The sequence below is a fragment of the Pseudomonas sp. CK-NBRI-02 genome (assembly GCF_008124495.1).
Classification (GTDB): domain Bacteria; phylum Pseudomonadota; class Gammaproteobacteria; order Pseudomonadales; family Pseudomonadaceae; genus Aquipseudomonas; species Aquipseudomonas guariconensis.
In genome coordinates this window covers 1-106,219 of the sequence record NZ_VSJH01000026.1, presented here as the reverse complement: position 1 = coordinate 106,219, position 106,219 = coordinate 1, and the positions used below count along the sequence as shown (strand labels likewise).

91 protein-coding genes and 1 pseudogene are annotated in these 106,219 nt (G+C 64.2%); 55 read left to right on the top strand and 37 right to left on the bottom strand.

What is annotated here, in order from left to right; genetic code table 11:
• Positions 1–144: 144 nt before the first annotated feature.
• Together DQ397_RS16685 and DQ397_RS16680 are read right to left on the bottom strand one after the other, a co-directional pair.
• Complete coding sequence (locus DQ397_RS16685; RefSeq protein WP_043207811.1) at positions 145–1,638, bottom strand: CoA-acylating methylmalonate-semialdehyde dehydrogenase; 1,494 nt, start codon at positions 1,636–1,638, stop codon at positions 145–147.
• A gap of 69 nt (positions 1,639–1,707) precedes the next feature.
• The gene (locus DQ397_RS16680) at positions 1,708–3,054 is read right to left on the bottom strand and encodes an aspartate aminotransferase family protein (RefSeq protein WP_043207814.1); all 1,347 of its coding nucleotides are present in this window, start codon (positions 3,052–3,054) and stop codon (positions 1,708–1,710) included.
• Positions 3,055–3,358: 304 nt separating this feature from the next.
• Between DQ397_RS16680 and DQ397_RS16675 the strand changes: the two genes are divergently transcribed.
• The 6 genes from DQ397_RS16675 to DQ397_RS16650 all read left to right on the top strand — a co-directional run bounded on the left by DQ397_RS16675 (position 3,359) and on the right by DQ397_RS16650 (position 9,283).
• Positions 3,359–4,273 carry a LysR family transcriptional regulator gene (locus DQ397_RS16675; protein ID WP_043207816.1) on the top strand — a complete coding sequence of 305 codons (915 nt, stop codon included), beginning with the start codon at positions 3,359–3,361 and terminating at the stop codon, positions 4,271–4,273.
• Between the two features lie 89 nt (positions 4,274–4,362).
• Positions 4,363–5,025, top strand: coding sequence for a TetR/AcrR family transcriptional regulator (locus tag DQ397_RS16670; protein ID WP_043207817.1), 663 nt, complete (start codon positions 4,363–4,365; stop codon positions 5,023–5,025).
• A gap of 9 nt (positions 5,026–5,034) precedes the next feature.
• A complete protein-coding gene (locus DQ397_RS16665) occupies positions 5,035–5,622 on the top strand; it encodes a YigZ family protein (RefSeq protein WP_043207819.1) in 588 nt (195 codons plus the stop codon).
• A 389-nt stretch (positions 5,623–6,011) separates the two neighbouring features.
• A complete protein-coding gene (locus DQ397_RS16660) occupies positions 6,012–6,698 on the top strand; it encodes an SDR family oxidoreductase (protein WP_043207820.1) in 687 nt (228 codons plus the stop codon).
• A gap of 118 nt (positions 6,699–6,816) precedes the next feature.
• Positions 6,817–8,172, top strand: a complete 1,356-nt coding sequence (locus tag DQ397_RS16655) for an 8-oxoguanine deaminase (RefSeq protein WP_043207822.1) — start codon at positions 6,817–6,819, stop codon at positions 8,170–8,172.
• 160 nt (positions 8,173–8,332) lie between these two features.
• Positions 8,333–9,283: an adenosine deaminase gene (locus DQ397_RS16650; RefSeq protein WP_043207823.1), complete on the top strand. Its 951-nt coding sequence runs from the start codon at positions 8,333–8,335 to the stop codon at positions 9,281–9,283.
• Between the two features lie 34 nt (positions 9,284–9,317).
• On the opposite strand, the gene DQ397_RS16645 is transcribed toward DQ397_RS16650, so the two are convergent.
• Positions 9,318–10,031 (bottom strand): helix-turn-helix transcriptional regulator, encoded by a 714-nt coding sequence (locus DQ397_RS16645; RefSeq protein ID WP_043207826.1) that lies wholly within the window; start codon positions 10,029–10,031, stop codon positions 9,318–9,320.
• Positions 10,032–10,617: 586 nt separating this feature from the next.
• Here DQ397_RS16645 and DQ397_RS24780 point away from each other — a divergent pair.
• Positions 10,618–10,815, top strand: coding sequence for a hypothetical protein (locus DQ397_RS24780; RefSeq protein WP_080642059.1), 198 nt, complete (start codon positions 10,618–10,620; stop codon positions 10,813–10,815).
• On the opposite strand, the gene DQ397_RS16635 is transcribed toward DQ397_RS24780, so the two are convergent.
• Both DQ397_RS16635 and DQ397_RS16630 read right to left on the bottom strand, forming a co-directional pair.
• Entirely contained in the window at positions 10,766–11,947 is a 1,182-nt protein-coding gene (locus tag DQ397_RS16635; protein ID WP_043207828.1) for a multidrug effflux MFS transporter, read from the bottom strand. The two genes, DQ397_RS24780 and DQ397_RS16635, sit on opposite strands and share 50 nt — an antisense overlap.
• 105 nt (positions 11,948–12,052) lie before the next feature.
• Positions 12,053–12,250 carry a heavy-metal-associated domain-containing protein gene (locus DQ397_RS16630; RefSeq protein WP_043207831.1) on the bottom strand — a complete coding sequence of 66 codons (198 nt, stop codon included), beginning with the start codon at positions 12,248–12,250 and terminating at the stop codon, positions 12,053–12,055.
• Between the two features lie 144 nt (positions 12,251–12,394).
• Between DQ397_RS16630 and DQ397_RS16625 the strand changes: the two genes are divergently transcribed.
• The 5 genes and pseudogenes from DQ397_RS16625 to DQ397_RS25055 all read left to right on the top strand — a co-directional run bounded on the left by DQ397_RS16625 (position 12,395) and on the right by DQ397_RS25055 (position 17,757).
• Positions 12,395–12,781 carry a hypothetical protein gene (locus DQ397_RS16625; protein ID WP_043207833.1) on the top strand — a complete coding sequence of 129 codons (387 nt, stop codon included), beginning with the start codon at positions 12,395–12,397 and terminating at the stop codon, positions 12,779–12,781.
• 52 nt (positions 12,782–12,833) lie between these two features.
• Entirely contained in the window at positions 12,834–15,233 is a 2,400-nt protein-coding gene (locus tag DQ397_RS16620; RefSeq protein ID WP_043207837.1) for a heavy metal translocating P-type ATPase, read from the top strand.
• Positions 15,230–15,634, top strand: a complete 405-nt coding sequence (gene cueR, locus DQ397_RS16615; RefSeq protein ID WP_043207839.1) for a Cu(I)-responsive transcriptional regulator — start codon at positions 15,230–15,232, stop codon at positions 15,632–15,634. The genes DQ397_RS16620 and cueR overlap by 4 nt, the downstream gene beginning before the upstream one ends.
• Positions 15,635–15,753: 119 nt before the next feature.
• A pseudogene (locus tag DQ397_RS25060) lies at positions 15,754–16,899 on the top strand (sensor histidine kinase); the annotation flags it as partial.
• A gap of 90 nt (positions 16,900–16,989) precedes the next feature.
• A complete protein-coding gene (locus tag DQ397_RS25055) occupies positions 16,990–17,757 on the top strand; it encodes a methyl-accepting chemotaxis protein (RefSeq protein ID WP_372240773.1) in 768 nt (255 codons plus the stop codon).
• 198 nt (positions 17,758–17,955) lie between these two features.
• Here DQ397_RS25055 and DQ397_RS16605 read toward each other — a convergent pair whose 3' ends face one another.
• On the bottom strand, positions 17,956–19,233 hold the full coding sequence (locus tag DQ397_RS16605; protein WP_043207842.1) for an acetyl-CoA C-acetyltransferase: 1,278 nt from the start codon (positions 19,231–19,233) through the stop codon (positions 17,956–17,958).
• Positions 19,234–19,352: 119 nt separating this feature from the next.
• Between DQ397_RS16605 and DQ397_RS16600 the strand changes: the two genes are divergently transcribed.
• From DQ397_RS16600 to DQ397_RS16570, 7 genes are all read left to right on the top strand, one after another.
• Entirely contained in the window at positions 19,353–20,705 is a 1,353-nt protein-coding gene (locus DQ397_RS16600; RefSeq protein WP_043207844.1) for a 3-oxoacyl-ACP reductase, read from the top strand.
• 2 nt (positions 20,706–20,707) lie between these two features.
• Positions 20,708–21,559 (top strand): MaoC family dehydratase, encoded by an 852-nt coding sequence (locus DQ397_RS16595; protein ID WP_043207846.1) that lies wholly within the window; start codon positions 20,708–20,710, stop codon positions 21,557–21,559.
• Positions 21,560–21,638: 79 nt separating this feature from the next.
• Positions 21,639–21,944 (top strand): MazG-like family protein, encoded by a 306-nt coding sequence (locus tag DQ397_RS16590; RefSeq protein ID WP_043207849.1) that lies wholly within the window; start codon positions 21,639–21,641, stop codon positions 21,942–21,944.
• Positions 21,941–22,690: a methyltransferase domain-containing protein gene (locus tag DQ397_RS16585; RefSeq protein WP_043207851.1), complete on the top strand. Its 750-nt coding sequence runs from the start codon at positions 21,941–21,943 to the stop codon at positions 22,688–22,690. The genes DQ397_RS16590 and DQ397_RS16585 overlap by 4 nt, the downstream gene beginning before the upstream one ends.
• Positions 22,691–22,711: 21 nt before the next feature.
• Complete coding sequence (locus DQ397_RS16580; RefSeq protein ID WP_043207854.1) at positions 22,712–23,347, top strand: DUF4136 domain-containing protein; 636 nt, start codon at positions 22,712–22,714, stop codon at positions 23,345–23,347.
• 19 nt (positions 23,348–23,366) lie between these two features.
• Positions 23,367–23,933 (top strand): DUF4136 domain-containing protein, encoded by a 567-nt coding sequence (locus tag DQ397_RS16575; protein ID WP_043207856.1) that lies wholly within the window; start codon positions 23,367–23,369, stop codon positions 23,931–23,933.
• 174 nt (positions 23,934–24,107) lie between these two features.
• On the top strand, positions 24,108–26,060 hold the full coding sequence (locus DQ397_RS16570) for a pilus assembly protein TadG-related protein (protein ID WP_043207857.1): 1,953 nt from the start codon (positions 24,108–24,110) through the stop codon (positions 26,058–26,060).
• Here the strand turns inward: DQ397_RS16570 and DQ397_RS16565 are convergent.
• Both DQ397_RS16565 and DQ397_RS16560 read right to left on the bottom strand, forming a co-directional pair.
• Positions 26,045–28,687: a PAS domain-containing sensor histidine kinase gene (locus tag DQ397_RS16565; RefSeq protein ID WP_043207859.1), complete on the bottom strand. Its 2,643-nt coding sequence runs from the start codon at positions 28,685–28,687 to the stop codon at positions 26,045–26,047. The two genes, DQ397_RS16570 and DQ397_RS16565, sit on opposite strands and share 16 nt — an antisense overlap.
• Positions 28,684–29,118 (bottom strand): TadE/TadG family type IV pilus assembly protein, encoded by a 435-nt coding sequence (locus DQ397_RS16560; protein WP_043207861.1) that lies wholly within the window; start codon positions 29,116–29,118, stop codon positions 28,684–28,686. The genes DQ397_RS16565 and DQ397_RS16560 overlap by 4 nt, the downstream gene beginning before the upstream one ends.
• A 75-nt stretch (positions 29,119–29,193) precedes the next feature.
• Between DQ397_RS16560 and DQ397_RS16555 the strand changes: the two genes are divergently transcribed.
• Positions 29,194–29,664 carry a prepilin peptidase gene (locus tag DQ397_RS16555; RefSeq protein ID WP_043207863.1) on the top strand — a complete coding sequence of 157 codons (471 nt, stop codon included), beginning with the start codon at positions 29,194–29,196 and terminating at the stop codon, positions 29,662–29,664.
• Between the two features lie 105 nt (positions 29,665–29,769).
• Positions 29,770–30,546: a response regulator transcription factor gene (locus DQ397_RS16550; protein ID WP_043207980.1), complete on the top strand. Its 777-nt coding sequence runs from the start codon at positions 29,770–29,772 to the stop codon at positions 30,544–30,546.
• A 105-nt stretch (positions 30,547–30,651) separates the two neighbouring features.
• On the opposite strand, the gene DQ397_RS16545 is transcribed toward DQ397_RS16550, so the two are convergent.
• Genes DQ397_RS16545 through cpaB form a run of 8 tightly spaced genes read right to left on the bottom strand, consistent with a single transcriptional unit; the run spans position 30,652 to position 38,028 of the window.
• Positions 30,652–30,912: a DUF3613 domain-containing protein gene (locus DQ397_RS16545; protein WP_043207865.1), complete on the bottom strand. Its 261-nt coding sequence runs from the start codon at positions 30,910–30,912 to the stop codon at positions 30,652–30,654.
• Between the two features lie 19 nt (positions 30,913–30,931).
• Entirely contained in the window at positions 30,932–31,603 is a 672-nt protein-coding gene (locus DQ397_RS16540; protein WP_043207867.1) for a tetratricopeptide repeat protein, read from the bottom strand.
• A 15-nt stretch (positions 31,604–31,618) separates the two neighbouring features.
• Positions 31,619–32,506, bottom strand: coding sequence for a type II secretion system F family protein (locus DQ397_RS16535; protein WP_043207870.1), 888 nt, complete (start codon positions 32,504–32,506; stop codon positions 31,619–31,621).
• 2 nt (positions 32,507–32,508) lie between these two features.
• A complete protein-coding gene (locus tag DQ397_RS16530; protein ID WP_043207872.1) occupies positions 32,509–33,390 on the bottom strand; it encodes a type II secretion system F family protein in 882 nt (293 codons plus the stop codon).
• On the bottom strand, positions 33,387–34,643 hold the full coding sequence (locus tag DQ397_RS16525; protein WP_043207873.1) for a CpaF family protein: 1,257 nt from the start codon (positions 34,641–34,643) through the stop codon (positions 33,387–33,389). Before DQ397_RS16525 ends, DQ397_RS16530 begins: the two co-directional genes overlap by 4 nt.
• Positions 34,640–35,833: a pilus assembly protein gene (locus DQ397_RS16520; RefSeq protein WP_043207875.1), complete on the bottom strand. Its 1,194-nt coding sequence runs from the start codon at positions 35,831–35,833 to the stop codon at positions 34,640–34,642. Before DQ397_RS16520 ends, DQ397_RS16525 begins: the two co-directional genes overlap by 4 nt.
• A complete protein-coding gene (locus tag DQ397_RS16515; RefSeq protein WP_043207876.1) occupies positions 35,830–37,074 on the bottom strand; it encodes a type II and III secretion system protein family protein in 1,245 nt (414 codons plus the stop codon). Before DQ397_RS16515 ends, DQ397_RS16520 begins: the two co-directional genes overlap by 4 nt.
• Before the next feature lie 18 nt (positions 37,075–37,092).
• Positions 37,093–38,028, bottom strand: coding sequence for a Flp pilus assembly protein CpaB (cpaB, locus tag DQ397_RS16510; RefSeq protein ID WP_043207878.1), 936 nt, complete (start codon positions 38,026–38,028; stop codon positions 37,093–37,095).
• 298 nt (positions 38,029–38,326) lie between these two features.
• On the opposite strand from cpaB, the gene DQ397_RS16505 reads away from it, so the two are divergent.
• Positions 38,327–38,569 carry a Flp family type IVb pilin gene (locus tag DQ397_RS16505; protein ID WP_043207880.1) on the top strand — a complete coding sequence of 81 codons (243 nt, stop codon included), beginning with the start codon at positions 38,327–38,329 and terminating at the stop codon, positions 38,567–38,569.
• A 47-nt stretch (positions 38,570–38,616) separates the two neighbouring features.
• Positions 38,617–39,024 (top strand): response regulator, encoded by a 408-nt coding sequence (locus DQ397_RS16500; protein ID WP_043207882.1) that lies wholly within the window; start codon positions 38,617–38,619, stop codon positions 39,022–39,024.
• A gap of 92 nt (positions 39,025–39,116) precedes the next feature.
• Here DQ397_RS16500 and DQ397_RS16495 read toward each other — a convergent pair whose 3' ends face one another.
• Both DQ397_RS16495 and pbpC read right to left on the bottom strand, forming a co-directional pair.
• Complete coding sequence (locus DQ397_RS16495) at positions 39,117–40,784, bottom strand: ShlB/FhaC/HecB family hemolysin secretion/activation protein (RefSeq protein WP_043207884.1); 1,668 nt, start codon at positions 40,782–40,784, stop codon at positions 39,117–39,119.
• A gap of 112 nt (positions 40,785–40,896) precedes the next feature.
• Positions 40,897–43,251 (bottom strand): peptidoglycan glycosyltransferase PbpC, encoded by a 2,355-nt coding sequence (pbpC, locus tag DQ397_RS16490; protein ID WP_043207886.1) that lies wholly within the window; start codon positions 43,249–43,251, stop codon positions 40,897–40,899.
• A 77-nt stretch (positions 43,252–43,328) separates the two neighbouring features.
• Between pbpC and DQ397_RS16485 the strand changes: the two genes are divergently transcribed.
• A complete protein-coding gene (locus DQ397_RS16485; RefSeq protein WP_043207888.1) occupies positions 43,329–43,622 on the top strand; it encodes a hypothetical protein in 294 nt (97 codons plus the stop codon).
• Positions 43,623–43,706: 84 nt separating this feature from the next.
• On the opposite strand, the gene DQ397_RS16480 is transcribed toward DQ397_RS16485, so the two are convergent.
• Positions 43,707–48,608 (bottom strand): alpha-2-macroglobulin, encoded by a 4,902-nt coding sequence (locus tag DQ397_RS16480; protein ID WP_043207890.1) that lies wholly within the window; start codon positions 48,606–48,608, stop codon positions 43,707–43,709.
• A gap of 166 nt (positions 48,609–48,774) precedes the next feature.
• Here DQ397_RS16480 and DQ397_RS16475 point away from each other — a divergent pair, with 166 nt between their 5' ends.
• Both DQ397_RS16475 and bla read left to right on the top strand, forming a co-directional pair.
• On the top strand, positions 48,775–50,112 hold the full coding sequence (locus DQ397_RS16475; protein ID WP_043207892.1) for an MATE family efflux transporter: 1,338 nt from the start codon (positions 48,775–48,777) through the stop codon (positions 50,110–50,112).
• Between the two features lie 176 nt (positions 50,113–50,288).
• On the top strand, positions 50,289–51,161 hold the full coding sequence (gene bla, locus DQ397_RS16470; protein WP_043207894.1) for a class A beta-lactamase: 873 nt from the start codon (positions 50,289–50,291) through the stop codon (positions 51,159–51,161).
• 40 nt (positions 51,162–51,201) lie between these two features.
• Here bla and speA read toward each other — a convergent pair whose 3' ends face one another.
• The 4 genes from speA to DQ397_RS16450 all read right to left on the bottom strand — a co-directional run bounded on the left by speA (position 51,202) and on the right by DQ397_RS16450 (position 55,533).
• The gene (gene speA / locus DQ397_RS16465; RefSeq protein WP_043207896.1) at positions 51,202–53,115 is read right to left on the bottom strand and encodes an arginine decarboxylase; all 1,914 of its coding nucleotides are present in this window, start codon (positions 53,113–53,115) and stop codon (positions 51,202–51,204) included.
• Between the two features lie 154 nt (positions 53,116–53,269).
• Entirely contained in the window at positions 53,270–53,641 is a 372-nt protein-coding gene (locus DQ397_RS16460; protein ID WP_043207898.1) for a translation initiation factor Sui1, read from the bottom strand.
• A 286-nt stretch (positions 53,642–53,927) separates the two neighbouring features.
• The gene (locus tag DQ397_RS16455; RefSeq protein WP_043207901.1) at positions 53,928–54,464 is read right to left on the bottom strand and encodes an NUDIX hydrolase; all 537 of its coding nucleotides are present in this window, start codon (positions 54,462–54,464) and stop codon (positions 53,928–53,930) included.
• 1 nt (position 54,465) lies between these two features.
• A complete protein-coding gene (locus tag DQ397_RS16450; RefSeq protein ID WP_043207902.1) occupies positions 54,466–55,533 on the bottom strand; it encodes a DUF2333 family protein in 1,068 nt (355 codons plus the stop codon).
• A gap of 251 nt (positions 55,534–55,784) precedes the next feature.
• Between DQ397_RS16450 and DQ397_RS16445 the strand changes: the two genes are divergently transcribed.
• The 6 genes from DQ397_RS16445 to accC all read left to right on the top strand — a co-directional run bounded on the left by DQ397_RS16445 (position 55,785) and on the right by accC (position 63,987).
• A complete protein-coding gene (locus tag DQ397_RS16445; RefSeq protein WP_043207903.1) occupies positions 55,785–57,422 on the top strand; it encodes a diguanylate cyclase in 1,638 nt (545 codons plus the stop codon).
• A gap of 112 nt (positions 57,423–57,534) precedes the next feature.
• Entirely contained in the window at positions 57,535–59,496 is a 1,962-nt protein-coding gene (locus tag DQ397_RS16440) for a methyl-accepting chemotaxis protein (RefSeq protein WP_043207904.1), read from the top strand.
• Between the two features lie 138 nt (positions 59,497–59,634).
• A complete protein-coding gene (locus tag DQ397_RS16435; protein ID WP_043207905.1) occupies positions 59,635–61,413 on the top strand; it encodes a protein-disulfide reductase DsbD in 1,779 nt (592 codons plus the stop codon).
• Between the two features lie 179 nt (positions 61,414–61,592).
• Positions 61,593–62,045, top strand: a complete 453-nt coding sequence (gene aroQ, locus DQ397_RS16430) for a type II 3-dehydroquinate dehydratase (protein WP_043207906.1) — start codon at positions 61,593–61,595, stop codon at positions 62,043–62,045.
• Between the two features lie 101 nt (positions 62,046–62,146).
• Positions 62,147–62,614 (top strand): acetyl-CoA carboxylase biotin carboxyl carrier protein, encoded by a 468-nt coding sequence (accB, locus tag DQ397_RS16425; RefSeq protein ID WP_043207908.1) that lies wholly within the window; start codon positions 62,147–62,149, stop codon positions 62,612–62,614.
• Between the two features lie 17 nt (positions 62,615–62,631).
• Positions 62,632–63,987, top strand: coding sequence for an acetyl-CoA carboxylase biotin carboxylase subunit (gene accC, locus DQ397_RS16420; protein ID WP_043207909.1), 1,356 nt, complete (start codon positions 62,632–62,634; stop codon positions 63,985–63,987).
• A 56-nt stretch (positions 63,988–64,043) separates the two neighbouring features.
• On the opposite strand, the gene DQ397_RS16415 is transcribed toward accC, so the two are convergent.
• Positions 64,044–67,946 carry a hypothetical protein gene (locus DQ397_RS16415; RefSeq protein ID WP_052352396.1) on the bottom strand — a complete coding sequence of 1,301 codons (3,903 nt, stop codon included), beginning with the start codon at positions 67,944–67,946 and terminating at the stop codon, positions 64,044–64,046.
• 186 nt (positions 67,947–68,132) lie between these two features.
• Between DQ397_RS16415 and prmA the strand changes: the two genes are divergently transcribed.
• The 8 genes from prmA to DQ397_RS16375 all read left to right on the top strand — a co-directional run bounded on the left by prmA (position 68,133) and on the right by DQ397_RS16375 (position 78,776).
• Positions 68,133–69,011: a 50S ribosomal protein L11 methyltransferase gene (gene prmA, locus DQ397_RS16410; RefSeq protein ID WP_043207910.1), complete on the top strand. Its 879-nt coding sequence runs from the start codon at positions 68,133–68,135 to the stop codon at positions 69,009–69,011.
• A gap of 41 nt (positions 69,012–69,052) precedes the next feature.
• A complete protein-coding gene (locus tag DQ397_RS16405) occupies positions 69,053–70,417 on the top strand; it encodes a DUF3426 domain-containing protein (protein WP_043207911.1) in 1,365 nt (454 codons plus the stop codon).
• Positions 70,418–70,640: 223 nt separating this feature from the next.
• Positions 70,641–71,654 carry a tRNA dihydrouridine synthase DusB gene (gene dusB, locus DQ397_RS16400; RefSeq protein ID WP_043207912.1) on the top strand — a complete coding sequence of 338 codons (1,014 nt, stop codon included), beginning with the start codon at positions 70,641–70,643 and terminating at the stop codon, positions 71,652–71,654.
• Entirely contained in the window at positions 71,651–71,971 is a 321-nt protein-coding gene (gene fis / locus DQ397_RS16395) for a DNA-binding transcriptional regulator Fis (RefSeq protein ID WP_008093076.1), read from the top strand. Before dusB ends, fis begins: the two co-directional genes overlap by 4 nt.
• 77 nt (positions 71,972–72,048) lie before the next feature.
• Entirely contained in the window at positions 72,049–73,656 is a 1,608-nt protein-coding gene (gene purH / locus DQ397_RS16390) for a bifunctional phosphoribosylaminoimidazolecarboxamide formyltransferase/IMP cyclohydrolase (RefSeq protein ID WP_043207913.1), read from the top strand.
• A gap of 182 nt (positions 73,657–73,838) precedes the next feature.
• Positions 73,839–75,131: a phosphoribosylamine--glycine ligase gene (purD, locus tag DQ397_RS16385; protein ID WP_043207915.1), complete on the top strand. Its 1,293-nt coding sequence runs from the start codon at positions 73,839–73,841 to the stop codon at positions 75,129–75,131.
• A 132-nt stretch (positions 75,132–75,263) separates the two neighbouring features.
• Positions 75,264–78,035 carry a hybrid sensor histidine kinase/response regulator gene (locus DQ397_RS16380; protein WP_043207916.1) on the top strand — a complete coding sequence of 924 codons (2,772 nt, stop codon included), beginning with the start codon at positions 75,264–75,266 and terminating at the stop codon, positions 78,033–78,035.
• A 144-nt stretch (positions 78,036–78,179) separates the two neighbouring features.
• On the top strand, positions 78,180–78,776 hold the full coding sequence (locus DQ397_RS16375) for a MarC family protein (protein WP_043207917.1): 597 nt from the start codon (positions 78,180–78,182) through the stop codon (positions 78,774–78,776).
• A gap of 19 nt (positions 78,777–78,795) precedes the next feature.
• On the opposite strand, the gene DQ397_RS16370 is transcribed toward DQ397_RS16375, so the two are convergent.
• From DQ397_RS16370 to cobG, 6 genes are all read right to left on the bottom strand, one after another.
• Positions 78,796–79,419 (bottom strand): hypothetical protein, encoded by a 624-nt coding sequence (locus DQ397_RS16370; protein ID WP_043207919.1) that lies wholly within the window; start codon positions 79,417–79,419, stop codon positions 78,796–78,798.
• An 82-nt stretch (positions 79,420–79,501) separates the two neighbouring features.
• Entirely contained in the window at positions 79,502–80,188 is a 687-nt protein-coding gene (locus tag DQ397_RS16365; RefSeq protein WP_052352398.1) for a hypothetical protein, read from the bottom strand.
• Between the two features lie 82 nt (positions 80,189–80,270).
• A complete protein-coding gene (gene cobJ, locus DQ397_RS16360; RefSeq protein ID WP_043207924.1) occupies positions 80,271–81,992 on the bottom strand; it encodes a precorrin-3B C(17)-methyltransferase in 1,722 nt (573 codons plus the stop codon).
• Positions 81,980–82,711 (bottom strand): precorrin-2 C(20)-methyltransferase, encoded by a 732-nt coding sequence (locus tag DQ397_RS16355; RefSeq protein ID WP_043207927.1) that lies wholly within the window; start codon positions 82,709–82,711, stop codon positions 81,980–81,982. Before DQ397_RS16355 ends, cobJ begins: the two co-directional genes overlap by 13 nt.
• A complete protein-coding gene (locus tag DQ397_RS16350; RefSeq protein WP_043207930.1) occupies positions 82,711–83,337 on the bottom strand; it encodes a precorrin-8X methylmutase in 627 nt (208 codons plus the stop codon). Before DQ397_RS16350 ends, DQ397_RS16355 begins: the two co-directional genes overlap by 1 nt.
• A complete protein-coding gene (gene cobG, locus DQ397_RS16345; protein ID WP_043207932.1) occupies positions 83,330–84,655 on the bottom strand; it encodes a precorrin-3B synthase in 1,326 nt (441 codons plus the stop codon). The genes DQ397_RS16350 and cobG overlap by 8 nt, the downstream gene beginning before the upstream one ends.
• Positions 84,656–84,895: 240 nt before the next feature.
• On the opposite strand from cobG, the gene DQ397_RS16340 reads away from it, so the two are divergent.
• The 10 genes from DQ397_RS16340 to DQ397_RS16295 all read left to right on the top strand — a co-directional run bounded on the left by DQ397_RS16340 (position 84,896) and on the right by DQ397_RS16295 (position 95,238).
• Positions 84,896–86,107 carry a bifunctional cobalt-precorrin-7 (C(5))-methyltransferase/cobalt-precorrin-6B (C(15))-methyltransferase gene (locus DQ397_RS16340; RefSeq protein WP_043207934.1) on the top strand — a complete coding sequence of 404 codons (1,212 nt, stop codon included), beginning with the start codon at positions 84,896–84,898 and terminating at the stop codon, positions 86,105–86,107.
• Complete coding sequence (locus tag DQ397_RS16335) at positions 86,100–87,194, top strand: cobalt-precorrin-5B (C(1))-methyltransferase (RefSeq protein WP_043207936.1); 1,095 nt, start codon at positions 86,100–86,102, stop codon at positions 87,192–87,194. Before DQ397_RS16340 ends, DQ397_RS16335 begins: the two co-directional genes overlap by 8 nt.
• Positions 87,191–87,910, top strand: coding sequence for a cobalt-precorrin-6A reductase (locus DQ397_RS16330; protein WP_043207938.1), 720 nt, complete (start codon positions 87,191–87,193; stop codon positions 87,908–87,910). The genes DQ397_RS16335 and DQ397_RS16330 overlap by 4 nt, the downstream gene beginning before the upstream one ends.
• Before the next feature lie 227 nt (positions 87,911–88,137).
• On the top strand, positions 88,138–88,527 hold the full coding sequence (locus DQ397_RS16325) for a DUF2946 domain-containing protein (RefSeq protein ID WP_043207939.1): 390 nt from the start codon (positions 88,138–88,140) through the stop codon (positions 88,525–88,527).
• Between the two features lie 46 nt (positions 88,528–88,573).
• Entirely contained in the window at positions 88,574–89,056 is a 483-nt protein-coding gene (locus tag DQ397_RS16320) for a copper chaperone PCu(A)C (protein WP_043207941.1), read from the top strand.
• 19 nt (positions 89,057–89,075) lie between these two features.
• Positions 89,076–89,507: a DUF2946 domain-containing protein gene (locus DQ397_RS16315; protein WP_043207942.1), complete on the top strand. Its 432-nt coding sequence runs from the start codon at positions 89,076–89,078 to the stop codon at positions 89,505–89,507.
• 66 nt (positions 89,508–89,573) lie between these two features.
• Positions 89,574–91,625 carry a TonB-dependent copper receptor gene (locus tag DQ397_RS16310; RefSeq protein ID WP_043207943.1) on the top strand — a complete coding sequence of 684 codons (2,052 nt, stop codon included), beginning with the start codon at positions 89,574–89,576 and terminating at the stop codon, positions 91,623–91,625.
• Positions 91,626–91,682: 57 nt separating this feature from the next.
• The gene (locus DQ397_RS16305) at positions 91,683–93,047 is read left to right on the top strand and encodes a PepSY domain-containing protein (protein WP_043207945.1); all 1,365 of its coding nucleotides are present in this window, start codon (positions 91,683–91,685) and stop codon (positions 93,045–93,047) included.
• A gap of 216 nt (positions 93,048–93,263) precedes the next feature.
• Positions 93,264–94,679: a D-serine/D-alanine/glycine transporter gene (gene cycA / locus DQ397_RS16300; RefSeq protein WP_043207947.1), complete on the top strand. Its 1,416-nt coding sequence runs from the start codon at positions 93,264–93,266 to the stop codon at positions 94,677–94,679.
• Positions 94,680–94,719: 40 nt separating this feature from the next.
• The gene (locus tag DQ397_RS16295) at positions 94,720–95,238 is read left to right on the top strand and encodes a GNAT family N-acetyltransferase (RefSeq protein WP_043207949.1); all 519 of its coding nucleotides are present in this window, start codon (positions 94,720–94,722) and stop codon (positions 95,236–95,238) included.
• 86 nt (positions 95,239–95,324) lie between these two features.
• Here the strand turns inward: DQ397_RS16295 and DQ397_RS16290 are convergent, their stop codons facing one another.
• The gene (locus tag DQ397_RS16290) at positions 95,325–95,630 is read right to left on the bottom strand and encodes a chaperone modulator CbpM (RefSeq protein WP_043207952.1); all 306 of its coding nucleotides are present in this window, start codon (positions 95,628–95,630) and stop codon (positions 95,325–95,327) included.
• 2 nt (positions 95,631–95,632) lie between these two features.
• Positions 95,633–96,583: a curved DNA-binding protein gene (cbpA, locus tag DQ397_RS16285; RefSeq protein WP_043207955.1), complete on the bottom strand. Its 951-nt coding sequence runs from the start codon at positions 96,581–96,583 to the stop codon at positions 95,633–95,635.
• A gap of 164 nt (positions 96,584–96,747) precedes the next feature.
• Between cbpA and DQ397_RS16280 the strand changes: the two genes are divergently transcribed.
• Positions 96,748–98,019 (top strand): Hsp70 family protein, encoded by a 1,272-nt coding sequence (locus DQ397_RS16280; protein ID WP_043207958.1) that lies wholly within the window; start codon positions 96,748–96,750, stop codon positions 98,017–98,019.
• An 83-nt stretch (positions 98,020–98,102) separates the two neighbouring features.
• Here the strand turns inward: DQ397_RS16280 and DQ397_RS16275 are convergent, their stop codons facing one another.
• From DQ397_RS16275 to DQ397_RS16265, 3 genes are all read right to left on the bottom strand, one after another.
• Positions 98,103–99,110 (bottom strand): AI-2E family transporter, encoded by a 1,008-nt coding sequence (locus DQ397_RS16275; protein WP_043207960.1) that lies wholly within the window; start codon positions 99,108–99,110, stop codon positions 98,103–98,105.
• Between the two features lie 71 nt (positions 99,111–99,181).
• Complete coding sequence (locus tag DQ397_RS16270) at positions 99,182–99,463, bottom strand: PsiF family protein (protein ID WP_043207962.1); 282 nt, start codon at positions 99,461–99,463, stop codon at positions 99,182–99,184.
• 74 nt (positions 99,464–99,537) lie between these two features.
• Complete coding sequence (locus tag DQ397_RS16265) at positions 99,538–100,323, bottom strand: helix-turn-helix domain-containing protein (RefSeq protein WP_043207965.1); 786 nt, start codon at positions 100,321–100,323, stop codon at positions 99,538–99,540.
• Between the two features lie 207 nt (positions 100,324–100,530).
• On the opposite strand from DQ397_RS16265, the gene DQ397_RS16260 reads away from it, so the two are divergent.
• Positions 100,531–101,424 (top strand): DMT family transporter, encoded by an 894-nt coding sequence (locus tag DQ397_RS16260; RefSeq protein WP_043207967.1) that lies wholly within the window; start codon positions 100,531–100,533, stop codon positions 101,422–101,424.
• On the opposite strand, the gene DQ397_RS16255 is transcribed toward DQ397_RS16260, so the two are convergent.
• Positions 101,405–102,295 carry a triacylglycerol lipase gene (locus DQ397_RS16255; RefSeq protein ID WP_043207969.1) on the bottom strand — a complete coding sequence of 297 codons (891 nt, stop codon included), beginning with the start codon at positions 102,293–102,295 and terminating at the stop codon, positions 101,405–101,407. The two genes, DQ397_RS16260 and DQ397_RS16255, sit on opposite strands and share 20 nt — an antisense overlap.
• A 119-nt stretch (positions 102,296–102,414) precedes the next feature.
• Between DQ397_RS16255 and osmE the strand changes: the two genes are divergently transcribed.
• Together osmE and DQ397_RS16245 are read left to right on the top strand one after the other, a co-directional pair.
• The gene (gene osmE / locus DQ397_RS16250) at positions 102,415–102,756 is read left to right on the top strand and encodes an osmotically-inducible lipoprotein OsmE (protein ID WP_043207971.1); all 342 of its coding nucleotides are present in this window, start codon (positions 102,415–102,417) and stop codon (positions 102,754–102,756) included.
• A gap of 47 nt (positions 102,757–102,803) precedes the next feature.
• Entirely contained in the window at positions 102,804–103,334 is a 531-nt protein-coding gene (locus tag DQ397_RS16245) for a bacterioferritin (RefSeq protein ID WP_043207973.1), read from the top strand.
• A 135-nt stretch (positions 103,335–103,469) separates the two neighbouring features.
• Here DQ397_RS16245 and DQ397_RS16240 read toward each other — a convergent pair whose 3' ends face one another.
• Positions 103,470–105,536 carry an AsmA family protein gene (locus DQ397_RS16240; protein ID WP_043207975.1) on the bottom strand — a complete coding sequence of 689 codons (2,067 nt, stop codon included), beginning with the start codon at positions 105,534–105,536 and terminating at the stop codon, positions 103,470–103,472.
• A gap of 309 nt (positions 105,537–105,845) precedes the next feature.
• Here DQ397_RS16240 and DQ397_RS16235 point away from each other — a divergent pair.
• Positions 105,846–106,219: phage infection protein (locus tag DQ397_RS16235; protein WP_148921586.1), on the top strand; the 374-nt coding region annotated here is incomplete at its 3' end.

The window sequence follows — 106,219 nt, the reverse complement described above, 5'->3', positions numbered from 1 at the left end:
TTTCGACTGCGTCGGAAGTGGGGCGCATTATAAGGGGATTCGAAACCCCGTCAACAGTTATTTTCAAAAAACCTTAATCCGGCCCAAAAGCAAAACGGGGAGGCCTGGCGGCCTCCCCGTTTTGCTTTTGGGCTTGTCTATCTCTTACAGGCTTGGGAACGCGAACTGCGAAGCCTCATGGCTGGCACGCTGTGGCCAACGCTGGGTGATAGCCTTGCGACGGGTATAGAAGCGCACACCATCCGGGCCATAAGCATGCAGATCGCCGAACAGCGAACGCTTCCAGCCACCGAAGCTATGGTAGGCAACCGGTACCGGCAGCGGCACGTTCACCCCTACCATGCCGACTTCGATCTCGTCGCAGAACAGGCGCGCCGCTTCACCGTCACGGGTGAAGATGCAGGTGCCGTTGCCATATTCATGCTCGTTGATCAGTTGCATGGCCTCTTCGAGGCTCTTCACACGTACCACGCACAGCACAGGGCCGAAGATCTCTTCTTTATAGATGCGCATTTCTGGCGTGACGTGGTCGAACAGGGTGCCGCCCACGAAATAGCCATCCTCATGGCCGGTCACGCGCAGACCACGCCCATCGACGACCAACTTGGCACCAGCCGCCACACCGTCATCGATGTAGCCAACCACTTTGTCACGGGCAGCCGCGGTCACCAGCGGGCCCATGTCCAGGCCACAGGAGGTACCGGCGCCGATCTTCAGCGCCTTGATCTGCGGCTCCAGCTTGGCGATCAGCGCATCTGCGACCTGGTCGCCCACGCACACGGCAACCGAGATGGCCATGCAGCGCTCGCCGCAAGAACCATAAGCCGCCCCCATCAGCGCACTGACGGCGTTGTCCAGGTCGGCGTCGGGCATCAGTACCGCGTGGTTCTTGGCGCCGCCCAGAGCCTGGACACGCTTGCCGCGCTTGGTGCCTTCGGCATAGATGTATTCGGCGATCGGCGTCGAACCGACGAAGCTCAAGGCCTTGACCTCTGGCGCTTCAATCAATGCGTCGACCGCTTCCTTGTCGCCATGGACGACATTCAGGATGCCTTTGGGCAGGCCGGCCTCATGCAGCAATTGGGCGATGAACAGGGTCGAGCTCGGGTCACGCTCGGACGGTTTGAGGATGAAGGCGTTGCCACAGACGATGGCCAGCGGGTACATCCACAGCGGCACCATGGCCGGGAAGTTGAACGGGGTGATACCGGCAACGATGCCCAGCGGCTGGAAGTCGGACCATGCGTCGATGTTCGGACCTACGTTGCGGCTGTATTCGCCCTTGAGCAGCTCGGGTGCGGCGCAGGCGAACTCGACGTTCTCGATACCGCGCTTGAGCTCACCCGCAGCGTCTTCCAGGGTCTTGCCGTGCTCTTCGCTGATCAGTTGCGAGATACGTGCTTCGTTCTGCTCCAGCAGTTGCTTGAAGCGAAACATCACTTGGGCACGCTTGGCCGGCGGCATATTGCGCCAGGCCGGGAAGGCTGCCTTGGCTGCGTCGATGGCTTCTTGAATGGTTGCGCGGCTGGCCAGTTCGACCTTGCGGGAACTCTCGCCGGTGGACGGGTTGAAGACATCGGCGGTGCGCTCACCCTTGGAAACCAGCTCGCCGTTGATCAGGTGCTGAACGATGCTCATGCAAAACTCCAGATAAAGAAGGTTGATGCAGGCGCATGAACATGCGCCTGCCGTCAGAGTCGGAAGAAATCAGTCGATCTGGTTCAGGGCTTCGCCCACCGCGTCGAACAGGCGATCCAGTTCCTGCGGCTGGGTGTTGAAGGTTGGGCCGAACTGCAGCGTGTCGCCGCCGAAGCGGACATAGAAGCCTGCTTTCCACAGTTTCATTGCAGCCTCGTACGGACGCACGATGGCATCGCCGTCACGGGCGGCGATCTGGATGGCGCCGGCCAGTCCATAGTTGCGGATGTCGACGACGTTCTTGGTGCCCTTGATACCGTGCAGCACTTTCTCGAAGTGCGGCGCCAGCTCGGCTGCGGATTGCACCAGGTTTTCCTTCTGCAGCAAGTCCAGCGCAGCGATACCGGCAGCGCAGGCCACAGGATGGGCCGAGTAGGTGTAGCCGTGAGGGAATTCCACGGCGTATTCCGGCGTCGGCTGGTTCATGAAGGTCTGGTAGATCTCGCTGCTGGCGATCACCGCGCCCATCGGGATGGCGCCGTTGGTGACCTGCTTGGCGATGCACATCAGGTCCGGGGTCACGCCGAACGCTTCGGAGCCGGTCATGGCGCCCATGCGACCGAAGCCGGTGATCACTTCATCGAAAATCAAAAGAATGTTGTGCTGAGTGCAGATCTCGCGCAGACGCTTGAGATAGCCCTTCGGTGGCGGCAGAACGCCAGCCGAGCCAGCCAACGGTTCGACGATCACGGCGGCAATGTTCGAGGCATCGTGCAGCTCGATCAGCTTGAGCATCTCGTCCGCCAGGGCGATACCGCCCTCTTCCGGCATGCCTTTGGTGAAGGCGTTGCCCGGCAGCACGGTATGAGGCAGGTGGTCGACATCCAGCAATTGGCCGAACAGCTTGCGGTTGCCGTTCACGCCACCGAGGCTGGTACCGGCAATGTTCACGCCGTGATAGCCACGGGCACGGCCGATGATCTTGGTCTTGGTCGCCTGGCCTTTCAGGCGCCAGTAGGCACGCACCATCTTCAGCGCGGTGTCGCAGCACTCGGAACCGGAGTTGGTGAAGAAGACGTGGTCCAGATCGCCCGGGGTCAGCTCAGTGATTTTCTCCGCCAGCTGGAATGCCAGCGGGTGGCCGAACTGGAAGGCTGGCGAATAGTCCAGCACGCCCATCTGGCGCGAAACGGCCTCGGTGATTTCCTTGCGGGTGTGCCCAGCGCCACAGGTCCACAGGCCAGACAGTGCATCGAACACCTTGCGGCCCTTGTCATCGACCAAGTGGTTGCCTTCGGCCGCCACGATCAGGCGTGGATCGCGCTGGAAGTTGCGGTTGGCGGTGTAGGGCATCCAGTGGGCGTCCAGCTTGAGCTGGCTTGCGATACCGGTGGTGGCGGTTGCGGGCATGTTCATCGGCGGTTCCTCGGAAGACGATTAGGCAACGATGGATGTTGTTGCAGCTAAGTTGTCACGGGACTAACGTAAGAAAAATGCCGCTTTTCTAATCTTTAGATTCATGCAGGCTAAACTTAAGCTCGACAAGATCAACACATACCAATAACCCGCTACTGATCAATCACTTGGTCGATACGCCGGTATCCGTCCGTCAGGGGCCTGGGCAGGCAGATATGCAATGAACGGTTGCAGCTCGCCGACTGATTTATGCACAGGGTTTGGTTAAGGTTGCGCCCCTGACTCACTCCATTGAAGGCTTCCCGTGAAACGCCCACAGCCCCTTGCCCAAGTCAGCGACTTCGATATCCGCCTGCTGAAGATCTACCGCAGCGTCGTGGAATGCGGAGGTTTTTCCGCCGCCGAGAACGTTCTTGGCATCGGCCGCTCGGCGATCAGCCAGCAGATGAACGACCTGGAGCAGCGCCTGGGCCTGCGTCTGTGCCAACGGGGCCGCGCCGGTTTCTCACTGACCGAGGAAGGCCGGGAGGTTTATCACTCGGCCCTGCAACTGCTCAGCGCCCTGGAAACCTTTCGCACCGAGGTCAACGGCCTGCACCAGCATCTGCGCGGCGAGCTGAACATCGGCCTGACCGACAACCTGGTGACTCTGCCGCACATGCGCATTACCCATGCCCTGGCAGAACTCAAGGACCGTGGCCCCGATGTACGCATCCAGATCCGCATGATCGCCCCCAGCCAGGTCGAGCAAGGCGTACTGGATGGCAGCCTGCATGTCGGCGTGGTGCCACAGACCAGCCCGCTTTCGGGTCTGGAGTACCAGCCCTTGTACAGCGAACGCTCGCTGCTCTACTGTGCCGTCGGGCACCCGCTGTTCTACGCAGATGATCAGCAGATCGACGACGAACGCCTCAACAGCCAGGACGCCATCGCGCCGACCTTTCGCCTGCCAGCCGATATCCAGGCGCATTACCAGGCGCTGCACTGCACGGCGAGTGCATCGGACCGCGAAGGCATGGCGTTTCTTATCCTCACCGGGCGTTACATCGGCTATCTGCCTGACCACTACGCGATGTTCTGGGTTCAGCAGGGGCGCCTGCGTGCACTCAAGCCCCTCGAGCGCTTCTATGACCTGAGCCTTAGCTGGGTCACACGCAAGGGGCGGCGTCCAAACCTTGTGCTCGAAAGCTTCCTGGAAAGCCTGGCTGCGACACGTTGATGCCTGACTCTGCCGCTAATGCTTGTCAGGTGCTCAGAGGAAGGTAATCTGTCCGGCAGCCGTTGCCACAGACTCGTACGGAATCGTCCATGACCCTTGAAGTTCCCGCGCATCGTCCGCCCCTCTCGGGCAAACCCGCAGGCCGCATTCGCCAGAAGAACGAGCAGGCCATCATCCAGGCCGCCGAAGACGAGTTCGCCCGCCATGGTTTCAAGGGCACCAGCATGAACACCATCGCCCAGAAGGCCGGCCTGCCCAAAGCGAACCTGCATTACTACTTCACCAACAAGCTTGGCCTGTACATCGCCGTGCTGAGCAATATCATCGAGCTGTGGGACAGCACCTTCAACGCCTTGAGCGTCGAGGACGACCCTGCCCAAGCGCTGAGCCACTACATCCGCACGAAGATGGAGTTTTCCCGACGCAACCCGCAGGCCTCGCGGATCTTCGCCATGGAAGTCATCAGTGGCGGAAACTGCCTGAGCGAGTATTTCAGCGCCGATTACCGCGAATGGTTCCGCGGCCGTGCCGCGGTGTTCCAGGCCTGGATGGATGCTGGCAAGATGGACCGCGTCGACCCGGTCCACCTGATCTTTCTGCTCTGGGGCAGCACCCAGCACTACGCCGACTTCGCGACCCAGATCTGCCAGGTCACCGGGCGCAGTCGCCTGACCAAACAGGACATGGAAGACGCCAGCAACAACCTTATCCACATCATTCTCAAAGGCTGCGGCATCACCCCCACAGCCTGACCCGGACTTATGCCTTCTACCCTGCTTGACCTCTGCGAGTTCCGCGAGGAAATCCGCAAGAGCCGCTTCATCACCCTTGCCGGCCCGATCACCAGTGCCGCCGAGGCGATGAGCTTCATCGAACGCCATAGCGACCTGGCAGCGACCCATAACTGCTGGGCCTGGAAGCTCGGAGCCCAGTACCGCAGCAGCGACGACGGTGAACCCGGTGGCACTGCAGGTCGGCCGATCCTGGCCGCCATCGAGGCGCAGGACTGCGACCAGGTCGTGGTGCTGGTGATCCGCTGGTATGGCGGCATCCAGCTGGGCACCGGCGGCTTGGCCCGGGCCTACGGGGGTGGGGCCAATAAATGCCTGCAACAGGCGCCCAAGCGGTTGCTTGTCCAACGCAGCGAGTACCACTGCAGTTGTACCTTCAGTGAACTGGCGCTACTCAAGCTGCGTCTGGCGGAAGTCGACGGTCTGGTATTGGACGAACAGTTCACTGCCAACGGCGTGGACCTACAGGTTGCGGTTGGCGAGGCGCATCTACAGACACTGCAACAACAGTTGGCGGATCTGAGCCGCGGACGCATTCGCCTGGCGCCCTGTGAGTAACCCAAGCACTGCGGTTGCTCACAACTACTGTGGGTCCGCCTGTGGATAAGCTTGGGGCATTTGAGTACAGCCCTTTCACCACAAGGCCTGCAGGGTATTGATCATATTTTGATCACATTTTCATGACAGCGTCGCAAGCACCTGAATAACAGCAAGTTATCCCCAATTCAGCGATCCCTTTCCCTGATTGGAGCGCCTGCAATCACGTGCTGCCTTGCTCACAGATAATGTGGAGGGGATTGTGGATAACCCGTGCATCCCTGGAGCAAACGCCCGGATTCACGGGCCTTCTATCGAATGGTCATTTTTTGTTCAAGTCACGACCGGGCAGCATTCGGTTCGCTGAATTATCCTCAATACCCCGACTTTCAAAGATCAAGGAGCCCCTCATGTCCACTACCAGAACCGCCCTGATCATCGGCGCCTCCCGCGGGCTGGGCCTGGGCCTGGTGCAACGTCTGCACGAGGACGGCTGGAACATCATCGCCACCGTACGCGACCCGCAAAAGGCCGAGGCCCTGCGCGCCGTGCCTGGCGTGCGCATCGAGACCCTGGAAATGAACGACACCGCCCAGCTCGATGCTCTGCGTCAACGCCTGCAGGGTGAAGTACTGGATCTGCTGTTCATCAACGCCGGGGTCATGGGCCCACTGCCGCAAGACCTGGAAACAGTAGGCACTGCCGCGCTGGGCGAGCTGTTCATGACCAATGCCGTGGCACCGATTCGCGTCGCCCGTCGCCTGGCCGGCCAGGTACGGGAGGGCACTGGCGTGCTGGCCTTCATGAGCTCAATCCTGGGCAGCGTGACCATTCCCGATGGTGGCGAGATCTGCCTGTACAAGGCCAGCAAGGCTGCACTCAATTCGATGATCAACAGCTTCGTGGTCGAGTTGCAGCGTCCGGACCTGTGCGTTCTGGCCATGCACCCGGGCTGGGTGAAGACCGAAATGGGCGGCGAAAATGCCGAAATCGATGTGCTCACCAGTACCCGTGGCATGCTCGATCAGGTCAAGGCGCAAAGCGGCAATGCAGGGCTGCGCTTTATCAATTACAAAGGTGAAGCGCTCGTCTGGTGAATTGAAAGCCGTGTGGCGAGGCAGTAGACTGCGAGCCTCGCCCACGGCGAACCTGGATCAGCAGACAGGGCAACACTGAGCTGGCTAACCTGAACCCACTTTCAGAGGAGCCGGCACCATGCCTGCGACCCGTACCTGGTTGAAATCCCCCCTTGCCATCTTCACTGCCAACGGCACCGACGCCCGTGGCGGCCTGGTCATCGAAGATGGCCGCATCACCGAACTGCTTGCCCTTGGCGAAACACCCAGCAAGCCCTGCGACCAGACCTTCGACGCCCGTGAGCACGTAGTGCTGCCAGGCCTGATCAACACCCATCATCACTTCTACCAGACCCTCACCCGCGCCTGGGGGCCGGTGGTCAACCAGCCGCTGTTTCCCTGGCTGAAAACCCTCTACCCGGTCTGGGCACGCCTCACCCCAGCCAAGCTGGAGCTGGCCAGCCAGGTCGCCCTGGCGGAGCTGCTGCTGTCCGGCTGCACCACCGCCGCCGACCATCACTACCTGTTCCCACAGGGCCTGGACAACGCCATCGACGTTCAAGTCGAAGCCGTGCGCAAGCTGGGCATGCGCGCCATGCTGACCCGCGGCTCCATGAGCCTGGGAGAGGCCGACGGTGGCCTGCCGCCACAGCAGACCGTGCAACAGGGCGAAGTGATCCTGGCCGACAGCCAACGACTTATCCACAGCTACCACGAGCGCGGCGATGGCGCACGCATCCAGATCGCGCTGGCACCCTGTTCGCCCTTCTCGGTGACCCCCGAGATCATGCGCGCCAGCGCTGCCCTGGCCGACGAGCTGGACGTGCGCCTGCACACCCACCTGGCCGAAACCCTCGATGAAGAGGACTTCTGCCTGCAGCGCTTCGGCCTGCGTACCGTCGATTACCTGGACAGCGTTGGCTGGCTCGGCCCGCGTACTTGGCTCGCCCATGGCATTCACTTCAACAACGAGGAAATTGCCCGCCTGGGCGAGGCCGGCACCGGCATCTGCCATTGCCCGAGCTCGAACATGCGCCTGGCTTCCGGCATCTGCCCGACCGTGGAACTGGAAGCCGCCGGCGCACCGGTTGGCCTCGGCGTCGACGGTTCGGCCTCCAACGATGCTTCGAACATGATCCTCGAAGCCCGTCAGGCCCTGTACCTGCAGCGCCTGCGCTATGGCGCCGAGCAGATCACCCCCGAGCGAGCCCTGGGCTGGGCGACCCGAGGCTCGGCACGTCTGCTGGGACGTAGCGACATTGGCGAGCTGGCCGTCGGCAAGCAGGCAGATCTGGCGCTGTTCAAGCTCGACGAGCTGCGCTTCTCCGGTAGCCACGATCCACTCTCGGCGCTGCTGCTGTGTGGTGCCGACCGCGCCGACCGGGTCATGGTCGCAGGCCAATGGCGCGTCATCGACGGGCAGATCGAGGGTCTGGATGTACAAGGCCTGATTGCTGACCACCGCCAAGCTGCCGCCCAGCTGATCGCCGGCTGATCCTGCTCGGAGGCAGAAGCCCTCAGCCTCGTCATGACACAAGGCAGCCCCACGGGCCCACACGGGATCCTTGGGGCGGCCTTGTGTCATGAGCGGGCTGCGCAGTTGCCGCGCACGCCCTGTAGAATGGCGCGAACCGTACCTGATCGAGACTACACCTATGTATGACTGGCTCAACGCCTTGCCCAAGGCCGAACTGCACATGCACCTGGAGGGCTCGCTGGAGCCGGAACTGCTGTTCGCCCTGGCCGAACGCAACAGGATCGCCCTGCCCTGGGCCGATGTGGAAACCCTGCGCAGCGCCTATGCCTTCAACAACCTGCAGGAATTTCTCGACCTTTATTACCAAGGTGCCGATGTACTGCGAACCGAGCAGGACTTCTACGACCTGACCTGGGCCTACCTGCAACGTTGCAAAGCCCAGAACGTGGTGCATACCGAACCCTTTTTCGACCCGCAGACCCACACCGATCGGGGCATCCCCTTCGAAGTGGTGCTCAATGGCATCAGCCAGGCCCTCAAGGATGGCCGCGAACAGCTGGGCATCGGCAGCGGCCTGATCCTGAGCTTCCTGCGCCACCTCAGCGAAGAGCAAGCACAACAGACCCTCGACCAGGCGCTGCCTTGGCGTGATGCTTTCATCGCCGTGGGCCTGGACAGTTCGGAAAAAGGCCATCCGCCGAGCAAGTTCCAGCGCGTCTTCGACCGCGCCCGCAGCGAAGGCTTCCTGACCGTCGCCCATGCCGGTGAGGAAGGCCCGCCCGAGTACATCTGGGAAGCCCTCGACCTGCTGAAGGTCCAACGCATCGATCATGGTATACGCGCCATCGAAGACGAACGGCTGATGCAGCGCATCATCGACGAGCAGATCCCGCTGACAGTGTGCCCGCTGTCGAATACCAAGTTATGTGTGTTCGAGCACATGGGTCAGCACAACATTCTCGACATGCTCGAGCGTGGCGTGAAAGTGACGGTGAACTCCGATGATCCGGCCTACTTTGGTGGCTATATCACCGAGAACTTCCATGCCTTGCACACCCACCTGGGCATGACCCAGGACCAAGCCCGACGCCTGGCGCAAAACAGCCTGGACGCCCGCCTGGTTCGATAGCTTGCCCCTCTGGCTGGCCCGCCCGGGCTAGCCCCTAGCCAACCTGCAAGGCTGGCATGCGGGCGATACGGTTGATCTGCTGGACGCCCAGTGGAGAGATCTGCAACGCCCGCGAGCCTTCCTGTTCGCACAGCCAACCCGATTGCAGGAACAGCCTGAACAAAGCGTGGCCCAGGCTGCCTCCCAGGTGCGGCCCCTGATCGCTCCATTCATTGCAGTGACAAATCATGCAGCCGTTCTTCTGACCGGATGCCAACGCCTCGGTGTAGACCCCGACAGCGGCCAATTGGGCCCGGCCTTCGAGGCTGACCCTCGGCTGCTGCTGGGTGCCTTCCAGCCACCCGGCTACGATCAGCCGATGCAGCAGATCGGCCGCCAGCTCTCCCCCGAGATGGTCGCCACAGCGGCGCGCCCGACGCATGGACATGGGCACCTGCAAAGGTGTGGCTTGTGTGTTTCCTTGCCCGCGGCTTTCGAGATGCACGCTGGCCAAGGCTTCCACCGCCGCTCCCACCTGCGGCGTGGCGAGACGGAAATACCGCTTGCGGCCACGTGACTCCAGCCTGAGCAGGCCCGCCGACGACAACAGCGACAGGTGCGCACAGGCGGACGACGAGGTCAGGCCGGTCATCAGGGCCAACTCATCGGCAGGGCGAGGGACCCCGTCGATCAATGCCCATAACATGGCGCTGCGCTTGGGGTCGGCCATCAGGCCGGCGATCTGGGCGATACTGCTGACTGCTTTCATTTCCAACTCCCTGCATGATCACGTCGGTTCCTATCGGCCAACCGCCAGCGTGGCACCTCTGCCGGAACTGGCAAGAACGGATACGCCGGAGCCCGCAAACGACGCAAGGCGCTCCGGTCGCGCTCGAATCGACGCAGTCTCTTGCCGTTCCCTGGCAGGGAAATCTCTCTCGCTGGTACTGGCCGGGCTAGCCAGTATAAGTCGCTACAGGCCTTGCGCCTGCGCCGGCAGCCGGCGTCCACAGAGCAGAACAGCATTGGGGGGTATCACCCTCGGCCAGGCTCGCGGCGTTGCGCCAGGCTTCGGCCATAGCGCCATGTAACCGGTGGCCCCATGACAGCGAGCACGCGGTCCCACAGAGGCCGACAGTCTCAGCTCAATGCAGGAAACAATACCGACGCAAACCTTCCTCATGTACGGCAGGCCAAAGCGAAGCTTCCACATGCTACTGAACATTGCCCGAACCGACCGGGCGTCCCCCCGACCAGAGGCACGACCGTCAGTCCGAAGGCCTGTACCAAGCCATGGCACCCGCAAGTGGCAGCGCTAAACTGCATCGGCTCCCGCCCATTGGAGGTATGCCGCGATGAAGATTGTCGTCAGTGCTTCGAACCGCAACCCCAACTGCCCGTGGCAAGTCCGGCTCGATCAGCATGTGGTGAGTTTCCGCAGCGAAGCCGAAGCTCGCTCGTTCGTTGCCACGCTGGAAAGTCGCCTGCAGGCGCCTCACCCCCTCATGCGGGACGCCTGGCCTGCAAGCGCCGAGTCAACATCGCGACACTGACGACCAGCACGCCACACAAGCTGATCACCAAGGCCATGGGCACCGCACTGCCATCGTGCAGCACGCCCACCAGCGCTGCCGCGCCGGCAGCGACGCTGAACTGCGCGCAGCCCATCAAGGCCGAGGCACTACCGGCCCTGGCGCCTTGACCGCTCATGGCGCACGCCGATGCGTTGGGGATGATGCAGCCCAGGCTTGCGATGCACAGGAACAACGGCACCAGCAGTGGCCACAACGACTCCGGCCGCAACGCCGCGACGCACAGCAGCGCCAAGCCCGCCAGTAGGTACAACCACACCGCCCGCGCCAACAGGAATGCCGGGCCGCGCTTGGCCAGCAGACGCGCATTGACCTGGGCCATGAGGATGAAGCCTGCGGCATTGGTGCCGAACAGCCAGCCATAGTGCTCGGCGGGAACGCCATACAGCTTGATGAACACGAAGGGGGAGCCGGCGATGTAGGCGAACATACCGGCAATGGCGATTCCACCGGTCAGAGCGTGTCCCAGGAACACCCGATCACCGAGCAAACGCAGGTACTGGCGCAAGGCACCGGACAGCGGTTGGCGAGGCATGTCCGGCGGCAAGCTTTCCGGCAGCCCCAGGCTCACCGCGAGCAGACAAGCCGCACTGAACAGGCTCAAGGCCAGGAAAATCGACTGCCAGCCCGACACATTGACCAGCACCCCACCTAGCATCGGTGCCAGGATCGGCGCCAGCCCCATCACCAGCATCAACTGCGAGAACACCTTGGCCGAGGCCACCGGGTCGCACTTGTCGCTGACAATGGCCCGCGACAGTACCATCCCCGCGCAACCGCCCAGGGCCTGGACGAAACGCGCCAGCACCAGCGTCTGGAGGTTCGGTGCATAGGCACAAGCCAGGGAAGCCAGGGTGAACAGAGTGATGCCGAACAGCAGCGGCGTACGTCGGCCGAAGCGATCGGCCACCGGGCCATAGGCCAACTGGCCGAGCGACAGGCCGAGGAAGTAGGCCGCCAGTGTGGTCTGGACGTGCTTCTCGTCGGTGCCGAAGGCTTGCGCCATGGCGGGGAAAGCGGGCAGGTAGAAGTCGATCGCCAGGGGCCCGAACGCACTGAGGGCGCCCAGGATCAACACTATTCGCAGGTTCATCGGGAATCCATAGCTGGCTAAGCAAGTGCGTCAGTCTACCTGCACTGGGCCCGATCAGCTTGAAAACCTTTGTAATAAATGGGGGCGCCATGCGCCCCCGGACGATCAGGCTTGCTCAGCCTGGTAACCTTGCTCACGAATCGCCGCCAGGATCTGCTCGGCAGCCAGCTGGCTCTGTACGCGCACTTGCTGGCTCGGCAGATCGACCTGCACCTGGGCAGCCGCATCCTGTGCCTGCACCGCTCGGGTTACCGCCTTCACGCAATGGCCGCAGGTCATGCCTTGAACATTGAACACTTGCATCGGGAGTCTCCTTCAGGGGTTTTTCGCAGTCTCGTCCTTACCATCATGGCAAGGTCAAGTATTGCGTTGACCGGCCGGGCTGGAAATCCGCGCGCGGCTCGGCCAAGCTGCGCCTTTGACGATTTGGCAAGCAGGAGATTCTTCATGTTCAGGGCAGCATTGGGCCTGGTTGGATTGCTGGGCACACTGGCCGCGGTGCCGCCAGCCAGCGCCGAAGGCAACTCGGACTACAGCGTGCTGATCATTTCCCGGGAACGCCTGGAAGTGGCCACCAGTTGCGAGATCGGCATCTACCTCAACGACCAGCTCTCCGGGCGCCTGTTCCAGGAGCAGTCCACCTCCTTCAATTTGCCACCCGGCCCGGTGGACGTCCGCCTGCGCCTGTTGCCAGGACAGGTGCCCGGCTGCGCGCCCGGTATCGAAGACCAACGCAGCACACGCCTGAGCCTACAGGCCGGACAGATCAGCAAATACCGCATCGCCATGGGTGCCAATGGGCTGCAGTTGAAGAGGGCCGGCTTGGGGTATTGACCTTCCCCGTGTGGCAAGGTTGATGCTGAAGGCCTGTCCAAGGAGGAGAGCCATGTCCGCATCCACCACGTTCGACCTGCCGATCTCCGGCATGACCTGCGCCAGCTGTGCTGGCCGGGTAGAGCGCGCACTGCGCAAGGTCACCGGCGCTGAACAGGTCAGCGTCAATCTCGCCACCGAACAGGCCAGGGTCCAGGCCCCGGCCGACAGCCTTCCCGCCCTCGTCGACGCAGTTCGAGAGGCCGGTTATGGCGTTCCCACCCGCACTCTCGAACTGCAGATCGTCGGCATGACCTGCGCCAGTTGCGTGGGCCGGGTCGAACGCGCCCTCGCCAAAGTGCCGGGGGTCGAGCAGGTCAACGTCAACCTAGCCAGCGAACGCGCCCACCTCGAAGTCCTCCAGGGGCTCGACGACACCCTACTGATCGATGCCGTGCAAAAGGCAGGCTACAGCGCCAGCCTGCCCCAGGCCGCACGTGACGACCAGGCCGACGCCCAGCGTCGCCTACGCAACGAGCGCCTGGCCGTCGGTGCCGCACTGTTGCTGGCGCTGCCCTTGGTACTGCCCATGATTGTGCAACCCTTCGGTCTGCACTGGATGCTCCCGGCCTGGGTGCAGTTCCTGCTGGCCACGCCTGTCCAGTTCATCCTCGGCGCGCGCTTCTATGTGGCTGCCTGGAAAGCCGTGCGCGCTGGTGCCGGCAACATGGACCTGCTGGTGGCCCTGGGTACCAGCGCGGGCTATGGCCTGAGCCTGTACCAGTGGGCCCAGGCCTTGTCAGGCATGCAGCCGCACCTGTATTTCGAGGCCTCGGCGGTGGTGATCGCCCTGGTGTTGCTGGGTAAGTACCTGGAAAGCCGCGCCAAACGCCAGACTGCCAGCGCCATCCGAGCCCTGGAAGCCCTGCGCCCGGACCGGGCCGTGCGGGTGGTCGACGGCCGAGAGGAAGACGTGCCCATCAACCAGTTGCGCCTGGGTGATCTGGTGCTGGTCAAACCTGGCGAGCGATTCCCGGTCGACGGCGAGGTGCTCGAAGGTAGCAGCCATGCCGATGAAGCCCTGATCAGCGGCGAGAGCCTGCCGGTGCCCAAGCAGCCGGGCGACGCCGTCACCGGCGGCGCAATCAACGGCGAAGGCCGCCTGTTGATCCGTACCCAGGCGCTGGGCACCGAAACCGTGCTGGCCCGGATCATCCGTCTGGTCGAAGATGCCCAGGCGGCCAAAGCGCCGATCCAGAAGCTGGTGGATCGGGTCAGCCAGGTATTCGTTCCGGCGGTGCTGGTGATCGCCTTGATCACCTTGATTGGCTGGTGGCTGGCCGGTGCGCCGCTGGAAACCGCGCTGATCAATGCCGTCGCCGTGCTGGTCATCGCTTGCCCCTGTGCCCTGGGCCTGGCCACGCCTGCGGCGATCATGGCAGGCACCGGTGTCGCCGCCCGCCATGGCATCCTCATCAAGGATGCCGAGGCACTGGAGCGCGCCCACGCGGTCAATCGCGTGGTGTTCGACAAGACCGGCACTCTGACCTCAGGAAGCCCTCGCGTGGTCCATAGCCAAGCCCTCCACGGCGACACCGGCGAACTGTTCCAGCTGGCCGGTGCCTTGCAACGCGGCAGCGAACATCCCTTGGCCAAGGCCGTGCTCGATGCCTGTGCCGAACAGGGCCTGGACGTGCCGCAAGTGGCCGACAGCCAATCGCTCACCGGCCGTGGCATCGCCGGGCGTGTCGGCGAGCGCGAACTGGCCCTGGGCAACCGCCGCCTGCTCGATGAAAGCACCCTGTCGCCTGGCGAACTCGCCACCCAGGCCCAAGCCTGGGAGGCCGAGGGCCGCACGCTATCGTGGCTGATCGAACGCCAACCGCAACAGCGGGTGCTGGGCCTGTTCGCCTTCGGTGACAGCCTCAAGCCCGGTGCCGGACACGCCATCGAAGCCTTGCATGCGCAACACATCAGCAGCCACCTGCTGACCGGCGACAATCGGGGCAGCGCCAAGGTCGTGGCCGATGCTCTTGGGATCGATGATGTCCATGCCGAAGTGCTGCCCGCAGACAAAGCCGCCACCGTGGCCGCGCTCAAGCGCGACGGGGTGGTGGCGATGGTCGGCGATGGCATCAACGACGCTCCGGCCCTGGCGGCTGCCGACATCGGTATCGCCATGGGTGGCGGCACCGACGTGGCCATGCAAGCCGCCGGCATCACCCTCATGCGCGGCGATCCGCGCCTGGTGCCTGCGGCGCTGGAGATCAGCCGCAAGACCTACGCCAAGATCCGCCAGAACCTGTTCTGGGCCTTCATCTACAACCTGATCGGCATTCCACTGGCCGCGTTCGGCCTGCTCAACCCCGTGCTGGCCGGCGCCGCCATGGCCTTGTCGAGTGTCAGCGTGGTGAGCAACGCTCTGTGGCTCAAGACCTGGAAGCCCACCGACAACGCGCAGGAGCATCCATGAACATCGGCCAGGCCGCCCGCAGCAGCGGGCTCAGCACCAAGATGATCCGTTACTACGAGTCCATCGGCCTGCTCAAGCCGGCCGTGCGCAGCGACAGTGGCTATCGCCTGTACCAACAGGACGATCTGCACACCCTGGCGTTCATCAAGCGCTCGCGTGACCTGGGGTTTTCCCTGGAGGAGGTGGCCAAGCTGCTGACCCTCTGGCAGGACCGCCAGCGCGCCAGCGCAGACGTCAAAGCCCTGGCGATGCAACACATCGAGGCGCTGAACAAGCGGATCGAGGAACTGGTCAGTCTGCGTGACACGCTCAGCGACCTGGCTGCCCACTGTCAGGGCAATGACCGTCCGGACTGCCCGATCCTCAAGGACCTGGCCAACGGCAAGAGCTGCTGCGCCTGATCCTGCTCTGCAGGAGCGGCCCTAGGTCGCTGCTGCAGGCTGGGCGCAAATCATGACCGATCGGTCACAAAACACGATTTTGGCTAATAAATCTGGGCACTCCCCTACAAAAAAGCCGAATGCTGCCGATGTCTAAGACACCTGCCTCAGGTATCGATAAAAACAATCGGGGATCGTGGATGAACATCAAGCAAAAACTGACCTGGGCCTTCGCCATTATCGCGGGCCTGCCCATCGTCCTCGTGGCCACCTTGGTGGTGCTCAACCTGCGCAGTGAAGCCCGTGAAGACTTCCTCGGCAACAGCAGCCGGGAAATCCGCCAAGTCGGCAATGCGATGAACCTGTTCTTCCAGGGCATCGAGCAGAACGTGAACTACATTGCGGCGCAACCGGTGGTCGCAGCGACCGGCAACAACCTGAACAAGTACCTGACCGCCAACCCGACCCGGGAGCTGGGCGAGCAGGACAAACAAGTCTTCGAGTTCATGACCCGCCTGGCCGAGGCCCATCCCAGCTACGCCTACATCTCCTACGGCGTGAGCGACGGCGGCTACGTCGGCTGGCCGAACGACGACACCTTCGCCAACTACGACCCCCGCCAGCGCCCCTGGTACCAGCTGGCCCTGGCCAACCCCGGCAAGACCTTGCGCACTGCACCTTACTACTGGGCATCCGGCGACGTGGTGCAGATCAGTGTGGTACGCGCGGTGGGCAACGCACTGGGCAGCCTGGGCGGCGTCGTGAGTATCGATGTGTCGCTCAATGGACTGACTGATCTGCTCAAGCAGATCAAGCTGGGCGAAACCGGCTACCTGATGTTGGTCGAGAAAAACGGCAACGTGATCGTCGACCCGCGCGACCCCAACCACAACTTCAAGCAACTGGACAGCTTCGGCGACGGCTATGCCACCCTGGCCAAGGCCGACAAGGGCCTGGTCGAAGTAGAGCTGGGCGGCGAACGCTACATGGCCAACATCTATCCCGACGCCCAGACGGGCTGGACCTTCATCGGCCTGATCCGCCACGACGAAGTCATGCAGACCACCACCCGCCTGACCTGGGTGATCGGCACCATCGCCCTGGTCCTGGCCTTGCTGTTCGCAGGGGTCGGCGCGGCCTTCGCCAAACTCATCGTGCGGCCGATCAATAGCGTCAGCAGCGGCCTGGAAGACATCGCCCAGGGCGAAGGCGACCTGACCCGCAGCCTGGAGATCCACGGCCGCGACGAAACCGCGCAACTGGCCAACTGGTTCAACCAGTTCCTCGGCGCCATCCGCAGTTTGATCCAGCACATCGGCGCCGCCGCCGGGCAGATCCTGCATACCTCCAGCAGCTCGACCCGCGTCTCCAGCGACATGAGCGAAGCGGCCAGCCGCCAACGCGAGTCGGTGGACATGGTTTCCACCGCCTTCCACGAAATGGTCGCCACCGCCAACGAAGTGGCCCGCTCCTGCAGCCAGGCCGCGCAGTCGGCCGACAGCGGCCAGCAGCAGGCCCGCGAAGGCCAGCAGCAGATCGACGCGGCGGTGCAAAGCGTGGACCGCCTGAGCCAGGAGATCGAGCAGTCGGCCCAGTCGATCCAGCAACTGGAACGCGACAGCAATGCCATCCAGTCGATTCTCGGCACCATCCGTTCGATCGCCGAACAGACCAACCTGCTGGCCCTGAACGCCGCCATCGAAGCCGCCCGCGCCGGTGAGCAAGGCCGTGGCTTTGCCGTGGTCGCCGACGAAGTCCGCGCCTTGGCTAAGCGCACCGCCGATTCCACTGCCGAGATCGACGGCCTGCTGGGCAACCTCGCCTCGCGCACCGCCGAGGTCGCAGAGCAGATGCACGCAAGCCTCGAGGTCTCGCAGCAGTCGGTCAGCCGCATTGGCCTGGCGCGTGACAGTTTCGGGCAGATCCGCGAGTCGGTGGACATCATTCGCGACATGAACACCCAGATCGCCACTGCCGCCGAAGAGCAACATCAGGTGGCCGAGGACATCAACCGCCACATCAGCCAGATCCACGGCGATGCACAGTTGGTGGCCGAGCTGGCCCAGGCCGCACGTCAGGACTCCGAGAGCCTGGCGGGGCTGTCCAATGAGCTGGATGCACTGGTGCGCAGGTTCCGTACCTGAGTCATGCCCTTAGCGGGTCAATCGGAGCAGCGGTTTCACCTCCGATTGCCCGCGAACGGGCCACGACCTGCGGGCGCTAGAACTGCAACGCCCAGGCGTGGAGCCCAACGGAGCCTAACAGCCAGGGTTCATCGGCTACTGCGCCAGTGGGAGCTGGCGACAGCCTGCGATGGGCTGCACGGCAGCCCCAGCCGCCCCTCACCGCTCGACGATCATCGTCACCCCCTGCCCTCCCGCCGCGCAAATGGAGATCAGTCCTCGGCCCTTACCGGCCGTGGCCAGCAACTTGGCCATGTTCGCCAGGATGCGCCCGCCGGTAGCCGCGAACGGATGCCCTGTCGCCAGGGAGCTGCCTTTGACATTGAGCTTGCTGCGATCGATGGCGCCCAACGGCTGCGCAAGGCCCAGGCGCGTGCGGCAGTACTCCTCATCCTCCCAGGCCTTGAGCGTGCACAGCACCTGGGCGGCGAAGGCCTCGTGAATCTCGTAGTAGTCGAAATCCTGCAGGGTCAGCCCATTACGCGCCAACAACCGAGGTACCGCGTAGACAGGCGCCATCAACAGCCCTTCGTGACCGGTGACGAAATCCACTGCAGCGGTCTCGCCATCCACCACATACGCCAGCACAGGCAAGTCGTGCTCCCTGGCCCATTCTTCGGTGCCCAGCAATACCAGTGAGGCGCCATCGGTCAGCGGTGTGGAGTTGCCGGCCGTCAGGGTGCCCTGCCCGCTGCGGTCGAACGCGGGCTTGAGCTTGGCCAACTGCTCCAAGGTCAGGTCCGCACGCAGGTTGTTGTCCCGGGCCAGGCCCAGGTAAGGCGTGAGCAAGTCCTCATGCCAGCCCTCATCGAACGAGGCCAGCAGACGTTGATGACTGAGCAGGGCCAGCTCGTCCTGCTCGGCACGACCAATCTGCCAGGTCTGCGCCATGCGCTCGCAATGCTCGCCCATCGACAGCCCCGTGCGCGCCTCTTCGATACGCGGCAGTTCAGGTAGAAAGTGCCTGGGACGCAGCTTGAGGAACGGCTTGAGCCGCTCGGGCCAGGTTCTGGCGCTGTTGGCCTGCAACAAGATGCGCCGCAGGCCCGGGCTGACGGCGATCGGGGCGTCCGAGGCGGTGTCCACGCCGCCGGCGATGGCACAGTCGATCTGCCCGAGGGCAATCTTGTTGGCCGACAGCAGCGCCACCTCCAGGCCGGTGCCACAGGCCAGCTGAAGGTCATAGGCCGGTGTCTGTGCCGAAAGCCGTGAGCCCAGCACGCTCTCGCGGGTCAGGCTCATGTCGCGGGCATGTTTGACCACCGCGCCCGCGGCCACCTCGCCCAGGCGCAAGCCATGCAGATGGCAGCGCTCAATGAGGCCCTCGAGCGCGGCGGTGAGCATCGCCTGGTTGCTAGCCTTGGCATAGACGCCGTTGGAGCGGGCAAACGGTATTCGGTTGGCGCCCAGGATCGCGACGCGGCGGGGTGAAACCATGGCGCATGTTCCTTCTGAAACAATTTGATCCGTACAGACTAGGTGTTTTTACCGCAGTCGAACGACCTCGACACAAACTTGGTCCACACTTGCAAGCTTGTCCCCTGGGAGACCCGCACATGAGCGACCGCTATCTCGGCTTTGCCAACTCCAACCTTGGCCGACGCCTCGTCGATGCCTTGGGCCTGCCCCGTCCGGCGCCGCTGGAGCGATGGCAGGCAGGGCGCCTGCGTCCCGTGGAGGGGGCCCTGGTGCTCGGAGGTGGGCCCCTGGCAGTCCAGGTGGAGGCCATCGCCCCACGCCTAACCGACACCCTCTACAGCTTCAACGGCGAAGGGCTGCAGGCGCAGACCTGGGTCGCCGGCCTGGGGCCGAAGCTCAAGGCCGTGGTGTTCGATGCCAGCCATCTGGCCGACAGCGACGATTTGCGCCAATTGCGTGAGTTCTTCCAGCCGCTGCTGCGCAGCTTGGCCCGCTGCGCCCATGTGGTGATCCTCGGGCGCGCGCCCGAAAGCCTCGACGACCCGCAGGCCAGTGTGGCCCAGCGCGCCCTGGAAGGCTTCAGCCGTTCACTGGGCAAGGAACTGCGCGACGGTGCCACCGTGCAGTTGCTGTATGTCGACAAGGCCGCCGAAGACCAACTCGAAGGCGCCTTGCGCTTCTTCCTGTCGCCCCGCAGTGCCTTCATCAGCGGCCAAGTTCTGCGCCTGGGCCCTTGCGCCAACCACGTCGAGGACTGGACCCGCCCGCTGGCCGGCCGCCGCGCCCTGGTGACCGGTGCCGCCCGAGGGATTGGCGCAGCCATCGCCGAGACCCTGGCCCGCGATGGCGCGGACGTCATCCTGCTGGATGTTCCACAGGCACAAAAAGACCTCGACGCCCTTGCCGCCCGCCTGGGTGGCGAGGCCCTGGCCCTGGACATCTGCGCCAGCGATGCCCCAGCCAAGCTGGTCGAAGCCCTGCCCGACGGCCTCGACATCCTGGTGCACAACGCCGGCATCACCCGCGACAAGACCCTGGCCAACATGACGCCCGAATATTGGGACGCGGTGCTGGCCGTGAACCTCAAGGCCCCGCAAGTCCTGACCCAAGCGTTGTTCGACGCCGGCAAGCTTCACGACGGGGCGCGCATCACCCTGCTCGCCTCGGTCAGCGGCATCGGCGGCAATCGCGGGCAGTCCAATTACGCAGCGAGCAAGGCCGGCCTGATCGGCTTCGCCCAAGCCTGGGCACCCAAGCTGGCCAAGCAGGGCGCCAGCATCAATGCCGTGGCCCCAGGCTTTATCGAAACCCACATGACCGCCGCCATGCCCATGGGCCTGCGCGAAGCCGGACGACGCCTGAGTTCGCTGGGCCAGGGCGGCGTGCCACAGGACGTCGCCGAGGCCATCGCCTGGCTCAGCCAGCCCGGCACGGGCGCGGTCAATGGCCAAGTCCTGCGGGTCTGCGGCCAGGCACTGATGGGGGCATGACAATGACCCGTTCATGGCACGACCTGCACAACCCCGACGCACGCGCCAGCCTTTACCTGCGGGCGTTGCGCAAACGCGGTATCAGCGGCGACCGATTGCCCGAGGCCGGCCTGCGCTGTTTCCTGAGGGTTCAGCCCGACAACCTGGCGGCCTATCGCCGACTGTGCCATTTCGCCGACCACGGCCGCCTGCCGCCGACCTATCCCCACATCATGGCCTTCACCCTGCAGCTCCAGTTGCTCACGGCCCATCGCTTCCCTTTCCCGCTGCTCGGTTTGGTCCACCTGCACAACGAAATCCAGGTCCATCGTCCGCTGGGCGGTATCGATGGCCTGCGCTTTGCGGTCTACGCCGACAACCTGCAGCCCCACGCCAAAGGCGGCACCTTCGATCTGGTCACCGAGGCCGAGGATGGGCTGGGTCTGCTCTGGCGGGAAACCAGCCGGATGCTGGTGCGCGGCCTGCGTTTGGAAGGCCAGGGGGACGAGGTGCAGACCGTCGAACCCGGCAACCTGCCGGAGGTCACCCGGTGGTACGCCGACAGTGATATTGGCCGGCGCTACGCCAAGGTGTGCGGCGACTACAATCCGATCCACCTGAGCGCCTCCAGCGCCCGCCTGTTCGGCTTCCCCACCGCCATCGCCCATGGCATGTGGACCAAGGCCATGGCGATGGCCGCCTTGCGCGGCCATCTGCCGGCCAGCGGCTATGCCTTCGCGGTGGATTTCCACAAACCCGTGCGCTTGCCTTCGGAGGTGGTGCTCAGTGCCAGCGAAGCCGGGCCGGAAGGTGTGCTGCGCCTGGAGGGGCATGGGGCGCTGGTGCACATGCTCGGGCGCTGGTCCCCGCTCTAGCCCTGGGGCTGCCATGCAGCCCGAGGCGCTTGCTTTGCAGCCAGGCTCATCCGAAGCTATGCGCCATTAGGAGAGCCCAATGAACCTGCAAGAACTGACTGAACGCCTGCACCGGATCCGCGACACCAACGACTGGCGCGGCTTCCACAGCCCCAAGAACCTGGCCATGGCGGCCAGTGTCGAAATGGCTGAACTGGTGGAGATCTTCCAATGGCTGACCGAGGATCAATCGCGCCAGCTTCCCCCTGAAAAACTCGCCCACGCCGGCCAGGAAGTGGGCGATATCGTCCTCTACCTGTTGCTGCTGTGCAGCGAACTGGGGCTGGACATGAACGAAGTGGTGCGTGCCAAGCTGGCTGACAGCGAGAGGCGCTTCGCCAAATGAACGACCGTCATTTCGATGAATTGGCCACCCGTTTCGCCGAGAAGATCTATGGCGGCGCCAAAGGCGCGATCCGCCTCGCGGTCCTTCAGGCCGACCTCGCCGAAGCCCTACCCGACCGTCCCTTGCGCGTGCTGGACATCGGCGCAGGCTTGGGCCACATGGCCCTGTGGCTGGCCGAACGCGGCCACCACCTGACCCTCGCCGAACCCGCCGCGCCCATGCTCGACGGTGCCCGCGCCCGCTTTGCCGAGGCCGGCCAGGCAGCCACCTTCATCCAGGCGCCCTGGCAGGACCTGCTCGGCCAGCTGACCGAGCCGTTCGACCTTGTGCTGTGCCACGCCGTGCTGGAATGGCTGGCCGAACCCGAGAGCATCCTGCCGGTGCTGCACCAGTTGACCGCTCCTGGCGGCTGGTTGTCCCTGGCGTTTTACAACCGCGACGCGCTGGTCTACCGCAACCTGCTCAAAGGCCATTTCCGCAAGTTGCGCAGCAACCGCCTAGCGGGTGAAAGCCAGAGCCTGACTCCGCAGAAACCGCTTGATCCAAGGGAGCTCAAGGCGCAACTTGAACCCATGTGGCAAGTCGAAAGTGAAAGTGGCGTGCGGGTGTTCCATGACTACATGCCCAAGGACTTCCAGGCCAAGGCCGAGCTGCTCGACCTACTGGAGATGGAGCTCGCACACCGCCGCCACCCCAGCTTCGCTGGGCTTGGCCGCTATCTGCACTGGATCTGCCGACCGCATTGACCCGCTTGCCGGGAGGACCCCATGCCGTACCCGCAACTCTGCCTGGCATTGCTCACCCTGACCCTGGCTGCCTGCCAGGGCAGCAACCCTTATGTCGCCAGTAGCCGGCCACTGCCGCCGGCACCGGCCCAGGCAGCCAACACCTTTGATGCCAGCGCTTATCCTGCACCGCCGCGCGACTATGGCCGCTATCGCAGCTGGCGCTGGCGCGACGGCCAGCCGCCAAGTGCCAATGCCAACGCCGACCCTGCGCAACTGGCCGAGGCGGTCAGCAGCGCCCTCGACCAGCATGGTTTGCGTCCTGCGCGCGGCAATGCCGCGGACCTTCTGGTAAGCGCCGATATCCGTCTGGAGCGTCGCCTGCGCCAGGTGCGTGACTACGACTATTACGACCCCTACTACGGCCCGTACCCCTACGGCAGCATCGGCTATGGCGGTTATCGCAATGGCTATGGCGCCTATGGCAGCGTGCCGATCGTGCGCACCTATGAAGTCGAAGTCATGGTGGTGCGCATCGACCTGTTCGACGCGCGCGACGGCCAACCGGTATGGAGCGCCAGCGCCGAGAGTGGCAGCGGCAAGGACTCGCCTCGGGACCGCGAAAACGCTTTGCGCGAGTCTGTGGGCAAGGCACTGAGCGGCTATCCTCCCAGTTAGTTTCCAACGGAGAACCATCATGTTGCGCCGCCTCGTTCTGTTGTCATTCGCGTTGTTGCTCACCGCCTGCGCCAACAACAACGTCACCCAGGATTTCGACGCCAGCCGTGACTTCGCTGCCTACCAAAGCTGGGCCTGGCAGGAACCGGCGTTGCAGTACCGCCCGGACGACCCACGGATCAAGAGCGACCTGACCGAGCAGCGCATCCGCCAGGCCGTGGCCGACCAGCTCGACCAACGCGGCCTGAGACCGGTGCAGGGCAATGCCCAGGCCGATGTGAAGGTACGCGCCTACCTCATCGTCGAGGAACGCCAGCAGCAGATCACCACCAACTACGGCGGCGCCTGGGGTGGGTACTGGGGAGGTTATTGGGGCGGGCCGATGTACAACGAGACCCGTAGCGTCGACTACAAGGTCGCGACCATCCAGGTGGACATGTTCGACGGTCGTGACGGCAAGCTGGTCTGGCGTGCCAGCGCCGAACAGATCATGAACAACTACCCGCCCGGCCCGGAAGAACGCAACACTGCGATCCAGAAGACCGTCACCCAGGTGATGTCGCACTATCCACCGCGCCGGCAGTAAACAGACGATGCAGTGATGGCACGGGCTTCGCCCGTGTTCGCGGGATAAGCCGCGAACACGGGCCGGCAAGGTCGTCACGATCGACCAAGCAAACACGGCAATTAGCCATCACCTTTACTACACTCCTTTCACCGCCGCCGCGCTGCTTGGCCAGAGGCCTGCAAAGGAGTGCCCGTGGTTCTTCGTTATCCCGCACGCCAACGCGGCGCGATCGGCCTGATGGCCGCGCTCACGCTGGGCCTTGCCCTGCTGTTCATGCTGCTGGTGGTCGACAGCGGCCGGCTTTATCTGGAGCAGCGTAAACTTCAGCGCATCGCCGACATGGCAGCATTGGAGGCGGCTGGCCAGCACGCCGTGTGCACCGGCACCGGTCCCCAGGCCCCCACCCTTGCGCGCACCGCCGCCACCCGCAATGGCCATGATCCGAGCAACCCGCTGGTGGCCAGTTGTGGCCATGTGCAAACCGGGGCCGACCACCTGCGCACCTTCACCGTCGATGCCTCGCGCAATGAGGCAATCAGGGTGCAGGTCAGCAACACCGTCCCCACCAGCGTTGCCGCCGGTGTCTTTGCCTTGGTCAAAGGCGATGGTTTGCCCTTGACCAGCACTTTGACTGCCAGCGCCGTGGCCTCAGTGCCCACGCAACCGCAGGCGATGCTGCGAATCCGCAGCACACTGGTGAAGATCGACACCCGCCAGGCGGCGCTGCTCAATGCTCTGCTCGCCCCCCTGGGTGGCAACCTGCAGCTCGACGTTGCCGGCTGGCAGGGCCTGGCCGACACCCAACTCAATCTGCTCAAGTACCTGGATCAGTTGGCAGTGGACCTGAACATCAAAGCCGGCGACTACCAGACCCTGCTCGACACGAACGCCAGCGCAACCCAACTGCTGCAAGCCGCCGTGAAAGTCCTGCAGCAAAGTGGCACCGCGGTTGACGTGGTATCGAACCTGGGCAAGGTGGCACTGGCCGGCAGCGGCAGTTCATTGCATCTGGGGGAGCTGGTCGATATCCAGAACGGCACCGCCAAGGCCGGGCTCGATGCTAGCCTTCAGTTGCTTCAGTTGGTCCATGGCATGCTCATGGTCGCAGCCAGCGACAGCGCCGCAGGTATCGACCTCTCGCCCAGCGTGCTTGGCCTGGCCAATGGTCGAGTACGGGTGAAAGTCATAGAGCCACAACAGATTTCCTCGGTGGGTGACCCATCAAAAGATGAGCTCAGGGTGCATACCGCCCAGGTCAAAGTCCTGGTGTCGGTCGATCTGCCGTTGCTGGACAGCGTCGTCGGCCTGGTAAACGCCGTGCTCGACCTGGCGGCCCCCTTGACCAACGTGCTGAACAATCTGCTCAGCCTGAACCTGTTCGGCACCGTGCAATCGCTGACCTGTAGCCTGGGCATTCCGTGCAAGGTCAGCGACATCAAGCTGATGCCGGACAAGCTTCACCTGGATATCGGCCTGGAGATAGGCGAAGCCACCAGCCGCCTCAAGCCGCCGTTGACGAGCAGTTACAGTTGCTCCCCCAAGCGCCTCACTACCCTCACCGACCGCTCCGCCGTGAAGATCTCGGTGGGCAGGTTCGACTCGCCCGACACGTTTTTCGCCCAGGGCACCGCTGCGAACAAGGCCCTGCCTTTGATCGACATCGGCACCAATGTCTGCAGCCGCGTGTTGATCCTGCCGCCAGTCTGCGGCACCCGCGTGCCCTTCGCCGGTGGCGGCATCGGCGTGCGTGTCGACAGCAAGGTACTGGGGTACGGCCAGGGCGAACATGACTTGGTCTTCCAAGGCGCGAGCGAGCCGCCCGATATTGGTCTCGATCCGCGCTATCAGGCGATGGCGACCGCCAACAGCAATGTGGTGGGCAGCCTCAGCGACACCTTGCTGGGGATTCACCTTGAGGCCTACGAACCCACTGCGAACAGTGGCCTGGGCAAGATCTTGGTGTTGACCGCAGGCCTGCTCGACGGTGTGAAGAGCATCCTCGAACCGCTGATCAAGAACCTGCTCAGCCCGATCATCGATCCGTTGGTGGAAATGCTCCTCAAGATGCTCGGCATCGATCTGGTCAACGCCGAAGTCGGGGCCAATCTCAGTTGTTCCAGCGGCCGCGCTCAGTTGGTGCTGTAAACCGGCAGACACACCCTGAAGCACGCGCCCTCGGCTCCGTTGGCCACGCTCAGGCTGCCTTCCATGGCTTCGATGATGCCATGGCTCACCGACAGTCCTAGCCCGGTGCCGACACCCGCCGGTTTGGTGGTAAAGAACGGCTCGAAAATACGCGCCTGGACCTGCGGGTCGATGCCGCCGCCGTTGTCCTCCACCCACAGGCACAGCTGCCCAGGCTGCAAGGTCTGGCGGATGCTGATCCAGGGCTCGGCGCAGCGTTGTTCGAGCAGGGCATCGCGGGCATTGATCATGAGGTTGATCATCACCTGCTCCAGTTGATCCTTGTGCCCCAGCACCTGCGGTTGGTCCTCGGGCGTCTCGATCCGCAGGGAGACGCCCTTGCCGCGCAGGCTTTCCTCGAGCATCGCCGTCGCCTCCTGCACCGCGCTCCAGGCTGCGAAGCGCTGACGCTCGACCTCGGAGCGGCGCCCGAACACGCGCATGTGGTCCACCAGCCGTGCGGTACGCTCGATCTGCGCTTCGATGCGGTGCAACTTATCCTCCAGATAGGCAGGCTCGGCCGTGCCGTTCTCCAGGCGTTTCAGGGCATTGGCCGCCGCCATGCGCATGACGTTCAATGGCTGGTTGATTTCATGCAGCAGGCCGGTGGTCAACTCGCCGAGCGTCGCCATCTTGGCGCCTTGGAGCAGCTGCCGCTGGCTGCGTCGCACTTCGGTGTTGTCACGGCCCACTGCCTGGATCTCCAGCAGCCGCCCCTGCTCATCGAACAGCCCGCGGTCGGCCCAGACCCACCAGGCGTGCTCGCGACCAGGCAACTGCAGGCAGATCTCCGCGCTGCTCATCGGTTGCTCGGGGGTCAGCAGTTGCAGCCGCGCCAGGAACGCTTCGCGCTGCTCCTGCGAGAGCCACTGGCCGAGGTTCATACCCTCCAGTTGCTCCGGCGCGCAGTGCAGGTAGTCGGCCAAGGGTCGGTTGCCGAACACCAGGGCCAGGTCTGGGCGATAACGGCAGATCATCGCCGGAGAGTCCTCTACCAGCACCCGGTAGCGCTCCTCGCTCTGGCGTACCCGGTCGGCGGCCTCGGTGGCCTCGCTGACATCCAGCCACAAGCCGACCACCTCCAGCGGCTGGCCAATATCGTTGCGCAGCAGTCGCGCCTCATCGAGTATCCAGTGATAGCCACCCCGGCTATCGCGCAGACGGTAGCGGCTACGGGCCTGGCCCTCGCGCAGCAAGGTGCGGGTACGCTCCAGCCACAATGCGCGGTCGTCCGGATGCACGGCCAGGCCCGGCTGGCGGGCCTGTTCGCTGTCCGGCGTCCAGCCCAGCAGCGGCATCAAGCTGGCGCTGAAGAATTCGCTGTGCAACGCACCTTCGGCGTAGCGCTGTATGTAGATCACCGCCGGTGAACTGGCGATCAGGCTTTCCAGGCGTGTGCGCGCCGCGCTCGTCTGCAGCTCCTGCGCCTTGAGCGCGCTGATGTCGAGCAGAAAACCGCGCAGCTCGCTGCCCTGCAACCGGCCCACCCAATGCAGCCAGGCCGGATCGCCATGCCCTTGGAGCGCCGGCACACGCACGCTCAGGCTCAAGTCATCGCCCATGCAGGCCTGCTCCAGGGCCAGGCGCGCCGGCTCCCGGTCGGCAGGGTGAAGCCGCGCAAGCCACTGCTCCAGGCTGGGGTGGTGGGGCAGATCAAGACGCGCGGCCAGGGTCGGGTCCAGGTGCAGGCCGTCCTCGCGGGACCAGGCCCACCAACCTGCGCCCAGTTGTTGCTGCAACTGCGCCAGGTAACCGCTCTGCTGTTGCAGCCGGGCATGCCGATAACGGCTGAGCACAGGTTCGATCAAGGCCTGCCACAACAGGTGCGCATCGGCGGGCATCTGCTGCCCGCCGGCACACAGCAGCCAGGCCTGGACCTGCGAGCCTTCAAGGTACGGCAGCACGAACAGCGAAACGCCGCCACACAGCGTCAGCAGTTCTGCAGGCAGCGTGGCGGCTGTCTGAGGTTGCGCCGACAGACCGTCCAGCCAGGATTGCAGGCGGGCGTCGCCCGGCCACGGCCAAGGTGTCTCGTTACCGGCGAAGGTGCGCCAACCCGAAGCCTGCGGCAGCATCAGGCGCACGGCGGGCACATGCCAGTGCTCGGCCAGATGCTGCAATTGCACCGCCACACATTGGGTCAAACGCTCCGCGCTGCACTCGCGCAAGGCGCGGTCGATGTCCTTTGCCAACTGCCACTCGCCTTGATGCTGCCAGGCGTGGGTCCGCTCGAGCAGCAGGTCGCCGATATCGAACAGCTGCAACAACCAGCCATCGCCCTGGCGCATCACCCAGCCACGGGTACACAGGGGATTGCCCGTGGCAGTGCGAAAATCCAGATCCAAGGGTTGCCCCTGCCAATCGGCAGGCTGCCCTTCCAGCACCAGCCAGCTGTGCCGCTCCAGGTAGTCCTGGACCCGGCCACCACCTTTGAAGGGCAACGCCAACAAGGTGCGCAACGGCCCAGACAAGCGCTGCACGCTGCCTTGCCCATCGAGCCACAGTTGCAGGCCAACGGCGGCAGGCGCCTCAGGCTCGGAAACAGCTGGCTGCGTGCCGCCGCGCCAACGGTCGAACAGCCCGGTCACAGTTGCAGACTCGCTTTGGCCTGCAACTGCTCGGGCAAGCGTGGTACTTCACCGATCACAGGCAGCACCAGCAATGGCAACACGCGGGTCAGGCGCTCACGCGGGTATTGAATGGTCACGGTCAACAGCTTCCCGCTCAACTCGACTTTGGCATCCTTGACCGCGCTGAAGCCCAAGGCCGCGGGCATCCAGGACAGCTGCTGGTCGATCGCCTGCTGTGCCACGGCGCTGTAGCTGGCCAAGGCGCTGCCGGGCTCGAGCGCCACGCAGCGGCGCACCGCCTCGCTGGCCGCCTGGTTGAACGACTGCACCATCAGCATCGGCAACGCATAGCTGACCAACCCGTAGAACACCGCGAAAAAAACCATGAAGACTGCGACGAACTCGATGGCAGCCGCACCTTTTTGCCGTCTTGCCAGGCTTGCTTTCATGTTCGCGTCTACCCTGACTATGACACCTGAAACACAGCATAGAACCGTTCAACGAATAGGGATGGCATTTTGCCAATGCAAAGCATTGTTCTCCTGATGTGGCTTGCCTTGTGCACCGAACAAGATATCCGCGAACGGCAGCTCTCCAACGCTCTGACCCTGGGCGTTGCGGCTTGTGCCTTGGTCTGGTTGTTCGCCACCGGGCGCAGCTGGATCGGCGCCGAACCCAGCGATGCCGGTTGGGCACTGGCCATCGTCATGCTGCTCACCCTCCCCGGCTACATGCTTGGCCGCTTCGGCGCTGGCGACGTCAAGCTGATGGGCGCCCTGGCCCTGGCCACCAGCCCCCCGTACGTGCTTGGCACTTTCATCGGCGCCGGCATCACCGTGCTGGCCTGGCTGCTTGGCCGCCGCAGGCTGTGGATCCTGCTCAATCCCAAGGTGAAAAAGCGCCTGCAGAAACTGGCCGAGGAAGTCGGCGACAAACAACCCTTCGCGCCCTATGTGCTGGTGGGTTTTCTGCTGACAGCCGTATGGATTCAGTAACGACACCAAAAACTATACAAACCTTGTACAAAACCACCAACACCAGCTACCGTCTTTAGCGTTCATGCGCAGGAACAAGGGCCCAGAACGAACAGGGAGTTGATCGTGAACAAACAGCCCAGCACGGTGAAGATTCTGGTCGTCGATGACCAGCCAGAGGTGGTCGAACAGCTGTGTGAATATCTCGAACTTCACGGCTACGCCTGCACCCCGGCCAACAGCGCCATGCAAGGCATTGAGCGCTACCAGGCCGACGAGCAGATCGGCTTGGTCCTGTGCGATCTACACCTCCCCCAGATCGATGGCATCGAGATGGTCCATGCGCTCAAGAAACTCACCGGTCGCCAGCGCGTGTTCGAAGCGATCATGCTGACCGGACAAGCCGAGAAGCAGGACATCATCCGCGCCCTGCGGGAAGGGTTCGCCGATTACTACCAGAAGCCCGTCGACCTGCAGGAGCTGCTCGAAGGCGTGCGACGCCAGGAGCAAGCGCTGCTCGAACGCCAACGCAACATCCATGAACTGGGGCACCTGAACCAACGCTTGCAGGAGCTGGCCGAGTCCATCGATATCCTTTACCAAGACCTGGAGAAAGCCCGCGGCCAAGGCATGCATCGCCGCGCCACGGACCTCGAAGAGCCCGAGGCCGAGCTGCCCCCGGTCTTCGACAAGCTCTCGCCGCGTCAGCTGGAAGTGGCCAGGCTCGTGGGCAAGGGCAAGACCAACTACCAGATCGCCTGTGAGCTCGGGATTACCGAGAACACCGTCAAGCTCTACGTGTCGCAGGTGCTGCGTCTGACCCACATGCACAACCGCACCCAACTGGCCTTGGCGCTGATGCCAGGCGCTTCGCCGCTGAGCCAGCGCTTCTCCACCCACTGAACGGCACAGGCTTGTAGCCTGTTGCCGGCTCGCTCGCCGATGCCCGTTCCCACAGGTAGCGTGCCGCGCTCATGGCCTGCGCAGGACCGGCAGACGTTGGCTGCGTCAGTTACCGGTGGTACTCATCGACTGATAGCGGAAGACATCGGGGATCGGATACTTGTAGCTGTCCAGCCAGCGCTGTAGGGACAACTCCCGCTCCTTCGCGCTCTGCCTCTGGGGTTTCGGCGAGGCCTGCTGGTTGCTCGCCTGCACCCGCAACCAGGCTTCGGCGCCAGTGTCCGGCGGCGGCCGGCGAGGCGGGTCCTCGGCCTGAGCGAGCAGTGGGCAGGAAAGGCAGAGCACAACCATCATTGGCTTGAACATGGCAACGCCTCCTTTGTCTTCAACCCACCGAGCCACGCCCGGTCTCCTTCAACTGCTTGGCCCGCGCCTGGGCCTCGGCGAACTGCTCCGGCTTGAGCCCTAGCCGGGTCACCAGGTCGGCGGCCTGCTGCCAATTGTCCTCGACCAGCGACAGGGTCACCAGGTTGACTGCCGGCAGCGGGTTGTCGTCCTTGAGCTCGATGGCGGTCAGGAACTCGAAGCGCGCCTGTTCATGATCGCCCAGGTTCATCAGCACCACTCCCAGGTCATTGCGCACCTTCTCGTCGGTTGGCGCCAGACGCACCGCCCGCTGCAAGTTGCGCAGCGCCTGTACATCGTCCCCCCGCGCCGAGGCAAGCTGGCCCAGGCCATGCTCGGCTTCGGCCGCCAGGCAGCCGCCGAGCAGGCTGCGGTAAAGCGGTTCGGCTTCGCTGCGCCCAAGCAGGCGCAGCACCTTGGCTTTGCGCAAGCGCACCTGATCGAGGTCGTCCGGCAGTTGCTGCAGGTGCGCATAGCTGGCGTGCGGGCGCCCGTCGTTGAGCATCTCGTCCGCCAGGTTCAGTGCCAGTTGCTGGTCGGCGGTGGGCTTGCCGCAGGACGAGGTGCCCAGCAACCTGGCAAACCCCTCGGGTGGCTGGCCCGCACAGCCTGCCAGCAACAACAGACCGGTGAACAACAGGATCGCTTTCATCCGACTCTTCCTTCCTCAGAACGCCAGGGCCCGCGTCAGTGCGGTGAAACCCGGTCCGGCCAGGACGATGATCAAGGCCGGGAACAAGAACATCATCATCACCGCCGACATCTTTGCCGACATCTTCGAGACCCGCTCCTGCAGACGCGTCAGGCGCCGATCATCGAGCAAGGTCTTAAGGCCCAGCAGCGACTTCATCGCACCGCTGCCCTGCACTAGCAACTGGCGCAGGATCACGCAGGTGTCGATGAATTCGTCCACCGCCAGCAGGCGTGCGGTCTTTTCCAACTCCGGCCCCAACGCAAGCCCGGAGTCCACGCGTTGCAGGACCAGCCGCAGCTCTTCACTCACATGCGGCACCAACGTGCGGCTCTCGTGGCTCAGCACCCGCAGGGCCTGTTCGACCGCCAAGCCGCTCTCGAACAAAATGCGCAGCAGCGGGATCACCAGGCTCACCTCCTGGGCGATGCGCTGCTGGCGGCGCAATGCGGCCATCGCCAGCAGGCGCTTGGGCAGCAGGTAGCCCACCCCCAGGGCACACAGGGGCAACACCAACCCATGGCCAAAGCCGCCCGACACCAGGCCCTGCTGTAGCAACAGCGTCAGGCCCGCCGCCAACACCGGCAGCCCCAGTTGCACGGCCGCGAACAACGCCCGGTGACGGCTACGACGCCAACCCACTCGCTCCAGCAGGGTCTGGGTTTCGCTGTCCAGGGTCTGCAGACGTCGGCCCAAGGCCGAGTTGCCCAGCCAATGCAGCCAGTCTCCCAGCCGCTCCTCACGGGCCAGCTGGCCTTGCAAACGCCGTGCGATCATCTGTCGGGCGCGGACCTGGCGCAGCGCCTGCAAGCTCAACAGGACAAAGCCTGCGAACAGGCAAAGGGCACAGATCAGCCAGGCCATGATCACAAGCTCCTCATCATGCGCCACAGCATCAGACACCCCACCGCCTGCAGGGCGAAGGCGAACAGCAACATCATCTGCCCCTGGCTGTCGCGCCACATGGCCATCAGGTAGCCGGGGTTACCCAGCAAGAAGTAGCCAACCATGGTCAGCGGCAAAGCGCCGAGAATCCAGGCGGTGATCCGTGTCTCACCGGTCATGGCCCTGAGCTGGCGAGCCCCTTGCTCACGTTCGCGGATCAGCTTGATCAGGTTCTCCATCAGCTCGCTGGCGTTGCCGCCATAGTGCTGATTGATGCGCAGCCCCAAGGCGAACAGCCGCAGCTCGTCCTGCTCGTACAGTTCAGCCAGCTCATGCACGGCCTCCTCCAGAGGCACACCCATGCGCACGTTGCGCTGCACACGGCCCATGGCCGAACGCAACGGCTCGCGCGTGCCTTCGATCCCACCGAGCACCGCATCGCTGAGCGTGCGGCCGGCCTTGAGGCTGCGCACGCTGTAGTCCAGCAGCCCAGGCAGTTGTTCGACGATCAGCGCCAGACGGCGGCGACAGCGCCAGCTCAGGTACAGGTAGGCCAGCAGTGGCAGCGCGGTCAGCACCAGCACGGCCGCGACCCAGCCGGCCAACAGCAAGGCCAACGCGACCAGGCCCAGCCAGCCTGTCAACCAAGGGCGCAGGCTGAACTCGCCCTGGGCCAGCCCCGCACGCTGCAACAACGGGTCGAGCCAGTCACGCCGCACCGTGGCGGTTCGCACGCTCTGGTAGGCACGTCCCAAGCGCTGCAGGATGCGCTCCTCGCGGCGTTTGTACTGACCTCGGCGAAACAGCAGCAAGGCCACGCCCAGCAACAAAGGCGCCAGTGCCAGCAGCAGCGGGCCCATCACATCACCCCGTCCTGGCGCAGCTTGGCGCCCGCCGGGTTGGGGGCATCGCGCAAGAAGCCCTCGCCGCCGCGCCGGTCGAGGCGGAACAAGGTATTGGTGACATACACGTCGTCACGCACCCCGACCACCTCCAGCACCTCGCTGACGCAACGCCGGCCATCGGCCAGGCGGGTCAGCTGAATCACCACATCGAGCGCCGCGCACACCATCTGGCGCAGCGTCTTCTCGGCCACCTGGCGCCCCGTCAGCCCCACCAGGGTCTCCAGGCGCAGCAAGGCATCCTGCGCGGTGTTGGCGTGCACCGTGCTCATCGAGCCATCGTGCCCGGTGTTCATCGCGGTGAGCACGTCGAGCACTTCGGCTCCGCGGATCTCGCCGAGCAGGATGCGGTCCGGGCGCATCCGCAAGGCGTTGCGGATCAGCTCGCTGGCCTTGATCTCGCCATGCCCTTCGGCGTTCGGTGGCCGGGTTTCCAGGCGCACCACGTGCGGGTGGTGCAGCTGCAACTCCGCCACGTCTTCGATGGTCACCAGGCGCTCATGGGGAGAGATCATCTGGCTGAGGATGTTGAGCAAGGTGGTCTTGCCCGTGCCCGTGCCGCCGCTGACCAGGATATTGCAGCGCCGAGCCACGGCCCGCTCGAAGAAGTCGAAGATGGCCTGGTCGATGGCACGGGTGGCCAGCAGGTCGGCACTCTTGAGCATGTCCTGGCGGAACTTGCGGATCGACAGGCAAGGCCCGTCCAGCGCCACCGGCGGGATGATCGCATTGACACGGCTGCCATCGGGCAGGCGGGCGTCGACCATCGGCGAGGATTCATCCAGGCGACGCCCGAGCGGCGCGAGAATGCGCTGCATCACTCGCTCCACGTGATGGGCGTCGATGAAGCGCAGGTCGGTGCGCTGGAGCATCCCGGCCCGCTCGACGAAAACCCGGTGCGGGCCGTTGACCAGGATCTCCGTGACACTGGCATCGCGCAGCAGCACCTCCAGCGGGCCATAACCGGTCAGCTCATCGACCAGCTCCTCGGCCAGGCGCTCGGTCTCGTAGCGCGACAGCGCCAGGTGCAGGCGTGCCACGTAGTCGCCGACCTGCTCCACGACGAACTGGGTGAGGGCAGGCCGCGCGCCTTCGAGCAGGTTGCGGCCGCTGTCTTCGATGGCATCGATGACGAAGCGGTGCAGGGCACGCTTGAGTGCCTGCGGGTCGGCCCCCGCGTGGCGCGGGCCGCCAAAGGGTTCGTCGGCACTCATTTATGGCTCCACAGGCGGCGCAGCCAGGTAGTGGGGGTGGGCTTGGCCAGGTGCTCCGAGCGCCGCGCCAATCGCTCGCCGAGGTAATGCAAGGCCTGGGTCAGGCTCTCCCGGGGGGCCAGCTCGAACAGACTCAGCCCCTGGTTCTTGGCATTCAGGCGCACCTCAGGGCTGTAGGGCAACGCCTTGAGCAAGGTCAGGCCATAGCGCTTGGCCAAAGCATCGGCATCCGGCGCCACGTTGCGCAGGTAGCGGTCCACCAGCAGCACGGCATGGTCGAGCTTGATGCCCCGGTCGCGCCACTGCTCCAGCACCTCCAGGTTGCGCCGGCAGTCGAGGATGTTCTGGTCGGTATAGACGATCAGCTTGTCGCAATGGCTGACGATGGTGCGCAAGGCATCGTTGTCGGCCTGGCCGGTGAGGTTGACCACGATGTGCTGGAAGTGCTGGCGCAGGGCACTGAGCAACATGTACAGCTCGGCCGCGCTGGTCTGTTGCAGCGGATCGTCGCTGTCGGCGTAGGCCAGGATGCGCAAACCGCCCTTGTCACGCGGGAAGGCGCTGTCGATGAGGGTGCCATCGAGCCGACGCAAATGGCGCAGGGCGTCGCCGAAATAGAACGATGCCTCCAACCCGAGCAAAGTCAGGCTGTCCCCCCGCGGCAGGCCAAGGTCGAGCAGCAAGGCTTGCTGGCCGCTCTCCTGCACCACCCGCGCCAGGTGGGTGGTCAGCAATGCGCCATCGGCTGCGGCCTGGGCCCCGTAGAGCACCGTCAGCCCGCCCAGGCTTGGGTTGCTGGTGACCGCCGGCAGCCGCTTGCTCAGGCGCCGCACCAAACCTGCCACTTCGCTGGCGCGCGAGCCGTAGGCGACGAAGTCACGGGCACCGGCGCGCATGGCGTGCAGGACCAGTTGGTTGTCCATGCCATCGCCCAAGGCCACGATGGCCAACATCGGCTTGGCTTCCAGCACACCCTCGATCAGCGCGCACTGATTGATCAACTGCTCGCGGTCCAGGCCAATGAACAGCAGGTTGCTGAAGGTCACGTCGACCAAAGCCAGCAACTCGTCGAGGCTACCGCCACTGGCACCGATCACTTGGCCGAGCGGGGCGAGCGCGCCCTGCAGCCAGCGCAGGTCCTCCTCGTTGCGGGTGATGGCCAGGTAGGTCTGGTTCAGGCTCTCGCTCATCGTGATAACCCGCTACGGCCTTCGAAATTGCCGTTTTCCAGGAAAAACAGCTGCCCCCAGCTGGGGTCGTAGGTGCGCAGACGCTCGCCCGGCAGTTCCGGCAAACGGGCATTGGCGGCCAGCGGCTGGACCAGGTGAGGCGTGACGATCATCAGTAGCTCGGTGTCTTCGCGATTGACCGTCGACTGACGGAAGAACGCACCGAGAATGGGCAGGTTGCCAAGGCCCGGGAACTTGTCCACACCCGAGCGGGTGCTGCTGCTGACCAGGCCACTGATGATGAAGCTTTCCCCATCGGCCAGCGAAATGCTGGTGTCGGTACGCCGGACTTTAAGCCCCGGCACCTGGGTGCCGGCGATATTCACCGCGTTGGTGTAATCCAGCTCGCTGACTTCCGGCGCGACCTTCAGGTTAATACGGTCGCGGCTGACCACGGTCGGCGTCAGGGCCAGGCGCACGCCAAACTCTTTGTATTCGATCGACACGCTGTCGCTGCCGGTGCTCGGCACCGGGATAGGGATTTCGCCGCCCGCGAGAAAACTGGCGGTCATGCCACTAAGCACGGTCAGGCTCGGACGGGCCAGGGTGTAGGCGAAGCCGCTGGTTTCCAGCGCATTGATCGCCGCCAGAAAGCGGCTGCTGCCACCGCCCCAGACAATGTTGAACACGTTGTCGTCGAGCGGAATCAACGGCCGGGCGATCGGCACAGCGCCAGGTGTGACGCGGGTCCCTGGCACAGTACCCGGTGAGCCGATCAGGCTGTTGTTCGATCCTTTGAAGAACAGCCGCGCCCCGGCTTCCTTGTATTTGTTGCGCTGCACTTCGACGAAGCGGATATCGGCCTGCACTTGGCTGGGCAATTGAGGGTCCTGGGAAGGCAGCATCGTGTCTTCGGCCATGTCCGCGCTGGCCCGGCCTTTGACGAACAGCATGGCCCGGTGGGGGGCCGGTGCACAGGCGGTCCACAGCATCAGGCTGGTATTGCCTGCCCCGACCGCCGTCAGCAACACGGCGCGCTCGCCGCTGGCCTGGACATCGGCGACCTTGGGCTCGCCCACCGCCACCCGGCTGATGGCCACCGGCAGGCGCAGCTCCTGTTGCAGGCCTTGGTCCATCTCGATCACCGACGGCAGTTGGCTGAATGCAGCGCAGCCTTTGTCGGCCGCCTGGGCCATCGGCAGCAACGTCACCATCGTCAGGGCAGGGCACAACTGTCTGAGTATCCGCTCGATACTACGCATGGCGGCGTCCTTGCTAGGTCACGGAGTCTTTGAGGTATCGGCAGCCTGGGCGCCACGGATGATCTGCATGCCCGAGATGCCGCTGCCAGGCGCCACCGTCTTGGCAATCGGCACCTGCGACAGCTGACTGAAACGATAGAGGTCACGGTTGGCGTTTTCCACCTGGGCACTGGCTTCGGTGCCGGCCCAGTAACGGGCCAGGCGTTGTTCGTCGGCGCTGCGCACCGCCAGACGCAAGGTCCCTGTCTGGGCCGCCAGCATCAGTCGGCTGGCCAGCGCTTCAGGCACGGCCAGTGCCACGGTGCGGGTCGTGCTACCCGGTTGATCGCGACGGGCCTTCTGCTCCTCCTGGGTCTGTGCCGGCCGGCCATCATTGGCCAAGCCCATCTGCTCGCCGACGCTGAGCACGCGCAGTGCAGGCAACACCACCTGCGCGGAAGACTGGGGATTGTTGTTTTCCTCTCGCAGAAACAACAGCACATCCACGTAATCGCCCGGACGAAGCTGCCCGGCGGCACCGATCACATCGTCCACCGCCACGGCCACGGCCCGCTCGTGTGGGCGGATCATCCGCGCCAGCGGACCACCTGCCTGGAAACTGTCTTCGGCAAGCCAGCTGCCTGCCGCCAAAGGGCGCATGCTGCTACGCCCGACAACCTGCTCGATTCGCTGGAATGCCCCTGCCGGCACTACCTGCAGGCGCTCGAGCAACAGATCGTCTGGGGTCAAGGGGGTATTGGCAGCAACGTCGCGGCGCAGCACGACAATCTGTGAGCGCACAGGCTCCTCTGCCTTGGCCGGGGTCGGCGCGGCAGGCGCAGCCACGGGAGCCATCACCGGGGCCGGTTGCTCGACGGGCACCGAGGGGCGACTAAGAACCAGCCCCCAGTACCCAGCCACCAACGCGGCGACCAGGAAAAAACCGGCGAGCATCATGGTCAAGCGACTACTCATATCCGCTATCCCCTTACGCCGTTTGCGCATTTAGCTGATGGCAAAAAGAAACTATTTCGCTATTGCAACGTAGTCCAAATGCCACAAATTGCCATGAGAAACAGGTGCTTTTTGATGCCACTAAATTGACACCTCGGCAAAACAGAAACTTAGCGCGGCTATTCAAAACCAATACTTTTGGATTAATCCGTTCTTACATTTGCGGCTTTCGACAGGTTGGCAAATTCTGTGATGGCAAAGGGGTATCACACAGGCGATTCCCCCGCCATCAGCGCTCGAACGCGCGAGGAGTTGCACCATGTCGCTCAAACGCATCCTTCTCCACTGCAAAGAGTTCATCACGCGCAAGGACGGCGCCTCCGGTATCGAATACGCGGTGATCGCAGCCATGGTGGCGGTCGTGCTGGCGGGGTTCGTCCCGGGCGTGTCCAAGAACATCACCTCGGTCATGAATAAGATCCAGACAGCTATCACAGCGGAGAGTGGTACCGGGACCGGGACTGGCACGGGGACTGGCACGGGGACTGGAACCGGCGGTTAAGGGCCAGCAAACTGGAAGCTTTGGACCCCATTCGACAGGAGCCGACCATGTCACTCTCTTCCTTGCGTCAACAGATCCTCCTGGTAGACGACGAGGAAGAGGCCCTGCTCGAACTCGCCGAACTGCTGGAGAACGAAGGTTTCATCTGCCTGACCGCCACCTCGGTCAAAGGCGCCCTGCTCCAGCTCACCCGCCACCCGGACGTGGCCCTGGTCATCACCGACCTGCGCATGCCCGAGGAAAGCGGCATCGGCCTGATCAAACGCCTGCGCGACCACACGGCCCGCCAGCATCTGCCGGTGATCGTCATGTCCGGTCACGCCGACATGGAAGACATCAGCGACCTGCTGCGCCTTCAGGTACTGGACCTGTTCCGCAAGCCCATCTATCACGCACGCCTGCTGGAGACGCTGGAGAATTTGTTCCCCAAGCCGCGGATGCAGGTCGTGTGCTGACCCCTGGGGACGCTCGCGCCCCATCGCAGGCCTCGCCAGCGCCCAAGAGACCACGCAGTGGTAGGGCTCGCTCTGCTAAGCGCCACTCACCCTCACAGGGAAACACTTAGATTCACCATGATCCTCGGACTGCGATCCAGGCTGTCCTGCGCCACATCCGCCAGGGGCTTGGCCAGTTCCACGGCCAGGTTGTAAAAGCGCCTATCCCCTATGCGTACTCCCAACGCCGCCGAGGCCAGTCGTGCCCGCTCCAGGTCGCGCCCGTTCGACCACGCCCGGGCGGCATCGAGCGCCAGATAGGGCTGCAGCAACCGTACCCAAGCGCCGTCGCGGTAGACGCTGTAGTCCAGCTCGTAGGCCAATCCCCACCCCTTGTCACCCGAGGCCTGGTCGGCCGGGTAGCCGCGGCCGAAGTGCTGGCCACCGAACAGCAGGCGTTCGCTGTCGGGCAGGTCGTTGCCGCTCCAGTACACCGCGCCGGACACCACACCCTGCCAGTCACGCGCCAACGCATCGCGCTGCAAACCAGACAGGCGCAGGCGCAAGAAATCCACATCGCGGGCGCTGTCACTGCGAGCGCCGAACAGATCCAGGCCTTGGTGCACGCCGGCACTGACTCTACGCAACCGACCGTACTCGACCTTGCGCCAGTCCCCTTCGAAGGACACCGCCCGAGCATAGGTGTCACTGTCGTCCTGGCGCGCTGGGTCGGACGTGCGCCAGTCGACGTGATCGGCCGTGGTGTAGAACTGCCCGACCACATCCAGCCACTCGTCGGGTTTGACGATCAGGGCTTGGCTGACGCCGATGGCAAGGCGCTCGCTATCCCAACGCTGGCGCAGGTTCTCACCGTCATCCAAGGGCACAAAGGTGCGCGGCTCGCTGCGAAAGCGGGACGCCGAAAGCAGCAGCCGGCTGCCCTCGGCGTCCAGGTATTGGCTGTAGTCGAGTCGGTAGTAATGGGCCTCGTCGTCACCAGGCGGCAGCAGGACGCGGGCGCTCAACTGCTCGGCGAAACGGGCCTGGGCCTGGCTGTCGAACGCCATCAGCGCTTGCGCGGACGTGCGACTACCCTCGGCCAGGGTCAACCTGGCGCCAAAGGGTTTGCGCCCGACATGGACGATCAGGCGCATGGCGCCATCGCGCCACCCGGCGGGCTGCAGTTCGGCCTCGACGCTCACACCAGGCATGCGCCCGATCAGGCCGGTATAGCGCTCGAAGGATTCTCGCGTCAGTGGCCGCTCGGCCTTGAGCTTGTCGAGGATTTGCTCCAGGTAGCCGACCGCGGGCCCGATCTCCCCGTGCACCTGGGTTTCGCCGATATAGCCCTCCTCCAACACCACGTGGACACGGCCATCAGCGAAGTCCTGAGGCGGCAGGTAGGCCCGCGATAGCAGGTAACCATCGCGCCGATAACGCTCGGTCAGGCGGTCGGTCACTGCGATGAGTTCAGCCAGGGTCACCTGATGGCCGACCACGTGCTGGTAGTGCTCGCGCAATTCGCTCAGCAGGTACACCGTACCGCCTTCGAAGCGCACCTTTCGGACTGCCACAGACGTGTTCAGCGGCCATGCAGGCGCTGTTTTCTCCGCGGCCGGCATGCGCACCCCCGCCGGAAGAGGACGATAGGTATCGATCGGCAGGTTGGCGGTGGGCAGGCGTCGTTCGACCTCATTGCCGTCGAGCACGCTCGGCAGCGACCCGGCATGGCAAACACAGGCCCCGGACACCATCAGCAGCGTAACGACCAGAGGACGCATAGGACGCTCCATGACCCCGCGAAGACCGGGCGCAACAGGACCGCCCTGTGGTTCAAGCGTAGGTGCTGGCCTCACGATCGTCGAACGGCCGAAGCGAGCGGCGCGGTGGTCGCTATTGGCTGACCTGAAACTCTACCCGCGCGGTCTCGCCACTTTCGTCCAGCGCGCTGAGTTCGATGCGCCCGGTCTTTTCGAAGCGCACCAGCAGACTGTCCTGGTCGCGGGTCTCGCCCAAGGGCTGTCCATTGAGGAACCACCAGCGCTGACCGCTGCCGCCCAAGGCCGAAACCGGCACCTGCAGCGGTTCGCGACTGGTTGCCGGGCGTCGCAGGGTGTCGCCGGGGCGCACACCGACGATCGACAGCGGCGGCGCGCTCACCGGCACTTGGGGCGGACAGCTAGGGTCCACCGCCGGCAGGCGCGCGGCGCGGCGCTCGATGCGGGGCAGCCACGGCTCCAGCGGCGCCGGCCACAACGCCACCTCCTGCGCCTTGGCGCCGCTGCAACTGGCATCGACGCGCAAACCACGCCCATTGACCCAAACCGTCTCGCGCAACCCAAGCCCCAGCGGCTGATCGGCCGCTTGCAGGGTCGGCGGCGTAGTGCCGTCCAATGTCCAGGCGAAGCGCTGGCGACGGCAGTTGGGGTCCAGGCGGTTCATGGGCTGGCCCAATGGCCAACAGATGGCGGCCACACCGACGCTCTCCGGCACCCGCTCGGCCGGCACATTGATCCCCCGCTGGCTGTCACGGTTGCTGAGCAGGTCGTGGACTTGCAGCATCAGCGGCGCCGCCGAAGCCAAGCCGAACTGTCCCGGCACCGGCGTGCCGTCGGGTCGGCCGATCCACACACCGATCAGGTAGCGCGGCCCCACGCCCACCGACCAGGCGTCACGAAAACCGTAGCTGGTGCCGGTCTTCCAGGCCAACTGCGGGCGCTGTACCAGCTCAGCGTGAAGATCACGGTCCGGCCGGGCCTGGCCGCTCAAGATACGCCGGACGATCCAGGCCGAACCAGGCGACAGCAGCTGCCGCTCGACCAGCGGATCCTGAGGTTGCAGGCGTACCCGCGCGCTCTTCCCTTCACGGGCCAGGGCCGCGTAGCCACCCACCAGGTCCTCCAGACGGCTGCCCGCTCCGCCGAGGATCAGCGACAGGTTCGGTTCGGCGAGCGGCGGCAGTACCAGCGGCATGCCACCCATGCGCATCTGCGCGGCGAAACGCTTTGGCCCGTAGGCCTCGAGCAACTGCACTGCCGGCAGGTTCAGCGACAGGGCCAGGGCGGAACTGGCCGAAACCGGGCCCGTGAAGCCCATGGAGAAATTACCAGGCCGGTAGTCGCCATAACGACGTGGCAAGTCCTGCAACAAGGATTCTGAGTGGATAAGCCCATCGTCCATGGCCATGGCGTAGAGGAACGGTTTGAGCGTCGAGCCGGGTGATCGCAAGGCCTGGACCATGTCGACATGACCGAAGCGGCGCTCATCGGCTAGGTCGATGGAGCCGAGGTAGGCGCGCACGGCCATGGTTTGCGCCTCCACCACCAGCAGCGCCGCTGAGGTGCGCTCGGGCAGCCGTGCACGCCAGCCCAACAGCAGGTCCTCCAGGCGACGTTGCAAGGCCGCATCGAGGGTAGTGCGAATCAGCGGTGGGCTGTTGGCGCTGTTCAGACGCCGGGCCAGCAAGGGGGCCAGGGCCGGCTCCTGGCGAGGCGCCAGCAGCAAGGGTTCTTCCTGCGCCTCGCTCACCCGCTGCGCCGGCCATACCTGGTACTCGGCCAAGCGCTCCAGCACCTTGTCGCGGGCCCGCTGGGCACGCTCGGGGTGGCGATCCGGGCGCAGCCGGCTGGGCGCCTGGGGCAGCACCGCCAGCAGCGCTGCCTCGGCAGGCGTGAGGTGCATCGGCGACTTGCCAAGGTAAGCCCAGCTGGCGGCGGCCACCCCTTGCAGGGTGCCGCCGAACGGGGCGCGGTTGAGGTAGAGCTGAAGGATCTCACGCTTGGACAGGTGCCACTCCAACTGCGCCGTACGCCACAGCTGACGCAGCTTGCCCGACAGGGTGCGTTCGTGAGGGTCGAGCAGGCGTGCGACCTGCATCGACAGCGTGCTGCCGCCCGACACCACCCGGCCACCACGCAGGTTCAGCCAGGCTGCACGCGCCAGCGCCAGCGGGTTGACCCCGGGATGGCTATAGAACCAACGGTCCTCGTAGGTCAGCAGCGCTTCCAGGTACAACGGCGAGACCTCCTCGGGGCTCACCGGATACCGCCACACTCCGTCGGCATCGGCAAAACGCCACAGGGGCGTGCCATCCTCGGCAAGCACCACCCGCGCCAGGTCATCGCCCGGCATGGGCAACGGCCACAAGCGATCGGCCAGCCACAACAGCGCCACGACCAGCACACTGGCGATGCCGATACCACGCACGACCCTTGCGGTGCGGGTGCGCAGGCACGCTACCATTGGCATCGGGAACCGACCTGCCCAAGTGATGGCCAAAGGCTAGGGAACGGCACCCGCGCCGATTCGTTCATCAGGAAGCAACTATGCATGTAGAAGGTTTTTTCGAGTGGCTGGGCCAAGCACTGGGTTCGTTGATCCGTTTCATCGTCGACGGCCTTAGCGGGTTGTTCAACCTGCTGGCCAACGCCGGCAGCAGTTTCATCGACGGCTTGGCGCGCAACCTGGGCATGGACACCTCGCTGGTCAGCATCCTGGCGCTCATCGTCGGCCTGATGCTGCTGTACTCGGCCGTCCGCGCCTTCATGCGCGCCTCGATCATCCTCGGGATCATCTGGGCGTTGCTGGGCCTGTGGGTGTTGAGCTGGATCGTTCATTAGAGCTGCAAACTGCAAGCTGCAAGCAAGCGTGGCTCACACCACCTGCTTTTACTTGCCGCTTGCCGCTCGAAGCTCCAAGAGCCCTCAGCGCCCTCTCACGATCATCTCTCCCTGCCCTTCCCCAACCGCCTGCAGGTTAGGCCGGTACATCGACTCCACCTGCGGTGGCGGAATGCGATAGGTCCCCGGCGTCACTGCCCGGGCCAGGTACAGCAGATGGCTGGTGCCGTAGCCATCGAGCTTGAGCGCGGCCACATAGCGGTCGTCGCGATACTCCTGGTGCACCAGGTTGGCATTCTGCATCGACTCGCGCCACTGCTTCACCGCGCTGCTGGCGTTGTCCAGGCTGGCGGCGCTCTGGGCCAGGTTCTGGTTCTCCAGCTCCAGGCCCGCCGGCAGCAGGTCCACCACCAAGGCGTCCGGCACCGCGGTGGAGGCCTTGAGCGCCAGGTGCACCAGCACCAACTCGCCGCTGCGTAGGCTGCGCACATCCAGCGGCTGGCCGTTCATGCCCAGGTACTCACGGCGGATCTCCATACCGTTGCCCCCTGCAGGCGGGGCCTGGCGCGGGTAGCCGGAGAGGGTCAGCTGCTGGTAGAGGGTCTCGCTGCCCTGGTTCTGCACGGTCAGCGGCGACATCAGCAAGGGGCCTTCGAGCTTCATGCCCGATTCAGCGTTGTTGAACTCGCGGATCTCTCCGGCGCTGTCCAGGCGTGCCTGCCACTGGCCTTCCGGCTTGCCCAGCAGGCCACGACCGGCCAGGTACAAGGCGTTGCGCTCCTGGGTCGACAGCCAGCGGTTGGCCGCCAGCTCATCGGACAGCGCGAACAGGCGCTGGTCGACCTGGTTGGCGGCCAGGTTGTTCTCCTGCAGCAAGGCCAGGATCAGTGCCTGGTCTCGAAGGGTGCTGCCGTAATCGGCCATCCAGCCATCGCTGCGCTTCACGCCAAGGCCCGCCTGCAAGGCTTGCTGGGCACGCGGCTTGTCACCCATCTTGTCCAGCGCCACCGCCAACTGCACCAGTGGCAAGCCGGAGCGCGCATCGCTGCGGCGCTCGAACAGGCCACGCAGGGCACCGAGCGGCGCCTGCTGGTTGCGCGCGAGCACCAGCGCGGCATAGGCCTGCACGGCAAAGCGGGTGTGGTCGGCGTTCTGGCTGTAGTCCACCTCGATCAGGTTGCGCTCCTGCACATAGCGCAGCAGGCGTTCATTGGCTTTCTTCAGGGCCTCGGCCGGTACACCGAAGCCTTGCTCGCGGGCGCGCAGCAGGAAGTCGGTGACGTAGGCGGTGAGCCAATATTCCTCTTCGCTGTCCGAGCTCCACAGGCCGAAGCTGCCGTTGTAGCGCTGCATGCCCAGCAGGTGCTCGATGCCCATCTCGATCTTGCGCTTGCGCACGTCGGCCGGCTCGCCCTTGATACCCAAGCGCTTGAGGCTTTCGGCATCGGCGTAGAGCGAAGGGTACAGGCCGCTGGTGGTCTGCTCCAGGCAGCCGTAGGGGTAGGCCTCCAGGGCGCGAATCTGTTCGGCCAGGTTCAGCGGTGGGCGGCTGGACAGCGCCAGGCTGGCTTCCAGGCCCGCGGTCTCGAAGGCCGCGAGGTCGCCTTCAGGCAAGGTCCAGGGCTGGTCCTTGAGCGCCACGCGGTAGTGCTTGAGCATCGCCGGATAGGCGGGGCGCACGCCAAGCGTCCACTGGCGCTCGAAGGCTGGGGTCGGCTCGCCAGGCAACTGCAGGCCGTTGACCCGCACCTGCACTTTGCCTTGGCCCAGGCCACCCTGGGCCTGCACCGGGATCATCAAGGTCTTGCGCTGGCCCTCGGCCAGGCTGACGCTCTGCTGGCCTTCGCCGGCCAGGGCCAACTGGCCCTCGGCGCTCACCTGCACGTTCAGTTGCTGGGCGCGGCCGGACAGGTTGGCCAGGTCCAGCGCCAGGCTGGTGCGATCGCCACCGGCCAAAAAGCGCGGCGCCGAGAGTTCGGCGATCAGCGGTGCGGCGACGACCGTCTTGCCTTCGGCCATGCCGAAGTGCTCGTCGGTCCAGGCCTGGGCCATCAGGCGCAGCTCACCGTTGAAGTCCGGAATCTCGACAGTCGCCTCGCCCTCGCCTTGTTCATTGAGCGTTACCGGAAGGCTTTGCTGGGCAACGATGGTGACCGTGGTGTTGGGGCGTTTGCCGCCCTTGGCCATGGCCGCGTCGCCGCCGAATGCCAGGCTCGCCAAACGGCCCTGCCCGGCCTCGATCAGCTGGCCGTAGATATCCAATTGGTCGGCACCGTAGGCCTTGCGGCCGAACAGGCTGGCGAACGGGTCCGGGGTCTTGAAATCGGTGATGTTGAGGATGCCCACGTCCACCGCCGACAACAGCACATGCACCTGTTTCGGCACGCTGCCATCTGCGTTGGCGGCCTTGAATTTCACGGTCAGCGGTTGCTTGGGGCGCATCTTCTGCGGGGCCTGCAAGGTCAAAGCGAGCTTGCGTTCGGCACGGTCCAGCGGCAGATGCAGTACACCCACGGCGCGCTTTGGCGTGGCGTTGGCCTTGCGTTCGCCGGGGCGGATCACCAGGGCGCTGATGTACAGGTCGTGACGCGCCCACTTTTCATCCAGCTGCACGTCGAAGGTCTTGCCCTCGGCGGGCACGTCGATCTCCTGCCACCACAGCGGGCCATCGCTGGATTCGATCATCAGATAACCGCTGCCGGCAGCAGGTGGGGTGACCGTGACCTTGGCGGTGGCCCCGTCGGCATAGGACGGTTTGTCCAAGGCCAGCTTGACCTGGTCCGGACGCACCGCGCCACCTTCGGCGTTGTCCTGGGCCCGGTAGCCCGCCCAGAAGCGCACGCTGGAGACCAGCCCTGTCTGCGGGTCTTCTACCTCGACCCGGTACGGGCCCCACTCCACCTGGAAGTTCAGCTTGGCGGTGCCGCCAGCCTTCACGCTGACGGTCTCCTCGCTCTGGGTGAGGAATTTCTCGTTGTAGTTGTAGCTCCAGCCGTCGCTCTGGGAGTAGTTCCAGTAATAGTCGCGACGCTCACGCACCAGACGCACCTTGAGGTCTTCGGCGGCAAGCTTGTGACCTTCGCGATCGGCCACCAGCACTTCGAATTCCACGGGACCGTCGCTGTCGGTTTCCTCGCCCTCGAACAGGCCACGCAGGCCCGGCAGGCGTTCGGCCGGCCAGATCGGCTGCTCCAGGCGGCGGGTGATCGGCCGTCCGCCAGACTCCTGGAGGCTGGCCTGGACAGTCAGTTGCAACGGCGAACGGGCCTCGGCCCAGCGGCTTTCGATATCCAGGGTGGCCTTGCCGGCGTTGTCGAGGGTCACCTCGTCCAGCTCCAGGTCTTGGTTGAGTTCGGTCTCGGTGACCGAACCGAACTGATAGCCCGGCAGCGCCGGCACGGCTTCGCGCAGAGGGCGTACATAGGCCTGGCCGCTCAGACGGTTGCCGGCGGCAGGCGCGCCGTAGAGGTAACGGCCATTGACCTGGATGCGCGCGGTTTCGTCAGGCGACAGCGGCGCGCTGCTGCCCTTGAGCTCCAGGGCCAGGCGCTCTGGGAGGAAATCCTCGACCAGGAATTCATAGACCTGCTTGCGCCCGCCCCCCAGGTCGAGCAGCAGTTGCCAGCGTCCGGTCGGGGCTTCGGTGGCCAGTTGCAGTTGGTATTGGAACAAACCGTTGCTGTCGGCCTCCCAGACGAACTTGCGGCTGACCTGCTCATCCGGCCGACGCACCTCGACCGTCACCGGTTGCGCCTTGACCGGCTTGCCGTCCTGATCGCGCAGCAAGCCGTTGAGCAACACCGTCTCGCCCGGGCGATACAGGTCGCGCGGACCGAAAATGAAGAACTGCAGCGGATTGGCCTGAGGGCCTGTGATGTCGAACTCGGCCAGGTCCAGGGCGGCGGTGTTCAGGCGTAGCAGCGTGGTGTTTACACCCTGGGTGGCGATCAGCGTGTCGGCCTTGGCAGTGATCGGCAGTTGTGCGTGGCCCTCGCCGTCGGTTTCGGCCTGGGCCAGCAGCTTGCCCTTGTCATCGTGCAACTCGAGAGTGACGCCCTTGAGCGCCTTGCCGCCTTCCAGGGCCTGGGCGAATACGTCCAGGCGATCCCGGTAGCGATGGGCGGAGACACCGATGTCGCTCAAAGTGAACAGGGTCGCCGGCTGGGAATAATCATAGGTGCCCGAGGCGCGCATCACCGCCAGGTACACGCCCGGCTCCTGCAGCGGCTTGATCCCGGCGATCGGCAGCAGCACAGTCTCGCGGGTGTTGCGCGCAGGGTTGAGGTCGAAGCGGCCGCTGTAGACCAGGTCGGCCATGTCCAGGGTTTCCTTGGACTGGTAGTAGTACAGGCTACTGTTGCGACCCCAGTTGACCAGGAAGCTGGAGAGCATGTCCGGCTTGATGCGGAAAAATTCCACATCGACCTTTTCGACGTTCAGGGCGATCACCGGCAGGCCTTCGGCCAGGCGGGTGGGCAACAGCGAGCCGCGACTGGCGAAGCCCACGGTCGGCTGCATGTCGCGGGTTTCCAGACGGGTCACCGACTCCTGCTCCAGACGCTTGTCGTTGACCGCCAGCAGGCCCTTGTCGACCGTCAAGACCAGCTTTCGCTGCGGCTCCAGATGACGCAGGCGCAGTTCCATCTGGTTGTCCGAAAGCTCCCAGGCGCCGTCGATCTTGCCTTTGACGGTATCGACCAGATGGACCTTGGAGGCGAAGTCCTGATTGGCGTCCAAGGGAGCGGAGAAGCTGACCGAGAGGGTACTGGCACCATCGAGTTGGACTTCCGAGACGTCCAGCACGGTCAGCTCGCGGTCGGCGTAGCGCTTGGCCAGGACGGCCGGGTCTTCGCGCTTGGGCGCCGGGGTGGCGGCAGGCGCCGACGCAGCCGGCTTGTCGGCAGGAGCCGGAGCATCCTTCGACGAGGAATCACAAGCACTGAGCAGCGCCAGCGCGCAGGCCAGCAACAATCCTTTGTTGAGCATGGAAAGAGAACTCTTGGGCAGCGTGTCGATAAGGGCGCAACTATAGCGCAATGGTTGGCCACGTACCTGCCATGAGCGTGCAACTGAGACCCTGTTCGCGCACAGCCTTGGCCTGCCCGCTACAATGGCGCCACTCTCCAAGCGGCCCTTCAGCCCAAGGTTTCACATGTCCGCACTGTCCACCGACTGGCACGACCGCCGTACCCACCGCAAGGTCTGGGCGCTGGCCGCGCCGATGATCCTGTCCAACATCTCGGTACCACTGGTGGCCCTGGTCGACAGCACCGTGATCGGCCACCTGCCCCATGCCCATCAATTGGGCGCAGTGGCGGTGGGGTCGACCTTGTTCACCTTCATGGTCGGGCTGATGGGTTTCCTGCGCATGGGCTCTACCGGGTTCGCCGCCCAGGCTGCAGGACGCTCCGATGGAGCCGCTTTACGCCAGGTACTGGTGCAAGGATTACTGCTGGCCCTGGCCTTCGCACTGCTGATCGGCCTGCTGGCGATTCCTTTCAGCCAATTGGCGTTGCAGGCGATGCAACCGAGCGCGGCGCTGCACCAGTCCACCGAGGATTTCTTCCATACCCGTCTGCTAGGCCTGCCGGCGGCGCTGGCCAGCTACGCCCTGGTCGGCTGGTTCCTGGGCACGCAGAACGCCCGGGCGCCCATGGCGATCCTGCTGACCACCAACGTGCTGAACATCGTCCTTAACCTGTGGTTCGTTCTTGGCCTCGACTGGGGCGTGCTGGGCTCGGCGCGGGCCTCGGTCATGGCCGAATGGAGCGCCGCGCTGCTCGGGCTTGCCCTGACGCGTCCGGCCCTGCGCGCCTACCCTGGGCACATTGCCTGGGCCGCACTCAAGCGCTGGCAGTCCTGGCGGCCGCTGCTGTCGGTCAACCGCGACATCTTCCTGCGCAGCCTGGCGCTGCAGTTGGTGTTCCTGCTGGTAACCGTTCAGGGGGCGCGACTGGGCGAAGCCACTGTGGCTGCCAATGCCCTGCTGCTCAATGGCCTGATGCTCACCGCCTATGCCTTGGACGGCCTGGCCCATGCAGTCGAAGCCCTGTGCGGCCACGCCATCGGTGCCCGAGACCACCAGACCCTACGCCGCTCGCTGGTGGTGGCCTGCGGCTGGTCGCTGATCGTCAGCCTGGGTTTTGCCGCGTTGTTCTTGGTCGCAGGGCATCTGTTCATCGACCTGCAGACCGATATCGACAGCGTGCGCGTAGCGGCCTACCCGTTCCTACCCTACCTGGCGGTATTGCCGTTGATCGCCGTATGGAGCTACCTGCTCGACGGCCTGTTCATCGGCGCCACACGCGCACGGGAGATGCGCAATGCGATGCTGCTCAGCGTGGCGCTGAGCTTGCCCTTGGCGCTGGCGATGAGCGGGCTGGGCAACCATGGTCTGTGGTTGGCCTTTCTCGTATTCATGGGGCTACGGGCGATAACGCTGGGATGGGTGGGTTGGCAGCTGCGGCAACAAGGCCTATGGGTTCCATGAGGGACGGCGATGCGTCTGCATCACGACCTGGCATTGAGGCAATCAAAGGAATGCCCCAGAAACACCCTACCCAATAACCAGAACAAGTCTTCGTAGCTTGAGGCCATATCCTGCATCTGAAACAACCAAAGCCTCTTAACGTCGCCCGCTCCCTCTTTTATCGACAGGACTTACTCATGCTTTCCCGTCAGGTCAGACGCTTGGTCGGCTCATGGCTGTTCGCTACTGCTGTCACTTTCCCAGCCCAGGCGGCCATGGCCGGCGGCGACCCAATCCAGGAAGCAGCCCTGCAGATAGAGCGCACGCTCAAGGCGACAGTCGGATACTCGATTCATGACACCGGCACGGGTCGCTCCTGGCAGTATCGGGCCGACGAACGCTTTCCGATGGCAAGCACCGTGAAGCTTCTTTTGTGTTCGACGCTGCTCAATGAAGGGCAAGCGCTGATGACCCGATCGGTGCCTATTCACTCGCAAGACATCCTGGCCTACGCGCCGGTGACCAAAGACCTGGTCGGCACGCATGTACCTGCGGCAAAACTGTGCGCCATCACCCTCAAAACCAGCGACAACACCGCCGCCAATGCCGTATTCGAGGTCCTGGGAGGGCCCAAGGTAGTGACCGCTTTTGTCCGAGGACTGGGCGACCAGACCACCCGATCGGATCGAAACGAACCGAGTTTGAATGAGGTCATGCCTGGGGATGAGCGTGACACCACGACACCACGGGCCATGGCAAACACGGTAAAGGCATTGTTACTGGGAACGGCCCTGGACACACCGTCCAGGGCACAACTGACCGAATGGCTGAGCAACAACGAGGTGGGTGGCCCGCTTTTGCGGGCGGCAATCCCCAACGACTGGCGAATCGCCGACAGGACCGGCAGCGGAAGTTTCGGGGCGCGAGGCATTGCGGCGGTCCTATGGCCGCCGCGGGGCGAGGCGATCGTCGCGACCATCTACCTCAAGGACACCGAAGCTTCCCTGGATGAACGCAACGCGGCGATCGCCGCCATCGGCAGGGCCATGGTCAAGGCCGTTTCACCCTAGCCCGCGCCTCGATCGCTCCAGACGCTAGCGCATCGTGCCATCAGGAAGACAGGTACGACGACCGGGTCAGCCCCAGACGCAGCGCATCCAGGAACTGGGTACGCTCACGCGCCGTGATGCGGGCGCTGGCGACCTTGTCGCGGTAGTGCGTCATCAACTCCTCCGGCGAGAGGTGCACATAACGCAGCATGTCCTCGATGGTGTCGTGGGTCTCGATGCCGGCGTGGTACACGCTGCCATCGGCGTTCTGGTAGATGTTCACCGAGTCGGTGTCGCCGAACAGGTTGTGCATATCACCCAGGATTTCCTGATAGGCACCGACCAGGAACACACCCAGCAGGTAGTCCTCGCCTTCCTTGACCGCGTGCACTGGCATGCTGGTCTCGATGCTCTGTTCGTCGACGTACTGGTTGATCTTGCCGTCGGAGTCGCAGGTCAGGTCCTGCAACACGGCGCGGCGCATCGGTTCCTCGTCCAAGCGGTGCAGCGGGATGATCGGCAGCACCTGGCCGATGGCCCAGGTGTCCGGCAGGCTCTGGAACACCGAGAAGTTGCAGATGTACTTGTCGGCCAGCTTATCGTTGAGCTCGTCCAGCACCTGGCGGTGCGAGCGTTGACGGGCCTTGAGCGAGTTGTGCAGGCGGCGGCACACGGCAAAGTAGCACTGCTCGGCCAGGGCTTTCTCGGCGAGGCTGATCTTGCCGTCAGCATATTGCGCGGCCACATCGCCCATGTAGTGGGTGGCGCGCCAGTAGGTCTCGGTGACCATCTCGATGTCGGTCGGGCCCAGCAGGTCGACCAGCCACTGCACGGTTTCAGGCAGCGATTCCTTGTTCTCGATGGTCGGCACTTCGTCATTGTGCTTCTCGACGTCGGTCACCTGGATCACCAGCATGGCGTGGTGCGCGGTCAGCGAGCGGCCGCTCTCGGAGAAGATGTGCGGATGCGGCAGGCCTTGGGCGTCGCAGAACTCCTTAAGCATGCCCACCACCACGCCGGCATAGTCGTCCATGTCGTAGTTGATGGAGCTGGCGTTGCGCGAGTGTGTGCCGTCGTAGTCCACGCCCAGGCCGCCACCGACGTCGATGTGATCGACCGGCAGGCCCAGGGCGCGCAATTCGCCGTAGTAACGAATGGCCTCCTTGAAACCGTGCTGGTAGTCGGCCAGGTTGGCGATCTGCGAGCCCATGTGGAAGTGCAGCAGGCGAATGCCCTGGTCGAGGCCTGCATCGCGGAAGCGCTGCACCACCGAGATCAGCTGTGCGGCGGACAAGCCGAACTTGGACTTCTCGCCCCCGGTGTCGGCCCACTTGCTCGAAGCCAGCGACGACAGGCGCACACGAAGGCCGACCTGCGGCTTGACCTTGAGATCGGCGGCTTCCTCGATCACCAGGGCGACCTCGGACTCCTTCTCGATAACGATGAACACGTTGTGGCCAAGCTTCTGGCCCATCAGCGCCAGGCGGATGAACTCACGGTCTTTGTAGCCATTGCAGACGATGGTCCCACCCTTGGGCGCCAACGCCAGGACCGCCAGCAGCTCGGGCTTGGACCCGGCTTCAAGGCCTATGGAAACGTTCTGGGTGGCGATGATGTTCTCCACCACCGCTTCCTGCTGGTTGACCTTGATCGGATACAGGGCCGTGTACTTGCTCTGGTATTCCAGGCGCGCGATGTTGGCATCGAAGGCGCCGGTCAGCTGACGCACGCGGTCCTGCAGGATGTCGGGGAAACGCACCAGAAGCGGCAGCGACAGGCCGCTCTGGCGCAACTCGTCGACCTGCTCGTACAGGTCGATCGGGGCACTGTCCGGACCGTTGGGGCGCACTTCGACGCGCCCGGCCTCATTGATGGCGAAATAACCAGCGCCCCAATGGCGGATCCCATAAACACTGCGGCTGTCGGCCACGGTCCACTGGCTGCCATCATCTTTGCGTGTGCGTCGTACGGACATTCAAGTCCCCTGTAGATAAGTCGAAGACACTGCACCACGAGGGCGCGGATGCAGTGTAGAAACCGAAAATGACGATTCGTCCGTGCCAGGGGATAGACCCTTGCCACGGGAACGAGTTTAGAAAGCAATGGGCGAAAAATCGCGCGGGCCGGGATCAGCCGCCGGATTTCTTCGCCTTGAAGCCCTGCTTGGTCAACTCACCGAGCAGCAGCTCGACATGGTCGCCCTGGATCTCGATGACCCCGTCCTTCAGCGCGCCTCCGGTGCCACAACGGCGCTTGAGGTTGCTGGCCAGCTCCTTGAGCTGGTCGAGGGGCAGCGGGACGCCACTGATGGTGGTCACGGTCTTGCCGCCACGGCCTTTGCTTTCGCGGCGCACGCGGGCGATACCATCACCTTCGGGGATGACCTGTTGCTTGCAGATGCAGGCGTCCACCGGCTTGCCACAGTCCGGGCAATGCCGACCGGCATCGGTGGAGTAAACGAGACCGCCAAGGGCGGCGAAGGAAGAAGCTTTCTTGGCCACTTTTGTTCCTCTTTGCTGAGGACAAAAACTGGTCGGTGCCTGGGGCCAGGACCGACCGCGAAGCCCCACTCTGGCAGGGGCAGCGCTACTGCCGCAAAATCCTGCGACAGCCCGAAAAGGGCGCGCAGTGTAACGATAAATCTGCCGATTGCTAAGTACCGGAATGCGCCATTTTTCGAATGTTTTGCGACCCTTCGCGAACAAACCCATTCCCACAGCGCTCAAGCGCTATATGAGCCTTGTGAGTGCGGGCTCAGTTGCGTAAGAGCCAGCCCTGCCAACACAGCTATTTCAGACTGGCGGCGTAACGATCCAGCGCCGCCAGCGAGTCCGGACAGAACGACAAACGTCCACGATCGGCTTCTATCTGGGCAAGACTCATGAACCGCGCTTCACTGACTTCTTCGGGCTGCAGCTTCAACGGTGCATCGGAAACCGCCGAGAACACCGCGCACCATAGGCGGTTGTCCGGTTGATCGAAGTAGAACCGCTCGTGAAAGCGCAACTCGACGCCCGAGATACCCAGCTCTTCCTCCAGTTCACGCGCCGCCGACATCTCGTAACTTTCGCCGGCTGCCACCATGCCACCAGCTGCCACGTCCCAATAGCCGGGATACAAGGCCTTGCTCAACGTGCGCCGGTGCACGCACAGCTCACCGGCGCTGTTGAACAACAAGATGAAGGTGCAGCGCCCGATCAGGCCGCGCTCACGCAGCTCGGCCCGGGGTAGCGCGCCGAGCAGTCGGTCGGCCTCGTCGACCCAGGCGACCGATTCACGATCGGAGGCCGCGCGATGCGCAGCCTCCTGTGGGCTGATGGTCATCCTAGCCCTGCGACAGCAGTTGACGCAGATCGATGACAGCGGCGTTGGCCCGGGAAATATAGTTGGCCATTACCAGCGAATGGTTGGCCCACATGCCAAAGCCACTGCCGTTGAGCACCATCGGGCTCCACAGCGCCTCCTGGGAGGCCTCCAGCTCACGGATGATCTGGCGCACGCTGACCGTGGCGTTCTTCTTGGCCAGTACATCGGCGAAGTCGACCTCGATGGCGCGCAGCAGGTGCGACAGCGCCCAAGCCTGACCCCGGGCTTCGTAGAACACGTTGTCGATCTGCAGCCATGGGGTTTCCACCAGTTCCTCGTCGACCTGCGGCGCCTGGCCTGGAACGACCGACTCGGTCTTCAGGGTGCTGTTGAGCTTGACCCGACCGACACTGGCCGACAGGCGCTGGGACAACGAGCCCAGGCGGGTGGCCACATCACCTAGCCAGTTGTTCAGGTTGTCCGCGCGGGTATAGAAGATGGCGCCCTGGTCGCCGGCAGCCAGACGGCGCTGGTAGCGGCTGAGCGACTTGATGCCCTCCTCGAACTCCGATTCGCTCGACGGCAGGATCCAGCTCTTGTTGTCGAAGTTAAAGCGCGGCTCGGCCTTGGCCAGGTCCGCATCTTCGGTCGATTGCGACTGGGAGCGGGCGAAGTCCTTGCGCAGGGCGCGGGACAGGTCACGCACCTGGACCAACACGCCGTATTCCCAGCTCGGCATGTTGTCCATCCACAGCCCTGGCGGGAAACGGTCGTTGGAGATGTAGCCGCCCGGCTTGTTCAGCAGGGTGCCGGCGACGATCTTGAGGGTCTCGATGGTGGTATAGCCCACCACCATTTGCTGGCCGGTGCGCTCGGCGGCAGTCTGGGCGTTCTGCTGAACGGGGAACAGCTCCGGCTCCTGGCTCCAGTACCAACCGAGGCCGATGCAAACCAACAGATACAGGCCGATCAGGGTGCCCAAGGCTCGGCTCCACAGCCCCCCCAGATAGCTACGTGCAGCGGCGCCACGGGCGTCGACGCGCTCACGGGGCTCGGCTTTGGCCTCGCGGTTTTTCCAATCCAGCATGGCGTTGTCCTTATCAGTCCGACAGTTCAGGGGCTTGGACCACCAGCCCCAGCCAGGGTGCCACGGCAAGCCCGCGTGGCAGCACTATAAAGCAGACACTGCCTTACGCATAAGCGACCAATCGGTCGGTAACTGAATATTCGTACCTGGGCAGACTTTGTTGACATGGCGCACTGGCCAGTCCAGAAATGAGTGCTAGCATGGAGCCATCATTGCACCTGCATAACCACACACCAACAAGCAGTCAGGACATGACCCAGCCAGCCGACCCGAGCCACGAGCGCCTCAAGCAGCACTTCGCCCAGCGGGTCATCCACCAGGCCCGACAGATCCTGGAGATCTGGCAGCGCCTGCAACGGGGCGAGTGGTCGGCTGCGGAGTTGGGCGAGCTGTGCGAGGCCAACCTGCGCCTGCAACGCTATGCCGAGCGCTTCGAACAACCCGAGCATAGCGTGCTCTCGACGGCGATCGGCCAGACGTTGCGGGCCATCGAGGCCAACAGCGCGCGGCTGAACTCGGAGCTGATCAGCGAGCTCAACCGCCTGATGCAGCGCCTCTCACGTACCGGCCTGCGCAAAGGCGACCAGCTCGACAATGTGCCCCTGCCACCCGTACGCAAGCCCGTCTACATCCTGCTTCAGGACCACGACCGAGCCGAGCGCCTGGCCCAGCAGCTCGAATTCTTCGGCCTGGGCGTGCAGGCGCTGTACAGTGCCGAGGCCTTCTGCGCCTCGATGCGTGAACGTTTGCCTTCGGCCATCGTGATGGATGTGGACTTCACTGGCCCAGGCCAAGGCCTGAAACTCGCGGCCCTGGCCCAGCAAGGGCTGGATCAGCACATCCCGCTGCTGTTCTTCAGCCACCACGAGACCGACACCCCCACCCGTCTGGCCGCCGTACGCGCCGGAGGCCAGGAGTTCCTGACCGGCACGCTGGAGGCCTCGAGCCTGCTGGAGAAAGTCGAGCTCTACACCAGCGCCACCCAGTACGACCCCTTCCGTGTGCTGATCATCGACGACTCCCGCGCCCAGGCCATGTATACCGAACGCCTGCTCAACGGCGCGGGCATGATCACCCGCACCCTCACCGAGCCGATCCGCACCATGGCCGAGCTGGCGGATTTCCAGCCCGACTTGATCATCCTCGACCTCTATATGCCCGACTGCACCGGCCCCGAGCTTGCCAAGGTCATCCGCCATAACGATCGCTACGTCAGTGTGCCGATCATCTACCTGTCGGCCGAGGATGATCTGGACAAGCAACTGGACGCCATGAGCGAGGGCGGTGACGACTTCCTGACTAAGCCGATCCGCTCACGCCACCTGATCACCACCGTGCGCAACCGCGCGGCCCGCGCCCGTCACCTCAAGGCCCGCATGGTGCGCGACAGCCTCACGGGGCTGTACAACCACACCCATATCCTGCAGTTGCTGGAAGATTGCAGCTTCCGCGCACGCCGCGAAGCGCAGCCGCTGAGCTTCGCCATGCTCGACATCGACCATTTCAAGAAAATCAACGATCGCCATGGCCACCCGATGGGCGACCGGGTGATCAAGAGCCTGGCGCTGTTTCTCAAGCAGCGGCTGCGCAAGACCGACTTCATCGGGCGCTACGGCGGCGAGGAGTTCGCCATCGTCATGCCTAACACCGCGCTGGACGCGGCCCACAAGGTACTGGACGAGATTCGCCGACGTTTCGCCGAAATCCTCTACCCGGCCCAGCCCCACGATCTCACGTGCACGTTCAGCGCCGGCGTGGTGCAACTGGACGACAACCTCGATGCCCTGACCATGGCCAGCGCCGCGGACGAGGCGCTGTACCGCGCCAAGCATGCCGGGCGCAACTGCGTGGTGCGTGCCACCTGCTTCCCCGACCGGCTTGGCCAATAAAGGCAAATAGCCACTTTTTTGTAAGGTCACGCCTTTCTCGTCATCACCTCGTCACAAAATCGCAATAACTTCAGGCACCTACCTCTCCACTCCCCGCCGGAAGTTCGCAGCTATGCGCCTGAAGTGGCTGACCAATTTCAATACTTTGCTGCTAGTGACCGTCTGTATCGCCCTGGGCGCGACCCTGTGGTGGTCGCAACGCGCCCTGGAGCGCCCCTATCAATTGATGGAGCGCTACCTGGATTTGTCCCAACAGTTCCAGCGTGATGCGGCGCGCAATATCCAGGCCTACCTGGGCAGTGGCGACGCCCTGCGCCATGCCGCCGCCATGGAGGCGACCAAGCAGTTGCAGGCCTCCCTGGCCGACTGGCCACAGGCGCTTTCGGACAAGCTGCGCCCCAGCCTGGACCACCTGCAGACCTTTACCGCCAACGAGTTGCTCGCCGCCGGCAAGCTTGCCGGCGACCCGCAGGCCTTGCTGCTTCAGGCCGAACGTGAGCTGGGGGCCAATTTTGAGCAATTGGCAGCTTACGCCCGTGACAGCGCCAGCCCAGACGCGGGCCGGTACCTGACGCCCGTGCTGGACGCCTCGGTGCACCTGGGGCGCCTGTCCCTGGCTCGGGACAAGCTGGTCAGCAGTGGCCGTGCGGAGCTGGCCGACGAAGTCGAACGTGAACTGCAACTGATCCGCGCCCAAGCCCAGGCCATCGACAGCCTGCCACTGCTGGGCGTGACCCGCGCTGCCGAGTCCAACGCCGACGATTTCGCCGCCCTGATGGGGCTGCAGACACAGGCCAGCGAGCAACGCGAAGATGTGGCGGTGGGCCTCAAGCGCGAGCTGCAAAGCCTGCTGGCCCGCTACCCGGCCGAACTGCAACGCACCCGCGAACAGATCGAGCGCCGTACCGCCCTGGCCGCCAGCACAGGCGAGCGACTGGAAGCAGTGCAACAGGCCATCGCAGCCCTGGAGCCTGAGGTACGGGGCCTGCACGCCAAGATCGCCGGCGAAGTGCGTATCATCCAGGGTCTGATGATTGGCCTGATCCTGCTCATCGCCCTGCTCATCGACACCCTTCAACGCCGCTTGGCGCGCACTTTGACCGGCCTTGCCCCTGCCCTGTCGCGCTGGGCCGAGGGCGACTTCGCCCAGGCCATCACCTTGGGGCGCACCAACCGTGAGCTGCACGATATCCAGGCGTCGCTCAATCGCCTGCGCCAATACCTGGTGGACCTGGTCGGCACCCTGCGTCACAACGCCGAACAGGTTGCCGGCAGCAGTCATGCCTTGGCGGGAATGAGCACTGCCCTGCACGACGGCGCCGAGCGCCAGGCCGGTGACACCGCACAGATCCGCGATGCCTTGGGCGAACTGGAGGCGACCATCCAGCAGGTCGCGGGCGATGCCAGCGCCGCCGCCGAAGCCAGCCGTGATGCCGGGCGCGCCGTGGAACAGGGCCAGGCGGTGATCGGCCAGAGCCTGTCCGGCCTGCGTGCATTGGTCGATGAAGTGCAAGGCAACGCGCAGACGATCGAGCAATTGGCCGAGGAGTCGGCCACCATCGGCGGTGTGTTGACAGTGATTCGTGCGATCGCCGAACAGACCAACCTTCTGGCACTCAATGCCGCCATCGAGGCTGCACGGGCGGGCGAGATGGGCCGTGGCTTCGCTGTGGTCGCCGACGAGGTGCGCTCGCTGGCCCAGCGCACCACGGGGGCTACGGGTGAAATCCAGGGTTTGATCGACCGCCTGCAACAAGCCGCCCGGGAATCGGTGAACGGCATGCGCACCCAGCTCGAACACGCCGAGGCCACCGCCAGCCAGGCCCAGGCTGCCGATGGCGCACTCGATGAAATCGTCGGTGCCATCCGCACGATCGCCGACACGGCGGTACGCATCGCCGAGGTAACCGCCCAGCAGACAGGGGCGGTGAGCGAGATTCGCGACCACAGCGAGCGGATTCACGCACTGGGCGAGGACAACCTGCAACGCATAGGCGAAGGGCGTGAGCAAGGTGAGCAGTTGCTCCAGCTTGGCAGCGAGCTGAACACGGCGGTGCGGGCGTTTCGCCTCTGAGCGTCTCGGCACCTGAGCGGTTGCGTCGGCACTGACAACATGAAATCCAGCGGCCATGTGTCGCGCTGCCGGCCAACCAGGCCCCAATCGTGGGCAAGTCCGCTATGATGCGCCCACGTTTCACCTAGCGAGACCGCCATGCGCCGCCTGTTTTTCCTGCTGTTCCTGCTGCTGGCCAGCCCTGCCTTCGCCGCGGGCCTGCTCGACAACCGCCCCAGCGCCACCCTCGGCGCCGCCTCTCTGAGCAACAGCGCCGACTTCTTGCCTGTCCACGAAGCCTTCAAGCTCAGCCTGGTCCAGGCCGACGCCCAGACCGTCAAGCTACGCTTCGTCGCCACCGACGGCTATTACCTTTACCGCCACCGCTTCCAGTTCCGTACGGAGCCCGCCGACATCGCCCTGGGCCCGGCCGATATTCCCAAGGGCGAAGCCAAGCACGACGAGTTCTTTGGCGATGTCGAGGTCTACCACGGCGTGGTCGACATCCAGTTGCCACGCACCGATCCACGTGCCTTTACCTTGCTGGTGGGCTACCAGGGCTGCGCCGACAAAGGCCTGTGCTATCCGCCGGAAACCGAACGGCTGAGCATCGATGGCACCGGCGGGAAACCCGAGGCCGGCGCAGGTGGCGCCGAGCAAGGCTGGGGCTGGCAGTCACTGCTGCTGTTCTTCCTCGCCGGCATAGGCCTGACCTTCACCCCCTGCGTGCTACCGATGCTGCCGATCCTGTCCGGTGTGGTGCTGCGCGGGCAGGTGGGTGGCTGGCGTGGGCTGAGCCTGTCGCTGGCCTATGTGCTGCCGATGGCCGTGTCCTTTGCCGTGCTCGGGGCGCTGATGGGCATGTTCGGCGCCAGCCTGAACCTGCAGGCACGCCTGCAGTCGGCGTGGGTGCTGGTGCCATTCGCGCTGTTCTTCGTGCTGTTTGCCCTGGCCATGTTCGGCTTGTTCGAAATCAAGCTCCCGCAGGCGCTGAGCAGCCGCCTGGACAGCATGGCCAACCGCACCAAAGGCGGCTCGTTGCTGGGTGCGGCAGTGCTTGGCGTGCTGTCCAGCCTACTGGTCTCCCCCTGCGTGTCGGCGCCGCTGGCCGGAGCCCTGCTGTACATCAGCGCGAGCGGCGATGCATTGGGCGGGGCGCTGAAACTCTTCGCCCTGGGCCTGGGAATGGGCGCGCCGCTATTGCTGGTGGCCACCGGAGGAGCAGCGTGGCTGCCCAAGAGCGGCCCGTGGCTGAACACCGTCAAGAATGCCATCGGGGTTCTCCTGCTGGGCCTGGCCATCGGCCTGCTCAGCCGCGTGCTGCCGGGGCCTGCGACGTTGCTGTTGGTCGGTCTGCTCGCCGCGGGCGTGGCGCTGTTCCTCGGCGCCCTGGAGTTGGTGGTCAAGACCCCGCGTCAACGCCTGGCCCAATTGCTCGGCCTGGCCCTGCTGGTCTACGCCTTGGCCTGCTGGTATGGCGCCCTGAGCGGTCAAGGCGACCCCTTGCGCCCCTTGCCGCCCCCGGCAGCAGCCAGCCTCGACGGCAGCCGGGCCAGCAAGACCGACGCCTGGCAGACCATCACCACGCCCGCCGCACTGGATGCAGCGCTCGCCGACGCCAAGGCCGCCGGCAAACCGGTACTGCTGGACTGGTACGCCGACTGGTGCATCAGTTGCAAAGTGATCGAACACGAAGTACTGAGCGCACCACAGGTCCAATCACAATTGGGCGCGTTCAAGTTGTTGCGTTTCGACATCACCGAAAGCAACGCAGAGCAACGCACCCTGCTCGACCGCTACCAGCTGTTCGGCCCACCTGCGCTACTGTTTTTTGCAGCGAACGGCAGCGAACTTTCCGTTGATCGGGTCATTGGCGAGATAAACGCCGGCGAATTTGCGGCGATTCTGACGCGCGTGCGCGGCAAACTGGGTCTATAACTTCTCCGGACCGGGCAACTTCACTAAAGGAGTGACCAGACTTAATGATCTGGTCACATACTTTGCGCGAACCTCGGACAACGTGTTGGCTATTGCAGGGAACTGGACACCCGACGCCCTCTTGCGGCATAGTCGCCGCGCTCATGTCGTATTGCCCTACAAAACCCAAGGAATCGCAGATGGCAACCCTACTGGTGCTGCACGGCCCCAACCTGAACCTGCTCGGTACCCGCGAACCAGGCCACTACGGTGCCGTGAACCTGGCCCAGATCAACCAGGACCTGGAGCAGCGCGCCCGCGCCGCTGGCCACCACCTGCAGTACCTGCAGAGCAATGCCGAGTACGAATTGATCGACCGTATTCATGCCGCCCGCAACGAAGGCGTGGACTTCATCCTGATCAATCCGGCTGCTTTCACCCACACCAGCGTCGCATTACGTGACGCATTGCTGGCTGTGAGCATCCCATTCATCGAAGTGCACCTCTCCAACGTGCACAAGCGTGAACCGTTCCGTCATCACTCCTACTTTTCAGATGTCGCCGTAGGGGTGATCTGCGGTCTGGGCGCCACCGGTTATCGGTTGGCCCTGGAATCCGCGCTGGAATACCTGGCTGCCAACGCACAGCCCTGATGACACAAGGCTTTGGCCCTTCGGGGCCAGGGCTGTAGAGAAACGTTTTAGACACGTTTTTAAAATTAAGTCCCCGACCGAACCTTGGGAGTTGATGATTAATGGATATCCGTAAAGTCAAGAAGCTGATCGAACTGCTGGAAGAGTCTGGCATCGACGAACTGGAGATCAAGGAAGGCGAAGAGTCCGTTCGCATCAGCCGTCACAGCAAGACCCCGGCCGGCGCCCAGTACTTCGCCGCCCCGGCTCCGGCCGCTGCCCCTGTCGCCGCTGCCGCGCCAGTCGCTGCCGCTGCCCCGGCCGCCGAAGCCGCCGCTGCCGCTCCAGCCCTCAAAGGCACCGTGATTCGCTCGCCAATGGTCGGTACCTTCTACCGCAAGCCTTCGCCGACCTCGGCCAACTTCGCTGAAGTCGGTCAGACCGTGAAGAAAGGCGACACCCTGTGCATCGTCGAAGCCATGAAGATGATGAACCACATCGAAGCCGAGATCGGCGGTGTCATCGACGCCATCCTGGTGGAAGACGGTCAGCCGGTTGAGTTCGACCAGCCGCTGTTCACCATCGTTTGAACCGCGGAGAGCCAACGATGTCTGGGAAGCTCGAAAAAGTCCTGATCGCCAACCGCGGGGAAATCGCCCTGCGGATCCTGCGTGCCTGCAAAGAGCTGGGTATCAAGACCGTCGCTGTTCACTCCACGGCCGACCGCGAACTGATGCACCTGGGCCTGGCAGACGAGTCGGTCTGCATCGGTCCTGCATCGTCCAAGGATTCCTACCTGCACATCCCGGCGATCATCGCCGCTGCCGAAGTGACAGGCGCCACCGCCATCCACCCGGGTTACGGCTTCCTGGCGGAAAACGCCGACTTCGCCGAGCAGGTGGAGAAGTCCGGTTTCGCCTTCATCGGCCCTAAAGCCGACACCATTCGCCTGATGGGCGACAAGGTTTCGGCCAAGGACGCGATGATCAAGTCCGGCGTACCGACCGTGCCAGGCTCTGACGGCCCGCTGCCGGAAGACGAAGAGGTCGCCCTGGCGATCGCCCGCGACGTCGGCTACCCGGTGATCATCAAGGCCGCCGGTGGCGGTGGTGGTCGCGGCATGCGCGTGGTGCACAAGGAAGAGGACCTGATCGCCTCGGCCAAGCTGACCCGTACCGAAGCCGGTGCCGCCTTCGGCAACCCGATGGTCTATCTGGAGAAGTTCCTGACCAACCCACGCCACGTGGAAGTCCAGGTCCTGTCCGACGGCCAGGGCAACGCCATCCACCTGGGCGATCGCGACTGCTCGCTGCAGCGCCGTCACCAGAAGGTCCTGGAAGAAGCGCCAGCGCCAGGCATCGACGAGAAGGCCCGTCAGGAAGTCTTCAAGCGTTGCGTCGACGCGTGCATCGAGATCGGCTACCGCGGTGCTGGTACCTTCGAGTTCCTGTACGAGAACGGCCGTTTCTACTTCATCGAGATGAACACCCGCGTCCAGGTCGAGCACCCGGTCTCGGAAATGGTCACCGGCATCGACATCGTCAAGGAGATGCTCAGCATCGCCGCTGGCAACAAACTGTCGATCCGCCAGGAAGACGTGGTCATCCGTGGTCACGCGCTGGAGTGCCGTATCAACGCCGAGGATCCGAAGAAGTTCATTCCGAGCCCAGGCAAGGTCAAGCACTTCCACGCCCCGGGCGGCAACGGCGTTCGCGTCGATTCGCACCTGTACAGCGGTTACTCGGTTCCGCCGAACTACGACTCGCTGATCGGCAAACTGATCACCTACGGCAAGGACCGCGACGAGGCCATGGCTCGCATGCGCAATGCCCTGGACGAGATCGTCGTCGACGGCATCAAGACCAACATTCCACTGCACCGCGACCTGGTGCGTGATGAAGGTTTCTGCAAAGGCGGCGTCAACATCCACTACCTCGAGCACAAACTGGCCAACCAGGAGTGATCGCGTTAGCGTGATGCAAGAAACCCCGGCCCAGTGCCGGGGTTTTTATTGGGTGGTCAGGACACCAGATGAATCGCGATGGCGTTGTACTCGTACTCGCTGGTCCTGTAGACACGACCCGCGCCATCGCTGACCTGGCCGCTGCGCAACTGGTACAACGGTTCGGCCCTGACTCGCGCTAGCACTCGGCCAGCCCTGCCGCTGATACCCGCGGCACCCGCGCGTGCTCCACGCAGAATCGGATCGTACAAGCCTGCTACCAAGTCGCCGGAGGTGGTATAGACCTGGGTCACACCGGTGCCCAAGTCCAATGTCATGCCATAGGTCTTGCCAAAGCATGAAGAGTACGACCAATGGTCCCACTGCGCGGATATCCCCTGGCGCCTGAGCACTGACCGGATCGGTTCGCCGATGCTCGTCCCTCCCAACCAATCTCCACCCGCCATCACGGCACGCACCTCCCCTGCTCCGGCACTCTGGATGCGAGACAGAACGTCCCGGATCGCGCGTTCGATGAGCCCGCGGATGTTATGGTCGAAGTGGATGACAGCGCCCCATTTGGTTGCCGGGTTGTACAGCGAAACGGCCACGCAGCTCTGCACATTGAGCGTGAACAGGTAGTTGTCCGCGCTGCAGGCCGACAGCCGCCCGACCACCGCTTCGCCCTGCAGCGCTCCGCGAAGCGGATCAGGGCTCGTACCCTGGGCGACTTGCCGCACGTCGGTGATCCGCCCTAAGTCATGCACGGTGTTGCCGCCGCGCAGGCCTGTGCTATTGGCCACCCAGCGACCATCTGCACTGCGGACGATGGCCTCCCGGTGAAGACTGTCGGGCCGGTTGGCCTTGATCACGCGCAGCGTGCCATGTTCCACGTCCCTCTCGACCTGGAAGTACCGCCCCTGGTGGCGGACGAAGTGCCGGACCCCAGGCGCCTCGCTTGATGCGCCGCCGCGGTAGGTGCCTTGCCAGATGCCCGCCTCGGTGACTTCCTGAAGGTTCGCCGGCTCACCCTTGACCGCCCACCGCTTGTCCAAACGCATCGAAGGAGCGCGCCTGCAGCTGGCAGAGGACACTTGCTTGATCGCCAGCATGTGCCGTGTTTCGTCCAGCAACGACCTGACCGCTCTGAGCGAAAACCCTGGCAGCACGATCATCAGCCCCAACAAACCCCAAGAGGCGAGCAACCACTGTTGCAGGGCATGCGCGGTGTCCTTGCGCGTGTGGGCGATAATCGCCGAGCGCAGCGGCGCCGCGACAAAATAGGCGCCCAGCAACGCTGCGAACGGCGGCGAGACGAGAGAAAGCGGCACCAGCGCGTACAACAGCCCCTTGGCGACTTGCGTGCGAATCACCTCGAAGTGGCTGCTCGTCACCTCATCGACATCCGCCAGCGCATGTTCGATATAGGCCTCGTATTCAGCAGCGATGGTGATGACGTGCTGAAGGCCGCGCAGTGAATCTCGGGAGGCACTGCCCGAAGCCAGGGCAATCAGGCGTTGTTCGACCTTGCGCCTGCCCGCCAGAGGCGCCCGCGCAAGCAGGTAATCGTTTGCCACCCCTGACATCTCATGCCCCAGTGTGCTGTATCGGCTGAACAAACGACCGTTCGGCTCCGCCGGCGCATACAGCCAGTCCTGGGCTTTCCCCTCCTGGATGTGGCGGAACACATAGCACCCCAGGATGACGTACCCCTCGATGGTCAGCCGAAAGATCCCATCGTGATCGGCCACTTGTTCGGAAGACCCGCTTGCCTTCTCTTTTCTTAGCGTGCGTCCCAGTTCAGTGACCAGACGCGTCAGCGCCTCGTAGGTCTCAAGATCGATCTCTGCGCGACCATGCGCAACTCGCAAGTCACGATCCATGCCGCTCAGCAGGGCGCTCCCGAACAGCTGCTGGTAGTTCGCATACTCCACCGAACCGGCCAGCAGGAAGCGCTCACGCACATGAGCAATGTACTTTTCTCCCACATAGGCACCACGCGCGTATCGGGCAAGGTCGGCGCTTCGCAGCGCAGATAGGTCCTGACCGACAAGCGAGCGCACGCCTCGCTTCGGGTGGTCGATACCCGAATTGTCGTCATAGCCATAGCAGACCACGTCGAGCAGATTGACAGAACGTGTCGTCCCATCGGCCAATGTCGTGCTCAAGTCGAAGACGATCGATTCCGGTGCCACCGGATCGGTGATGCCCTGCTTTACCAGATACGGCTTGATGGCTTCGCCCACCGTACGTCGGGCAAAGTCCTGAAAACTCTCATAGTCTTTCAGCACCTCGATGAACGCCTGCTCAGCGCCACGGGCCTCGTTGCAAAGCAGGTTGATCACCCGACGCTCTTCAATGCCCAGCACGCTGTACCAACGAGGCGACTCGCTGGCCTGCACTTCATGCTCGCGTATCGTCATGCGCGCCCGAACGCCTTCTTCGATACAAGCCTGATAACCCCGGCTCGCGCTGCGAAGATCGCGGGTCAGATCCCATGCAGCGGGCAGTGACTGGATGTTTTTGATTTCCAAGACAGCCCTGTCGCGCTGCTCCCCGGGCAATTGCGACAGCAGGTAGTCTTGGCCAGCCGCCTCTTTCATCCAGCCGCCAATCTCGGCGCTGAGCATGCGAAGGGAGCTGAGCTCGATCCACTCCTGTCCGTCCGGCTTTGCTGGCGCATACAAGAACAGGCTGTCCAAGACGCGTTCTTGGCTACGAAAGAACACCAACAGGTCACTGCAAACCATGCCGTCGAACAGCTCGATGGCACTGACCTCCCACTCAGCCTGATTGCCCTGCCGCAGGGATGACAACCGGGCATGATGAGCGTCCTGCAGATGCCCTGCATACACGGCGCGTTGCGCGCTGTACTTCAGGCCGAAATCATAGGCATCGAACAGCGCCTGCTTGACCTCGGCTGCTTCGTGGCGCTTGGTCAGCGCTGGCAGGTAGGTTGCCTTGGCATCGACGCTGGCCGCCAACTCGCGAATCTGCGCTGCGCTCGGTGGCGGGCACAAAAGCGAGGTGTTGGTGATATCACTGAGCTCATATAGCTGGTCGATATTCAGCGCCCCTTCCGCCACCAGCTCCGTCAAGCTCAGCGATTTCCCGTCCTGCAGTGAGGCGCCTCGCCTTCGCCGCTTGAATGTAATCCGGTCAGCGAGCAGCGGTGCGTCAAAATGCTCGTCCAGATAGTCTTGCGCACAGCGACTGGCGTGGCGCTGCAGCGAACGCACATCGCCCAGTGCGCGACCCGCTTGGTCCTGCGCATCCTGCCAGTCTTCCCAAGCCTTCTCCAGACAAGCGCGCTGGCTTTCATCCAGCAATTTGTACCAATGTGGAGAGTGGGATTTGGTCACGCCATCGACCGCTTCACGCTCGGCTTCGGTAGCCAAGCTTGATAACGCCAACTGCTCATGCCACTGGTGTTCGTGCTCACCGAGCTGCGCACGCAGCCTCTCCACCGACATGTCGAGAAGCGCTGCCGACTCCAGCGTGGCCTTGATGCTCTGGCAATGCGCTTCCACTCGCTCGGCAACACGGACGAGATACGCTTGCCGCTGCACAAGCCCCTGGGGCGCCACCTGCCAGTAACGGGTCAGGTAATCCTGGTAATTATCCAGAAGCCGGGTGCTTGCGCTTTCCACGAGCTGGACCATGACATCCCGGCGCGTCTCGGGTATTTCCTGAACGACACGCCCATCCGGACGATAAGGCGCGTGCAACTGCGCATCGAATACCAGCGGCCTCTGATCGATTCGATGTTGCAGCGCCGCATCGAGCAGGTCGTGCGGCAAACGCGGATCGATAGCGTCGCTGTAATGGGTTTTCAACTCCACCAGAAGATTGTTCTCGGCGACCTCGAAGAAGGTTGACTGATCGTTCAGCCGTCGCTGGAAATGCTCGGCCCAGACAATGAGGCGCTCAAGGATAGGCGAGCTGGTCGTGGAGACAGGTGGCGAAACGGATGCACTCATGACGATCAATCCTGATTGAGAAGCCACCAAGGATTGGTCTGGACACCGACCGACATGCGGTAGCAAGCAACTACCCGCGCCGGAAACCGCCAATGCACGGAATGCACAAACCCCACGCACTCAAGTAAACTGCCAGGCTACGCGCAGCCCTGGGCTGCCCCTGTCGATTTACCAAAGGTGCCCGCCATGCCCTGGCTGCAAGTTCGCCTGGCCATCAGCCCAGACCAAGCCGAAACCTACGAAGACGCCCTGCTCGAAGTCGGCGCCGTCTCGGTGACTTTCATGGACGCCGAAGACCAGCCCATCTTCGAACCGGACCTCAACACCACTCCGCTCTGGTCGCACACTCACCTGCTGGCCCTGTTCGAGGCTGACGCCGAACCCGAAGCGGTGTTCGCCCACCTGCGCCTGCTGACCGGCGCCGAGTTGCCCGAGCACCACGCCGAAGTGATCGAAGACCAGGATTGGGAGCGCAGCTGGATGGACAACTTCCAGCCCATGCGCTTCGGCCGGCGCCTGTGGATCGTGCCAAGCTGGCACGAGGCCCCGGAAAAAGACGCGGTCAACCTGCTGCTGGACCCAGGCCTGGCCTTCGGCACCGGCACCCACCCGACCACCGCCCTGTGCCTGGAGTGGCTGGACGGCCAGCAGCTCGAAGGCACCCAAGTCCTGGACTTTGGCTGCGGTTCGGGGATTCTCGCCATCGCTGCCCTGCTGCTGGGCGCCCGCGAGGCGATCGGCACCGACATCGACGTGCAGGCCATCGAAGCCTCGCGTGACAACGCCCAGCGCAACGGCATCGCCGACGAGCGACTGGCCCTTTACCTGCCCGAGCAGATGCCCGCCATGCAAGCCGACGTCCTGGTCGCCAACATCCTGGCCGGCCCGCTGGTCTCGCTGGCCCCGCAACTGTCCGGCCTGGTCCGCCCCGGAGGCCTGCTGGCCTTGTCGGGCATCCTTGCCGAGCAGGGCGACGAAGTAGCCGCTGCCTATGCTGCCGACTTCGATCTGGACCCAATCGTCGTGCGCGACGGCTGGGTACGCATCAGTGGTCGCCGCCGCTAGGCCCACCTAGACTTAACCACCTGCATAGCCCGGATTGCCGCATGACCGACAGTTTCGTCACCCAGTGCCCTCATTGCCAGACCAGCTTTCGCGTCACCTACCAGCAATTGAGCATGGCGCGCGGTGTGGTGCGCTGCGGCCACTGCCTGCAGGTGTTCAACGCTGCCAAGCAGTTGCTGGAGCAGAACCGGAGCGCCGACACGTCTGAGGCGGCTAGCCCGCCACCAGCACCAGCGCCAGCCCCGGTCGCGCAACCGGAGCCGGCCCTGCCGCCTCAGGACGTGCCTGCGCAGCCGGCACCGAGCCCGCAACAGGACGATTGGGCGGTCACCGCACAAGCGCTGGATGATTTGGACCTGGACCAGGAACTCGCCCGTCTCGAGCGTCGCGAACCCCACCGGGAGCGCCAGGCGCCATCACGTGAAGAGGCCTTGCAGGCCCGCCGCGATGACCATCGCCACGATGAGCACGCGCACGAGCCCTTCGGCACCGCCACCGATCATGTGCCGGAGCCGCCTTCCGCCGAAGCGCCTGCCCCCGTGCTGGTCGAACAGGAAACCCTCGATCTGGACCTCGAGCCGGCACCCGGCGAACGCACCGAGCCGACCTTGGGCGGCCTGGACCTGGACGACGACGAGCCTCGCCCACTCACCCAGGACGCGCCGCGCGACGTCCTTGCCGACGCGCCGCTGGCACCACTCTCGATCCACGACGACATCCCTGAGAAAGGCCTCTCTGCCCGCGACGACGACGAACCCGGCAGCCTGCGCCTGTCTGCACGTGATGACGACGAGCCAGACGATCTGCATGATGAGCGGCCGGAGCCGATGCTGGCCGCCAAGGCCGAACGTCCTTCCCGCAAGGAGCCGCTGGTGCATGTGGTGGACGACCCATTGCAGCTCGACTGGCAAAAGGCCAAGCCAAACGGGTTCAAGCGCCTGCTGTGGGGCCTGTTGACCCTGCTGGCCGCAGGGCTGCTGGCCTTCCAGTACATCGCCTACCACTTCGATGAAATGGCCCGCCAGGACCAGTACCGTCCCTGGTTCCAGCAGCTGTGCCCGATGCTCGGCTGCACAGTGCCGACCCGCGTCGACATCTCCCGCATCAAGAGCAGCAACCTGGTGGTGCGCAGCCACCCGGACTTCAAGGGAGCCCTGATCGTCGATGCGATCATCTACAACCGCGCGCCGTTCGCCCAACCTTTCCCACTGCTGGAGCTGCGCTTTGCCGACCTCAACGGCCAGTTGATCGCCAGCCGTCGCTTCAAGCCCAGCGAGTACCTGTCGGGTGAGCTGGCCGGGCGCGGCGAGATGCCCAGCCAGACCCCCATCCATATCGCCTTGGACATCCTCGATCCCGGCCCGAAGGCCGTTAATTACAGCCTGAGCTTCCGCTCGCCGGAATGAAAAGCAGCGCTCGTTAGCAAGCTTCAAGCCACAAGAAAAACGCAGGCCAATCAACGATTGGCGTGAAGCTTGCGGCTTGAACCTTGCAGCTAGAAGCGTCTCGTTATAAGCCCGCAGCTGTTCAGATTTTATCCAGATTCATCTTTATCCAGTCATCGAGAGCGGGTATCATGCCAACCCTTTTTCGGACTCCCATGATTCGGCCCCACAACAGGGAACACCTATGTCGGCGGTACGCATCGGCCCTTACACACTGCGAAACAACCTGATCCTCGCCCCCATGGCCGGGGTGACGGACCAGCCTTTCCGTACACTTTGCCAACGCTTGGGCGCCGGCATGGTGGTTTCGGAGATGGTGACCAGCGACATGAGCCTGTGGAACAGCCGCAAATCGCGCCTGCGCCGCATCCATGAAGGCGATCCCGAGCCTCGCTCGGTGCAGATCGCCGGTGGCGATGCGCAGATGCTGGCCGCGGCGGCCCAGGCCAATGTCGAGGCCGGCGCGCAGATCATCGATATCAACATGGGGTGTCCGGCAAAAAAAGTCTGCAACAAGGCGGCAGGCTCTGCTTTATTGAGAGATGAAGCCTTGGTCAGCGAAATCCTCCACGCCGTGGTCGGCGCGGTGGACGTTCCGGTGACCCTGAAGATCCGCACCGGCTGGGACCGGGCGAACAAGAACGGCCTGACCGTGGCGAAGATCGCCGAACAGGCCGGCATCCAGGCGCTTGCGGTCCATGGCCGTACACGCGCCGATCTGTATACCGGCGAAGCCGAGTACGACACCATCGCGGCGATCAAGCAGGCGGTGTCGATCCCGGTTTTCGCCAACGGCGACATCACGTCGCCGGAAAAGGCCCGGGCGGTGCTGGACGCCACCGGCGTCGACGGCCTGCTGATCGGCCGTGCCGCCCAGGGGCGGCCGTGGATTTTCCGCGAGATCGAGCATTACCTGCGCACGGGCGAGCACCTGCCTGCCCCGGCGCTGGATGAAGTGGAACACATTCTGCTGGAGCACCTGGCTGCACTGCATGCCTTCTATGGCGATGTGATGGGCGTGCGTATCGCCCGCAAGCATGTGGGCTGGTACCTGGCAACACGACCTGGCGCCAAGGAGTTTCGCGCCCGGTTCAACGCGCTGGAAGACACACAAGCGCAGTGCGCCAACGTTCGCGCGTTCTTTTGCGAACGTCGAGAGAGCCTTGAGACAGAGGACGGACAAGGGGTGGCCGCATGACGATGATGACCGAGACATTAGTGAGTGGAACAACGCCCGTGAGCGACAACGCCAACCTGAAACAGCACCTCAATACGCCGAGCGAAGAGGGCCAGACCCTTCGCGACAGCGTGGAGAAGGCGCTGCACAACTACTTCGCCCACCTGGAAGGCGCGACCGTCACGGACGTCTACAACCTGGTGCTGTCGGAAGTCGAGGCACCGCTGCTCGAAAGCGTGATGAACTACGTCAAGGGCAACCAGACCAAGGCCAGCGAGATGCTCGGGCTCAACCGTGGCACCTTGCGCAAGAAACTCAAGCAGTACGATCTGTTGTAATCCGAATCCCAATCAGAAAAGGCGGCTCTCCCAAGAGGCGCCTTTTTTGCTGAAACCACCGCGTTATGGAATCCGAAATGACCGACCAGACTACCCGCCTGCCGATCCGCCGCGCCCTGATCAGCGTCTCCGACAAGACCGGGATCCTCGAATTCGCCCGTGAACTGCAACAGCTGGGCGTCGAGATCCTGTCCACCGGCGGCACCTACAAGCTGCTCAAGGACAACGGCGTGAACGCGGTGGAAGTGGCCGACTACACCGGCTTCGCTGAAATGATGGATGGCCGGGTCAAGACCCTGCATCCGAAGATCCACGGCGGCATCCTTGGCCGCCGCGGCATCGACGACGCCATCATGAACGAGCACGGCATCAAGCCGATCGACCTGGTCGCCGTCAACCTGTACCCGTTCGAGGCGACCATCGCCAAGCCAGGCTGCGACCTGCCGACCGCCATCGAGAACATCGACATCGGCGGCCCGACCATGGTCCGTTCCGCGGCGAAGAACCACAAGGACGTCGCCATCGTGGTCAACGCAAGCGACTACGCCAGCGTCCTGGAAAACCTCAAGGCCGGTGGCCTGACCTACGCCCAGCGCTTCGACCTGATGCTCAAGGCCTTCGAGCACACTGCCGCCTACGACGGTATGATCGCCAACTACATGGGCACCATCGACCAGGCCAAGGACACCCTGTCCACCGAAGGCCGCAGCGAGTTCCCGCGCACCTTCAACAGCCAGTTCGTCAAGGCCCAGGAAATGCGCTACGGCGAGAACCCGCACCAGAGCGCGGCGTTCTACGTCGAGGCCAAGAAGGGCGAAGCCAGCGTCTCCACCGCTATCCAGCTGCAGGGCAAAGAGCTGTCGTTCAACAACGTGGCCGACACCGATGCGGCGCTCGAGTGCGTGAAGAGCTTCGTCAAGCCGGCCTGCGTCATCGTCAAGCACGCCAACCCGTGCGGCGTGGCCGTGGTACCGGAGGACGAAGGCGGCATCCGCAAGGCCTATGACCTGGCCTACGCCACCGACACCGAGTCGGCGTTCGGCGGCATCATCGCCTTCAACCGCGAACTGGACGGCGAAACCGCCAAGGCCATCGTCGATCGCCAGTTCGTCGAAGTGATCATCGCGCCGAAAATCTCCCAGGCTGCCCGCGAAGTCGTGGCTGCCAAGCAGAACGTGCGTCTGCTGGAGTGCGGCGAGTGGCCAGCCGAGCGCGCCGCTGGTTGGGACTTCAAACGCGTCAACGGTGGCCTGCTGGTACAGAGCCGCGACATCGGCATGATCGGTGCCGACGACCTGAAGGTCGTGACCAAGCGCGCCCCGACCGAGCAGGAAATCCACGACCTGGTCTTCGCCTGGAAAGTGGCCAAGTTCGTCAAGTCCAACGCCATCGTCTACGCCAAGCAGCGTCAGACCATCGGCGTGGGCGCCGGCCAGATGAGCCGCGTCAACTCCGCCCGCATCGCGGCCATCAAGGCCGAGCACGCCGGCCTGCAGGTTCAGGGCGCGGTCATGGCCTCGGACGCCTTCTTCCCGTTCCGTGACGGCATCGACAATGCGGCTAAAGTGGGTATCACCGCCGTGATCCAGCCAGGTGGTTCGATGCGTGATGCCGAGGTTATCGCTGCCGCCGATGAAGCTGGCATTGCGATGGTATTCACCGGCATGCGCCACTTCCGCCACTGATTTACGGCAATCGGCCGCACTGAGGCAGGCATCTGCTGCGTTGGGGCCGGTTCCGCTGATGCTCATTGCCAGAAGGCAACTCCGCTCATCGGAACCGACCCCGCCTTGCATCTACCTGCTTCATTGCGACCTCGTACAGCGTGAGGCTTTGCCTCCCGTCCGAAAGAATTCGAGGTTTTGACATGAAAGTTTTGATCATCGGCAGCGGCGGCCGTGAGCACGCCCTGGCCTGGAAAGTCGCCCAGGACCCACGCGTCGAGAAAGTCTATGTTGCCCCGGGCAACGCCGGCACCGCTATCGAGGCCAAGTGCGAGAACGTCGCCATCGACGTCACTGCCCTGGAGCAACTGGCCGACTTCGCCGAGCAGAACGTGCAGATGACCATCGTCGGCCCCGAGGCCCCGCTGGTGGCCGGCGTGGTCGATCTGTTCCGCAGTCGTGGCCTGGACTGCTTCGGCCCGACCAAGGGCGCAGCCCAGCTGGAAGGCTCCAAGGCCTTCACCAAGGACTTCCTGGCCCGTCACAAGATTCCGACCGCCGACTACCAGAACTTCACCGAGATCGAGCCGGCCTTGGCCTACCTCAAGGAAAAGGGCGCGCCGATCGTCATCAAGGCCGACGGCCTGGCTGCGGGCAAGGGCGTGATCGTCGCCATGACCCTCGAGGAAGCCGAAGCCGCCGTGCGTGACATGCTCGCCGGCAATGCCTTTGGCGATGCCGGTTCGCGTGTGGTCATCGAGGAGTTCCTCGACGGCGAGGAAGCCAGCTTCATCGTCATGGTCGATGGCCACAACGTGCTGCCGATGGCCACCAGCCAGGACCACAAGCGCGTCGGCGACAAGGACACTGGCCCGAACACCGGCGGCATGGGCGCCTACTCCCCGGCTCCGGTCGTCACCGCCGATGTGCACCAGCGCGTGATGGACCAAGTGATCTGGCCGACCGTGCGCGGCATGGCCGAGGAAGGCAACGTCTACACCGGCTTCCTCTATGCGGGCCTGATGATCGACAAGGCGGGCAACCCCAAGGTCATCGAGTTCAACTGCCGCTTCGGCGACCCGGAAACCCAGCCGGTCATGCTGCGCCTGGAGTCGAGCCTGGTGCTGCTGGTCGAGGCGGCTTTCGCCAAGGCCCTGGACAAGGTCGAGGCCCAGTGGAACCCGCAGCCGAGCCTGGGCGTGGTACTGGCCGCCGGCGGCTATCCGGGCGACTACGCCAAAGGCGCCGTGATCAACGGCCTGGACGCTGCCGCCAAGCTCGAGGGCAAGGTTTTCCACGCCGGCACCGCGCTCAAGGACGGCAAGGTCGTGACCGCCGGTGGCCGTGTGCTCTGCGCCACTGCCATGGGTGCCACCGTCGAGGCCGCCCAGCAACAGGCTTATCGCCTGGCCGAGCAAATCGACTGGGACGGTAGCTTCTACCGCACCGACATCGGCTACCGTGCGATCGCCCGCGAGCGTGGCGAGCACCAGTAAGCTGCAACGGATCGCCGTGACGCCCCTGGCTCACGGCCTCCGGCTCGTCGACAAGGCCCCGCCGGGGCCTTGCCTTCGTCTTGGCGCCCCGCGCATAGTTATCCTGCACAACGGCTAGGAAGGGATCTCGTCTTGCGTCGGCTTCGGATTGCCATTGCCCTGATCGTCAGCCTGCTGACGCTGCTCTGCCTTCCCCCGGCCTCGGCCGAACAAGGTGGAGGCTGGAGCGTTCTGCTCGACGAACAGGCCAACCTGCAACTGAGCGATATCCGCTCGGACCGCTACCGCAACCAGTTCAGTCCTCTGCAACTGTTCGAACTCGATGCCGCCCCCGCCGACCAGGCGCTGTGGCTGCACTACCGGCTCGAGCCAGGTGAGCAGGAGCAATTGCTGCGGGTCTTCGCACCCGACCTTTCACGCCTGGACCTCTACGCGCTGGATGGCGACAAGCTCGTTCGCCAGCTGCACCATGGTCGTCAAGGCGGTAATGCCAGCCCGACGCTGCGCAGCAGCGACCACCTGCTGCCGCTGCCCAACAGCCCGCGCGCGCTGGACATCTACCTGCGACTGGTATCCGAACACCAGTTGCGTCCGGCCATCAGCCTTGAGCCTGCGGCTTGGGCCGCGGCCGACCAGACGCGCCCATTGCTGTTCGGCCTGCTGTTCGGCGGTCTGGTGATGCTGATCCTGCACAACCTGATCCGCTTCCTCTACACCCGCTCGAGCACCACGCTGATCCTGGCCCTTTACCACGGCCTGATGCTGCTCAGCGCCTTGATCCTGCTGAACCTCAGCGGCCCCTGGTGGCAGCTGTGGCACAGCGCCCAGACCCCCGCCGCCTATCTGACCTTGGTCTTGGCCGGGCTGGCCGGGCTGTATTTCACCCAGCATTTCTTCACCCCCTGCAGCTCGATCCGCTGCAACCGGCTGCTGCATGCAGAAATGCTGATCGTCGCGGTCAGCGGCCTGGTGCTGCTGTTCGTGGACACCCTGCCACTGAACCTGATGACCTACGCCCTGCTCGCGCTCGGCAGCGTGACCATGCTGCTGGTCAGTGCCTACCACTGGTACAAGGGCTACGGCCCTGCGCGACTGTTCGCCGTGGCCATGCTGATATTCAACCTGGGCGGTCTGGTGCTGCTGCCGGCCTTGCTGGGCCTGACGCGCACCTCGACCCCATGGCTGCTGTTCATCCTGATGGGGCTGACCGTGGCCAGCGGCTTGCTGCTGAACCTGTCGGTCAGCGAACGGCTGCGCCGCATCAGCGAGGAGCGCTTCCGCGCCAGCCGCGCATTGGCTGCCAGCGATGCCGAGATCAACGCCAAGGCCGAGTTCCTGGCCAAGATCAGCCACGAGATCCGCACCCCCATGAATGGGGTGCTGGGCATGACCGAATTGCTGCTGGGCACGCCGTTGTCGGTCAAGCAGCGCGACTATGTGCAGACCATCCACAGCGCCGGCAACGAACTGCTCACGCTGATCAATGAAATCCTCGACATCTCCAAGCTCGAATCCCGACAGATCGAGCTGGATGATGTGCAGTTCGACCTCAATGCCCTGATCGAGGATTGCCTGAATATTTTTCGGGCCAAGGCCGAACAGCAGAACATCGAGCTGATCAGCTTCACCCAGCCCCAGGTGCCACGAGTCATCAGCGGAGACCCGACCCGACTGCGCCAGGCGCTGTCGAGCCTGCTGGAAAATGCCCTGAAGAACACCGAGCAAGGCGAGATCCTGCTGGTGGTGGCCCTGGACCAGCGCGGCGACCTGCCACGCCTGCGCATCGCCGTGCAGGACAGCGGCGAGTCGATGCCCGCCGCCGAGCGTGAAGCCTTGCTGCAAGCCCAGTTGCACAGCCATCAATTCCTTTCCAGCAACAAGCTCGGCGGCCATCTGGGGCTGGTCATCGCAAAACAGCTGATCGGCCTGATGCAGGGCGAATTCGGCATCAAGAGCAGCACCAGCATGGGCAACACCCTCTGGCTGACCTTGCCGCTGGACCCCTCGCGCCTGGAGCAGCCGCCGGCCGACCTCGATGGCCCGCTGCGCGACGCTCGCGTGCTGGTGGTGGACGACAACGACACCTGCCGCAAAGTCCTGGTGCAGCAGTGCAGTGCCTGGGGCATGAACGTCAGCGCCGTGCCTTCGGGCAAGGAAGCGCTCGCCCTGCTGCGCACCAAGGCGCACCTGCGCGATTACTTCGACGCCGTGCTGCTGGACCAGAACATGCCCGGTATGACCGGCATGCAGCTGGCGGCCAAGATCAAGGAAGATCCGAGCCTGAACCACGACATCCTGGTGGTGATGCTCACCGGCATCAGCAATGCGCCGAGCAAGATCATCGCCCGCAATGCCGGGGTCAAGCGCATCCTGGCCAAGCCTGTGGCCGGCTATACCCTCAAGACCACGCTGGCCGAAGAGCTCGCCCTGCGCGGTCGCGAGCAGCCGCCTGCCCCTACACTGCCCGGCCCACCTCCGCCATTGGACCTGCCCAGCGACTTCCGTGTGCTGGTCGCCGAGGACAACAGCATTTCCACCAAGGTCATCCGCGGCATGCTCGGCAAGCTCAACCTCGAACCAGATACCGCCAGCAATGGCGAGGAAGCCCTGCGCGCCATGAAAGCGCAGCGTTATGATCTGGTGCTGATGGACTGCGAGATGCCAGTGCTCGATGGCTTCTCCGCCACCGAGCAGCTACGCGCCTGGGAAGCCGCCAACCAACGCGAGCGCACCCCGGTGGTTGCATTGACCGCGCATATCCTCACCGAACACAAGGATCGCGCGCGCCAGGCCGGCATGGATGGGCACATGGCCAAGCCGGTGGAGCTGTCGCAATTGCGCGAGCTGATCCAGTTCTGGGCCAGCAAGCGGGCCGCGGCCTCGGACCGTTTGCAGACTCCGTGAGATCCCTGAAGGAACAACGCTGCTGTGTCGCCTGCGCCGCAGCCATCCACCGCGCCGCCTGCTTCGTGCATGAGAGCCTCGCAAGCCGCGCCGCCATTGCGCCTGATACACTTGCCCACACCCTCACCGCCATGGATTTGCGCCATGCTCCATGAGTTGTTCAGCGTCTACCTGAAAATGCTCGTGCTCTACAGCCCATTCTTCGTGCTGTCCTGCTTCATCAGCCTGACCCGCGGCTACTCCAGCAAGGAGCGCAAGCAGCTTGCCTGGCGTGTGGCCATCGCGGCACTGGTGGCCAGCGTGGTGCTCTACCTGTTCGGACGTGCCATCTTCGGCGTATTCGGCATAACCCCCGACGCCTTCCGTATCGGCGCCGGCAGCGTGCTGTTCATCTCGGCGCTGGGCATGGCCCAGGGCAAGGCAGCGGTCCAGGCTGACAACGTGCAACAGGACGTGACCATCGTTCCGCTGACCATCCCGCTCACCGTCGGCCCCGGCACCATCGGTGCGTTGCTGGTGATGGGCGTTGGCCAACCGCACTGGGACGACAAGCTGCTGGCCATCGTCAGTATCGCGCTGGCGAGCTTCACGGTTGGCTTGGTGCTGTATCTGTCGAACCGCATCGAGCGGATCCTGGGCGACCAAGGCCTGCAGATCGTCAGCCGCCTGATGGGGCTGTTCGTCTGCGCCCTGGCCGCACAGATCATCTTCACTGGGATCAAAGGTTATCTGGTGCCCTGACCGGAATGAGCCCATGGTCTCAAATTTCGAAGGAAAGGATCTGCTGCCGGGCGATCTTCTCCAGGCGCCTTTCCACCAACTCACGAAACTGCTGATCGAACAGGCGCGTGTTGAAACGGACGAGCTCGGCCTGAACCCGGGTTTCCTGCCGGTTGCGAAACAGAAATCCAGTACCCAGCGTTTCGGTCTCACAACGCTCGTGGTAAAGCACCAGATCAACATATCCGGGTTTCCCGGGAGCACAGGGTAGTAGTTGGAATACTCCGCGCTCACGAGTGCGCTGCTCAAAATTCAACAGCGGCCAGTCGTTCAAGGCCAAACCGTTCATCGCTAGCTTCACGGCGGTCGAATAACGTTCACCGGCCGTGGCTTCTATACGGCGCAGCGCGGCATTGACTATGCCGGGGCGCTCGAGTTCAGGCCAATGAACCTGCTGCGCCGATACCGCGTCCCAACCATAAAACTGCAGTTGCCTGCGGTAATGGCTGAACCAGTCGGTCACCAGCCCCTCGTCATGGTCGGTACGCGTCACCCGCTCCGCCATCAGCGCTGCCGACAAAACCGCTTGGCGCTGCGCCAAGGTGATGCCTGGCAGGAAAGCGACCAGGCTGCTACCTGCCACTGCAGCTCGATGCTTGTTCACGATGCATATCCTCGTTGGGCCGTACAAGGCATGCTTCCCACGTAGTACCTACAGACGCTACGCGCAAAGCAGGTACCGGGCGTCAGAAATCGTATTGCAGTACATTGTCGAATCGGCGATCACCCAGCCGCTTTTCCACATGCTCGCGCACGCGGGCGTAGTGTTGGGTGTTGAACGTCAGAAACGCGGTACCCGAGTAGTGGTAGGCAGCGTTGTTTTTCCACTCGAACGCGATCGTGTCCAGATCCCGTACCATGCCTTTGGTACTGACTGCGGTTTGCACCATCATCAGCCGCCCGTCATCCGTCTCGAGACAAGCCGTCAAGCCAACAGTGCCCGCCATTTTATCCTTGAAGTTGCGCTTGAAGAGTTCTTGGGCTTCGGTGAACTTTCCCAGCCCATCAAGCGCCGACTCGGCGATCTTGCTAATCGCCTCAGTGACGGGGCCGCCGAAGACAGCCTGGCCCACAACCTTCATCGCCTTGAAGGCGATGGCGCCAAGAACGAGCGATTGCTCGCCGGAGTGTTCACGCTCGTAGGTACGGCGCACTGTTAGCCAGCCCAGGTCTTCCATGACCTTGAGGTTCTGCTTGTACCACTGCTCGCTCTGGTCTTCGCTGTCATAAAGTTTGGAGGCGACCAGCGATGCGAACTGGTAGGAGCTCATGACATCGATGCGATTCTGCAGGCTCATCCCAGCAGCGAATGTCATCAGCGATTGCTCCACCACAGCGGCGGAGTTTGTATCGGTAATCAGTTTGTCGTTCATCATGCAAATCCTTGAGTCGGAACCCGGCGGATACCGGGTAGGACTCGAAGACTATGCATGTAGGGATGAGTAGTTCAGCAGGTCATGCTTCCAGGAGGTTGGGCTTAAGCGGGTACCAACGCGGGGTATAGACCCATTCGCCGCCGTTTGCGCGTGGGAAGGTACAGGTGGTCGAGGAGCCGATCAGTACCATCGTGCGCATGTCCACCATCGCCGGCACCAGCTCGCCCAGGGTGACCACCCGCAGCGACTGCCCCGGGCGCCCGATGTCACGGCCCAGCACGACGGGCGTACTCGCCTCGCGGTGCTTGCGAACGACGCTCAGCGCCAGCCCCAACTGGTGCGGGCGAGCTTTGGAGATAGGGTTGTAGAAAGCCAGGACCAGATCGGCCTGGGCGGCCAGGTCCAGTCGCTTTTCGATGATCGACCAGGGCTTGAGGTTGTCCGACAGGGACATGACGCAGAAGTCATGCCCCAGCGGCGCACCGGCCTGGGCAGCGGTGGCCAGCGATGCCGAGACGCCGGGCAGGATCTGCAGGTCCACCCGGTGCCAGGCGGGGTCGCTGGATTCGTGCAAGGCTTCGAGCACGGCAGCCGCCATGGCGAACACGCCCGGATCACCCGAGGACACCACGACCACCGAACGCCCTTCGGCTGCCAGCTCGAAGGCGTGCCGGGCACGCTGCATCTCTTCGCGGTTGTCGGTGCAATGCAACACCTGGTCGGCGCGGAACGGGCCGGCCATGCGCACGTATGTTTCATAGCCGAGCACATCCTGTGCCCGCGCCAGCTCTGCCTTGACCGCAGGCACCATCAGGTCGGCCGCGCCGGGGCCGAGGCCGATCACTGCCAGGCGGCCACGGCCGCGACCGACCTGGGCCGGCTCGATCGGCGCTGGTGCCACGGCGATCACCACATCGCCCTGCTCGATCAGGCGCGCCCCTGGCACGGCCTGCTCGACCTGCTCGGACAGGCGCCCAGCCGCTGGCGCGAAACGCAGGGCGACACCCAACACCTGGGCCGCCTCGTGCAAGGCTGGCTCGGCCATGTAGTGCTCATCGGCCAACAGGCAGGCCAACGCGGCCTGGGCGATACCTGCCTCGGCCAACGCCTGAGGCACGCGCTCTGCCAGATCAGGCGCCGCGCCGTCGACCGCCACCAACACCGAGCGGGCATGGATAAGCAGCTCGTCACGGCAGGCCGGACGCGCTTCGCATCCCACACGGATGATGCGCCGGGCCTGGTCGTGCTGCGGCAATTGCGCCTGGTCGAGCCAGGGCGCATCGCCTTCGACCCGCACCGACTCGCCCGCGAGCAGGTCGGAGACGAAACGCTTGCCCTGCTCCAGGTCCGCCAGGGCGTAGCCCTCGGGGGGATTGAGCAGGCAAGTGCCGAAGCGCAGCTCGCCGCTGGTAGTGATGGCCGCAGCCACGTCCAGCGCCTGGGCAATCGCCCGGGCCATGACATTGACCCCCGACAGGCCGCCGAGCAGCGGCACCACAGCGCTGCCGTCCTCGGCCACGGCCAATACCGGCGGCTCGGCGCCTTTTTCGGTGAGCAGGCTGGCCAGGGTGCGGATCACGATGCCGGCAGCGCACAGGGCGATGATCGGGGTGTCCTGCTGGTAGAGCTGGCGCAGGGTGTCACCGAAATGTTCATAGTGAGCGTCCACGCCCTCCACCCGACCCGCCAGGCCCAGGATCTTCGCCTGTGGATAACACAGCTGGATGCGCTGCGCCGTCGCCAGGCTGCCGGGGCCAAGGATGACGATTGCGGGTGCCTTGCCGATGTTCATCCCTGCCATTTCTCACCCGGTACGACGATCAAGGAAAAGTACGGCGAGGACTGCGGGTCCACGTCATCGAGCGGCACGATCTTCTGGTTGGCCATGGTCGCGCGCTCGACATACAGCGCGCGTTGAGCCAGGCCCAGTTCGCCGAGCACCTGGCGCACCTTGGGGAAGTTGCGCCCCAGTTTCATGATCACCGCCGCATCGGCATCGGCCAAGCGACGCTTGAGCTCCTCATGGGGCAGCACGCCGGAAAGCACCGAAAGGCTCTGGTTGCGATACACCAGTGGCGCGCCCAACACCGAGGCGCCACCGAGCATCGAGCATACGCCTGGGATCACCTGGGTCTCGTAGCGCTGGGCCAGGCGGTCGTGCAGGTACATGTAGGAACCGTAGAAGAACGGGTCGCCCTCGCAGATCACCGCCACGTCGCGACCGGCATCCAGGTGTTCGGCCACCTGCACGCCGGCTTCGTCATAGAAGTCGCTGATCACCTGCTCATAGGACAGTGGCTCGGGCAGCACCTCGGTGGTCACCGGGTACACCAGTGGCATCAAGGTCTGCTCAGGCTGCAGGTGCGCTTCGATGATGCCAAAGGCATTGCCGCGCTTGCCCTTGGCCACGAAGTAGGCGACCACAGGCGACTCGCGCAGCAGGCGCAGGGCCTTGACCGTGATCAGCTCGGGGTCACCGGGGCCCACGCCCAGGCCGAACAGACGTCCGCGTGGCTGCATCATTCCACCTCCGTGGCCAGGGCGTTGACCGCGGCGGCGGCCATCGCGCTGCCGCCCAGACGGCCCTGCATGATCACGAACGGCACACCACGGCTGTCGGCGGCCAGCATCGCCTTGGACTCCGCCGCGCCCACGAAACCGACCGGGAAACCAAGGATCAGCGCAGGCTTGGGCGCACCGGCATCGAGCATTTCCAGCAGGTAGAACAACGCGGTCGGCGCATTGCCGATCACCACCACGCTGCCTTCCAGATGCGGACGCCACAGTTCCAGCGCCACCGCCGAGCGGGTGTTGCCCAACTTCTTGGCCAAGTCGGGCACGCTGGGGTCGCGCAGGGTGCAGATCACTTGGTTGTTGGCCGGCAGGCGCGCACGGGTCACGCCTTCGGCGACCATGTGCGCGTCGCACAGGATCGGCGCACCGTTGGCCAGCGCCTGTCGACCTGCAGTGCCGGCGCCTTCGGAAAATTGCAACCCATCGATGGCATCGACCATGCCGCAGGCATGGATCACCCGCACGGCGAGTTTCTCCAGGTCGGCGGGGATCCGCTCGAGCCGGGCTTCCTCGCGGATGATCCGGAAGGAATTGCGATAGATCTCCTGACCATCGCGGATGTAGTCAATCATCAAGGTGCTCCGTCGGCAGGTCGAGCATGGCGCCTGCTTCTTCTGGGGAAAGGTCGCGCGCACGCAGCCTGCCGAAGCCTGGCTGGTTCGCGTCGCGCAAATACAGGTCATAACGGCCCGCAGAGCGGGCCAGCAAGGTGGCCGGGGCGACATGAGCCACGGCACAGGAACGCAGGCAGCCGGAAACATGCACACTGCCGGGGCCACCTTTTTGCAGCAAGGAAGCGATGATCAGGGCATCGGCCTTGGTATCGGCCAGGGCCTTGGCACAGCCGGGGGCGCCGGTGCAGGCGGTCAGGCGGGCCAAGGGCTGGCCGGCATCCCAGATCAGCCCAAGACAGTTCAGCTCGGCCCGGTCGATCATCGCCAGGTCGACATTGGGCAAAACGAGACTCTGCCAGGGGCTCACGCGCAGACTGCCGTCACCGGCATCACGGGCCAGCCTGGCGAGGCTGCGCAACATGACCGGAGTCAACCGGCCCAATGGCGGGGCGACACCCCAGGCCATGCCTTGGCGTTGAGGCAGCGGCCCCAGCCAGTCGCCAGTGGCCGGCGCACGCCGCCAACCCAGCACTGCGCCATCGCGCCGAATCTCCAGGCCCAGGCTGTCGACGAAACGTTCAGCGGGGCAGTCCTTGAGCAACTGGCGCATTCGCGACTGCGCTGGCTCGGCCAGGTCCAGGAAGCGCTCCAGCACGGCATGAACCAGCGTTAGCCCATGCTCGGCCGGCACGGCGCCCAGGACCTGGCCACTGGCCGGACAGCCGGCCAAGCCGAAGGCATACCAGGCGCGGCCGTCGAGCATCATTGCCGAAAGCCACAGGTCGTGAGGGTGTTCGAGCATTGCCAGATGCTCGCCGCCATCGAGCTGCACAGCGAACTTGGCCGACAGTCCATGCAAGCGCGGGGTGGTCTCCAGCAGATGCAGCAATTGCTCGGACAAGGGGCGCGTGTCGATGAGCATGTCAGGGTCGAGCCCGGCCAGCGGGCTTTGCATCACATTGCGCACATCGTCGCCTGCTGCTTCGCGCGGGCCGAGGCCGGCGGCCAACAGATGCTCGATCAGGCCAGCGTGGTCCGCGCCGATGCCGCGGATTTGCAGATTGCCGCGATTGGTCGCCTCGATCACGCCGCCCGCGAAACGCTCTGCCGCCGTCGCCACAGCCTCGGCCTGGTCGGCCAGCAGCAGGCCTCCGGGGAGTTTGATCCGGCAGATGCCACCGTCACGGGCCGCGACGATGCGCCACAACCCCGGGCAAGCCGAGGGGCGGGGTGACACGGCAGGGACGAGAGGCTGATTCAAGGGGGCGTCCGGCAATCTTGAAAATGCGCTTGAGTGTAGAAGGCGCGGTATTATGCCTGCTTTGTCCGGCGGCATGAAAAGCCGACGGTCGAGCATTGACTGCGATTGAGCAGAAATTCCGGACCGCGTCGCCCTCTTCGCGGGTGAGCCCGCTCCCACAGGATCATCCGCCCCCCTTGGGCTGTGCGGCTTCTGTGAGTGCGGGCTCACTCGCGAAGGGCGCCAAGCGGCCCCAAAGATGGCGGAACGAGACACATGACTCCCTGGCTGACAGTAGTGGGCATCGGCGAAGACGGTTTCAGCGGCCTGGGCAAGCAAGCCCGGCGTGCGCTGCTGAGCGCTTCGCGGATCTTCGGCAGTCCGCGCCAATTGGCCCTGTTGCCACGCTGCGTGGTCGGCGAACGCTCGCACTGGCCAAGCCCCTTCTCACTGGCGCCGGTCCTGGCTCTGCGCGGCGAGCCCGTGTGTGTATTGGCCAGCGGCGATCCGATGTTCTATGGCGTGGGCGCAAGCCTTGCCCGCCAGGTGCCGGCCGAAGAGCTGCATGTGCTGTCGATGCCGTCCTCCTGCGCACTGGCTGCCGCGCGCCTGGGTTGGCCGCTGCAGGAGGTGCAGGTGGTGTCGGTCGTCGCCCGCCCCCTGGCCGCGCTCAACGCGCATCTCTACAGCGGCATGCGCCTTTTGGTATTGAGCAATGATGGCCAAAGCCCGGCAGCCGTCGCCCGACAACTGTGCGAACGCGGCTTCGGCCCGAGCCGCCTGCATGTACTGGAGCATCTGGGCGGCGCCGAGGAGCGCCATCTGCGCGGCACCGCCGAGGATTGGCCGCATGCGCGTACAGCCGACCTCAACGTGATCGCCATCGACTGCCAGGCCGCCATCGACACCCCACGACTATCGCCTGTCACCGGTTTGCCCGACAGCGCCTTTCGTCACGACGGCCAACTGACCAAGCGCGATGTGCGCGCCATCACCCTGGCACGCCTCGCGCCACAACCGGGCGAGCTGCTGTGGGATGTCGGTGCCGGCTGTGGCTCGATCGGCATCGAGTGGATGCGCGCCCATCCCAGCTGCCGCACGCTGGCCATCGAGGCCGATGAAGGCCGCCAAGGCCATATCGAATACAACCGCGACGCCCTGGGCGTACCGGGCCTGCAACTGATCCGTGGCAAAGCGCCCCAGGCCCTGGCCGATCTCGAGCGGCCCGATGCGATCTTCATCGGCGGCGGCGTGACCCGCGAGGGCGTGCTGCCCTTTTGCTGGGAGCGCCTGCGCCCCGGCGGGCGCCTGGTCGCCAACGCCGTGACCCTGCAAAGCGAGCTGGCGCTGGCCAACTTCCGCGAAGCCCATGGCGGCGAACTGACCCGCATCCACGTGGCCCATGCCCAGCCGTTGGGCAATTTCGATACCTGGCGCCAGGCTCTGCCGATCACCCTGCTCGACGTGGTGAAGCCCCTCGATGCGTGAAGAAACCCGCGAAAAAGCCGCGCCCCTGCGCAGCGGCCTCACCACTGGCAGCTGCGCCACCGCCACCAGCCTGGCGGCGGCTCGCCTGCTGCTCACCGGCGAATGCGACGATGCCGTGCGTATCACGCTGCCCAAGGGCAAGCAGGTGACCCTGCGCCTGGCGTTCTGCCGCCGCACCGACAACGGTGCCGAGGCCGGCACGATCAAGGATGCCGGCGACGATCCGGACGTGACCCACGGCGCATTGCTCTACACCCAGGTGCGGCTGCTCGAGCAGCCTGGCGTGCGCTTCGTCGCCGGTCAGGGCGTCGGCACCGTCACCCGTCCCGGCCTGGTGCTGGCGGTGGGCGAGCCTGCCATCAACCCAGTGCCACGGCGGATGATCAGCGAGCACCTGCAACAGCTCGCCGACGCCTGCGGCCATGGTGGTGGCTTCGAAGTGACGGTCAACGTGCGCGACGGCGAACAGCTCGCCCTCAAGACCATGAACCCACGCCTGGGCATCCTCGGGGGGTTGTCGATTCTCGGCACCAGCGGCATCGTCCGGCCTTTCTCCTGCTCGGCCTACATCGCCTCGATCCAACAAGGCATCGACGTCGCCCACACCAATGGCTATACCCACATCGCCGCCTGTACCGGCAATGCCAGCGAAGACACCATGCGCCAGGTCTACGGCCTGCCGGAAATCGCCCTGATCGAAATGGGCGACTTTGTCGGCGCGGTGCTCAAGCATTTGCGCAAGGTCCCGGTCGCCCGCCTGACCCTGTGCGGCGGCTTCGGCAAGATCAGCAAGCTGGCCGCCGGGCACATGGACCTGCACAGCCGCAGTTCGAGCATCGACCTGCCGCAATTGGCGGCCTGGGCGGCAGACATCGGCGCCGACGCCATCCTGCAAGCGGCGATCATCGCGGCCAACACCAGTCAGCAGGCCCTGGCCTTGGCCCACGCGGCCGGCGTCCCGCTCGGCGATGCGGTGTGCGCCCACGCCCTGGCCTTCGCGCGCAGCGTGGTGCCCGCGCAGGTGCAAGTCGAGGTGTTCGCCATCGACCGCCAAGGCGGCATCGTCGGCAAGGCGGGTGTGCAATGAGCCCGCGCATCCTGCTGCTCGGCGGCATCACCGAAGCCTTGGCCATCGCCCGCCAGCTGGGGCCCGAGCATATCTATAGCCTGGCCGGCATCGGCCGCGTCCCGCAGGATCTGACGTGCCAGGTGCGCGTCGGCGGTTATGGCGGCGCCGACGGCCTGGCGGTCTATCTGCGCGAGGCGCAGATCAGCCTGTTGATCGACGCGACCCACCCCTACGCCGCGCAAATCAGCCACAACGCAGCCCAGGCCGCACGCTACGCGGGCATCCCCTGCTGGGCTCTGCGCCGCCCGGCCTGGCAGGCGCAGCCTGGCGATGACTGGCGTGAAGTCGCTGACTGGGCCGGACTGATCGAAGCCCTGACCCCCTTCGAACGCCCTCTGTTCACCCTGGGGCGCGAGCCCCTGCAACACCTCGATGAGATCCCCGCGCACCAGTTCTGGACCCTACGCGCCCTCGAAACCTACCCAGGCAACGAGCGCTGCGAAGTGATCGGCGCCCGTGGACCGTTCAACCTGATGGACGAACGCGCCTTGTTCCAACGGCGCCGGATCGATGTGCTGGTGAGCAAGAACAGCGGCAGCACAGCCACCGAGCCCAAGCTGGAAGTGGCCAGGGAACAGGGCATACCGGTACTGGTGCTCAAGCGCCCGGTGTTGCCGGCGGTGGATCGCGTCTTCGATCAGGTGGCTGATCTGATGGCTGCGATCAGGCCATAGTCCAATGAAAATCGGGTCCCAGCATGGCACGTGAAAGCGCGGCCTGACGTCCTTGCTGGTATCCCCTCTCACACAAATTTAGCGGTGCCCCTTGTCGGGCGGGCTCTGCCGCGCGACACGCAGTACCGTCTCCAGGGGGCTGCCCCTGCGGCACTTCACCGCACCCCGGCACTTTTACCTATACTCGCCCTTACAATAGCCACCTGATTCCTGACCGGATCTCTCCCATGCCCCCACGTCGGCACATTGCCTGGATAGCCTGCCTTGCAGTGCTGTTCAACCTGCTGGCCATGCCGCTGTCTTCCGCCGCGCCCAAAGGTCCGGCCGAGCAGCTGCTGTGGGGGGCTTTCTGTTCGAGCATGGCGAACAAAGGCAAGGTCGATGTCCAGGCACTGGCCAAGATCGACCTGGGGCCGCAAAGCGACGACTCCGCCAGCCTGATGAACTGCTGGTGCTGCTCAGGCGCCGCGCCGCTGCTGGCACTGCCCGGCTACCCGCCGCAGCTGCACAACCCACCGTTGCTGCTCGGCAGCCACCTGGCGCCACCTGCCACCTACACTCCCACGCCGCGCCAGCTATGGCCGGCGCTCAATCCCCGAGCCTCTCCGATCGTCTGAGTTGACCACGCTGTCTGCCCGCACCTGAACAGATCGGAGACTCACCATGCTCAAGCAAGCCCTCGTCCTGGCCGCCCTGTTGCTGCCCGGCGCTTTCGCCAACGCCCACGAATACACCGTCGGCGACCTGCACATCGCCCATCCCTGGTCGTTGGAGCTGCCGCCCAATGCCCCCAACGTCGCGGCCTACTTCGTTGTTCACAACAACGGCCAGCAGGACGACCGCCTGCTCTCGGTCGACAGCCCCATCACCGACGACGCCCAGTTGCACGAGCACGCCAAGACCGCTGACGGCCTGATGAAAATGCAGCAGGTCTCCAGCGTGGCCGTCCCGGCCGGCCAAAACCTGACCTTCGCCCCCAGCGCCTATCACGTGATGCTGATGCAGCCCAAGGACCGCAGCCTGCTCATCGACGGCAAGCGCTTCCCGCTGACCCTGCACTTCGAGAAGGCCGGCGACATCACCGTCGAGGTGGCCGTGCAAAAGCAGCCGCCCGCCGACCAGCAAGGCCAGGCCCATACGCACTGACCGCTGACAGACGCTCGCCATGAGCCTGCCGCGCGACCGGTTCACCCGCTTAACCCGCCCTGATCGCAGGCGCCTGGGTGGTGGCTGGCTGAGCCTGTTCGCCATGTGGATGATCTTCATCGGCCCACTGGTTTCCCAGTCGATGCCGATGGATCACCACGCCGGCATGAACATGTCCACGCCGATGGACATGCCCATGGCAGCCGGGCATGACCACGGCGCCGACCACCATGGCCACGACGACGGCCAGTTGCATGTGGTCTGGGAAAAATGCGGCTACTGCACGCTGCTGTTCAATTGCCCGGCCCTGCCCCAGGCCCTCAGCCCGCTCAGTGCCGGCGTCGTACTTCCCCCCGCCCTACTCCCCGCACCGCCCCACCAGGGCCACGCCCGGCAGGCCGTCTTCCCTGGTGCGCGCAGCCGCGCGCCACCCGCCTCGATCAGCGCCTGAACACAACGCTATCGCACGAAGCCTGGAGGTTTCGCGCTCTTTCCTGACTGATCGACTGGAATCACTATGTCTGGCTGTACCCCTGTTTTTGCTCTTTCCCTGCGGGGAACGATCGCCGTGCTCTGCGGCTCTGTGCTCGCGCCCCTGGCCCTGGCCGCCGAAACCGGCCATGACGGCCATGCGCATGAGATGGCCGAGCTGAGCCCGACGGTCATCACCGCCATTGCCCCCAGCTCGCCGCTGACCGTGGTCACCAATCCCAAAGACCCACGCCAGCCGGTGCCGGCCAGCGATGGCGCCGACTATCTGAAAACCATTCCCGGCTTTTCGGCGATCCGCTCCGGCGGTACCAACGGCGATCCGGTGCTGCGTGGAATGTTCGGCTCACGCCTGAATATCCTCACCAACGGCGGCGTGATGCTGGGCGCCTGCCCCAACCGCATGGATGCGCCCACCTCGTACATCTCGCCGGAAACCTACGACCGCCTCACCGTGATCAAGGGCCCGCAAAGCGTCATCTGGGGCCCTGGCGGTTCCGCCGGCACCATCCTCTTCGACCGTGAACCCGAGTCCTTCGGGGCACTCGGCAGCCGGGTCAATGCCAGCCTGCTGGGAGGCTCCAACGGCCGCTTCGACAAGGTGCTCGATGCCGCCGCCGGCAACAGCCAGGGCTATGCCCGCTTTGTCGGCAACCAGTCGCGCTCGGATGACTACGACGACGGTCACGGCGATACCGTGCCGTCGCGCTGGGACAAATGGAACGGCGATGTAGCCCTGGGCTGGACGCCGGACGCCGATACCCTGCTGGAGCTCACCGCAGGCAAGGGTGACGGCGAAGCCCGCTATGCCGGACGCGGCATGGACGGCTCGCAGTTCAAGCGCGAGAGCCTGGGTCTGCGCTTCGAAAAATCCAACCTCGGCGAGGTGCTCGACAAGGTCGAAGCCCAGGTCTATTACAACTATGCCGACCATGTGATGGACAACTACAGCCTGCGCACGCCTTCCGGCAGCGGCATGATGGGCATGCCCATGGTCAGCAACGTCGATCGCCGCACCCTTGGCGCTCGCGTCAAAGCCACCTGGCGCTGGGCCGATGTACAACTGGTCAGCGGCCTCGACGCGCAAACCAACGAACACCGCAAACGCGGTGGCATGGGCATCGACGCACACAAAGGCCAGCCCTGGACCAAGGACGCCGACTTCCACAACTATGGCGTGTTCAGCGAGCTGACCTGGTACACCACCGGAAACGACCGCCTGGTCACCGGCGCCCGCCTCGATCGCGCCTCGGCCCGCGATTTTCGCCAAGGCAGCCCCACCGAGGGCGATACCCGCGCCGATACCCTGCCCAGCGGCTTCGTGCGCTACGAGCACGACCTGGCGGTGATTCCGGCAACCACGTATGTCGGCCTGGGTCATGCCCAGCGCTTCCCCGACTATTGGGAGCTGTTCTCGCCCAAGCGGGCGCCAGCCGGCGCGGCCAATGCCTTCGATGGCATCAAGCCGGAAAAAACCACCCAGGTGGATTTCGGCATCCAGTACCAGGACGAGCGCCTGGAAGCCTGGGCCTCTGGCTATGTCGGGCAGATCCGCGACTACATTCTGTTCGACTACCAAGGCATGAGCTCCCAAGCCCAGAACATCGACGCCCGCATCATGGGCGGCGAGCTCGGCGCCGCCTACAGGCTGACCGAGAACTGGAAGGCCGACGCCACTTTGGCCTATGCGTGGGGCAAGAACAGCAGCGACGACAAGGCGCTACCGCAGATGCCGCCGCTGGAAAGCCGTCTGGGGCTGACCTACAGCCGTGATCTGTGGAGCGTCGGGGCCTTGTGGCGCCTGGTCGCGGAGCAAAATCGCATCGCCGAGAACCAGGGCAACGTGGTCGGCAAGGACTACGAGAAGAGCGCAGGTTTCGGTGTGTTCTCGCTCAACGGTGCCTACAAGGTCAACCGCAACCTCAAGCTCAGTGCAGGCGTCGACAACCTGTTCGACAAGACCTACGCCGAGCACCTGAACCTGGCCGGCAATGCCGGGTTCGGCTATCCGGCCACGGACCCACAGCCGGTGAACGAGCCAGGTAGGACCTTCTGGACCAAGGTCGACATCAGCTTCTGACAACAACAAACAGGGCGCGGCGATCACCGCGCCCAAACCGGGTCATCTGGAGGTTCCATGAGCGGACAACGCATTTCCTTCTACAACCTGGCGTGGCGCTGGCATTTCTATGCCGGGCTGTTCGTCGCGCCTTTCATGATCCTGCTGGCGATCACCGGGATCATCTACCTGTTCAAGCCGCAGCTCGACCCAGTGCTGTACCGCGACCTGATGGTGGTCGAGGCCGGTCACCAACGCCAGGATGCCGACACCCTCCTGGCCCAGGTGCGCCAGGCTTATCCACAGGGCCACGTGGGCCAGTACCTGCCGCCGGCCAATGCCGAGCGCAGCGCCCAGTTCGTGGTGCACGACGGCGGGCGCGAGCTGAACGTGTTCATCGACCCCTACAGCGCCAAGGTGCTGGGCGAGCAGGACGCCAAGGAAAACCTGCAAGCCGTGGCCCGGGCCCTGCACGGTGAGTTGATGGTCGGCACCGTGGGCGATCGTCTGGTGGAACTGGCCGCCGGCTGGGGCATCGTGCTGGTGGTGTCCGGCCTGTACCTGTGGTGGCCACGTGGGCGCAGCAGCGCAGGCGTGCTGTGGCCGCGCCTGTCCGCCCGTGGCCGGGTGTTCTGGCGCGACCTGCACGCAGTCAGCGGCTTCTGGGGCTCGCTGCTGTTGTTGCTGATGCTGCTCAGCGGCATGACCTGGACCGGCCTGTGGGGCAAGCAGTATGCCGATCTGTGGAACCGCTTCCCGGCGGCCATGTGGAACGATGTGCCCACATCCGATCAACGGGCCGGCGCGCTGAACAACGCCCACCGCCAGACCGTGCCCTGGGCGCTGGAGAACACACCGATGCCGGTTTCCGGCGCCCATGCCGAACATGGCGCCCACCACGGCATGTCCAACGCACCGGCGGCGCCGCAGGTGAGCCTGCAGCAGGTCGAGGACCTGGCCACCACGCGCCAGGTCGAGCCCGGCTACAGCATCACCCTGCCGAGCTCGGCAAGCGGTGTGTTCACCATCGCAGTGTTCGCTGATGACCCGCGCAACGACGCCACCCTGCATGTGGACCAGTACACCGGCCAGGTACTGGCCGACGTGCGCTGGCAGGACTACAGCCCGGTCGCCCGTGCTACCGAGCTAGGCGTGATGCTGCATGAAGGCAAGATGTTCGGGCCGCTGAACCAGGCGATCATCCTGGTGGTGTGCCTGATGATCCTGCTGGGTTCGGTGAGCGGGCTGGTGATGTGGTGGAAGCGCCGGCCAGCAGGCGGGCTGGGTGTTCCGCCACTGCGCCATGACTTGCCCCGCTGGAAAACCGCCACGGTGGTCATGCTGGTGCTGGGCGTGGCCTTCCCGCTGGTGGGCGCCTCGATGCTGGTGATGTGGGTGGTCGACAGCCTGGTGGTGCGCCGACGGATCCTGGCCGGGGCTTGAAGACTGCTTGTCTGTGCCGCCTCTTTCGCGGGAAAAACCGCTCCGACAGATTTCAGTGATCCTCTGTGCGCGCGGGTTTACCCGCGAAAAGGGGCGGCACAGGCACCACGCTGCTACACAAAAATCGAGGCGATCTGCCGCGCCCCTGGACTGGAACGCGCGTGTTAGCCTACTTGGCTCTGCACAAGAAGACTGACCCACAACGGAATGCAGCCCATGACTCGGACCTCATCAACCTCCGCAGACGATTCACATCTGCAACGCAACCTGACCAACCGCCACATTCAGTTGATCGCCATCGGTGGCGCCATCGGCACGGGCCTGTTCATGGGCTCGGGCAAGACCATCAGCCTGGCGGGGCCGTCGATCATCTTCGTGTACATGATCATCGGCTTCATGCTGTTCTTCGTCATGCGTGCCATGGGCGAATTGCTGCTGTCGAACCTCAACTACAAGTCGTTCATCGACTTCTCCGCCGACCTGCTCGGCCCGTGGGCGGGCTACTTCACCGGCTGGACCTACTGGTTCTGCTGGGTGATCACCGGCATCGCCGATGTGATCGCCATCGCCGCCTACTCGCAGTTCTGGTTCCCCGACCTACCCCAGTGGATACCCGCGCTGATCTGCGTAGCCGTGCTGCTGTCGCTGAACCTGATCACAGTGAAGATGTTCGGCGAGGTCGAATTCTGGTTCGCCATGATCAAGATCGTCGCCATTGTCGGCCTGGTCGCCACCGGCCTGTACATGGTCGTCACTGGCTTCGAATCGCCGGCCGGGCGTACCGCGCAACTGGCCAACCTGTGGAACGATGGCGGGATGTTCCCCCATGGCCTGATGGGCTTCTTCGCCGGATTCCAGATCGCCGTGTTCGCCTTCGTCGGCATCGAATTGGTGGGCACCACCGCCGCAGAGGCGAAGAACCCCGAGCGCACTCTGCCACGGGCGATCAACTCGATTCCGGTGCGGATCATCGTGTTCTACGTGCTGGCGCTGATCGCGATCATGGCCGTCACCCCGTGGCGCGACGTGGTGCCAGGCAAGAGCCCGTTCGTCGAGCTGTTCGTCCTGGCTGGCCTGCCTGCTGCGGCAAGCATCATCAACTTCGTGGTGCTCACCTCGGCAGCCTCCTCGGCCAACAGCGGCGTGTTCTCCACCAGCCGCATGCTCTATGGTTTGTCCCAGGAAGGCGATGCGCCCAAGGCATTCGAAAAGCTGTCGCGCCGCGCCGTGCCGGCCAACGGCCTGTACTTCTCCTGCACCTGCCTGTTGCTGGGCGCTGCGCTGATCTACGTGATTCCTGACCTGGTCGAGGCGTTCACGCTGGTCACCACGGTCTCGGCGTTGCTGTTCATGTTCGTCTGGACGCTGATCCTGCTGTCGTACCTGAACTACCGCAAGCACCGCCCCGCATTGCACCAGGCCTCGAAGTACAAGATGCCCGGCGGACGCCTGATGTGCTATGTATGCCTGACGTTCTTTGCCTTCATCCTGGTGCTGTTGAGCCTGGAGGACGATACCCGCAAGGCCCTGATCTTCACGCCGCTGTGGTTCGTCATCCTCACCGCCACCTACCAGTTGGTGCGCAGCAAACGACACCCGCGCACCGCCGTGCGGGACACCCAGGACAGCTGAGCTGTCCTGGCCCAAGTACCGATCCTTGCGAGCCGCTGTCATGACCGCTGAAATCCGCGATGCCCTGCCCAATGACGTACCCGGCATCCTCGAGATCTACAACGACGCCGTGCGCAACACCACGGCGATCTGGAACGAGACGCCAGTCGACCTGGCCAACCGCCAGGCGTGGTTCGAGGCGCGTGCACAGCAGGGCTATCCGATCCTGGTGGCGGTGGATGACAGTGGCGTGTTGGGGTATGCCTCGTTCGGCGACTGGCGCCCCTTCGAAGGCTTTCGCCACACGGTCGAGCACTCGGTTTATATCCGGGGCGACCAGCGTGGCAAGGGCCTGGGGCCATTATTGATGAGCGCGTTGATCGATCGGGCGCGGGCGTGCGGAAAACATGTGATGGTCGCCGCCATCGAGAGCGGCAATGCGGCGTCGGTCCGCCTGCACGAGCGGCTGGGGTTCGTGGTGACCGGGCAGATGCCGCAGGTAGGGGTGAAGTTCGGCCGCTGGCTGGACCTGACGTTCATGCAGTTGATGCTCAACCCAGGCGCCAAGCCAAGCGCCTGACGGTCCAGTCGATGCGGTCTGTTCGCGGCTAAACCAGCATCCGCAGGGTTCGCGCGAAGCGGGTTTACCCGCGACCTATCCTGCGTTCAGAGGTGTATGAACCTGCCCAAACGCTGGCGCAGCATGCTGTTCTCACTGCGCAACTGTTGCACCTCATCGAGCAACTCCAGCGCCAGGGCCACCCCTTCCCATTCCAGCTCCAGGTCCCGGTGCAGCTTCACTGCCCGCCTGGCCAGCAGCGGTGCCTGATCATCGAACAACCAATCCTCCGGCGTTCGCCCCGAAGGTTCAACGATGCCGTGCTCGACGATTTCGATCACGCAGTCGGCCGTGATGTCGGCTTCCTGGCAGAGGGTTCGCATGTCCAGTTGAACGATCAGGGTGCTGCTCATGATCAACTACTCCATTGTGTCCTCGGGTTGAACGCAGCTTTCTCGGAAAGCTTGGTCCAGAGTTCGCGCGTGGCCGCATCCGACTGGCTAGGCATGACGATCTTGAGCTGGGCGTAAAGATCGCCGCGCTCGCCTTGCTTGTTGGCAAGGCCCATGCCCTTGACCCGCAGACGCTGGCCACTCTGGCTGTCGGGGCGGATGGTCAGGTTGATCTTGCCGGTCAGGGTCGGCACCGCCACCTTCGCGCCCAATGCCGCCTCCCAGGGGGCCAGGGGCACGGTGATGATCAGGTCATGGCCTTCGACATCGAACAGCGGGTGCGGTGCCATGCGGATGGTCAGGAACAGGTCGCCATTGGCACCGCCCCCGACACCGGGCGCGCCTTGACCCTTGAGGCGGATACGCTCGCCGTCCGTCACCCCGGCCGGGATCTTGACGTTGAGGGTCTTGGTGGTGAACCCGGTGCGCTGGCCCATGGCGTTGGTCTGCGGCACCTGGAAGCTGATCTGCTTGGATTCCTTGCTCAAGGTTTCTTCGAGGAAGATCGCCAGTTCCAGCTCCACGTCCTGTCCTCGCCTGCCCGCGCTGCGCTGCTGCTGACCCCGGCCAAAGGGATTGCCGCCCCGGCCGCCGAAGATCGAGCTGAAGAAATCGGAGAAGTCTCCGCCCTCGAAACCACCACCACCGCCACGGCTTTCCCAGCCTGGAGGCGCCTGGAACGGCCGGCCATGCTGGCCGCCGTACTTGCGGATCTCGTCGTACTCGGCGCGTTTCTGGGCGTCGCCCAGCACCTCGTAGGCCTCGTTGGCCTCCTTGAATTTGTCCTCGGCGTCACGCTCTTTGCTGACATCGGGGTGATACTTGCGGGCGAGCTTGCGGTAGGCGGCCTTGATCGCCTTTTCATCCGCGGTGGGCTCGACGCCGAGTATCTTGTAATAGTCTTTGAAGTCCATCTAAGGGATCACCGTTGGGAATTTTTACGATGTTTCTGAAGATTGGGGTCAAGCATAGCCTTTCAAGGTTCGCCTGGGGTTGTTCAAGAGCAGACGACCGGTCTTGATTTAGTCGGCCACTGGCATAAACTGCGCGGCCGTTTTGCCTCCGGAAGCTCCTCCCCATGTCTGACGTATCCCCGGCCCGTGCCTGTGGCATCGACTTCGGCACCTCCAATTCCACGGTCGGCTGGCACCGCCCCGGCCTGGAAACGCTGATCGCCCTGGAAGACGGCAAGATCACCCTGCCTTCGGTGGTGTTCTTCAATATCGAGGAGCGTCGTCCGGTCTACGGTCGTCTGGCGCTGCACGAGTACCTGGAAGGCTACGAAGGCCGTCTGATGCGCTCACTCAAGAGCCTGCTCGGTTCCAAGCTGATCAAGCACGACACCAGCGTGCTGGGCAGCGCCTTGCCGTTCAAAGACCTGCTGGGCATGTTCATCGGCGAGCTGAAAAAGCGCGCCGAAGCCAATGCCGGACGCAGCTTCGACGAAGTCGTGTTGGGCCGTCCGGTGTTCTTCGTGGATGAGGATCCGGCCGCCGACCAAGAAGCAGAAGACACCTTGGCCGAGGTGGCACGCAAGATCGGCTTCAAGGAGGTGTCGTTCCAGTACGAGCCGATCGCCGCGGCGTTCGACTACGAGTCGGGCATCAGCCGCGAGGAACTCGTGCTGATCGTCGATATCGGCGGCGGTACCTCGGACTTCACCTTGATCCGCCTGTCGCCGGAGCGCCACCTGGTAGCCGAGCGCCAGAGCGACATCCTCGCCACCGGCGGCGTGCATATCGGCGGGACCGATTTCGACAAGCAGTTGAGCCTGCAGGGCGTGATGCCGCTGTTCGGCTATGGCAGCCGGATGAAAAGCCAGGCGCTGATGCCCACCAGTTATCACCTGAACCTGGCCACCTGGCACACCATCAACGCGCTGTACTCGCAGAAATCCCAACTGGCCTTGGGCAGCATGCGCTACGACATCGAAGACACCCTGGGCATCGACCGCTTGTTCAAGCTGATCGAAGAGCGCGCCGGGCACTGGCTGGCGATGGAAGTGGAAGCCAGCAAGATCGAGCTGACCCACCAGGACAGTCGCCGCCTCGACCTGGGCCGCATCGAGCCGGAGCTGGCCGTGGAGTTGACCCGACCACTGTTCGAAGATGCCATCGAAGGTCTGCTCGCCCGCGTGCGCGGAAGCGTCACCGAACTGCTGAACAAGGCCGGCGTGAGCGAAAGCCAAGTGGACACCGTGTTCTTCACCGGCGGCTCCAGCGGCATTCCGGCGCTGCGCAACAGCGTAGCGGCCATGTTGCCCAATGCGCGGCATGTGGAAGGCAACATCTTCGGCAGTATCGGCAGCGGGTTGGCGATCGAAGCACGCAAGCGCTACGGCGCCGTCTAAAAGCTGCAAGCTATAAGCTGCAAGCTGCAAGAAGTGGGTGTCTCCACCGACTCGCTTTTACTTGCAGCTTGCAGCTTGAAGCTTCAAACCAGCTCAGCCCGCTTGAGCTCGCTTTTCAGGTACGCGTAGTAGATCGGCCCCGCCACGACGCCCGGCAGCCCGAACGCCGCCTCGAACACCAGCATCGCCAGCAGCAATTCCCACGACTTGGCACTGATCTGACCGCCCACGATCCGCGCGTTGAGGAAGTACTCGACCTTGTGGATGACGATCAGATAGCCCAACGCTGCCACCGCCACCCAGATCGACAACGAAAGCCCCACGATGGTGATCAGGGTGTTGGACATCAGGTTGCCGATCACCGGCAGCAGCCCCAGCAGGAAGGTCAGCACGATCAAGGTCTTGGTCAACGGCAGGTGCACCCCGAACAGCGGCATCACCACGGCCAGGAAGACACCGGTGAATGCGGTGTTGAGCAGGGAAATCTTGATCTGCGCGAAGACGATGTTGCGAAACGCCTGCACCAGCAGGCTCAGGCGCTCGAACAGCGCCGCAGCCAGGGGTTTGCGTCGGGAAATGTCGGGGATGCGCTGCAGGGCCACGATCGCGCCGAGGATCATGCCGATCAGCAAGGTGACGAACATGTGCGCCATGCCCTTGCCCACCAGTTGCAGCTCACCCAGGTGGCTCTTGAGCCAGTCGCCGATGGCCACTTTGAACTCGGCGGCGCTGGCCGGCAGGTACCCTTCGATGAACGGTGGTAACTGGCTGCGGGCGCGCTCCACCAGGGCCATGAATTTATCCAGCGAGGCGCCAGGGTTCTCCGCCTCGTGAAGCAGGAAACTGAAGGCCCCGGCGATCAGCAGCGTCAGCGTACTGACCACCAGGGTGCCAAGCAGCGCCACGGCCAACCAGCGCGCGCGTTGCCCAGCGATCACCGGCTGCAGGCGCGGCGTGAGCATGTTGACCAACTCGAACACCAGCAAGCCTGCCAGCAGGCTGGGCAACAACTTCAGGGGCAGCACCAGCAGCAGGCCGGCAAACACGATGATCCAGCTGGCCAGGGTAATCTGGCGGGGGGTGAAGGTCATACAGCCTCAACGGCGGACAACGGGAAAGAGCCGCAGTCTGCCAGCCTTCGCCAGACAAACATAGGCGCAGGTCATTTCTTCTTCAGGCAATCGCTCATGAAGGCTTTGCGCTCGTCTCCCTTGAGCGCCTTGGCGCTGGCATCGGCGTTGCAGGTTTTCATCTTTTCCTGCTGGGTGGCGGGCTTGGCTTTGAGACAGGTACTCATGAAGGCCTTGCGCTCGTCGCCCTTGAGGGCCTTCTCCGAGGCCTGGGCATTGCAGGTGGTCATTTTCTCCTGTTGGGCGGTGGCTGCGAAGCTCTGGGCACTGATCAACACACCCAACACCAGCAAAGGCACGTGCAGCATTTTCATGAAGCGATCTCCTTGTCTCCACGCTGCATGCGTGGTCGTCGAGCAGAGTGTAGCCAAGATTTTTCGCCGTCCGCTCAGGCCGTGCGCGCCCGGCGACGATACTGCTCGGGCGTGCAGCGGGCCTGGCGCTGGAACATGGCGATGAACGCCGAGGCGGTGCTATAGCCGAGGTCGAAGGCGATGGACTGGATCGACAGACCCGCCTCCAGCGCCTCGATGGCGCGCAGAAAGCGCAGGCGCAGGCGCCATTCACCGAAACTGATCCCCAGCTCACGCAGGAACTGGCGCGCCAAGGTGCGTTCGCTCACATGCACAAGGCCGGCCCACTCGGACAACGGGCGATTGTCGCCAGGCTCGGCATGCAAGGCTTCGAGCACCTGGCGCAGGCCTTCACTGCGGGCGAATGGCAGGTAGCAGGCCTGCGTCGGCGCAAGGTGCAACTGATCCAGCAGCACCTGGACCAGGCGCTGGTCGCGTTCGTCCTGGGCCACCTTGAGATCGCGTTGGGCGAAGTCGCCGAGGATGGCCTTGAGAATATCGCTGATCACCAGGGTGCAGGCCTGCTGGGGCAGGTCCTGGCACAGCTCGCTGGCCAAGTACACCGAACGGTAGACGATCGCCTGGGGGTTATAGCAGCCATGCTCGGTCCCTGGAGGCACCCACACGGCGTAATGGGGCGGCGAGACGAAGCGCTGGCCATCGACGTCCAGGTGCATGACGCCATGGGCTGCGTAGTTGAGTTGCCCCCAAGGATGACGATGCGGGGCGCTGTGGGTATCAGCGCCGAATTCGTCGTAGCGAAAGTACACCGGCGCCGGGAGTCGCTCGAAGGCAGGGATGTCGAGATATTTGCGGGCCATGTTGGCTGCTTCGAAGGGTGGGTTGTCTGGATGCGAGTATAGGCTTGTGAACAGACAAAGGATAATGACTGCCAGCTTGGGCCTGCCTGCACTTCGCGGCTCATCCGCGCCTACAGGAATACGCCGGACCTGTGGGAGCGGCTTTACCCGCGAAGGGCTTCAAGGCAGTCCCGAATTTTTGCAACACCCTCAGAGACTCACAGTTCCATGAATTACGCATTTCCCCTGCTGGCCATCCTCATCTGGGCCGGCAATACCGTGGTCACCAAGCTTTCGGCCGGGGCGATCTTCCCTGCCGAGATCGGCTTCTACCGCTGGTTGCTGGCAGGCCTGTTGTTCACGCCGTTCCTGCTGCCCCAGGTCTTGCGCAACCGCGCCGCGATCGCCCCACACCTTGGCAAGATCTTCGTCCTTGGTGTGCTGGGCATGGCCATGTACCAGAGCCTGGCCTACTTCGCCGCAGGCATCACCAGCGCCACCAACATGGGCATCATCCTCTCGCTGATGCCGCTGATGTCCCTGGCCCTGGCCATCGCCTGGCTCGGCCAACACCTGACCTTCGGTGCACTGTGCGGCGCGTTGTTATCGTTCATCGGCGTGCTGGAAGTGGTCTCGGCCGGCAAACCCAGTGCCTTGCTGCAGCAAGGCCTCAACAGCGGCGACCTATTGATGCTGGTGGCCACCTTTGCCTACGCGCTGTACAGCTTCCTTCTGAAGAAATGGCAACTGCGCCTGCCGGCGATGCAATTGCTGTACTTGCAAGTGGTGGTGGCGATCTTCGTGCTGCTGCCGTTGTTTTTGCTGTCACCGAAAACCGGGCTGAATGCCCAGAACATCGGCCTGGTGCTGTACGCCTGCGTGCTCGCCTCCATGGTGGCGCCACGGGTATGGATGCAGGCCGTGCATCGCCTGGGGCCCAGCCGCACCACGCTGTTCTTCAACCTGCTGCCGGTGGTGACGGCAGTGATCGCCGCCGTGGTGCTGGACGAGCAGTTGGCCAGCTATCACCTGTATGGCGGCCTGCTGACATTGGCGGGCGTGCTGTTGGCCGAACGCTGGACCACACCTGTACGCCGGCCTGTTACAGCCCCGCAGCCTTGAGCCGGGCAGCGTGTTCGGTGAACAGGCGCACCGGGTCGGCGCCCCTGCCCACCGCGCCGAGGGATTGATTGACGATGTCCAGATGATCGAGCGGGTAGTCATCGCCGATCACCTGGCCAAGATGCGAGCTGAAACGCCCGACCATGCCGTCGCACTGGCCTTTCTCATGCTCGAACGTTCGGGCGAACAGACGACAGAAGCGGTTGCTGGCGTCGAAGCGATTGCGCCCCTGATCGGTACGCCCCGGCTGCAAGGTGCCGGACCAGGAGTAATAGCGCACGCCATTGACCTCGGCATCGCCCTGCCCGCCCCAAGTGACAGGCAGGCCCTGTGGATAAGCCCGGTTGAAGCGGGCCACACCGGCAGTGGTGAAGGACTGGTGCGAGGCATGCACATCGATCGGCAGCGGGTCACGGCGCCAGCCGGTTTCCAGCCAGACCAACAGCACCGCCATGCCATGCAGCACGGCTTTGAGCATCCGCCCTTGGGCTGAGTCTCCCGGGGCCTTGCGTTCCAGGTAGTCGGCCAGTTCCGAGCCTTGGTTGGGCCCTGCCACCGAGGTCACCGAGGCGACCCGGTCGGGCCGTTTCGCCGCGGCGTAGCGGGCGCTGAGGGCTCCCTGGCTGTGGCCGATCAGGTTGACGCGCGCAGCGCCGGTGCGCCCGCAGATGTCCTCGATGATCGCCAGCAATTGCTCGCCGCGCAGCTCACTGGAATGCAGCGGCGAGACCTGCACCGCAAAGACCTGCGCCCCGCCCCGGCGCAATGCCGGGACGATGCCGAACCAGTAGGGATAGAGCAGCAGCCGCACGAAGCCGAGCATGCCCGGCACCAGCACCAACGGGTAACGCGTGGCAAGTTCCTGGCTCATTCCCTGCCCTCTGCCTGGATCGTAGGCCAACACTACAAGGCCGTGCCGGCGCGATGCAATCGAACTCCTGAGGCGCCCTGCGGTTCCAACCAGAACACCCCTGAGCAAGGAGCCGGACCATGTACAGAAAGACCCTGGCCATCCTGTTGGCAAGCGCGGCGCTGGCCGCCTGCGGCAGCCATCCGGAAAACCCGGTGGATTACGTGACCTACCGTGACGAGCCGCTGGTCAAGCAAGTGGAAAACGGCATGACCATGCAGAAGGTCATCGCCATCGGCGGCAGCCCGTCGAACGCTACCGACCTGCCCAATGGCGGTACCTGCAATGACTACATCCTCAACCGCGACGGCCACCAACAGCCCTACTACGTGCGCTTCGACGCCACCGGTCATGTCGACGCCAAGGGCTTCAAGACCTGCAAGCAACGAGAAGAGGACCGCGAGGCCGTACCCGGCGCGTGAGCCCTCCCTGACGCACCGTGAATACCCTGATCCTTTCGGAGACGAACATGAACGCTATTGAACTGACCGATGTCCGGACCCTGCGCGAGCGTGCCCGACAACATGTCGAACAAGGCGCCGTGACCGAGGGTTACAACGCCGACCGGGACAAGATCCTTACCCTCCTCAACGAGGCGCTGGCCACAGAGCTGGTCTGCAACTTGCGCTACAAGCGCCATTACTTCATGGCCAGCGGGATCAAGGCCAGCGTCGCTGCCGACGAATTCCTCGAGCATGCCACCCAGGAGGCCGAGCATGCCGACAGGCTGGCCGAGCGAATCGTCCAGTTGGGCGGCGAGCCGGATTTCAACCCCGACAACCTGAGCAAGCGCTCCCACGCCCAGTACGTGGCCGGCAGCACACTCAAGGAGATGGTGCTGGAAGACTTGGTGGCCGAGCGCATCGCCATCGACAGCTACCGTGAAATCATCCAGTACATCGGTGAGAAGGACCCGACCACTCGGCGTATCTTCGAGGATATTCTGGCCCAGGAAGAAGAACATGCCGATGACATGGCGGACCTCTTGAAAGGGTTGTAAGCCAGTTTGGGGGCTGCTCTGCAGCCCTCGCGAAGAAACCCGCTCCCGCAAGCCCTGCAGTGCCGTCAGTCACACCGCTATCTGTGGAGCGGGCTTACCCGTGAAGCCTGTCTCGGCGCCCGCACTCGTCACCGATCACTTTTTCTTGCCCTTCACCGCACTCGGCGCCTTGCCTGCCTTCATTTGCTCCAGCAGCGGTGTGCACTGGTTGGGCACATCATCTCCCGGTGCGATCAGCGCCAGCAGCCCGGCCGCAGGTCCCATGGCCACGCCCAGGGCGACCATCCCTGCCCCGCGAAGCGCCAGCGGAACCGCCTGCACCCCAGCGCTGGGCTTGGCGAACGGCCCCCGCACGTAGAGCGGGGATCGCAGGGAGAACAGGCGCAGCCCTTTGGATTCAGGCGTGATCTTCAGGTCCAGTTGCTCGGTGGCAAAATTCGCCGTGCCATTGATGTAGATGATCGCGTTTTCGGTGTCGAAGACGAACAGGCGCGTGGTCGCCAACCCGTCCTTGATACCCACGTTGGCCGCCGCACAGTTGATCTTCACCTCCTCGTCGCCGAACAGCTTGCCAATCACATAGTTGCCCACGTTGAGCCCGGCGATTTCCATCAGGCTGCGGCTGATGGCGCCGTCGTTGATCAACAGGCTCAGATCACCATTGGAAGTGCCCAGCAAGGCCGCCACCGAATTGCCACGTCCGCTGAGGTCGGCATCGCCATTGAGTTCGCCGAAACTGGTCTGCATGGGCGCAAAGCTTGGGAACAACTGCTTGAGTTTGAAGCCCCGGGCGCTCAGGCGCGCCCGCCCCTGCATCGGCACGCTGCGCCCGTCCAGGCGTATGTTCGCGTTCAAGTTGCCGCCCGCCACGCCAAAACGCAGAGGCTCCAGACGCAACAGGCCGTCCTCCAGCAATACGTGGGCGGAGAGGTCCTTGAACGGCAATTGCTCGCTGTGCACGATGCGTTTGCCGCTGAAGGTGACGTCCGCATCCATCGCGCGCCAGCGCTCGGTCCGGAACTCCTCTACCGGCAGTACCTTTCCGGTCGGCTGCTTGCTGGCGCCGCCCCGGGCCTTCTGCTCGGCGTTGGAGTCGGCGCCGATCAGCGGCGCCAGGTCCTTGAACAGCAACTGCTCGGACACCAGGTTGCCAGAGAGCTTCGGTCGTGGCTGGCTGGCGACGAACGTCAGGTCGCCGTGGATATCGCTGTCGCCGATCTTGCCGTTGAAGCCTTCATAGCGAAACCGCGCCCCCTGGGCATCGTGCAGGTTGGCGGTGAGGTGACCGTCGGTTGCGTAGGCCGGGGTGTCTGGCAGGGTCACACCCGTGAGGGGGTACAGATTGCCCAGGCTGCTGCCGGACAAGCGCAGGCGCAGATCGAGCGCCCCCAGGTTGCGCGGGTCGGTCAGGGTGCCGGCGAGCGCCACCCGGGTATCGCCGATCCGCGCGTCGGCCTGCAGCGGAAAGGGCTGGCTGGCGTCCTGCAAGGCCAGCAGACCGCCGATCTTGCCCGTGCCGGAGACCGGCTGGCCTTTGTAGGTGCCTTGGGCCTTGAGGCCAAAGGCGTAATCCTGGGCAACGCCGGTCTTCTCGGCACGGGCCTTGCCGACGATCTCGCTGAAGGGGATCGGCTTGCCCAGCGGATCGATCTGGACCTTCATGCGGGTTTTCAGCGTCTGGTCATCGAAACTGACGTTGCCTTGATCGAAGCCGATGGCGCCGATGTCCAGCACCCAGGGAGAGGGTTGGGCGTTCTCATCCTTGGGGCCGAGGTCGAAAGTCCAGTTGGCCCGGCCATCGGCCAAGCGCGTCAGGCTGGCGGTAGGCTTGGTGAGGTCGATGCGTGGAATGACGATCTGCTGGAATACCAGCGGCACCGGCGACAGACGAAACGTTACACGCTCAAGGCCGACCATGCGCGGCGCTTCGAGCCAGTCGGGGTTGCCGAGGGTCAAGTCCTCGGCCACGAAGTGCGGCCAGGGGATCCAGGCGCGCCAACCGCCCTCTGAAGGTTCACGGTGCCATTGCACGGCCAGATTGCCGTTGATCGCAAAAGGGCGGTGCAGGGCTTCGGAGACCTTCTCGTTGAGCAGCGGCTTCACGCGGTTCCAGTCGAACGTGGCGATTACCACCACCAGTATCGCCAGCAGGGTCAACAGGCTGGTGAGGATCCAGGTAAGGATGCGCAAGGGACGCGTCATTGCGTAATTCTCCTGACTGCATGGCACAAAACGGGCACCGCGATGGCACTCATTATGTCGGACTGACGAAAGCGCGCCGGGTTTAATCGATGGCGATCATAAACCGGCCCGAGCGGTCGGTGCGCGGGCCTCAACCACCGGTGACACTCCAGTCGAACTTCTCTGAAAGCACTGAGCCAGAGCCGCTCAAGCGGTGTATCAATGGCATCGATTGTTACCATTACCCGGATGAACTTTTCTCTGGCGTTACCGAGCGTAGCATTGGCCTCGTACCCACTTTTCCCAGCCCCCTAGAGGAGCACCGAGATCATGAAACGCCATCTGCTGCTGAGCCTGACCCTGACAGCCCTTGCCGCCAACGCCTTCGCCTTGCCGGCTGCCGAACAACATCTTACGGCTGAATCCCGGTCCAGCGCTGCCACCGTCAGCCAGCCACTCAATACCCTGGCAGAAGGCGGCTCCGATCGCCTGATCGAGCGCAACAACCGCGTCGCCGAGGGTGGCTCCGATCGCCTGATCGAGCGTAACAACCGCGTCGCCGAAGGCGGCTCCGATCGCCTGATCGAACGCAACAACCGCGTCGCCGAAGGCGGCTCCGATCGCCTGATCGAGCGTAACAACCGCGTCGCCGAGGGTGGTTCCGATCGCCTGATCGAGCGTAACAACCGCGTCGCCGAGGGTGG

Bases quoted from the DNA above. Each gene is read 5' to 3' on its own strand.
- DQ397_RS16685 (WP_043207811.1), bottom strand. From the start codon at position 1,638: ATGAGCATCGTTCAGCACCTGATCAACGGCGAGCTGGTTTCCAAGGGT.
- DQ397_RS16680 (WP_043207814.1), bottom strand. From the start codon at position 3,054: ATGAACATGCCCGCAACCGCCACCACCGGTATCGCAAGCCAGCTCAAG.
- DQ397_RS16670 (WP_043207817.1), top strand. From the start codon at position 4,363: ATGACCCTTGAAGTTCCCGCGCATCGTCCGCCCCTCTCGGGCAAACCC.
- DQ397_RS16665 (WP_043207819.1), top strand. From the start codon at position 5,035: ATGCCTTCTACCCTGCTTGACCTCTGCGAGTTCCGCGAGGAAATCCGC.
- DQ397_RS16660 (WP_043207820.1), top strand. From the start codon at position 6,012: ATGTCCACTACCAGAACCGCCCTGATCATCGGCGCCTCCCGCGGGCTG.
- DQ397_RS16655 (WP_043207822.1), top strand. From the start codon at position 6,817: ATGCCTGCGACCCGTACCTGGTTGAAATCCCCCCTTGCCATCTTCACT.
- DQ397_RS16650 (WP_043207823.1), top strand. From the start codon at position 8,333: ATGTATGACTGGCTCAACGCCTTGCCCAAGGCCGAACTGCACATGCAC.
- DQ397_RS16645 (WP_043207826.1), bottom strand. From the start codon at position 10,031: ATGAAAGCAGTCAGCAGTATCGCCCAGATCGCCGGCCTGATGGCCGAC.
- DQ397_RS24780 (WP_080642059.1), top strand. From the start codon at position 10,618: ATGAAGATTGTCGTCAGTGCTTCGAACCGCAACCCCAACTGCCCGTGG.
- DQ397_RS16635 (WP_043207828.1), bottom strand. From the start codon at position 11,947: ATGAACCTGCGAATAGTGTTGATCCTGGGCGCCCTCAGTGCGTTCGGG.
- DQ397_RS16630 (WP_043207831.1), bottom strand. From the start codon at position 12,250: ATGCAAGTGTTCAATGTTCAAGGCATGACCTGCGGCCATTGCGTGAAG.
- DQ397_RS16625 (WP_043207833.1), top strand. From the start codon at position 12,395: ATGTTCAGGGCAGCATTGGGCCTGGTTGGATTGCTGGGCACACTGGCC.
- DQ397_RS16620 (WP_043207837.1), top strand. From the start codon at position 12,834: ATGTCCGCATCCACCACGTTCGACCTGCCGATCTCCGGCATGACCTGC.
- cueR (WP_043207839.1), top strand. From the start codon at position 15,230: ATGAACATCGGCCAGGCCGCCCGCAGCAGCGGGCTCAGCACCAAGATG.
- DQ397_RS25055 (WP_372240773.1), top strand. From the start codon at position 16,990: ATGAGCGAAGCGGCCAGCCGCCAACGCGAGTCGGTGGACATGGTTTCC.
- DQ397_RS16605 (WP_043207842.1), bottom strand. From the start codon at position 19,233: ATGGTTTCACCCCGCCGCGTCGCGATCCTGGGCGCCAACCGAATACCG.
- DQ397_RS16600 (WP_043207844.1), top strand. From the start codon at position 19,353: ATGAGCGACCGCTATCTCGGCTTTGCCAACTCCAACCTTGGCCGACGC.
- DQ397_RS16595 (WP_043207846.1), top strand. From the start codon at position 20,708: ATGACCCGTTCATGGCACGACCTGCACAACCCCGACGCACGCGCCAGC.
- DQ397_RS16590 (WP_043207849.1), top strand. From the start codon at position 21,639: ATGAACCTGCAAGAACTGACTGAACGCCTGCACCGGATCCGCGACACC.
- DQ397_RS16585 (WP_043207851.1), top strand. From the start codon at position 21,941: ATGAACGACCGTCATTTCGATGAATTGGCCACCCGTTTCGCCGAGAAG.
- DQ397_RS16580 (WP_043207854.1), top strand. From the start codon at position 22,712: ATGCCGTACCCGCAACTCTGCCTGGCATTGCTCACCCTGACCCTGGCT.
- DQ397_RS16575 (WP_043207856.1), top strand. From the start codon at position 23,367: ATGTTGCGCCGCCTCGTTCTGTTGTCATTCGCGTTGTTGCTCACCGCC.
- DQ397_RS16560 (WP_043207861.1), bottom strand. From the start codon at position 29,118: ATGAAAGCAAGCCTGGCAAGACGGCAAAAAGGTGCGGCTGCCATCGAG.
- DQ397_RS16555 (WP_043207863.1), top strand. From the start codon at position 29,194: ATGCAAAGCATTGTTCTCCTGATGTGGCTTGCCTTGTGCACCGAACAA.
- DQ397_RS16545 (WP_043207865.1), bottom strand. From the start codon at position 30,912: ATGTTCAAGCCAATGATGGTTGTGCTCTGCCTTTCCTGCCCACTGCTC.
- DQ397_RS16540 (WP_043207867.1), bottom strand. From the start codon at position 31,603: ATGAAAGCGATCCTGTTGTTCACCGGTCTGTTGTTGCTGGCAGGCTGT.
- DQ397_RS16535 (WP_043207870.1), bottom strand. From the start codon at position 32,506: ATGGCCTGGCTGATCTGTGCCCTTTGCCTGTTCGCAGGCTTTGTCCTG.
- DQ397_RS16525 (WP_043207873.1), bottom strand. From the start codon at position 34,643: ATGAGTGCCGACGAACCCTTTGGCGGCCCGCGCCACGCGGGGGCCGAC.
- DQ397_RS16520 (WP_043207875.1), bottom strand. From the start codon at position 35,833: ATGAGCGAGAGCCTGAACCAGACCTACCTGGCCATCACCCGCAACGAG.
- DQ397_RS16515 (WP_043207876.1), bottom strand. From the start codon at position 37,074: ATGCGTAGTATCGAGCGGATACTCAGACAGTTGTGCCCTGCCCTGACG.
- cpaB (WP_043207878.1), bottom strand. From the start codon at position 38,028: ATGAGTAGTCGCTTGACCATGATGCTCGCCGGTTTTTTCCTGGTCGCC.
- DQ397_RS16505 (WP_043207880.1), top strand. From the start codon at position 38,327: ATGTCGCTCAAACGCATCCTTCTCCACTGCAAAGAGTTCATCACGCGC.
- DQ397_RS16500 (WP_043207882.1), top strand. From the start codon at position 38,617: ATGTCACTCTCTTCCTTGCGTCAACAGATCCTCCTGGTAGACGACGAG.
- DQ397_RS16495 (WP_043207884.1), bottom strand. From the start codon at position 40,784: ATGCGTCCTCTGGTCGTTACGCTGCTGATGGTGTCCGGGGCCTGTGTT.
- pbpC (WP_043207886.1), bottom strand. From the start codon at position 43,251: ATGCCAATGGTAGCGTGCCTGCGCACCCGCACCGCAAGGGTCGTGCGT.
- DQ397_RS16485 (WP_043207888.1), top strand. From the start codon at position 43,329: ATGCATGTAGAAGGTTTTTTCGAGTGGCTGGGCCAAGCACTGGGTTCG.
- DQ397_RS16480 (WP_043207890.1), bottom strand. From the start codon at position 48,608: ATGCTCAACAAAGGATTGTTGCTGGCCTGCGCGCTGGCGCTGCTCAGT.
- DQ397_RS16475 (WP_043207892.1), top strand. From the start codon at position 48,775: ATGTCCGCACTGTCCACCGACTGGCACGACCGCCGTACCCACCGCAAG.
- bla (WP_043207894.1), top strand. From the start codon at position 50,289: ATGCTTTCCCGTCAGGTCAGACGCTTGGTCGGCTCATGGCTGTTCGCT.
- speA (WP_043207896.1), bottom strand. From the start codon at position 53,115: ATGTCCGTACGACGCACACGCAAAGATGATGGCAGCCAGTGGACCGTG.
- DQ397_RS16455 (WP_043207901.1), bottom strand. From the start codon at position 54,464: ATGACCATCAGCCCACAGGAGGCTGCGCATCGCGCGGCCTCCGATCGT.
- DQ397_RS16450 (WP_043207902.1), bottom strand. From the start codon at position 55,533: ATGCTGGATTGGAAAAACCGCGAGGCCAAAGCCGAGCCCCGTGAGCGC.
- DQ397_RS16445 (WP_043207903.1), top strand. From the start codon at position 55,785: ATGACCCAGCCAGCCGACCCGAGCCACGAGCGCCTCAAGCAGCACTTC.
- DQ397_RS16440 (WP_043207904.1), top strand. From the start codon at position 57,535: ATGCGCCTGAAGTGGCTGACCAATTTCAATACTTTGCTGCTAGTGACC.
- DQ397_RS16435 (WP_043207905.1), top strand. From the start codon at position 59,635: ATGCGCCGCCTGTTTTTCCTGCTGTTCCTGCTGCTGGCCAGCCCTGCC.
- aroQ (WP_043207906.1), top strand. From the start codon at position 61,593: ATGGCAACCCTACTGGTGCTGCACGGCCCCAACCTGAACCTGCTCGGT.
- accB (WP_043207908.1), top strand. From the start codon at position 62,147: ATGGATATCCGTAAAGTCAAGAAGCTGATCGAACTGCTGGAAGAGTCT.
- accC (WP_043207909.1), top strand. From the start codon at position 62,632: ATGTCTGGGAAGCTCGAAAAAGTCCTGATCGCCAACCGCGGGGAAATC.
- DQ397_RS16415 (WP_052352396.1), bottom strand. From the start codon at position 67,946: ATGAGTGCATCCGTTTCGCCACCTGTCTCCACGACCAGCTCGCCTATC.
- prmA (WP_043207910.1), top strand. From the start codon at position 68,133: ATGCCCTGGCTGCAAGTTCGCCTGGCCATCAGCCCAGACCAAGCCGAA.
- DQ397_RS16405 (WP_043207911.1), top strand. From the start codon at position 69,053: ATGACCGACAGTTTCGTCACCCAGTGCCCTCATTGCCAGACCAGCTTT.
- dusB (WP_043207912.1), top strand. From the start codon at position 70,641: ATGTCGGCGGTACGCATCGGCCCTTACACACTGCGAAACAACCTGATC.
- fis (WP_008093076.1), top strand. From the start codon at position 71,651: ATGACGATGATGACCGAGACATTAGTGAGTGGAACAACGCCCGTGAGC.
- purH (WP_043207913.1), top strand. From the start codon at position 72,049: ATGACCGACCAGACTACCCGCCTGCCGATCCGCCGCGCCCTGATCAGC.
- purD (WP_043207915.1), top strand. From the start codon at position 73,839: ATGAAAGTTTTGATCATCGGCAGCGGCGGCCGTGAGCACGCCCTGGCC.
- DQ397_RS16375 (WP_043207917.1), top strand. From the start codon at position 78,180: ATGCTCCATGAGTTGTTCAGCGTCTACCTGAAAATGCTCGTGCTCTAC.
- DQ397_RS16365 (WP_052352398.1), bottom strand. From the start codon at position 80,188: ATGAACGACAAACTGATTACCGATACAAACTCCGCCGCTGTGGTGGAG.
- cobJ (WP_043207924.1), bottom strand. From the start codon at position 81,992: ATGGCAGGGATGAACATCGGCAAGGCACCCGCAATCGTCATCCTTGGC.
- DQ397_RS16355 (WP_043207927.1), bottom strand. From the start codon at position 82,711: ATGCAGCCACGCGGACGTCTGTTCGGCCTGGGCGTGGGCCCCGGTGAC.
- DQ397_RS16350 (WP_043207930.1), bottom strand. From the start codon at position 83,337: ATGATTGACTACATCCGCGATGGTCAGGAGATCTATCGCAATTCCTTC.
- DQ397_RS16340 (WP_043207934.1), top strand. From the start codon at position 84,896: ATGACTCCCTGGCTGACAGTAGTGGGCATCGGCGAAGACGGTTTCAGC.
- DQ397_RS16335 (WP_043207936.1), top strand. From the start codon at position 86,100: ATGCGTGAAGAAACCCGCGAAAAAGCCGCGCCCCTGCGCAGCGGCCTC.
- DQ397_RS16330 (WP_043207938.1), top strand. From the start codon at position 87,191: ATGAGCCCGCGCATCCTGCTGCTCGGCGGCATCACCGAAGCCTTGGCC.
- DQ397_RS16325 (WP_043207939.1), top strand. From the start codon at position 88,138: ATGCCCCCACGTCGGCACATTGCCTGGATAGCCTGCCTTGCAGTGCTG.
- DQ397_RS16320 (WP_043207941.1), top strand. From the start codon at position 88,574: ATGCTCAAGCAAGCCCTCGTCCTGGCCGCCCTGTTGCTGCCCGGCGCT.
- DQ397_RS16315 (WP_043207942.1), top strand. From the start codon at position 89,076: ATGAGCCTGCCGCGCGACCGGTTCACCCGCTTAACCCGCCCTGATCGC.
- DQ397_RS16310 (WP_043207943.1), top strand. From the start codon at position 89,574: ATGTCTGGCTGTACCCCTGTTTTTGCTCTTTCCCTGCGGGGAACGATC.
- DQ397_RS16305 (WP_043207945.1), top strand. From the start codon at position 91,683: ATGAGCGGACAACGCATTTCCTTCTACAACCTGGCGTGGCGCTGGCAT.
- cycA (WP_043207947.1), top strand. From the start codon at position 93,264: ATGACTCGGACCTCATCAACCTCCGCAGACGATTCACATCTGCAACGC.
- DQ397_RS16295 (WP_043207949.1), top strand. From the start codon at position 94,720: ATGACCGCTGAAATCCGCGATGCCCTGCCCAATGACGTACCCGGCATC.
- DQ397_RS16290 (WP_043207952.1), bottom strand. From the start codon at position 95,630: ATGAGCAGCACCCTGATCGTTCAACTGGACATGCGAACCCTCTGCCAG.
- cbpA (WP_043207955.1), bottom strand. From the start codon at position 96,583: ATGGACTTCAAAGACTATTACAAGATACTCGGCGTCGAGCCCACCGCG.
- DQ397_RS16280 (WP_043207958.1), top strand. From the start codon at position 96,748: ATGTCTGACGTATCCCCGGCCCGTGCCTGTGGCATCGACTTCGGCACC.
- DQ397_RS16275 (WP_043207960.1), bottom strand. From the start codon at position 99,110: ATGACCTTCACCCCCCGCCAGATTACCCTGGCCAGCTGGATCATCGTG.
- DQ397_RS16270 (WP_043207962.1), bottom strand. From the start codon at position 99,463: ATGAAAATGCTGCACGTGCCTTTGCTGGTGTTGGGTGTGTTGATCAGT.
- DQ397_RS16265 (WP_043207965.1), bottom strand. From the start codon at position 100,323: ATGGCCCGCAAATATCTCGACATCCCTGCCTTCGAGCGACTCCCGGCG.
- DQ397_RS16260 (WP_043207967.1), top strand. From the start codon at position 100,531: ATGAATTACGCATTTCCCCTGCTGGCCATCCTCATCTGGGCCGGCAAT.
- DQ397_RS16255 (WP_043207969.1), bottom strand. From the start codon at position 102,295: ATGAGCCAGGAACTTGCCACGCGTTACCCGTTGGTGCTGGTGCCGGGC.
- osmE (WP_043207971.1), top strand. From the start codon at position 102,415: ATGTACAGAAAGACCCTGGCCATCCTGTTGGCAAGCGCGGCGCTGGCC.
- DQ397_RS16245 (WP_043207973.1), top strand. From the start codon at position 102,804: ATGAACGCTATTGAACTGACCGATGTCCGGACCCTGCGCGAGCGTGCC.
- DQ397_RS16240 (WP_043207975.1), bottom strand. From the start codon at position 105,536: ATGACGCGTCCCTTGCGCATCCTTACCTGGATCCTCACCAGCCTGTTG.